This window comes from Bradyrhizobium sp. CCGUVB14 (genome assembly GCF_024199935.1).
GTDB lineage: Bacteria > Pseudomonadota > Alphaproteobacteria > Rhizobiales > Xanthobacteraceae > Bradyrhizobium.
The window spans coordinates 6,789,232-6,904,574 of sequence record NZ_JANADS010000001.1; the positions used below are offsets into that span (position 1 = coordinate 6,789,232).

Here is a 115,343-nt window from a genome sequence, read left to right on the forward strand (position 1 = left end):
CGGGCAGCGTAAGCCGCGGAGCGGTCGACCTTGGTCGGATCCTTGCCGGAGAACGCGCCGCCGCCATGCGGAGCCGCACCGCCGTAGGTGTCGACGATGATCTTGCGGCCGGTCAGGCCCGAGTCACCATCGGGACCGCCGATGAAGAACTTGCCGGTGGGGTTGATGTGCCAGATGGTCTTCGGCGTGATCCAGTCCTTCGGCAGCGCCTCGCGCACATAGGGCTCGACGATGTCGCGGATCTGCTTCGACGAGATGTCCTCGACCAGATGCTGGTGCGACACCACGATCTCGCGCACGCCGACCGGCTTGCCGTTCTCGTACTGCACGGTGACCTGGCTCTTGGAGTCCGGACCCAGCACCTTCTCCTTGCCGGAGTGGCGCGCTTCGGAGATGAGGCGCAGGATCTTGTGGGCGTAGAAGATCGGCGCCGGCATCAGGTCGGGCGTCTCGTTGGTGGCGTAACCGAACATGATGCCCTGGTCGCCCGCGCCCTCTTCCTTGACTTCGCCCGGCTGCAGCGCGTCGACGCCCTGAGCGATGTCGGCCGACTGCGGATGCAGCAGGATTTCGATGTCGGCCTTCTGCCAGTGGAAGCCGTCCTGCTCGTAACCGATGTCCTTGATGGCATCGCGCACGACGCCCTCGATCTGCTCGTTGGTGACGGACGACGGACCGCGCGTCTCACCGGCGATCACCACCTTGTTGGTGGTGGCCAGCGTCTCGCAGGCGGCGCGGATCTGCCAGGGATCGATGCCGGCCTTCGGCCCTTCCCGGTAGAACAGGTCGACGATTTCATCGGAAATCCGGTCACAGACCTTGTCCGGATGGCCTTCGGACACGGACTCGCTGGTGAAAAGATAGGACGCGCGCATCAGTAACCCCTTGTTCCGCCGCTTCAGGCGGAGTTTGCGATGTTTACCCTTGGATTATGTCAATCACGCCGGCGCGAGATGACGTAGGATTCGTCGAGAAACCAGAGCCCGTTGTACTTTCGCAGCACATCCCTGGCGGCATCCAGAGTGCGGCCGTTTTGAGTCATATCTGTCAACCGGTCGTCCTCAATCTGAGCGACATACACCGCCGCATTCCACGCTGCAAAGGCCGTCGAGGTTCCGATGGTACCCGTCACCTCGTTGGGCAGCGCTTCCATATCATACCTGAAGATCGAACGGTTATCCGCGTAAGCATTAAAATTTAAGTCGCGGCCCAACGACCCAAGCTCATACTTCACGGCGCGCAATAGCTCATGGCGGCTCACCGAGAAAGGATTTTCTCCGGGCCAGATCGCCTGGATCATTTCCATGCCGGGATCGTGACCATGGGAGTGAATACCGATCAGCCGGCCGCCCGGCCGCAGCGCCCGCGCCAGCGGTGCAATGATCCGTTTAGCCCGGAAATTGACCGAGGACAGCGCCCGGTATGGCTGGGATGCAATGACGAGGTCGAAATTGGCCTCGGTCTGGCCCGGCCGCGGAATGGTCGAATCCAGCAGGAATCGGTGGTCCTCGCGATAGAGCACCAGCACCACCGGCCGCTCATACAGCGGCATGGCGGTGCGCGGGCTGATCGCGGCACGCCAGTTCTGCTCCAGGAACGGTCGCAGCTCGGCGATCTGCTGCTCGAATTCGCCCGATGAGCCCCCCCGCAGCGGGACCTCGTGCCAGACGGTGGCAGCGGCGGCCGCAGGCGACGCGGGCGTCAGCCAGGGCGCCTCCGAATAGAACATGTTGGTGAAGACGAAAACCGACGCCGGATGCTCGAAAATGCGGTCCGGCACCTTCTCCAGCGTCAGGCGCAGATCCTCGAGACTGAGCTCCTTGCCGGCCACATAGAACGGCATGTGCGGGTAGCGCTGGTGCGTCGCGCGCAGCACCCGTGCCAGCACCGTGCCGTCGCCGACACCGGCATCGAAAATGCGCAACGCCGGGGGGCGCGGATGGATGCTGGCGAGTTCCAGCGCGACGCGCTCCGCAACCACCCGCTTCTCGCTGCAGGTGTGGACAAACAGCAGATATTTCTGCCGGTTCTCGAAGAAGCGGAAATTGCCGCGCGGATCGCGCTTTTCCGGGGGCACCTGAAGACCCCGCGGCGGCGGCAGGCCACCCGTCGTGGACGCGGCGATATAGGCCTGGATCCGCTCCAGCGTGTCGATGGTGATGCGCTTGCCCTCGCGCAGCCGGTGCACGAGCTTCCCATCATTCACCGCCCGCCGGCCAAACGTCGATTCCGCCATGTCCGCCTTGCGGCAGAACTCGGTGATTTGGCTCAGGATTTCGTCGTTTTTCATGAGTGGGACGGCGGTGGGCAGGAATGTTGGGCACGGCTCTCCTAGCAAATTCTGCCCACTGAGGGAATACCCCCTGAAATTGCTCAACGGCCGATCGATCGGCCGTACGACGCTCCGGGACACCCCCATCGTGCGTTTGGCCGCCCCCACACTTCCCGGTATACGTAGCGAACGGGGATGTTCGGGGCAGGATATGTTGAGGTCATTGTGGCTCGCCGCTTGTGTTCTGGCGGCAGTATCGGGCGGCGCACGCGCAGGTTATCTGGACGAAAATCCCGACGAAGTGTTCGCATCCGTCTATGAAAGGATCGGCGTCCTGCCCGTTGCGGCCGCGCGCGACCCATTCATCTGGCTGCGCCTGGAAGAGCTGAAGCGCGAGCCGTGCGACCAGAAGAGCATCGGCGATCTCGCACTGACGCTGGACAAGCTCGGCTACCGTCGGCAGGCCGCTGATGGGCTCTACAAGTTCGTCATGAATTGCGGCGCGCCGATCACGGCACTGCATCGCTCGATCAACATCTATCTCAAGCTCACGGATTATCCCCGAGCGGTCGAGGTCGCCGATGAGTTCATCCGGCGTGCACCGACCAATCACGACGCGCATTACTTGCGGGGCGTCGCGCTTGACGGCGTGCAAGACTACCGCCGCGCGCTGGCCGATTATTCCGATGCCATCGAGCTCTATGGCACGGACAAGAAATCGATCTCGAGCCGCGTCTTCCTGCGCATGGCTGGCGCCTATGCCGCTCTCAAACAGTTCTGCGAGGCAACAGCGCCGATCAGTCTATGGGTCGCGCTCGATCCGGCCGCTCGCGATACCAGCCAGACGCGGAAAATCATCGCGGACTACGAGAGCCAGGGCAACTGCGTCGCCTCGACCGAATCCCGCAAGGAAAGCTTCCCTCTGCGCGGGGGAAGGGACGTCGTCACGGTGAAGGCTGCGATCAACGGCGTCTCCGGATTGTTCGTCCTCGATACCGGCGCGAGCTACGTGTCCGTGAAGGCCGCGTTTGCCGACCGCGCCAAGATCTCCGACACAGGCGCCAGTGAGATCACGCTCATAACGGCCAACGGCCAGATCAAGGCGAAGCTCTCCAGGGCCGACAAGGTTGCGCTCGGCAAGCTGGAAGCAACCAACGTGCCCGTGGCGGTTCAGACGACGGATGACAAAAGCTTCGGCGCCGGAGTGGATGGTCTGCTCGGCATGAGCTTCCTGTCGCGATTCGAAGTGCAAATGGCCGGCGGCTTCATCGAGGTCCGCACCCGCCAACCGAAGAAGTAGGCCAGCCCTCGCAACCCACGGAATCTGAACCGGCGCTCCCTCAGGGACGACAAAAGGGGCATGTTCCCCTTCCGTCGTATCGCCCGCATCCGAAGCCCCATGCGCCGCCTGCTTTTGGCATTCGGCCTGCTCACCGCCGCGTTGTGGTCGGCGCCCTGCTCCGCGCAGTCGCGCAGCCAGCTCGGGCCGCTCTGCACCACCGAGACCACCCCGGCGGACCAGATGGTCGACGCCTGCAGCAAGATCATCGCACTGAAGGTTTTCAAGGGCGAGCAGCTCGCGACCGTCTATTTCTGGCGCGCTGTGGGCTGGAACAAGAAGGGCGACTACGCCCGGGTCATTGCCGATACCACCGAAGCGATCCGGCTGCAGCCGAGCCAGGCGGTCTACAACATGCGGGGCTCGGCCTATTACGACAAGGGCGACTACGACATCGCGATCGCGGATTTCGACGATGCGCTGAAGCTCGGACCGCCGAGCGGCATCATCTTCCACAACCGCGGCAATGCCTGGCGCGGCAAGGGCGACTACGCCAAGGCGATCGCCGATTACGACATGTCGATCAAGGCCGATCCGAAATCGGCATTCTCGTTCCAGAACCGCGGCATCGCGAAGGAGGCGCTCGGCGACCTCGACGGCGCGCTCGCCGACATCAACCAGGCGATCCGGCTCGATCCGACGCTGCCGCAGCCGCTGATCAACCGCACCGCAATCTGGCGCGCGAGGAACGATCTCGATCGCGCGATCGCCGACGGCAGCGAGGCGATCCGGCTCGCCAAGGACAAGCCGCCGGTCAACATCATGACGCCGCCGAACAGCGTGCTGATCTCCGCCTACACCCATCGCGCGCTGGCCTATGAGGCCAAGGGCGACTACGCGCGTGCGAAGGATGACTACAACGCCTCGCTCGCGATCGTGGCCTCGGACGCCGGCAGCAAGGCCAATCAGGCCACCGCAAAAGTGAGGCTGTCGCTGGTGACGGACGCGACTGCCCCGATCCCGCGCGATGCGCCCGCCTCGCCGGGACAACAGCAGACCACGCCCACGCAGCAGCAGGCTAACGCCGCGCCTGCGCCCTCGCCTGCCCCCGCGACACCCGGCAGGCGCATGGCGCTCGTGATCGGCAACGGCGCCTATGCCCATGTGAAGGCACTGCCCAACCCGCCCAACGACGCGCGCGCCGTCGCCAAGAGCCTGCGTGAGATCGGCTTCATCGTATCGGAGGGCGTCGATCTCGACCGCGCCGCGATGCAGAAGATGACGCGCGCGTTCTTGCGTGATGCGGCGCGGGCGCAGGTCGCACTCGTCTACTATGCCGGTCACGGCGTGCAGGTCGACGGCCGCAACTATCTCATTCCCATCGACGTCGAGCTCAAACCCGGCGCGAGCATGACCGAAGCGATGATCGACATGGACACCATCATGGCCGGCCTCGATGACCAGGTTCGTACCAACATCCTGATCTTCGATGCCTGCCGCAACAATCCGATGGCGCAACAGGTTGCAAGCACCGGCGGCAGTCGCGGCATCGAGGGCGCGCCAGGCCTCGCGGCACCGTCGAGCCTCGGGTCCGGCGCAACGCTGGGGGCCGGCACACTGATCGCATTCGCGACAGCGCCGGGCCAGGTGGCGCTCGACGGCGAAGGCGCGAACTCCCCCTTCTCCGCAGCACTCTCCCGCCACATCGGCACGCCCGGCCTGGAAGTGCAGCAGATGCTGACACGGGTGCGGGCCGAGGTGGTCTCGGGCACGAAAAACAAGCAGGTGCCGTGGTCGAATTCCTCGCTGCTGGGCGAGGTGTATCTGGCGGAGAAGTGAGGGTGACCTCGTTGCTGTGAGGCGATGGCCGCGCATCAAATTCAGTGTCGTCCCGGCGAAGGCCGGGACCCATAACCACCGAAAGTAGTTTTGCGAGGGCTCGTAGTTGCCGGCTTCGCGCCGCAACTTCTCCCTGGGGGTATGGGTCCCGGCCCCCCGTGCGCAATTGCGCACTAGGCCGGGACGACACCGAGGGATTGGCGAGGCCTTACAGCCTCACGTGACGGACAGCGCGAAGCTCAGTTGCCCCACACTTCCTTCGCGATCTCGACCGCCAGGCCGAGCTTGGCCCACTGCTCCTCCTCGGAGAGGATGTTGCCCTCCTCCGTCGAGGCAAAGCCGCACTGGGGCGACAGCGCGAGCTGCTCAAGCGGAGCAAACTTGGCGGCTTCTTCGAGACGACGCTTGATGTCGTCCTTCTTCTCGAGCTCGCCAAACTTCGAGGTGATGACGCCGACCACGACGACCTTGTTGCCCTTGGGCAGGAAGCGCAACGGCTCGAAGCCGCCGGCGCGGTCGCTGTCGTATTCGAGGAAGTAGCCATCGTAATTGGTACCGGCGAGCATGGTCTCGGCCACCGGCTCGTAGCCGCCGGACGAAATCCAGGTCGAGCGGAAATTGCCGCGGCAGACATGCGTGGTCACCACCATGTCGGCGGGCTTCTCGGCCAGCGCGTAGTTGATGATGCGCGCGTAGATCTGCTGGAGACCTTCCGGATTGTCGCCGCGCTCGCGCGCCTTCTTCAGCTCATCCTGCGAGCAGAGATAGGCCCAGACGGTGTCGTCGAACTGCAGGTAACGGCAGCCGGCGTCGTAGAACGCCTTGACGGCCTTGCGGTAGGTCTTGCCGAGATCCTCGTAGAAGGCATCCAGATCGGGATAGACGTCCTTGGAGATCGCCTTGCGGCCGCCACGGAAGTGCAGCACGGCTGGCGAGGGGATCGTCATCTTGGCGGTGACGTGGGCCTGGTCGGCGACCTTCTTCAGGAAGCGGAAGTGGTCCAGCATCGGATGGTCATCGGGGAAATCGAGCTTGTCGATGACCCGGACCGCGTCATGCCGCGTCTCGACGCCTGCGAACTGGATGCCCGTGTCCGGGTGAAACATTTCGCAGCCGGTGAGCTTGGCCAGGAAATCGAAGTGCCACCAGGAGCGGCGGAATTCGCCGTCGGTCGCGAGCTTGAGGCCGACCGAGGCCTGCTTGTGCACGACCTTCTCGATCTCCATGTCCTCGATCTTGCGCAGATCGTCGGCCGAGATCTCGCCCTTCTCGAGCTTCGCGCGGGCTTCCTTGATCTTGGCGGGGCGCAGGAGGCTGCCGACCTCGTCGGCGCGGAAGGGGGCTTTGGTTCGCTGCATTCTTAAACTCCCAAGAATTTTTTAGTGGGCCGCCGCCCCTGCGACGCCGAGGTGGCGCTCCAGGACCGAAGGGTCGGCCTTCAGCGCGGCGCTCGGGGCGTCGTGGACGATCGTTCCGCGCTCCAATATCACAACACGGTCGGCGAGCCCCAGAATCTTTTGCGCGTTCTGCTCGACGATGATCGAGCAGATGCCGCCCGCCCGGGTGATGGTCCCGATCGCCTTCAGCAGTTCCTCGACAATGATGGGGGCCAGGCCCTCGGTCGGCTCGTCCAGCAGCAAGACCTTCGGGTTGAGGGTTAACGCGCGGCCGATCGCCAGCATCTGCTGCTCGCCGCCGGAGAGCTGGTTGCCGAAATTGCTCCGCCGCTCTTTCAGCCGCGGAAACATCTCGTAGACCTTCTCGACGGTCCAGGGACCGGGCTGGGCCACCGCGGTCATGTTCTCCTCAACCGTCAGCGAGCGGAAGATGTTGCGCTCCTGCGGCACCCAGCCGATGCCGGCACGCGCGCGCTGGTCCGGCCGCATGGTCGTGACGTCGGTGCCGCCAAGGGTGACGTTGCCGGAGAAACGGCGGGTCACGCCGACGATGGAATTGATCAACGTGGTCTTGCCGGTGCCGTTACGCCCGAGCAGCGCCAACACCTGCCCCTCGGCAAGGCGCAGCGACATGTTGGGCAGCACCACCGCCTCGCCATAGCCGGCGCGAAGTGAATCGATCGCGAGCAGGTCAGACATTGACCGCCTCCTCGCCGAGATAGACCGCCTTCACCTGCGGATCGCGCGCGACCTGGTCGGGCGGGCCTTCAGTCAGCAGCGCACCGGAGACCAGCACAGAGATACGGTCGGCAAAGGAGAACACGAGGTCCATGTCGTGCTCGATCAAGAGCACGGTCACGTCGCGCGGCAGGCTGCCTACGACGGCAAGGATGTCGTGCCGCTCGCTTTCGGGCACGCCCGCGGCGGGCTCGTCGAGCAGCAGCACCCGCGGCTTGGCGGCGATCGCGACTGCGATCTCGAGCAGGCGCTGCTTGCCGTAGGGCAGCGTCACGGTCTCTTCGTTCATGACGTCGAGCAGATGGAAGCGCGTCAGGAGATCGGCAATCTCGTCATTGACGTCGCTCCGCGTGCCCATCCGCCGCCACCAGTCGCCGCCATGGCCGAGGCGTTCGGAGACGGCAAGGCCGATGGTCTCGAGCGGGGTGAGATCAGGATAGAGCTGATTGATCTGGAAGGTGCGCGACAGGCCCCGCAGCACGCGCTTGTGCACGGGCAGATCGGTGATGTCCTGGCCTTCGAGCAGGATGCGCCCGGAGTTCGGCTTGAGCACGCCGGTGAGCTGATTGATCACCGTGGTCTTGCCGGCACCGTTCGGACCGATCAGCGCATGGCGGGCGCCCTGCTCGATCTTCAGCGACAGGTCGCGGGTGACGCGGAGGCCGCCGAAGGTCTTTTCGAGATTCTGGGTTTCGAGCGCGATGGTCATGAATCGCTCTCCGGCACGGCGACGACGGCTTTTCGTCCGGCGACCTGCTTGATGATCAGATTCGGCACATAAAGCACCCAGCGATGCAGACGCTGGCGGCCGACCAGCACGATCACGACCAGCACGAGGCCGATCCAGAACTGCCAGTATTGCGGGGTTATGGTGGAGAACACTTCCTGGAGCATGCGAAAGATCACCGCGCCGATCAGCCCGCCATAGAGATAGCCGGTGCCGCCGATGACGAGCACCAGCATCAGATCGGCCGAGCGGTCGAAGGCAAACACATCGAGCGAAGCGATCGCCGTGGTCTGGGTGAACAGCGCGCCTGCGATACCCGCATAGAACGCCGCGAGTGTGTAGATCGCGATCAGGCGGCGGTTGACGGGAATGCCGATGGCAGCGGCGCGGAGCGGGTTGTTCTTGATCGCACGCAACGACAGGCCGAACGGCGAATGCACGATGCGACGGGCGAGCAGGAACAGCACGAACAGCACGGCCAGCGAATAGAAGAAGCCGGCCTTGCCGAACATGTCGAACGGGATCTCGCCGAGGATCGGCTGCATCTCGATGCCCTGCAGGCCGTCGGTGCCGCCGGTGACGTTGGAGAAACGCTCGGCGAGCGCCTCCAGCAGCAGCGCGATGCCGAGCGTGACCATCAATCGGGTCAGGTCGACGCCGCGGATCACCAGGAAGCTGGTGGCGAAGCCAAGCACCATCGCGGCGAGACCCGCCGCGATCAGTGCCAGCACCGGCTCATTGATGATGCCGTGCAGCGCCAGCAATCCCGCGGCGTAGGCGCCGACGCCGAAAAAGGCGGCGTGGCCGAGCGAGACGATGCCGGCATAGCCAAGGATCAGATCGAGCGACATCGCGAACAGCGCCAGCCGCAGGATGTCGGTCATGATCAGATAGCGCGTGGGAAACAGGAAGCCGCACGCGAGCACGACGAGCCAGAAGGCAGCCTCGCCATAGTGCCAGCGCGCCTGCCGTTGGGCGTGATAACCGACGTCGGAAGAAGCGTTCATCGGCAAACTCAACGCGCGGCCGTGCGGCCGAACAGGCCGTTCGGGCGCCAGATCAGGATCACGATCATCATGGTGTAGATCACGAAGGGCCCCATCTTCGGCACGTAATATTTGCCGGCGACGTCGCCGATGCCGAGCAGCAGCGAGGCCAAAAACGGTCCGGTGATCGAGGACGAGCCGCCGACGGTGACCACGATCAAGAAGTAGATCATGAATTTCAGCGGGAAATACGGATCGAGGCCGAGGATCTCGGCGCTCAGGGCGCCACCGAGGCCTGCAAGGCCGCATCCGAAGGCGAAGGTGAAGGCGAACACCTGCGGCACGTTGATACCGAGGCCGCTCGCGGCGCGGGGATCATCGACGGCGGCGCGCAGGCGGCTGCCGAAACGGGTCTTGGCCAGCACCATCTGGAGACCAATGGTCAGCAGGCCGCAGATCACGATGATCATCAGCCGGTAGCGGCCGATGCCGACGCCGAACAGGTCGAACTGGCCCTGCAGCGCGGCCGGCAGGTTGATGAAGACCCGCGACGAACCCTGGATGTAGTCGACGGCCGCGACCGACATGAACGTCAACCCGATCGTGAACAGCACCTGGTCGAGATGACTGCGCACATAGAGGTGGCGATAGAGCGTACGCTCGAGCGCAATTCCGATCGCGGCCGCGGAGACAAAGGCGAGCGGCAGCGCGGCGAAGAACGGCCACCCCATCCGGTTGACCAGCACCATGCAGACATAGCCGCCGGCCATGGCGAAGGCGCCATGGGCGAGATTGACGAAGTTCATCAGGCCGAGCGTAACCGCGAGCCCGCAGGCCAGCACGAACAGCAGCATGCCGTAGGCAACGCCATCGAACAGGTTGGTGAGGATTGAGGTCATCGTCTCAGCTTGAAGTTAGTCGTCGTGGCCGGAGCGCGCTGAGCGCGCCCCGGGATGACGCGCTTTCGCGCGTCACTTCTTGGTCTTGCCGAGATCCTTCACGGCCTCGAAGGTCGCGAACTCGACGTTGTAGAGCTCGCCATCGACCTTCTCGACCTTGCGGATATAGACGTTCTGGATGATGTCGCGCGTCTCCGGATCGATCGAGATCGGACCGCGCGGGCTCTCCCACTTCTGACCCTTCATGGCTTCGATCAGCTTGGTGCCGTCGGTGTCGCCATTGGTCTTCTTCAGCGCCTCGTAGATCAGGTGGATGCCGTCATAGCCGCTCACCGCCATGAAGCCGGGACGCGTGCCGAACGCCTTCTTGTAGGCGGCGACGAAGTCCTTGTTCATCGGCGAGGGATGCGCCGCCGAGTAGATGTGCGCGGTCACGGTGCCGAGAACGGCGTCGCCCATGTTGTTGAGCAGGTCGTCGTCGGTGACGTCGCCCGGCCCGATCACCTTGATGCCGGCCTTGTCGAGGCCGCGCTCGGCATATTGCTTCATGAAGTTGCCGCCCTGGCCCGCCGGCACGAACACGAAGATCGCGTCGGGCTTGGCATCCTTCATGCGCTGCAGGAACGGGGCGAAGTCGGGATTGGCGAGCGGCGTCTTGACCTCCTCGACCACCTCGCCGCCACCGGCGGTGAAGTGCTCCTTGAAGAAGTTGAGCGCGTCATTGCCCGGCGCGTAGTCCGAGGTCAGCGTCGCCACCTTCTTGATGCCGTTCTTCACGGCCCAGTCGCCGATGATGGTCGAGGACTGCGCGAGCGTGAAGCTGGTGCGCACGATATAGGGCGAGCGCTCGGTGATGATCGAGGTGCCGGCCGCCATCACGACTTCCGGGATCTTGGCCTGCGTCGCCAGCGGCGCAGCCGCGAGCGCCGCCGGGGTCACGCCGAAGCCGCCGATGAAATTGACCTTGTCGTTGACGATCAGCTCCTGCGCGGCGGTCTTGGTCTTATCCGGGATCGCAGCATCGTCCTTGACGATGATCTCGATCTTCTTGCCGGCGACGGTGTCGCCCTTCTGCTGCATGTAGAGCTTGATCGCGTTCTCGATCTGCTTGCCGGTCGAGGCCTGCCCGCCGGTCATCGGCAGGATCAGGCCGACCTTGACGGTGTCTTCCGCCTTGGCCGGCGCGACAGCCGCAAGGCCCGCGATGGCGGCAACCGCGGCCGCCCAAGAGACCGTTTGCGTAAATAGTTTGCGTTCGAACATCAGATGTCCCTCCCCTTCATTCCTGACCTCTTGTGCGCCGGACCGAGTGCCCGGTCCTTGCCTCACCTTAACCCACGCACGAGCGAACTCGCGCGTCACAAGGCGTCTTTCGCGCCCTCAATGTCAATCGGACGTTTGGCGACCATTCGGCGCAAGCCGCGCGTCCCGATGACCAAGCGTGGAGTGCGAAGTCGCGGTTACGCCGGGGTAACCCGAGCACCTCGATCCTGGTCGCGTCCATTTGTACGATTGTACAAATAAAATGGACCTGTCAACGAAAAAGCCCGGCCGCCGACCAAGCCAGATTGTCGCGAGCTGATGGTCGCAGTCTAGAAAGGCGACCTGCCGGGTGGATGGAGGATTTCGCCTTTCATTTGCAGAATTTGAACATTGGCGAGCGAGGCGCCCATCCATTTCGGTATTTTGATACCCACCTCGAATAAGCCAATTTTACCTTGTTGAAGGCTACCGTTCCTGACCCGCTGGTTATCCGGCGTTTGACCATCCCCATCCCGATTCCGGCGCCCGCACGATGTCCATGCGTTTCCAGTCTCTCCTGCTTCTCGTCGCGCTTGCCACGGGCCTGTCCGGCTGCGGCACCGTCAACGAGAAGCTGTCGGCCGGTATGGGCGACTACGTCCCGCAATGGGCCGGCGGCCTGCCTGCGGACGCCCCGCCGCGACCAGGAACGCCGCAATACGATGCATGGATGAAGGAACGGGAGCAGAAGCGCCTCCTGCCCGCAGCACCACGCGACGCTAAACCTGGGCAGAGCAGGCTTGACCCCGAGCAATAGCGTTGCTTGTAAACGCCGGTCGAGGGCGGGGTAGAGCATGCTGGACGGCAGCGCAGGCAAACGCACGGAATGTCTTGTGATCGGCGGCAGCGGACTGGTCGGCGGCTACCTCGTTGACCATCTCGCTCGGCGGCATGGACGCGTGTTTGCTGTCTCCCGTTCGCCCCGCAGCAAGACCGCCAGCGTGGAATGGATTCAGGCCGACCTGACGCGACCTGACACGCTGAAATTCCCGGATGTCACGACGCTCTACTGTACCAGCGACGCAATTCTGCTCGCCGAGGCATTGCCCCTGATCCTCTCGTCCACCGTCAAACGTGTCGTGGCACTGAGCTCGACCAGCGTGCTCACAAAGCAGGACACTGAAGTTGCGGACGAGCGCGAGACCATCCGAAACCTGACCGCTGCCGAACAGACGATCGTTAGGATCTGCGAGCAGCGCCAGGTCGGTTGGACGATCCTGCGACCGACCCTGATTTACGCAGAAGGACGGGACACCAACATCACGCCGCTGTCACGGCTCATTCGTCGCGTCGGCTTCATGCCCGTCGTCGGCGGCGCGCAAGGCCTGCGGCAGCCGGTGCATGCCGAGGATCTCGCGATCGGTGCGATCGCAGCAGCCGAAAGTCCGGCAGCGTCCAACAAATTCTATTCGCTGCCCGGAGCGGAAACGCTGTCCTATCGCGAAATGATCGGCCGGGTGTTTGACGGCATGGGGCGGCCGCGGCGGCTGGTACCCCTCTCCCCGTGGCTGTGGCGCGTCATCTTTGCGATGGCGAAGCCGCTGTTTCCTACGGCGAACGTTGCGATGGGCTTGCGCATGATGAAGGACATGACGTTCGACGCTACGCCGGCGATCGAGGATTTCGGCTGGAATCCACGGCTGTTCCGTCCGGTCTTCGACTAAGCCGCATCATCGCGACGCCGAGCATGAGCCCGGCATTTCGATCAAGTCTTGACGATTTGGTCGACGCCGACGCCCTGTCCGCGCAACGTTGCCCAGATCAGGCCGAGATCGCCAACGAAGCTCTGGGACTTGACATATAGGGCATCGAGTTCGGCGAGCCGGTCGGGGTTCGACATGTCGACGCCCCTCACTTGGGCCAGCCCGGTAATGCCGGGACGTACATCGAACACGCCGAGCTTGCGCCGCGCCTCGACAAGCTCGACTTGCGACGGCAGGCACGGCCGCGGACCGACCAGGCTCATGTCGCCGGCCAATACGTTGAACACCTGCGGCAGTTCATCGATCTTGAATCGCCGCATGTGATAGCCCAGTCGTGTGACCTTCGCCGCCGAGACCTGATGGGTCGGAAGATCACCCGTGTCTGCGGCCATCGTTCGAAATTTGTAACAGGTAAATCGCCGTCCGTTCCTCCCGACGCGCACCTGTCGAAAAATCGCGCCGCCCCGGCTATCGAGCCGGATGGCGCCAGCGACAATCAGGAAGATCGGCCAGAGCACGAGCAGAAGCACCGCGCAGACCGCCACATCGAGCAGCCGCTTCATAGGCGGGACGCCTGCGGAAGCGACTTGGCCACCTGCACCATCGCGCGCAGTCCATCTTTCGTTTGCACGCGAGGACACCACCCGACACTCTGAAGATCGGCCGAACTCGCGACGAGGTCGCGTCCGATGCGATCCCAGAGCCAGCGACGGCCAGCGGCAAAAACCAGCGCCCGCACCGCAGCCGGCGGGATCGGAACGAGATTGCGCGGCCGCCCCGACGCCTCGCGCAACGTCCCGATCATTTCCGCAAGCGTGATCGGCTCGGGGTCACAAACGATGAAAGTCCGGTTGATCGTGTTCGGATTGCCGAGACAGAACGTCACCGCCTGAACGAGATTGTCGATCGAGAGCAGCGATCGCCGATTCGTGAAGGCGCCAAACGGGAGCGGCACAGGGAGCGAGGCAATCCGCATCATCATGGCCATGTTGGCCTTGGCCCCCGGGCCATAGACGATGACCGGCCGCAGAATGGTGAAAGGTACGCCGGAGTGACGAACTTCCTCCTCCGCCGCGAGCTTGGCGCGGTCATAGGCCGTGATGGGCCACGGTTCGTCCTTCTCGGTGACAACATGGTCGGCGGCGGAGCCTGCCTGCGCACCAATCGACGACATGAAGATAAGGCGCTTGATCCCGCGTTGCGCACAGGCCCGCACCAGGTGCCCTGTCGCCACACGATTGGCCCGGGTGTACTGGCCGCTGTCAATGTGAGTGCGATGGGCAATGGCCGCAAGGTGAATGACAACGTCGATGCCATCAAGCAGCGGTGTCCAATCCACCTCGCGCTCAAGATCGGGCAGCGCCGCCCATTCGCTTTTAGCCGCATTGGCTGGCACCGTCGGCTTGCGGGATGCCGCGCGAACGAAGTGGCCGTCGTTTGCCAGCGCGTCGGTTAGGGCCGACCCTATGAAGCCGGAGGCACCGGTCACCAATATTCGCAACGACATCCGCTCACGCGCCCCAGTGGCCGAAAGGACAGAAAACCCTGCTTGATTAGAATGTTCCACTACCTGCACGCGAGCCGCCCCGGAAGCTGATTTCCGGCACTCCATCACCCCACCGTTGCCGGCGCAATCGTGGACGCCACGATTTGCTGCACTGCAACAGACGACGAGAACATAGAGCGTCCCAATTCCCGACCGCGCTCTGACATGGAACGTCGCAATCCATCGTCATCCATAAGTTGTTCTGCGATCTCCTTTAACTCGGTGACGGAGTTCCCGACATAAGCCTTCCCGACCTGCTCGGCTTCGATCAACTTCATCAGGTCGGTGTCCGGATTCACGCGCGCGAGAACTGGCACCCCATATTGCACGTAGGAAACGAACTTACCCGGAATATTGTGCGTTTTGTGGTCGGGATGCAGCGCGACCATGCCGACATGGCACTGCGCAAGAAGACCCGGAATCTCACTGGAATCGATCTCGCCGAAGAACAACGCATTGCTGAGATGGCGTGATGCCTTCTCGGCCTCGAGCCGGGCGAATTCGGTCCCGCGCCCGACAAACAGGAACCCGATATCCGTGCGGTCGCGCAGGCTGTGAATCAGGTCGATGAAGATATCCATGCCCTGGGCGACGCCCATATTGCCGATGTAGACGAAGATCTTGCGGCCGGCGAGCGGCGTATTCCGCACCACGATGCTGCTGCCGACATCGGGCGTGACCGCGAGCCAGTTGCGTAGCACCTCGATGCGGCGTGGGGGGCGCTCCCACTTCCTGAGGTAGTGGAGATTGGACTCGGTCTGGACGCCGATCACCTCGGCGACGCTATACTGGAATGCGGCGATGGCCTTGAAGACGAGGTAAACCGGGCCCCGCCGAACCAGGCCGAGGTCGACCGCCCATTCCGGAAAAATGTCGCGCAGGATGAGATAGGTCCTCCCCTTGTGTTTGCCCTTCGACGTACGCCGCAATTTCGCGATCAGCGGGCCGAAGAAGATTGGTGGCGAATACCACACCAGAAGGTCCCAGTTCGCCGAGGCAAACGGGCTGCGCCGGATGTTGAAATACATGGCGAATGGCAGCCACATCTCGGCGATGGCACGCCGGACGAAGGACGGCGAACGCGTCGGCGGCGCAGCCACGCGCAACACCTCGACCCCGTCGAGCTGCTCCACCACCCACGGCCTATCCGACATAGGCGACGGAACGATGACAACCGGCCGATGCCCCTGCGCGGCAAATTCCCGTGAGAGATCCCGCAGCTGCACTGCGGCGGACGTCCGCAGCGGCGGATAGTCCGTCGAGATCAATGCAATCAGCAGGCTACGGTTCATGTCAATGCTTCAACAAGATCAGCGGCGGCTCACCGCCGCGCGCCGCAAAGCTCAGAAGAAGTTCGTGATCTTGGTGCGGATCGCGTTCACCACCACGGACGAGGGTGAATAGTCCTCCTCGAACTCGTAGCGCGCGCTCCAGGGCAGGCCGACGGCCAGCGTCACCGCCTCGACGATGTTCTCGGCCTCCATGCCTGAAACGATCGTGGCACCGCTTTCGAGCGTCTCCATACGTTCCGTCGCCATGCGCAGGCTGACATTGGGCACCTTGTAGAACAGCCCCTCCTCTGCCGCGGTGCCGGAGTCGGAAAGCACGACGTAAGACTGCTTGAGCAACTTGTTGAAATCGTAGAAGCCGAGCGGCGCCATGATCCGGATGTTCGGCGGCACGTCGATGCTCTTCAGCTTGCTGGTCGTACGCGGATGCATCGGGAAGATGATCTCGCGCTTGAGCCGCTGGTTCAGGATGCCAAGCGCCTTGAAGATATTCGCGAGATTCTGCGGATCGTCGACATTCTCGCTGCGATGCGCCGTCACCAGGATGTAGTTCTTCGGCTCGAGCCCCAGGCGCTTGAGGATGTCGCTGTTCTCGATCTCCGGCATGAAGGCGCGCATCGCCTCGAACGTCGTGTTGCCGGTCACGATGATCTTCGAGGGGTGGATGCCCTCACGCAGCAGGTTCTCGCGATGATAGTGGTTATAGGGCAGCAGGATATTGCTGATATGATCGATGAGGATGCGGTTGCGCTGTTCGGGCATGCGACGGTCCCACGCGCGCAGACCGGCCTCCATGTGGAAGATCTTGATGCCGCGGTGCGACGCAGGCAGCACGCTCAATCCGCTATAGGTGTCACCCAGAATCAGCAGGGCGTCGGGCTTCACCTTCTCCATCAATGCGTCGGACTTCTTGATCACATCCGCGACTTCGGGACCGTAACCCGAGGTGTCGATGTCCAGCTCGTAGTCCGGCTTCCTGAGCTTGAGATCCTTGAAGAAGAACTCGCGTAGCTCCGGCGTGAAATTCTGACCGGTGTGGACCATCACATGATCGAAATTGTAGTCGTCGAGCTTCTTCAGCGTCGACCACATCTTGATCATTTCCGGCCGCGTACCGAAAATCGACATCACCTTCATTTGTGTGTTCCGTATGGCTTTCGTTGAACCGGTGCTTGAGAGCGAGACCTTAGGCGTCGGACGGCGGAAAGATCGAGACCTCTGGCAGCGGCAGGATCATCCGGCCGCCTTTCTCCAGATAGGCCGCGTTTCTTTTCCTGATCTCGTCGAAGAAACTCCAGGCGAAGACTAGGAGATAATCCGGCGGATTGTCGCTGCCGAGAATTGTGCTCGGATGAATCTGGAAGTGCGATTTCGGCGTATAGAACCCGGCCTTCGCTGGCGCATCGTCGATCATGTAGTCGAGATGATCGTGGCTGATGCCGCACCACTGGATCATGGTGTTGGCGCGACCTGACGCGCCGTAGCCGGCGATACGCTTGCCCTCGGCCCGCAGACGGTTCAACAGCCCGATCAGCTCATCGCGGTGAGCGGCGACCGTGGCGGAGAACGCCTGGAAGGTCTCAAAGCGATCGAACCCACGCGCGCGCTCTTCCGCCTCGAGCACCCTGACCGCGGGCGAAACGGACGCGCTGTGCTTGCTGCCCTTCTTGCAGGTGTAGAAGCGGATCGAGCCGGCGTGGATCGGGATCGGCTTGATATCGAACACCATCATGTCGTAGCGCGCGAGATGGTTCATCACCGACAGCAGCGAGTAGTAATAGAGGTGCTCGTGATAGACCATGTCGTATTGCAGTTCGTCGATCACCTTTCCGAGGTAGTGCACCTCGAAGGCGAACACGCCGTCCGGACCGAGCGCCGCAGCAACCGCGCGCGTCGTGCCCTGGATATCGGGAATGTGCGCATAAACGTTGTTGGCCATAATCAGATCGACGCCGCCGTGCTCGGCGACGACGTTGCGCGCCACACTCTCGGTGAAGTAGTCGTTGACCACCTTGATGCGCGGATCGTCGATGGTTGCGACAACGTTGGAAGCCGGATCGACGCCGATCACGGTCCGAATGCCCTGGTCCGCGAGCGGACGCAGCAGCACGCCGTCATTACAGCCGAATTCGAGAACCGTCGCCTTGGCGGGATCGAGAAAGCGCCTGGTGACCTCGTCCGCATAGGCGCCGAAATGGTCGCGAAGGGTTCCGATCGATGACGAAAAATAGAAATAGTCCTTGAACATGACGTCAGCCGGAACCTTGTCCGTAACCTGCACGGCGTAGCAGTCCTTGCAGAAGTGCAGGCGCATGGGAAAGGTTGGCTCGGTCGCGAACTGTTCAGGCTTGAGAAATCCGCCCGCGAGTCCGACCCTGCCGAAATCCATCACCAGTCCGAGCCGCCTGCTGTCGCAAAACGCGCAGCAAGGCTGGGCGGAATCACCCGGTTCCATCGCGAAAAGTCCCCTTTTCCCTGCCGTCGACAGTGACCTTGCCACAACCGTCGGTAACGGAAGTGCGAGGTAGCACAATCATTTCATCAGGTCGATAACCCGGGAAAAACTAGATTTCTGCAATTTCGCCGTCCGCGCCCCGCAGATGCCGCTGGATGAAATCCAGCTTGAGGAGGAGCGCCTTGACGCCGGCAACGGTCAAACGTTCGGTATTATGTGACGTATAGTCGTCGAGGGTTGAAATCTCCCGCTGTCCGTCTGTGAAGTACATCGCGTAATTGAGATCGCGATTATCGGCCGGGATCCGATAGTAGCGGTCCATGTCCTGGACGCGGGCCATTTCCTCGCGTGAAACGAGCGATTCGTACAGTTTTTCGCCGTGACGCGTGCCGACGATCTGGACCGGATTGTCGGCCTTGAAGAGCTCTTTGAGCGCCTGAACGAGGTCGGCGATCGTGGCTGCGGGCGCCTTCTGCACGAAGATGTCGCCCTGCTGGCCGTGCTCATAGGCGTGCAGCACAAGCTCGACTGAATCGTCGAGCGACATCAGGAAGCGCGTCATGTTCGGATCGGTTATGGTCAACGGCTTGCCCGCCTTGATCTGCTGGACGAACAGCGGGATCACCGAACCGCGCGACACCATGACGTTGCCATAACGGGTTGCGCACAACAGGGTCTCGGACGGTGACTGCTGGCGTGCCTTCGCCACCATCACCTTCTCCATCAGTGCCTTGGTCTGCCCCATGGCGTTGATCGGATAGACCGCCTTGTCGGTCGAGAGCACGACCACCTTCTCGACGTTGTTGGCGATCGCCGCACTCATGACGTTCTCGGTGCCGAGAACGTTGGTGCGGACCGCCTCCAGCGGATAGAATTCGCAGGACGGCACTTGCTTCAGCGCGGCGGCGTGAAACACGTAGTGTGCGCCCTTCAGCGCCTGATGAATCGAATCGTAGGCGCGCACGTCGCCGATATAGAATTTCAGGCGGCTGTTATTGAACGCCGTGCGCATCTCCTCCTGCTTCTTCTCGTCGCGGCTGAAGATGCGTATCTCGGCAACGTCTGTCGACAGGAAGCCCCTGAGGATGTGCTGGCCGAACGACCCCGTTCCGCCCGTGATGACGACAACCTTATCCTTGAACATCGGGTCCCACCGAACTGAATTTGTCGCGGTACATTGCATCAACCAGCGCCGGCCAGTCCGGCGGCTTGTACCCGGTCGCCTGCTCGAAACGATCCGCAACCAGCGAACGATCCGGCGCCTGCCGGTCGTCCGCAACCAATTTGATCCTTTTGCCGTAATGCTCGGCAACCAGCAATAGCAGATCGAACTTCGAGATCGGCCGGGTCGCAACATGATAAATGCCGCAAAGATCCGGCCGCGGGATCACGACATCCCGGATCATATCCGCCAGCACGATCGTCGGGAAGCCGGAGAAGATCGCCCGCGTGAAGGCACGGCATTCATCCTGCTGCGACAGGAACCATTCCAGCAATCCGCTGCCGCCTTGCAGCTCGTGGCCGATGATGGAGGTCCGCAGGGTGACGGCGTGCGGCGCGTCGACTTCGCCGAGGAACTTCGACGTGCCGTAAACATCATCGGCATCTGGCAGATCGTCTTCGGTATAAGCGCCCTTGTTGCCTGAAAATACGCCATCTGAACTGATCTGGATGAACCGCGCGCCGGTACGATGGCACAGCTGCGAGAGGCGCTGCGGCAGCACCGCATAAATCGCGACCGAACGCATGGGATCGGCGGGTGCGGGCCGGCCGACAGCGACGCAGTTGACGACAACATCCGGGCGAAGGGTGTCGAACAAATCCGCCTGTCGTTTTGTATCCTCGATATTGTCGACAGCAGTGAGGCGTTCGACCAACGCCGGATCAAACAGCCGTCGGGCCGCCTCCTGCCGAATGGTCCCTGCGACCCGCGCATCCTGCATTTTCGATAGGCTGCGGAACACGGCATTGCCGAGTAGACCAGTGGCTCCGAGCACCAATACGTTCACGTCATCAACTACCTTCGGGGCGACCCAGGGGCGCCGCACTACGAATTGCGCACAGGCTCTCCCAGCCCGCAGAACACCTATTAAGCGTAGATTGACAGGCGACACAAACGAAAAAATACATTCAAAAACAAGGAAATAGATCGATGAGACGTTCGGTTCGAGCTTGCCTGCTCTTGGGTTGAATCGGCGTCGCCCCGCCAAAAACGCGGCCGACGGCCGCGCTCACAAAGGTCGAAATCATTTCCTAGGTATGACTGCCCAATACTTCCGGCCATTCGAATTGGCGCTGGTCCCATCGCTGGCTGAGAACACGATCGCATCGTTCAGGTGAGAAAACCGGCCCTGGCCGAGCTCTGCGATCTCACCATGTGGAGCATGCCCTGGACCCAACGGAAGGTTATTCTCGTAGACCACCACAGGCGAGCGAGCCAAATCCGACGGAGTGTCGGCGACCGCGCTCAATTCAGGCAAGGTGAGTGCAGCACCGAACGTTCCAATCCTCGAAAATGGGTGATGAAGAAGCAACGCTTGGCCCGGCGGCGCCGCAGGCGGTACAAATGAATATTTCAGGATGAGAGCGATTGCAAAATAGAGCCCGCATCCGGTCAGCGGCAGCAGCGGTTTCGTACGTCGCTCCATGGTGGCGCCTCTCCGACATCAACGAAAACGGCCACATCGCGGGCACTGCTCAGCGCGGCTTGGCACCAGCGACGCCCTTTAAGCCATCACGCAGCCCCGCCAGATAAGCCTTGATGTAGGCCAAACGATCGCTGACGAGAAATAGCGCAAGCAAGCGGTTCAACACAACGGATATAGTATGCCTGAAAGCAAAGCCGAACGGCACGTGCCTCTTCCGCATCAGATGGAAACAGTTTCGGACCTGATAGTAGCACCTCGTCGGGCTGTGCATGAAAATGGTGAAGGGCCCGAGCCGGACCAAATCGTGTCCGATCTGATGCCGCATCACCGCCGCCGGAATTACGTAAATCGGAATTTGCTTGCTCCGGCAGCGGAGGCACCACTCACTGTCAACACCGTCGATGAACAGCGCCTCGTCGAACCCTCCGGCAAGGGCGAACACCTCCTGGGTCGCAGCTGTTCCGGAGGCGATTACGATGTCTACTGGATAGGGTTCGGCTGCAGCGCCCCCGTAAACGGCTTGCGGCAGTCCCCATCGCCCCAACCGCTGCGAGGGGAGCGCCATCCCCGTCCGGTCATCGACGAAGAGCGGGGATGTGATCTCAGGAACACCAGACCGCAATGGCGCGACCAATGCTGGCAGGAATCCCCATTCGAATTTCGAATCCTGATCGAAGAAGACGATGATTGATGCACCGGCCTCTCTGGCGCGCGCGACTCCCACGTTCTGGGCATGTGCAATGCCCGTATTCCGACCCAGGGAGATCACCTCGCAATCGGCCGGTACCTGCGCCTGCGAAATACCGGGCGTCTCGGTATTGTCGACCACGATCGCCCTCGCCCCGTCCGCCACGATGGACGCGCCGAGACGAGCAAGCTGCTCGACCTCAGGCCGATAGCTGACAATCACGCAAACGACGTGCCCCATCGGTGGGCTATCGCTTGCTAGCCCAACGGGCGACAGGTCGGGCGATCCCTCAACAGTCATTGCGCTTGCATCCAAAGGCGGTGATAGATATTCCACAAGCCAAGAGCGAGGCTGCGGGCTGGGGAAGCATTGAGCGCCTCGACCAAAGCGACCTTCGGTGACTTGCGCAGTGAACCGTCGACGGCCGGGGCGCATTTCTTGAGCGACGCAGCAAATCGTTCTGTCGTGGCGGGATTGATTGTGCGCCCCAACTGACATGCCTCCAACAGCGCGAGGATGTACAGATTCCGGTGATATTTGAGCATAAAGCTTGGGCCATACTGTGCGACCGCTGCCTTCGCCTGGGCATCCGATGGCACGTAATCCTGCAGGAATTCCGCGAACTGGTTGAGCGCCAGCAGCAGCGAAGGCCATGATGACGGCTTAGTGGTGGATTCCTTCTTCGGGTGCATTCGGATGGAGCAGAGCTCGGCGGGAGCGAAAGCCTTGTAGCCGCCCTTCATCAACGACAGCCACAACGCATCATCGGCGAAAAACAGCCGCTCGAAACGCGGGATGCCCCCGAGCCGGTCATACTCTGCTGATCGAAAGACGACACCGGTCCCGGTGATGTCCCGCCTGTAGGTAAAGCGGCCTTCGATGTACTGCGCCGGAGTTTCACGTTCAGGAACGGCTCGACAACTGCGGATAGTCTCGCCGACCGTGTCGATCAAACGTGAGCCGGTTTGGTACAGCTTTGCGTCCGGATAGCGATCAATCGAATCATTGATCGCGGTCAGAAAGCCGGGATCGAGCAGATCGTCGTGCCCGATCAGCGTCATGTATTCCTGTTTCTCTACCCCCACGGCACGAGCCCAACTATCGACGATCGACAGCGAAGACGAGGAGCCGTACAGGCGAATGCGGCTATCGTTCTGCGACTTGAGCCAGGGAACGGTCTGGTCGGTGCTTTGGTTGTCGAGCACGATCAAGTCGAAATGCGGATAGGTTTGCGCAAGAATGCTTTCGACGCATTCCTGAACATACGGCCAGCCGTTCCGAACAGGTAGAACGACGCTAAATCGGGTCGGGGCGGACGTCATGAATTCGTGTTCGCGGATGAAACAGTTTCAACCAGCATCACCGACAGCAGCAGCATACCGGTTGACGAGAACAACATCGGATTTGTAGCGGTCATGCAAAGATATGCCAACCAGCCTAACGCGAGCGCCCGCTGGCGCGAGCTCACGTCTGTTAGAAATGCTTTTCCAACAGGAAATAGCAAAATCAAGATCACGATGGCCGCGCCGAACAAGCCGAAATAACGGATCAGTTCCGCATAGGTCAGCTCCGTATTGAAGTAGAAATACTCACCGGTGAGCTCGAACTCGGGACGTCCGGAGGTACTCCAGCGGTAGTAGGCGCCGAGGCCTTTGCCGAGCAGCAACGTCTGCAGGTCGCTGAAAATATGAGCATAGTCGCCAAGCAAGGTGAGTTTGATGTTATTCGACAACTCGCTGGGATCAAGAGATGCCCGGAGTCTCGCGACAAATGGCAACGAAAGGACCGCCAAGGTACCCAGGCTGATGAGCACGTTCAGAACGATCCGTCTCGTGTAAAGAGGCCATAAGAGACAAGGCAGCAGCAGCGCAGCCGCGGCCAGGTTGCGTGAGCCGGAGAATAGCATCGCCAATATGCTGACGGCCGCTAGCGCCAAATTGAAAGCCTTTGCCCGAAAGTTTGGTGCGCCCATCGCACGATCGAAGAAATAGGGAATCGAAATCGTCAGCAGCGGCAAGGTGACGACATTGACTTGCGTGAATTTGAACCCTTCCCCATGGCTCCGCTCGGCCAGCAGGACCAATCCGCTGCTGGAGCCCATCTGCTGCAGGGCCGGGAACATCTCGGGTCTGAGCTGCACCAGGACGAACACCGCGACAGTCAACAGCGCGAGCAGGACGAGCAGCGTGCTCAAGAACGGCATCAAATCGATGCGGCAGGCCGCTAGTACAATCGCAATCGAGAGGAGCAGGAAGCCTTTCAAAAGACCGAACCCGGCGTAAGGTTCTGTTCCATCGACGAGATAGTACCAGACGATCGAAAGCAGGGAGATAGTAATCAGAAGTAATACGCAGATGGTCACTCCTGGAGCAGGCTGAATTTTGTCCCCATCAAAATAGAAGAGGACGCACACTCCCGTCCACATCGCCATGAAGAGCCAGACCTTGGCGTGGAATATCTGATCGGCCGGGTCGAAAACGCATACGAACACGAACGCCAGCAGAGGCAGGCGTACCAATGCCTGCCTGGGGTCATCCCCCCACGCGTTGCGGTATACCCGCTCTAGCCTGCTCCGCAGCGAGCGGGTCCGCACATTTTGAATCCAATCGCTTGTCGAGCTTTCGCCGAAGCGCCCCAATGGCACGGGCTCCGTCATCACGGCACTCCCCAGAATGCCATGGGCTCATAGTCGGGGTACGGAAGTTCGCCGTATTTGGGCCGGATACTCCAGCCGTTCCGCTCAATCCAGCTTTCGACCAGGCCGCGAACCGAAACAGGTTGCCCGGAACACAGGTTGATTGGCCCACGATCAGCCGGATCGATTGCGAGATCGGCGAGGCGCCCGGCAACTTCGTCGACCGGCAGATAGTCGCGGAGCTGCTCGCCGCCCGACATCGGAAATTGCTCGTGGCCGGATGCGACCGCGGCTTTCAGCAACGGGTAAAGCGAGGTCGCCGGCTGATCGTCGCCATACATGTAGAAGAGCCGCGCCCAGGTCAACCCGAAGGGCTGCACGGCCTTCAGAAATTGAAGCTGCTTGCGCAGCATGTCCTTCGCAAGCCCATAAGGCGTCGTCGGGCGAGTCTCCAGGTGTGCAGACAGAGCACCTGATTGCAGACCATACTCCAGGCATGTACCGGCGACGACCAGTGCCGGAAGTCCGTTGCGAACCGCGTTGGCGAGAAAGCCGTATTGACGCGGCAGTTCGGTTTCAAGGTGATAGAGCGAACGGTAGTTTGGCAGCCCATCCCAGGCGAGATGCAAGAGTACGTCGGGGTATTCCAACACGGCGAAGCAATCGGCGGGCGGATTAGCGATGTCGAGCGAGACCCAGCGCACATCGGCCACAGCTGCCCGTTCTCGCACAACGCCCGGACGCTCCGTCGCGACAATCTCGACGCCGCGCGTAGCGAGTTGGCCAAGCACGTGACGGCCTACAAATCCGCGCGCGCCGGTAACTGCTACCCTCATTTGACGATTGGCCCGAACCAGATCATTGACGAGCCTCGGTCACACGATTTCAAGCGCGGGAATTGCGGTCACGAACTGCGCACGCGAAACGCCGGCGCGCTTGAGTTGATCCATCACTTCCACCTTGAGATTCCACGGCAGTATGACGACGTAGTCCGGGTTGTCGTTATAAAAGATCGCCTCGCCGACAATGGGGATGCGGCTGCCCGGCAGAAATTTCCCCTGTTTCGCAGGATTGCGATCGACAACATAGGAAATGAGATCCCCGCGGCATCCAGCAAAGTTCAAGAGGGTGTTTCCCTTGGCGGCCGCGCCGTAAGCGACCACCCGCTTGCCGCGGCGCTTGGCTTCGATCAGAAACGATACGAAATCGTCCTTGATCTTCTCCGCTCGGACCTGAAACCGCTCATACCCCCCAGAAGTTGACAATCCGGCCTCGCACTCCCTCGTTAGGACGGCGTCCACCCGATCAGTCAGGGGGCGCTTTCCCCTTGCCCCGCACTGCGCAAACACCCGCAAGCTTCCACCGTGAGTGGGAATTTCCTCGACGTCGAATACGGAAAGACCATTCGCTTGGAAGATCCGCACAACCGTCGTCAACGAGAGATAGGAGAAATGCTCGTGGTAGATTGTGTCGAACTGCGCCTCGGCGAGCAAACGCAACAAATGCGGGAATTCGAATGTCGCAACCCCGTTTGGCTTCAGGAGATTTACAAAGCCCTTCACGAAATCATTGATATCGGGCACATGCGCGAGAACGTTATTTGCTGCCGTGAGATCAGCCTGCCTACCCTCAGCGGCAAGGCTCGCACCGAGGCCTGCGCCAAAAAAAGCTTCTAGCGTCTCGATGCCTTTTTCCCGCGCCGCGCACGCCGTACTCGCAGTCGGCTCGATTCCGAGACAGGGAATTCCCCGTGCCTTCACATATTGCAGCAGGTAGCCGTCGTTGGACGCGACTTCCACGACATGGCTGTTCGTGTCGAGTGCGAAGCGCTTGGCCATCCCATCCACGTAAGCTTCGGCGTGCTGCAACCAGGTGGTCGAAAAACTGCTGAAATAGGCGTACTCGCTCGAAAACAGCTCGTCCGCTTCGGCAAAATCCAGAGTCTGCACCAGCCAGCACTTCTCGCAAACCATGATTCGGAGCGGGAAATACTTTTCGGGCGCAGCTAGCATATCCGGCGACAGATATGCGTTCGACGGCGGCGACGTGCCGAGATTGATCAACTCGAGCTTCAGTTTCGCTGCGCAGTGCCTACAGCAACTCACAATACAATTCCCCGGAATGAATCTGGCAACATCGGACTCGCTCGGTCACGCGCCGATAGTTCGGTTATTGGCTGCGGCCATTGCACCGAGACGCGCGGTTCTTCCGGATGAAGAGTCCTCTCGCTGGATGGATCAAAGGCGCAGCTATGGAAGTAGAGCAGTTCGCTATCGGGCGCCAGCACTTGAAAGCCATGTGCAACCCCCTCGGGGATGATCAAGGCCAGATTATTTTCGGGCGACAGCTCGACACCAAACCACTTCAGAAACGTCGGTGAATCCTTTCGGATATCCACAGCGACGTCCCACACCTTACCGCGAATGCAATTGACCAGCTTCATCTCAGCATGCGGCGGAACCTGAAAATGCATCCCGCGGACGGCGCCACATCGAAAGGTCAGCGTCTGGTTGATCTGCACAATGGGTTTGGTCCAGCCGGCTGCGCGCAGGTCCTCTGAGCAGAACATGCGGGAGAAGTAGCCGCGCTCGTCCGAACGCTTGATGCGCTCGACGATCTTCAAACCTGAAATCGGCGTATCGAGAAGGCGAAATCTGCTCATGCCGAACGCCCTTGTCCGGCAGCCGCCTCAAAATCGGCGATATCCTGCATGCAGAGGTCGCGCACCGGGCTTCCGCCCTGCTGACGGCGATACCATTCCATCGTTCGCCGTACGCCCTCTTCGAGCGACCAGCGCGCACCAATGCCGAGTTCGTGGCGCGCCTTCGTGACTTCGAGGGCTAGCCAGCCTGCCTCGTGAGGACCTTCTATCCCGTCGCCCCACACGATCTCGCCGCTGCCGTAAGATCGCCGCGCCAGCAGCACGATGTCGCGGACGCTTGCAGCCTCGTGGGTAGGCGGACCAAAATTATAGGCGCCGGCAAGACGGGGGTCCGCCCACAATCGCTCGGCGAGGACGAGATAAGCCGCGAGCGGCTCCAGCACGTGCTGCCAAGGCCGCAGGGCCTGGGGGCGCCGGATTGTCAGGGGCCCGTTACTACCCCATGCCCGGACTGCGTCAGGGATGAGACGATCGAGCGACCAATCCCCGCCTCCGATGACGTTGCCGGCGCGCGCCGAAGCCACCGCGATCCCTTCAGCAGCGAGATATGCATCGCGATAACTGGCAATCACGATCTCGGCTGCAGCCTTGCTGGCGCTATAGGGATCGTGGCCACCGAGCGGATCTGTCTCGCGGTAAGGGTACCATTGCTCGATGTTCCGATAAACCTTGTCGGTAGTGACGGCCACCACGACTCGCGCCGTGCCGGCGCCGCGGACGGCCTCGAGAACATTCGCGGTGCCTTGAATGTTGGTACTGAAAGTATCCAACGGTTCCCGGTAGCTCGTCCGCACGAGCGCTTGCGCAGCGAGATGAAGAACGATGTCGACCGAGGCCGATCGCACCAACCGCTTCAGCGCTTCGATATCGCGGATGTCGGCAATGTGATGTTCGATCAGCGAGCCGACGCTCGCGAGGCTAGCCAAATTCGGATTGGTTGCGGGGGGTAGTGAAACACCCGTAACGGAAGCGCCGAGCCGGTTGAGCCAGAGGGCGAGCCATGCGCCCTTAAAGCCGGTGTGCCCGGTCAGAAGGACGCGCTTGCCCGACCAGAAGGACGGGGCGGGGGTTGGCAGATGATCGGTCACCAGATTTTCCACGGCGCCTTGCCGCTGGCCCAGAGCTCTTCGAGGAGTGTCTTCTCCCGCAGGGTGTCCATCGGCTGCCAGAAGCCGCTGTGACGGAACGCCATCAATTCGCCGCGCGCAGCGAGTTCGGTGAGCGGATAGCTTTCCCAACTCACGCGATCGTCCGCGACCAGGTCGATGCACGCCGGCGACAACACGAAAAATCCGCCATTGATGACACCTCCGTCTCCGCGCGGCTTTTCGACGAAAGCGGTCACGCTGTCCCCCGATTGCTCCATGGCGCCATATCGTCCCGGCGGCGTAACGGCGGTGATGGTTGCGAGCTTCCCGTGGCGACGATGAAATTCAATCGACGCCCTGATATCGAGGTCGGAAAGGCCATCCCCATAAGTGAGACAAAAAGCAGGCTCGTCTTTCACAAAGCTGGCGACGCGTTTCAGCCGGCCACCCGTCAGGGTTTCATCGCCGGTATCGATCAGCGTCACGCGCCACGGCTCAGCCTTCTGCTGGTGCACCTCCATCCTGTTCTGCTCCATGTCGAAGGTAACATCGGACATGTGCAGGAAGTAGTTGGCAAAGTATTCCTTGATCACGTAGCCCTTGTAGCCGCAGCAGATCACGAAATCATTCACTCCATGCGCGGAATACAATTTCATGATGTGCCACAAGATCGGCCTGCCGCCGATCTCGACCATAGGCTTTGGTCTGATCGAGGTCTCTTCGGAAATCCTTGTTCCGAGACCGCCCGCGAGAATTACCGCTTTCACAACTCACGTCCTGTTGTTTTGAGACAGACCGGTCGGCAGAGCAACCGTCCGCATCCGCCGCCCGTCGGGCGAGGCAGAGCCCAAGGAGCCTCACGACGGCAGCCCTTCCTCAGCGATTGACAGCAAATACAGCCCATAGTTTGTCCAGCGTTCTCATGAGTCCGACGCATCGTTCACCCCCCCCGACCGGTGCCTGCGCCTCGAAGAATAAAGGCCGGAGCCAGGTCTTTCAGGGCTGGCCGCCTGCGATCCTTATCCGCAAGCCGGACGCTCGCCGGTTCGACATACCAACTGACCGCCAAGGCGGGATCGTCCCATTTTAGCCCCTGATCGCAACCAGGCTCATTACAGTCGGTGACCTTGTAAATCACCTCAGTATTGGGCTCAAGCGTGCAATCGCCGTGGGCAAACCCGGCAAGCTCCCACATGCGGCGGCACCTGGAAATGCAGGCCGCGCAACGTGTCGACTTCGACCGACAGCACATGATTGTCTTCGATCTCAGTAGCGACATGCCCGACGCGCTCACTAAGAAAGTCAACCACAGCCGGCGCTTTTCCCGATTTCCGTGCGCTTTCCATGGAACTTATCATTTCTCGATTTGGGTTTAAAAAAGGCCCAACGCCCGACAAATCGCCCGCACGGCGCCTCCTTCTACATCCCCAGATAGAGGTTTTTCGCATCTGCACTCGTGAACATCAATGCGAAATGCTGTCGGCAGCAAGTATTGGTGACCCGTAGTGCCCTCTCGTGAAAAATCTCGCTACCAGTTGCATGGCACCTTGCCATTCTGGCATTAGACCACGTGCACTTGGCTTAAGCGGCGAGGTTCCGGGTTTGGGCGTAGAACTAGCAATCGAAAAGCACGAGAAGACGTGGTCGACGGCGGCACCCCACGTGTTTCTGTGCTTGGTTGTTTCTGCAGTCGTGGTAGCCGGCTCGTTCATCTGGCAGGGCCGCGTCGGATTCAATATGGGCGACGAGGGCTTCCTCTGGTACGGGGTTCGGCAGGTCCAAGCCGGTGAAGTGCCCATTCGCGATTTCATGGCGTACGACCCGGGCCGATACTATTGGTCGGCCGCGTTGATGAGCTTGTTCGGAAGCGACAGTATCGTGACGTTCCGGCTCGCAGGTGCGGTTTTTCAATTTCTTGGGCTCTTCGTCGGCCTGCTGATGCTTCCAGTCGTGGAAACGATGCTCGGCGTCACGCGTCTTGCATTGGCTGCATTGGTTCTGACGGTTTGGATGTTCAACTGGTATAAGGACTACGACACCTCAGTATCGCTTTTTCTGATCGGCGCCCTCGCGTTGTTGGCAGAACGGCCATCTCGCGGGCGCTTCTTTCTCGCTGGGGTTACCGTGGGCGTGGCCGCGCTGTTTGGACGAAATCACGGCGTCTATGGTCTCGCGGGTATTCTAGGGGTCGCAGCCTACATCGGCTGCATGAAGCGAAGTGTCGAGGGCATTTTATCCGACCTGGTCTACTGCGCGATCGGCGTGGTCCTGGGTTATTCCCCGATCTTGATCATGCTCGCGACTACCCCGGGTTTCGCAGGAGCCTACTTAGAAAGCATTCGATTTGTCGTCGACAAGGGCTCGACGAATCTTGCTCGTCCAGTTCCGTGGCCGTGGACGATCCCCGTTAGGGGCGTGCCACCGCTGACAGTTGCCGCCGACCTGCTCACCGGCGTCTACTATATGGCCATCCTATTATTTGGATTTGCTGCCCCCGCCTGGCTTTTCCGAAGCGCCCTGCTCAAGAAGCCGGTCGCGCCGCCGTTGGTTGCGGTTTCGACGCTTGCCCTGCCTTATGCCCACTATGCGTTCTCGCGAGCAGAGCTGTTTCATCTATCTCTGGGCATTTTTCCGTTCCTCGTCGGCACGCTCTTGATTCTCACTAAGCTACCGCGGCTGGCGCAACGAACGACGATGCTGCTCATTGTGTCTACAAGCGCAATCGTCGTGCTGCCGGAGAATCCGGGATGGGATTGTCTCGTCATCGAGCGGTGCATAGCGATGCGAATCGGCGGCGAAGACCTAAAGATTCAGCCGCTGATCGCAGGCTTCGTGAACAAGCTTGAGAGCACCGCGGCGGATTATGCGCCGGACGGCGAACCTTTCCTAGTTATGCCACTGTGGCCCGCCGCTTATGCGTTGCTCGACCGCAAGTCGCCGATGTGGGACAGCCACGCGCTGTTTCCGCGACCGCCGGCCTTTGAGCAAAAGGAGATCGAGCGGATAAAAGCGGCAGGTCCGAAGTTCGTGCTCCTTCTGGATCAAGCGGTGGACGACCGCGACGATCTTCGCTTTCGCAATAGCCACCCGCTCATTTACCGATATATCCAGGAGAACTTCGATCCCGTCGAGGACGGCAGGTGGCACCCCTCCATTTTTCAACTCCTCAAGGCGCGATAGATGCATTTCTTCACCAATACGACTAACCTCGCCTTCGCCAGCGAGCTGGCCAGGAATCGGGCAGAGCCTTGTTCGGCGCATACTAGATTGCGAGCGTTCACATGATGCTTTCCCAAAATCTCGGCTGACTGTATGTATTGGTCGCGCGGCGACTCCCAAGAAACTTCCAACCTTAAGTCGTCCTGTTGAACTGTCTTGATCCACATCGAGAGTCCGATTTGAGCACAGGAACCGCTATCGTTGACGACACTGAACGAGGCCGCGAACAGGAGGCGACACGCTTTCTTGGCCTGCGTGCGCTCGGCGGGGTCATACGCGAAAATCTTATTCTGCTTTTGCTTGTCCCGCTATTGGTAGGGTTGATTACATTTGCATCAACCGGCTTTCTACCCAAGTGGTACACGAGCGTCGCCTATCTGAACGTCGACGAGGCCGGAGAGCGGAGCGCCGACGCATTGATGCGCACGCCACGGGTGCTAGGCAGGGTTATTGCCGCAGCGGCCGAGCTCCAGGGAACCCAGGAAGCGCGCAGCAGATTGCTGGAGGCGCATCGCCGCATAGTGGCCGCGCCCGGCGACCTTCAGAAGACGTCCAACCTGTTCCGCCTAGAGTACTCGGATCCCGACCCACATCTTGCACAAAAGATCAATTCGGCGTTCATCGAAGCTTGGTTGGAGGCGACCAAGCCGCCGCCCACCAAACGGGCTGCCATGGAGGCCGAGCTCATACGAAGGGAGGCCCGTCACAAGCTGGTTTCCCAATTGATCGACCGCGCCCTGAAGGATGCGGACCGGCTCGTCTCAGACGACCACAAGGAATTGCTGGCGGCATCGATCGCGGATCTGATCGTGAAGAACGACGAGAACGCGGGCGATATCGTCGCTCTCAAGAACGCGCTCGATGGCGTCTCGCATGACTTGATCTTCACCGCTCCTGACCTGCCGGAAGAGCCGAGCTGGCCAAAACGAGGCATCATCACGGTGCTAGCGACCTTCGCTGCAGGCCTGCTCGGGCTCATGTTCGTGATAGCGCGCTGGATGTGGCGGGTTAAACGCTAGTCGAGCCAGGCGCTTATCGATGCCGGCTCGCGCCGCTACGCGCCTAGTCCACGAACACGACCGTCTTGCGACCGTTGAGAATGACGCGGTCGTCGAGGTGATAGCGGATCGCTCGCGCTAGCACGCGGCGCTCGATGTCGCGGCCCTTGCGGACGAGATCTTCCGGCGTGTCGCGGTGGCTGATGCGCTCGACGTCCTGGTCGATGATCGGGCCTTCGTCGAGGTCGCGCGTGACGTAATGGGCGGTGGCGCCGATCAGCTTCACGCCGCGCTCATGAGCCTGGTGATAGGGCTTTGCGCCCTTGAAGCCCGGCAGGAACGAGTGATGGATGTTGATGCAGCGGCCGGAGAGCTTGGCCGACAGGTCATCCGACAGGATTTGCATGTAGCGGGCGAGCACCACCAAATCAGTCCCGGTCTTGGCGACGAGACCGAGGATCTGCGCCTCCTGCTCGCTCTTGGTCTCCTTGGTGACCGGCAAATAGTGGAACGGGATGCTGCCGAAATCGAGCCCGGCATAGACCTCGCGCGGATGGTTGGAGACGATCGCGGCGAGCGTCATCGGCAACTCGCCGGTGCGCCAGCGGTAGAGGATGTCGACCAGGCAATGGTCGGACTTCGACACCAGCAGCATCACCTTGCGATGCGCGGCGCGATCGCGCATCTGCCACTCCATGCCGAAGCGGTCGGCGATCGCGGCAAAGCCGGTCTGGAGCGCAGACAGCTCCACGGCAAGATCGGCCGCGGTGAACACGACGCGCATGAAGAACTTCTTGGTCTCGACGTCGTCGAACTGCTGGGCGTCGAGAATGTTCTGTCCGGAATTCGCCAGGAAGGTCGACACCGCCGAGACGATGCCGGGGCGATCCGGACAGGACAGGGTCAGAACATATTGATGATCGGGCATGACTTTGAAGAATTGGCTCTTGATGACGGTTTGTGCAGAGGCGCGGAACGACCCGCGATTTGCATCCTGCTCTAGCACCGAGGCGACCCTTGCGCCAATCCCGGCGACGGTGTCAAAGTGAACGGACGATTGCGATTTTTGCTCACCGGAGCACGCCCATGGCCGACCGTTTGACCGGCACCCGCATCCTGATCCTGGAAACCCGCGAGGAGGCGCAGTTTTCAAAACTCCTGGCCGAGCAAGGCGCCGAGGTCGTGCAGTGCCCGATGTTCACCATCCAGGACGCCCCGGACCCTGCTCCGGTCGAGGCCTGGATCCGCCGCGCCATCGACAGGCCGTTCGACGACCTCGTGTTGATGACCGGTGAAGGCCTGCGACGGATCATGAAGCTCGCGCGCGCACGCAGCCTCGACCAGGCATTTGTCGCGGCGCTGGCCAAGTCGCGAAAGTTCACGCGCGGGCCGAAGCCCGGCAAGGCGCTGCGCGAGATCTCGCTCGAGGCGCAGCAGACCACTGAGAAACCCACCACCGAGGGCGTGATCGAGATGCTGGGCAAGCTCGACCTCGGGGGGCGCCGCCTCGGGCTTCAGCTTTATCCGGACAAGGATCACAGCGCACTGACCGGCGCGCTGGCCGCGCAAGGCGCCGAGGTCGATACCGTGCTGCCTTATGCCTATGACTCGAAAGCTGCGGACGCCAACATCGTCGCCGCCATCGAGGACATGGCGGAGGGACGGATCGATTCCATCGCGCTCACCAATCTCGGCCAGGTCCGCCGGCTGATCGAGGCCGCCAAGGCCCATGGCAGCGAGGCGAAATTGCGCGCGGGATTCGAGCGGACACTGATCGCCTCGGTCGGACCGGCCGTCTCCGGCGAACTCGCCGCGCACGGTCTGCGCACCGACATCTCGCCTGCGGAAGACGCCTATTTCATGCGTCCGCTGATCTCGGCGATGGCGGCGGCGCTCGCGGAAAAACGGTCGAGGACAGTAAGCTGATCTCCTATGTCTAGCCTGCCACCTGCGAAGCAGCCGACATCAATTCCTGCGGGCTCGGCATTCCGAACATGCGCCGGCCGCCTTCGGGGACCTCGGTAAAGGTCCAGCGCACGATCCCTTCCCGATCGAGCAGGAACTGACCGAACAACTGGCCGTTGCCAGTTGCCGCCATGCTCTGATCGGCTTCCATCATCTCGTAGCCATCCTTGTTGTTGAGCTGCTCGGAAGCCGCCACGCGATTCATCGGCCCGGATAATTCTCCGGGAAGCTCCACCTGCATGCGCATGACCACGTCCATGCCCACCTTGCGCGGCCAATCGGTTTCCTTCTCGGTAAACTCGAGATTGGGCAGGCCGAACGCACGGTGCGACACCCGCTCGGGATCGGACGCGGCGAGCAGATTGGGCAACGGGTGATATCGGAAATACAGCCGCGCCCGATCGATCGGCGTATTGACGACGGTGAGGCTCTCGACACCCTTGTCGCGCAGGGCCGCATCAAGCTGCGCCTGGGCCGCAATATGGCGGCGGCAGAACGGGCAGTGCAGACCGCGAAACAGGCCCACCAATATCGGACTATGGCCGCGAAAATCCTCGAGTGCGACCTTCCCGTCGCGCGTGATGGCGTCCAGCACGATGTTGGGCGCGCGATCGCCCGGTTGAAGCGGTCCATCGACATGATGTTCTGACATGGTTGAACTCCTTCACATGACCTAGTCAAGAAATGGCAGTACAATCAGTCCGGCGGGATCAAGCCCATGCCTGGTGCAGACATCATCGGCGAGCGCGAAATAGCGCTCCGCCTCGGGCATGTCGCCACGATCAAGGTTCAGTGTCGCAAGACCATCATAGCACGGAAAGAGCTGCTGTGGCTCGCCGATCTCGCTCGCCACCTCGATGGCCTCGTTGTAGCAGCGCGCCGCGAGATCAGGACGGAAGTGGCATTGATGGATCTGCCCGAGCACGATCAGGGGCACCGGGAGATGCTCGCGCTGGTCGAGTGCACGATCGATCTCGATCGCCTTTTCGGCCGCCGGCACCCCTTCGTCGGTGCATCTGTCCGTGAAGGTGCAGCAGGCGACGGCAAAGTTGGCCAGGAGACGCGCCTGGAAGCCGAGATCGCCGATGCGATGCGCGACATCGAGCCCACGCCGGCAAACGTCGATGGCTTGCGCCGGGTCGATCATCGTGTAGAGCACCCCGAGGTTGGTGTAGCCGCGGCACGCCACGTTGAGGATGCCGGCGGCTTCGGCAGCCGCGACACTTTGCTCCACCTCGCGCACCGCCTCCTGGTGTCGCCCAAGCCGTGCCAGCGCAACCCCTTTGGTGTTGAGTGCCTCCGCAATGGCGCGCGCCGCCTCGAGCCCGGCCTGCCCGTCGACGTCCAACGACACGGAGCGTGCGTAACCGAGAGCCTCGTCGGCCCACCGTGCGGCAGCGACGTGATCGCCCACGCGACATGCGAGACGGCCGCGCTCCTGCAGGAGGTGCGCCCACTCGATCGGCGCTTCGGTGCCGGCCAGCCGTTCTGCCGCCTCGGCATAGTGCGCCTCCGAGTTGACGCGCTTGCCGGCATCCCACAACAATCGGCCGAGCTTGCGAAGAATTCGCGCTTCGCCGATGCGACCTCCCACCGCGCGGTGCCCCTCCAGCGCGCCTTGGTAGTGCTCCTCGGCCACGCTTCGGCGGCCGGCCACGCGACAGAGATCCGCGATCCGCTCGTACAGGACCAGGCATTCCGGCTCCCGTTCGACGCCGGTCAGTACGGCGAGGGACTGCTGGTAGAATCGAAGCGCATCGTCATTGGCGTAACTTCCGCGGGCGCGATCGCCGGCCGCGCGCAGATAGCGCGCGCCTTTCGGCTTGTTCGCGCTCAGACTGAAGTGGTGTCCGAGCAGCACGAGATCTTCGAGCCGCTCCGGCTCGTTGCCATAGAGCCGCTCCAGCGCGGCTCCGATCCGTCCATGAAGCTCGATCCGGCGCTGCAGGAGCAGGTTCTGATAGACGACGTCCTGAAGCATGGTTTGCGTGAAGCGGTAGGTCCGCAGCGAAATCGAGTTCGAGCCGGCGACTTCCTCGATGATCTCGGCGTCGCACAGGAGTTCGAGCCCTGCTTCGACGCTCGCCCGCTCGGTCGCCGCAGCACCGAGCACAGCCGCATCAAAGCGCGGGCCGATCACTGCGGCCTCCTGGGCCAGGTGGCGCACCCGATGCGGCAAGCGGTCGAGACGCGCCAGCAACAGAGCCTGAATGCTCGCCGGAATCTCCGCGGCGGCTTCCTCCGACTTCATTCGCCATAGCGCGCCATCGCGTTGCAGGGCGCCGGCTTCGATGAGGCCGCGGATGATCTCCTCGAGGAAAAGCGGATTGCCGCCCGCGCGTTCGAGGATCCGATTGAACAGCCGTCCCGGTGGCTCGCACCAGCCGTGACTGAAATAAGCCGCCAGCAGCTTTTGTCCGTCGGTGTCGCCAAGTGGAGGCAGCCGAAGGGTCGTATGACTGATCCGGCCGGAGCCGAACTGGTCCAGCTCCAGCATTGGCCGATGTGTAAACAGCAGCATCAGCCGCGTCCGCTCCAGACGATCCATCAGGAACCGCAGCGCTTCCAGCGATACCGCATCGGCCCAGTGCAGATCCTCGACGATGATCAGAAGCGGCGACAAGGCGAGGCGGCGTTCGAAGACGGTGCGGATCGCGAAAAAGATCTGCCGGCGGAGCTGTTCCGGCTCGACATGCCTGAGCACGGCGTTGGGGTCGCCAAGGCCGAGGACGTGCAAGTAGAGAGGCATCAGGCGCTCGGCCTCCTCGGCCGGGATGCCAAGCTCTGACAGCGCTTCGGCAACCTTTGCCTCCGCCTCCGCGGCGTCGGCCTTCTGCGCGATGCCGTAGGCACTGCGCAGCACGGCGGCGAGTGTGCCGTAGGATTGTTCGCCCAGCGGCGAACAGACTGCATGCCGGATCGCCACGCCTGCGAAGGGATCCTCATCGCGAATGCGCGCGACGAATTCGTTGACCAGGCGCGTTTTTCCGATCCCCGCTTCGCCGACCAGCCGCACCAGTTGAGTCGCCCCGCCGCACGCGCGATCAAGGCTGCCGATCACGCGCGCAAGCTCGGCGTCGCGCCCGATCAGCGGCGCATCAAGGCCCAGCGCGTCGAGGCCTCGTGCCGCACGGGGCGTCTCGAGCGGTCCCCTCAAGCGATGGACCAGAACGCTGCCCATCTTGCCCTTGAGCGAGACCTCGCCAAGCGAGTCATAGGAGAACGCGTGCCGCGTCAGACGATGGGTCAAGGGCCCGACCAGCACCTCGCCCGGAGCCGCCATGGACTGCAGTCGCTGGGCGGTATTCACGGTATCGCCGGTCACCGAGTAGGATTTGGCAACGCCCACACCCAGCCCACCCGCGACGACGTGCCCGGTGTTGATTCCGACATGGAGCAGGAGTGGTGAACCGGCATACGCCTTCGCACGTTCGCTGAGCCGCGCCGTCCGGCTGATCATGTCGAGGGCTGCGCAGACCGCCCGCTCCGGGTCGTCCTCGTGCGCGGCCGGTGCGCCAAACAAGGCAAGCAGCGCATCGCCGATGAATTTGTCCACGAAACCGCCAAAGCTTTGCACCGCGGCGGTCAGCTCCTCGAACAATTCGTTCTGCAGCGTCTGCATAACCTCGGGATCGAGCCGCTCGCTCATCGCGGTGAAGCCGCTGAGGTCGGCAAACAGCACGGTGACGGTGCGGCGGTTTGCTTCGTTATCGATTTTATCCGCCTGCGGCCGAAATGCGTGTTGTGTCTCGGACGCCGGCACGAGCGGTGGAGAGAACGACGACCTGATCGGAGCCGTCATCGCGATCGTGCGCTGCAATGCCCGCTCGCCGCTCTGGATGGCCTCACCGACAAGCGTGCCGCATTTCGGGCAATAGACGAAATCAGGAGCGCATGGAAAACCGCAGCCAGCACACGCGCTCGGCTGCTTCGTGCCGCACTTCGGGCAGAAGGCAAAACCGCTCTGAACCTCAGAACCGCAACCCGAGCACGTCATGGCTCAAGACCTGGCGGAATCCGCGATCTGCTGGACCGATCCAATCGGCCCAGAATGGGCTCGGTGCGCAGGAAGTGCAAGCGGCGGACCGGGCTACCCCTCCCGTAGGGGACCCGCACGGCGAGGCGACGTCGTGGATGGGCACGCGAACGGCAGCTGCTGCGCGCCAACCCGCAGCCACATGCTGGCATGCGACAGCGTCAATTGACACAACCACCATCGCCGCTACCCTGACGGACAGAAGAACAAATAATTAAGGGCCGGGAATCGCCGTGAAACCCGTCAACGCATCTTGAGCACACCCACAAGACCATCCGCGCTCGCGCCATTCCGCATCCGCAACTATCGCTTCCAGTGGCCGTCCGACCTGCTCACCTCATGGGCGTTCGAGATCGAGACGCTGGTGCTCGGCTGGTACATCCTGGTCGAGACGGGCTCGGTGCTGCTGCTCACCATTCTCGCATCGCTGCAATATGTCGGGACGTTGGTTGCGCCCGTGCTCGGGATGGTCGGTGATCGCATCGGTCATCGCGATCTTCTCGTGGTGCTGCGTCTCACCTATACGGTCCTCGCCTCGACCATCATGCTGCTGGCGCTGACCGGTCACCTCGCACCGCTCAAGGTGATGATCATCGTGACGATCATGGGTCTGATCCGCTCCTCGGATCTCGGCCTTCGCAGCGCACTGCTAGCCGACATCATGCCGAGCGAGCTGCTGGTGGGGGCGATCAGCCTGTCACGCACCACCCAGGACAGCGCGCGCATCGCCGGGGCGCTGACCGGAGCCGGACTGTTCGCGACCTTCGGCATCGGCAAGGTCTACATGGTGATCGCCTGCCTGTATTTTGCGGCCGCTGTTCTCATGTTCTGCCTGACACGACCGGCGAAGTCTGCGGAGCATCGCCTGGTGGAAAGCCATTCGGGCTCGCGGCTGCTGCGCGATCTCAAGGAAGGCATCGTTTATTCCTGGAACGGTCCCGCCATGCTGGCAGCGCTTTGCGTCGCGTTCCTCGCCAATCTCACCGCATTTCCGCTGACGAATGGATTGCTGCCCTTCATCGCGCGCGACATCTTTCATACCGACCAGACCGGCCTCGGTTATCTCTCGGCGAGTTTCGCCCTCGGCTCGCTGATCGGCTCCATCACACTCAGCCTGGTGGGTGGCCTGCGCATTGCCCGGCTTCTGATCGGCGCCACGCTAGCCTGGTACACGTTGCTGCTGGTGTTCGTCGAAATCAGGACCATGCCTGTGGCCATGGCCTGCCTCGTGCTGGCCGGCATCGCCCAGAGCATGTCGATGATCTCGGCAGCCGTGATCCTGATGCGGACGGCGAGCGCACACCTGCGTGGCCGCGTCATGGGAGTGCGCATGATGGTGATCTACGGCCTGCCGATCGGATTGCTCGCGGCCGGCAGCCTGATCGACGTCATCGGCTATTCCGCAACGGGGTCGCTCTATGCAGCGGCGGGCTTCATCGCGATGCTGGCCATCGCCATCCGCTGGCGCGCCGACCTCTGGCCGGTGCACGCGCCCGCCAATGCGCGCTAGAGTCGCGTTCCGATGAATCGGAACGCGACTCTAGATTCTCATTTTGACGCGTTTTCTCAACGCGAACCGGCATCCACTTCGCTCGAAAACGCTCTAGTCCCCGTATCCGCGCAGCCGTTCGACATTGAGGATCGTGACACCGCCATATTCGAGCCGCAGCAGCCCTTCCTTCTCCAGCCGGTTCAGCGCGCGGTTGGCGTTCTGCCGCGACATGCCGGAGAGCGCGCCGATCTCCTCCTGGGTAATCTCCAGATGCGCGGTCGATTCCGGATAGAGGATCGGATTGAACAGCGAGGCGATGCTGCGCGCGAGGCGCGAAGTCGCATCGAGCGTGCGGTTGACCTCGAGCATGCCGATGAACTGGCCGAGCCGCTCGTTGAGCTGGCGCACCAGGAAGCGGTTGAAGCCGACACTGTTCTCGAACAGCCACATGAAGGCGCTGCGCTCCATCAGCGCGACCCGGCTGTCGCGCAGCGCGACCACGTCGTAGCGGCGCGGCTCGTTCTTGAGCACGCTGCCTTCGCCGAACCAGGCGCCCGCCGTAAGCCCCGCAAGGCTCGTCTCCTTGCCGTCACGCGAGACGCCGCCCATGCGGGCAAGGCCGCTCACCATGCCGGCCCAATAATCGAATTTGTCGCCGCGCATGAACACGGTCTCGCCGGTGCCGTAGGACCGCTCCGTGATCCCGGCGCGGGCCACCTCGATCTCCGCTGGCGTGAGCTCGCGCGACCAGGCGGCCACGCGCTTCAGTTGATCCTCTGAAATCATGATCGAGAGGCCAGCCGCACCGTTTCGTCACTCCATCCTTCTGCTGCACTGCAGCACGATCGTTCCGGCCCCCATCCGACGAAAGGAGTAAGCCGCTGCAGCCCTGAAAACTTTGTCGCAGAATTGTCAGGCCGGAGACATTTCAAAATAGCGCTTTCCCCTATTGAGAGCCACCTCGGGTGATGCGGCTTTTGATCCCAAACGGGGACGAAAGTGGCGCGGCTCCGGTCGGGACCATGTGTTGCATGGCCTCACCGGCACGACCGTACTAGGATTGCCCGAGAGGAACGGACGAAGAGCGCCACTGAATGCGCCATCACCGGGAGGGATTTGTTTGGTGGCTACCAGTCTCGAAGTGCGCGGCGTGTCCTTGCGGTTCGGCGGCGTTCGCGCGCTGACCGACGTCAGCTTCGCCATCAACGAGGGCGAGCTGTTCTCGATCATCGGCCCCAACGGGGCCGGCAAGACCTCGATCGTGAATTGCATTTCCGGGCGCTACAAGCCGACGGAAGGCCAGCTGTTCTACCAGGGCCGCGACATTACCGGCCTGACGCCGAATGCGCGTCCCAAACTCGGCATCGGCCGCACCTTCCAGAATCTGGCGCTGTTCCACCACATGAGCGTGCTCGACAACATCATGGTCGGCCGCCACCACCTGTTGAAGAACAATTTCCTCACGGGTTCGCTCTACTGGCTCACCGGCGCGCGCAAGGAAGAGCTCGAGCACCGCCGCAAGGTGGAAGAGATCATCGACTTTCTCGACCTCCAATCGGTGCGCAAAGCTACCGCCGGCACCCTCTCCTACGGCCTGCGCAAGCGCGTCGAGCTTGCGCGTGCCATGGCGCTGGAGCCACGCCTCATCCTCCTCGACGAGCCGATGGCCGGCATGAACTTCGAGGAGAAGGAGGACATGGCCCGCTACATCGTCGACCTCAACGAGGAATTCGGCATGACGGTGGTGATGATCGAGCACGACATGGGCGTGGTGATGGACATCTCCCACCGCGTCATGGTGCTGGATTTCGGCCGCAAGATCGCCGAGGGCGACCCCGCCGCCGTGCTCGCCGACCCCCACGTCAGGCGCGCCTATCTCGGCGAGGAAGACGAGACGCTGGTCGATCCGGACGATGCTCCTCCGGCGCAGGAGAGCGCGGCATGATGGATTACGCAGCCCGCGTCGCCCAGGCCGACACCTATCCGAAAATGCTCCGGCTCAATGCAAAGGAGCACGGCAACGAGATCGCGCTGCGCGAAAAAGATCTCGGCCTCTGGCGCCCCTTCACCTGGAACGATTACCAGACCCGCGTGCGCGACTTCGCGCTAGGCCTGGTCGAACTGGGCCTTGGCCGCGGCGATGTCATCGGCATCATCGGGGATAACCGTCCGGACTGGGTTGCGGCGGAAGTGGCGGCGCATGCGATCGGCGGATTGAGCCTCGGGCTCTATCGCGATGTGCTCGATGAAGAGGCCTTGTATCTCCTCAACTATGGTGAAGCGCAGCTCGTTTTCGCCGAGGACGAGGAGCAGGTGGACAAGCTGCTGGCGCTGGCCGAGCGCGTGCCGCGGCTCAAGCACATCATCTACTCCGACCCGCGCGGGATGCGGAAATATGACGACCCGCGCCTGATGTCGGCAGAAAAATTCGCCGAGCTCGGCCGTACCAGGGCCGCGCGCGAGCCGGAGCTTTACGACAGGCTGGTCGATGCCACCAAGGGGGAGGATGTTGCGATCCTCTGCACCACGTCGGGCACGACGTCGCATCCGAAGCTCGCCATGCTCGCCGCCGGCCGCGTGCTCGGCCATTGCGCGACCTATCTCGCCTTCGACCCGAAAGGCCCCGACGACGAATATGTCTCGGTGCTGCCGCTGCCCTGGATCATGGAACAGGTCTATGTGCTCGGCAAAGGCCTGCTCTGCCGGATGAAGATCAACTTCGTCGAAGAGCCGGATACGATGATGAACGATCTGCGCGAGATCGCGCCGACATTCGTGCTGTTCGCGCCGCGGGTCTGGGAATCCATCGCGGCAGACGTCCGCGCCAAGGTGATGGATGCGACGCCGTTCAAGCAACGGCTGTTCGACATCGGCATGAAGTCGGGTTTGGCCGCGCTCGAACAGGGCAAGCGCTCGGGCTTTGCCGATGCGATCCTGTTCCGCGCGCTGCGCGACCGGCTCGGTTTCACGCGGCTGCGCTCGGCCGCGACCGGCGGCGCGGCGCTCGGGCCCGACACCTTCAAGTTCTTCCAAGCCATGGGCGTGCCGCTGCGCACGCTCTACGGTCAGACCGAGCTGCTGGGAGCTTACACGCTGCATCCCGCGGGCAAGGTCGACCCTGACACGACGGGCGTGCCGATGGCGGACAGCGTCGAAATCCGCATCGACAATGCCGACGTCCACGGTGTCGGCGAGATCGTGGTGCGGCATCCCAACATGTTCCTCGGCTATTACAAGAATCCCGAGGCCAGCGTCGCCGACATCCGCGACGGCTGGATGCTGTCGGGCGATGCCGGCTATTTCAACGCGGACCGCCAGCTCGTCGTCATCGACCGCATCAAGGATCTCGCGGAGACCTCGCGCGGCGAGCGCTTCTCGCCGCAATTCATCGAGAACAAGCTGAAGTTCTCGCCCTACATCGCGGAAGCCGTGGTGCTGGGCGCCGGCCGCGACGCGCTCGCCGCGATGATCTGCATCCGCTACTCCATCATCTCGAAATGGGCGGAGAAAAACCGGCTCTCGTTCACGACGTACAGCGACCTCGCCTCGCGGCCCGAAGTCTACAGGCTGCTCCAGAAGGAAGTCGAGACCGTCAACGCCACGCTGCCGCCGGCACAGCGCATCTCGCGCTTCCTGCTGCTCTACAAGGAGCTCGACGCCGATGACGGCGAGCTCACGCGCACGCGAAAGGTGCGCCGCAGCGTCATCAACGAGAAATACGAAGGCATCATCGACGCCATCTATCGCGGCGCAGCCGACATCCCCGTCGACACCGTGATCCGCTTCCAGGACGGCACCACGCAGCGCGTGCGCACGACGCTCCGCGTGGTAGATCTGGGCGGACACGGGCCCATGGCGGAGGCCGCGGAGTGAGACAGGTATCCGTCGCGAACGGTGCTGCCCTTCGCCTCTCCCCGCTTGCGGGGAGAGGCCGGAGCGCGTCAGCGATCCGGGTGAGGGGGAGTCTCCGCGAGGGCGGTGACAATCGTTTCGAGAACCCCGACCAGATTGGTCGACACATCGTTGTTCCAGAACCGCAGCATCCGATAGTTTCGATCGGCCAGCCATTTGTCGCGCACGGTGTCGCGCCGGCTGTCGGCGTGCTGGCCGCCATCCACCTCGACGATCAGGCGCGCCTCGCGGCAAATGAAGTCAACCGTGCACGGACCGATCGGCTCCTGCCGGACGAACTTGTAGCCGTTCAACCTGCGGGCACGCAGGCGGTACCAGAGTTTTCCTTCCGCATCCGTCAGCGCAGCTCGCAGGCCTCTTGCGCGCTCCGTCTTGCCTTCATCAGCACCTCGCATGCGGAGACTCCCCCTCACCCGCCGCGCGTTCCGCGCGTCGGCCTCGCCCCGCAAGCGGGGAGAGGCGAAGATAACACGGAACCGACATGAACAGCGCTTTCCTCATCCAGCTCCTGGTCAACGGCCTCGTGGTCGGCACGCTCTATGGCGTGGTCGCGATGTCGTTCGTGCTGATCTACAAGGCGACGCAGGTCGTCAATTTTGCGCAAGGTGAATTGCTGCTGGTCGGCGCTTGGGTGTGCTGGGCGCTGCTCGCCAAATACCAGGTGCCGTTCTGGATCGGCATGCCGATGACGCTGGTGTTCATGTTCGTGTTCGGCATCGCGATCCAGGTGTTGATCCTGCGGCCGATGATCGGCGAACCCATTATTTCTGTCATCATGGTGACGATCGGCCTCTCCACCGTGCTGCAGGCGACGCTGAAATGGATGTTTGGCGTCAATCCGCAGCCGTTCCCGCGCGTGTTCGAGAGCCAGTCGGTCGGCCTGTTCGGCCTCCAGATCCAGACCGTCTATGTCATGAGCCTGGTCGTGTCGGTCGCGATGATGATCGGCATGGCCTGGTTCTTCCGCGCCTCGAAATACGGCCTCGCGATGCGCGCTACCGCGTTCAACCAGCAGGTGGCGCAGTCGCTCGGCATTTCCGTGAAAAGCGTGTTCGCAATGGCCTGGGCGATTTCGGCGACAGTGTCGGCGGTCGCCGGTGTGGTGGTTGCGGTCGTAAACGGCGTGTCGTCAGGCCTTGCCGCCTACGGCATAAAAGTGTTTCCGGCGGCGATCCTCGGCGGGCTCGATTCCGTCGGCGGCGCGGTGCTCGGCGGCATCATCATCGGGGTGCTCGAGAACGTCGCGCAATATGTCGACAGCCAATACCTGCACTGGGGCAATCTCTACGAGATCGCGCCGTTCTACGTCCTCATCATCGTGCTGATGATCAAGCCTTACGGCCTGTTCGGCACCCACGACATCGAGCGGATCTGATCCATGGCCGGCCCTGCCCTCATCCCTGCTGGTGATTTCCGCACCTCCTACGCGGCCGACACCACGATCTTCCCGACCACGACCAGCCGCAACTTTGCGATTGTTGGCGTCTTGCTACTTTGCCTCGTGCCGCAGGTCCTCGGCGGCTACTGGCTCAGCATCCTGATCCAGATCGGTATCTTCTCGATCGCGGCGCTCGGGCTGAACATCCTGGTCGGCTTCACCGGCCAGATCTCGATCGGGCATGCCGCCTTCTTCCTGCTCGGCGCCTTCACCTCGGCCTACATCTCCAACAACGCGCCGATCCCGGTGTTCTTCGCGATCCCGCTCGCCGGTGTCGTCACCGCGCTGGTCGGGTTGATCTTCGGCATTCCGGCGGCGCGCCTGAAAGGGCTTTACCTCGTCATCGCAACGCTGGCCGCGCAATATATCCTGCTCGACTTCTTCTCCCGCGCCGAATGGTTTTCGGGCGGGTCCGTCCCGGCGAGCGCCGAGCCGTTCTCGATCTTCGGCTACACCTTGCGCGGCGATAAGCAATATTTCTACGTCGTGCTGGCCTATGTGCTCTTCAGCTACATCCTCGTCACGAATTTGATGCGCACCCGCGATGGCCGCGCGCTGGTGGCGATCCGCGACCATTATCTCTCCGCCGAGATCATGGGCATCAACCTCACCAAATACCGCACGCTGTCGTTCGGGCTCGCCGCCTTCTTCGCCGGCATCGCCGGCGCGCTCTACGCGCATTACCAGCTGGTGGTCTCGCAGGAAGGTTTCGGCATCGAGCGCTCGATCCTGTTCCTCGCCATGATCATCATCGGCGGCACCGGTTCGATCATGGGCACGCTGATGGGCACGGCCTTCGTGGTGCTGTTGCCGGAATCCATGGAGTTCATCAGCCTCTCACTGAAGGGCGGCGCGATCGACAAGGCGTTGTCGCTCAACAACAACATCACCTTCCTGCGCGAGATCGCGATCGGGGTGATCATCATCGCGTTCTTGATGTTCGAGCCGGACGGGCTCGCGCATCGCTGGCGGCAGATCAAGGCATACTGGAAACTCTACCCGTTCTCGCACTGAGCGCGGGCTGCTTCACTTAAACAATAAAACCGGAGGAACCGACCCATGACAATGAAGTCCCTTTTGAGCACCGCATCGCTCGCGCTTGTGATCGCGGCCTTCTCCTCGAGCGCGCAGGCGCAGATCGCGATCGGGCATCTCGCCGACTATTCCGGCGGCACCTCCGACGTCGGCACGCCCTATGGCCAGGCCGTCGCCGACACCTTTGCCTGGGTCAACAAGAACGGCGGCGTCGGCGGCAAGCAGCTCAGCGTCGACACCAACGATTACGGCTACCAGGTGCCGCGCGCGATCGCGCTCTACAAGAAATGGTCGGCGCCGGACAGCAAGGTCGCCGCGATCATGGGCTGGGGCACGGCTGACACCGAAGCGCTGACCGGCTTCCTCGCCCAGGACAAGATCCCCGACCTCTCCGGCTCCTATGCCGCCGCCCTGACCGATCCCGAAGGCACCAGCGGCAAGGCCAAGCCCGCGCCCTACAATTTCTTCTACGGCCCGAGCTATTCGGACTCGCTGCGCGCGATGCTGATCTGGGCCGCCGAGGACTGGAAGGCCAAGGGCAAGCCCGGTAAGCCGAAATTCGTCCACATGGGCGCCAACCATCCCTACCCGAACGCGCCGAAGGCCGCCGGCGAAGCGATGGCGCAGGAGCTCGGTTTCGAGGTGCTGCCGCCGCTGGTGTTCGCGCTCGCGCCGGGTGACTACAGCGCGCAGTGCCTGAGCCTGAAATCCTCAGGCGCCAACTACGCCTATCTCGGCAACACCGCGGCCTCCAACATCTCGGTGATGAAGGCCTGCAAGACCGCCGGCGTCGAGATCCAGTTCCTCGGCAATGTCTGGGGCATGGACGAGAACGCCGCCAAGACCGCGGGTGATGCTGCCAACGGCGTGATCTTCCCGCTGCGCACGGCGGTGAGCTGGGGCGGTGACGCGCCCGGCATGAAGACGGTGATGGAGATCTCCAAGATGTCCGACCCCACCGGCAAGGTCTATCGCCCGGTGCACTACGTCGCGGCCGTTTGCTCGGCGCTCTACATGAAGGAGGCGCTCGACTGGGCCACCAAGAACGGCGGCGCCACCGGCGACAACGTCGCCAAGGGTTTTTACCAGAAGAAGGATTGGGTGCCGGCCGGCATGGAAGGCGTCTGCGCGCCTTCGACCTGGACCGACAAGGACCATCGCGGCACGCTCAAGGTCGAGCTCTATCGCACCAAGATCTCGGGCGCGACCGACGGCGACCTCAACGACCTCATGGCCAAGGGCACGATCAAGCTCGAGAAGGTCAAGACCGTCGAGCTGCCGCGCAAGCCGGAACTGCTGGGCTGGTGATGCAATCTCGGACGTCATGGCCGGGCAAAAGCGCCAAGCGCGTCTTCGCGCAGATGTCCCGGCCATCCACGTCTGACCTCACCCACAAAGTACGTGGATGCCCGGGACAAGCCCGGGCATGACGAGCGCAGCAAATTGGCGGCACCGAACATGACCGACATCATCGAAGCATCCCGCGCCAAACCGACGGCCGTGGCCCCCGCTCCCCTCCTCGCCGTGCGCAACATCGAGGTCGTCTATGACGACGTCATCCTGGTGCTGCGCGGCCTCAGCCTCGACGTGCCCAAGGGCGCGATCGTGGCGCTGCTGGGCGCCAACGGTGCCGGCAAGTCGACGACGCTGAAGGCGATCTCGGGGCTGCTCAAGACCGAGGACGGCGAGGTCACGCGCGGCGAGATCCTGTTCGAGGGCGAGCCCATCGCCGGCATCGATCCCGACAAGATCGTCCGCCGCGGCATCTTCCAGGTGATGGAGGGCCGGCGCATCGTCGCCGACATGACGTCGCTGGAAAACCTCAGGCTCGGCGCCTTCACGCGCAGGGATCGCGAGGTCGATGCCGACCTCGATATGGTCTTCAACTATTTCCCGCGCCTGAAGGAGCGCACGGGACTGGCCGGCTATCTCTCCGGCGGCGAGCAGCAGATGCTGGCGATCGGCCGCGCGCTGATGGCACGCCCGAAGATGATCTTGATGGACGAGCCGTCGATGGGCCTGTCGCCGCTGCTGGTGAAAGAGGTGTTCTCGATCATCCAGAAGATCAACCGCGACCTCGGCGTCACCATCCTGCTGGTGGAGCAGAACGCGCGCGCCGCGCTGTCGGTGGCAAGCCACGGCTACATCATGGAGCAGGGCAAGGTCGTGCTCGACGGCACCGCCGACGAGCTGCGCGACAACGAGGACGTCAAGGAATTCTACCTCGGCGGCGCCGGCGACCAGCGCAAGAGCTTCAAGAACCTGAAGAGCTTCAAGCGGCGCAAACGGTGGCTATAGCGTTTTCGAGCGAAGTGGGACCCGGTTCGCGTGAAGAAAACGCGTCAAAACAAAATGACTCTAGCTCAGCACCTGCTCCGCTTCCGTGACCGCGCAGAGAACATGATAGAACGACGACGCAGGAATGGTGTCGACCAGCGATTTGCCGTCGCTGTCGAACTGGTCGTACCAGCCGCCCCGCACGGGATGGCTGAGATAATGCCGTTCGAGCCGCACCAGCGACGCACGCGCTTCCTCCGCCGCACCCGCCTCGCCCGACTCGGCCTGCGCGATCCACGCCTTCGCGATCTCGGTCTGCGGCCACAGCCGGCGCGTCGCGCGGCGGATGTTGCCGGTATCGTCGCCCTCGTCGACGAGACAGCCGGTGGCCGTGTCGCGATAGCGCAGCGCCGTCGCCAGCAGCTCTGCGCGCCGCTGTCCGGTCGGACAGCCCGTGATGCGTTCAAATCCCTTCAGCAGCCAGACCCATTCCGCCTGGTGGCCGGCCTCGACGCTGACCGGCTCGATCTTCGACCAGTCCTCCTCGAAATATTCGCCGAGCGCGCATTTCCGCTTGTCGTAGAGATTGGCGAGGAACAGCGCGAAGAATTCGCCGGCGCGGTTCTGGAACGACAGATCGTGGGTCGCGTCGAAGCACGCGATCATCGCCTCGAACAGATGCATCTGCGGGTTCTGCCGCCGCGGCAGCGACACCGGCAGGCTCTCATGCACGCCGCCATGCGGCGAGCGCAGATGGCCGTCGAGGAAGCCGAGCAGCGCATCGATCTCGGCGCGGATCTGCGCGTCCTGGTCGAGCGCATAGACGGTTGCCAGCGCAAACAGGATGAAGGCGTGGTCATAGGCGTCGCGCCGCGCATCGAGCACCGCGCCATCGGGCGTCAGCCGGTGGACATAGCCGGGCTTGCCGTCCGGCGCCTTGGCCTTTGCCAGCAGATGCTCGAGCCCCTTCAGCGCGATGGCGCGACCTTGCGGATACCAGCCCATCTGCGCCGCCTTGGCGTAGCACCAGATCTGGCGCGCTTGCACGAACACGCGCCGCGGCGCGGCTCTGTCGGCCGTGCCGTCGCGGTGCAGCCGATCGATGAAACCGCCCATTTCATGGTCCCAGCCGACGGTCGACCACAGCGGGATCGCGTCCTCGATCATGCGGCGCTTCAGGCGCGCGACGACCCCCGCCGCTTCTTCCGCCGGAATGATGCTCTCGTCCGCCATTGCGTCCTCTCCACGCCCCGCCAATGGCCGTCTGATACCCATGCGAGCGGCGGCGTGCAACGGATGCCAACCCGGAAAGACCTGTCATGACCGCCCATTACGACGCCCTCGAGACGCGCGAGCCAGCGGCGCGCGAGGCCGAGCTGTTCGCCCGCCTGCCAGGCCTCCTGCGCAGCGCGATGAGCGCGCCCGCCTATGCCGAGCGGCTGAAGGGCATCGATCCCGCCGCGGTGACCTCCAGGACGGCGCTGGCCGGCCTTCCCGTGCTGCGCAAGTCGGAACTGCCTGCCCTGCACAAGGCCTCCCAGCCCTTCGGCGGGTTCGTGGCGGCGGCCCCGGGGTCGTTTGCCCGCCTGTTCACCTCGCCCGGCCCGATCTTCGAGCCGGAGGGGCGGCAGGCCGATCCCTGGCGCGGCGCGCGGGCGCTGTTCGCGGCCGGATTCCGCCCCGAAGACATCGTGCTCAACACCTTCAGCTACCACCTCACCCCCGGCGGCTTCATCTTCGACGCCTCGGCGCGCGCATTGGGTTGCGCGGTGATCCCGGCCGGCCCCGGCAACACCGAGCAGCAGTTCGAGCTGATCGAGGCCTACCGTCCCGTCGGCTATAGTGGGACCCCCGATTTCCTGAAGATCCTGCTCGATGCCGCAGTGACCGCGGGCCGCGACATCTCCTCGATCAAGCGCGCGCTGGTTTCGGGCGCGGCGTTTCCGCCCTCGCTGCAGGCCGAGATCAAGGCGCGCGGCATCGACGCCTACCAGGCCTTCGGCACCGCCGATCTCGGCCTCATCGCGTTCGAGACCGAGGCGCGCGACGGCATGGTCGTGAACGAGGATCTGATCATGGAGATCGTCAAGCCCGGCACCGGCGATCCCGTGTCCCCCGGCGATGTCGGCGAGATCGTGGTGACCTCGCTCGATCCGCACCATCCCTGGATCCGGCTGGCGCTCGGCGACCTCACCGCGGCGTTGCCGGGCTCGAGCAAATGTGGTCGCACCAACATGCGCATCAAGGGCTGGATGGGCCGCGCCGACCAGACCACCAAGGTCAAGGGCATGTTCGTCCGCCCCGAGCAGGTCGCCGAGATCGCCAAGCGCCATCCCGCGCTCGGACGGCTGCGCCTCGTCGTCACCCGCCAGGGCGAGGCCGATGCGATGACGCTGAAAGCCGAGGCGGACACATCAGGCGATGCACTGCGCGAGGAGATCGCAGGCACCCTGCGGGCCGTGACCAAGCTCGGCGGCGCAGTCGAGCTGGTCAGCCCCGGCGCATTGCCGAACGACGGCAAGGTGATCGCGGACGAGCGGTAGGTCCCGCGCCGCCGGATTTCAGGCCGCCCGGACATTGTGCACGGTCCGTGAATGGGCTATTCGACCCGCAAATGAGCCTCCGCCGGGACATCACTCGCAAACTCGCGAACGGGACGCGCTAGGCCGTGCGCGTTCTCGTCCTCAACGCAGATTATCAGCGCTTCCTCGCCTGGCTGTACCGGCGCCATCCGGGCCTCGAGAATTCGAGCTACGACGCGCAGATGGCAGCGCGCAACGCCAGCCTGTTCGGCGTGGCCGACTTCTACTCGCGCAATTTCGAAGCCCTCGGGCACACGGCCGCCAACATCCACGTCAACAACGGCTGGATGCAGACGGCATGGGCGCGCGAACATGGCATCAGCGTGACGCCATCGCCGCCGCCGGGCGCCGCCGTGAGCGATGCCATCCCGGGATGGCTGCAACGCGCCGTCGCGCCCTTCAAGCCGGTGTTGAGGCCGCTCGCCCGCAAGATCGGCCTGAGCCCGCGCCTCGACGCGCAGTCCGAACAGATCCTGCTGGCGCAGATCGAGGACTTCAAACCGGACCTGATCCTCAACCAGGATCTCTTCCACGTCGACACGCGACTGGTGCGTCGGATCAAACAGATCTGCCGCCCCACCATGGTCGGCCAGGTTGGAATCGTGCCCTCGCGCGGCGAAGACTGGTCGGTCTACGATCTCCTGATCTCGCAAATCGCCGCGGTGGTGGATTTCTTTCGTCAACAAGGCGCTCGCTCGGAGGTCATCCATCTGGGATTCGAGCCTGCGATCATCGACGTTCTTCCGCCTGCACCAGAGCGCAGCATCGACGTCTCGTTCGTGGGCGCCGTATCGGCCGATCACCAGCAGCGCGTGGCGCAGCTGGAAGCTGTCGCGCGCCGCTACGATCTGAAACTGTTCGGCAGCGGCCTGCATACGCTGCCCGCCTCGTCACCGCTTCATCGCTGTTACCAGGGCGAGGTGTGGGGCGTGGACATGTATCAGGCGCTGCGAGCCTCGCGCGTGACGCTCAACTCGCATATCGACATGGCCGGACCGGAAGCCGGCAATGCGCGGCTGTTCGAAGCAACCGGTATCGGCGCCTTCCTGCTCACCGACTTCAAGGACAATCTGCACACGCTGTTCGAGCCCGGCCGCGAGGTCGCTGTCTGGCGTTCCGCCGACGATTGTATCGCGCAGATCGATCGCTATCTCAACGATGAGCCCGCGCACCAGGCGATCGCTGCGGCCGGACAGGCCCGCACGCTTTCGAGCCACACCTTCCGCCAACGCGTCGAGACCATCCTGCGGCTCGCCGAGCGGACCTAGCAGCGCTCCCGCAATCCCCGATCGCCTGATCTTGACGGTCCCGGCCAAAATGGCCAAAGTGCTCCCGCGTGACGCTATGTCACTAAAATTACAGCGTTTTTTGTCGAGGCTCAGATGGAACACGTCGAACATGTTCGATTCGGCGACCAGCTCTATGCGATCATCGTGCGCGCCTCGTTCCGCGAGCCGGGTATCCACTTCTTTTCGTCGCCCGAGCTGTCGCAGCAGCTCGCCTATATGAGCCATCCGAAGGGCAAGAGCATCGAGCCGCATCGTCACAACAAGGTGACGCGGGAGGTGCACTACACCCAGGAAGTGCTCCTGATCCAGAAGGGCAAGCTCCAGGTCGACTTCTACACGGTCGAAGAGAACTATCTGGAAAGCCGCGTGCTCGGCGCCGGCGACATCATCCTGTTGTGCAGCGGCGCGCACGGCTTCCACGTGCTCGAGCCGGTCGAGATGTTCGAGATCAAGCAGGGCCCCTACTCCGGCGAGAACGACAAGACCCGCTTTGCCGAAGTCGCCCAGTCGGAAATCCGGATCAAGGGTCCAAATCCGTGACCTCGCCGTTCATTCCCGTCAACACGCCGCTGCTCGACGGCAACGAGGCCGAGTATCTTGCCGAATGCATCCGCACCGGCTGGATCTCTTCGGAAGGACCGTTCATCAAGCGCTTCGAGCAGGCGATGGCGGAAGCCGCCGGACGGCGCCACGGCGTCGCCGTGACCAACGGCTCGGTCGCGCTCGACATCGCCGTCCATGCGCTCGGCCTCGAGGAAGGCTCCGAAGTCATCCTCCCGACCTTCACGATCATCAGCTGTGCCGCGGCCGTCGTGCGCGCCGGCCTCGTCCCGGTCGGGGTCGACTGCGATGCCGCGACCTGGAACATGACGGTCGAGGGCGTGGAGGCCGCGATCACGCCGCGCACGCGCGCGATCATGCTGGTGCACATCTACGGCCTGCCGGTCGATCTCGAACCGATCATGGCGCTTGCGCGCAAGCATGATCTGAGGGTGATCGAGGACGCCGCCGAGATGCACGGGCAGACCTATCGTGGCGCGCCCTGCGGCAGCTTCGGCGACGTCTCGACCTTCAGCTTCTATCCCAACAAGCATGTCACCACCGGCGAAGGCGGCATGATCCTCACCGACGACGACACGCTCGCCGATCGCCTGCAGGGCTATCGCAATCTCTGCTTCCAGCCGCAGCAGCGTTTCGTCCACGAGGACCTCGGCTGGAACGCGCGCCTGACCAACCTCCAGGCCGCGCTCGGCGTCGCCCAGGTCGAGCGCCTGCCGCGCACGGTCGAGCTCAAGCGCCGGATCGGCCGGCTCTATGACGACCATCTCGGCAACGTCGCTCATATCCGCCGCCCGGTCGCCCGCACCAACTATGCCGACAACATCTACTGGGTCTACGGCGTCGTGCTGGACGACAGCGTGCCCTTCGACGCCAGGGAGGCGATGCGCCGCCTCGGCGAAAAGGGCATCGGCACGCGGCCGTTCTTCTGGTGCATGCACGAGCAGCCGGTGTTGCGCCGGATGGGCCTGATGCTCGATGAATCCCATCCGAACGCGGAATACATCGCCCGTCGCGGTTTTTACCTGCCGAGCGGGCTTGCCTTGACCGACGACGAGATCGCGCGCTCCGCACAGGCGCTCAAGGAGATTCTGGCGTGACGGTGTTCGCCGACTACGCGCCCTGGTATGACCTGCTTTATCAGGACAAGGATTACGCGGCCGAGACATCGTTCGTCGAAGCACGCCTGCGCGACCACGGCGTTTCCTCCGGACGGCTGCTCGATCTCGGCTGCGGCACCGGCCTGCACGCGCTGGCCTTTGCGCGCCAGGGCTGGAGCGTCGCCGGCATCGATCTCAGCCATGAGATGATCGCGAGCGCCAAGGCGCGCGCCGCGCAGGCCGGGCTCTCGATTCCGTTCCGGCAGGGCGATGTCTGCGAGACCGGCCCGGAACGCGACTACGATGCGGTGGTGTCGCTGTTCCACGTCGCCAGCTATCAGACCAGCCGCGATGCACTGGCGGCAATGTTCCGCACGGCACATGCCGCGCTGAAGCCAGGCGGCGTATTCTTCTTCGACTATTGGTATGGCGGCGCCGTGCTGGCACAAGGCGTCGAGACGCGGGTCAAGGTAATCGAGCAGAAGCCGCTGCGCCTGACCCGGATTGCGCAATCCGACCACGACGAACAGGCGGCGACGGTTACGGTGAACTACACGCTGTTCTGCGAGGACACGGACCGCGCCACGATCCGGCGCGTCGATGAAGCGCACCACATGCGTTACTGGTTTCCATTCGAGATCGAAACCGCACTCAGGCATTGCGGGTTCGAGCCGGCCGGCAGCCATGCCTGGCTGTCCGACGCTGCGCCGAACACGAACGACTGGGCCGCCTATTCCATCGCGAGAAAGGCCGCGCAGCCGTGAAGCGCTACCACATCGGGATTTTTATCGAGCTACCGCTCGACGTCGGCGGGGGCTTCCAGCAGTCGCTCACCGACGTCATGTGGATGCGCGACTGGGCCAAGACCGCCGATATCGACGTCACCGTGTTCACGACGCTGCACCAAAATGTCGCGGTCCTCGCCGATCTCGGCGTCAACAGCGTTCATCTGAAGCTTGGCTGGCTCGACCGCCTGTTCCTGTTCCTCAAATATTCGGGTGCGTTCGACCTGCTGCAATATACCGTGCGGGTCTGCGCGCCATTCGAGAAGAAGCTGATCAGGGCCGGCGTCGACACCGTCTATTTCACCACCACGTCGAATTGGAACCTGGTGCTCTACAGGCTTCCGTTCATCATCACGATCTTCGACGGCTGTTTCCGCGACAGCCCCGAATTCGACGAGGTGCGGGAATTCGCTCAGTTCGAGCGCCGCGACATCGTGTGGCGCAGCGCCGCCACCAAGGCCGCGGTGGTCGTCACCAATGCCGACGAGCTGATCGACATGCTGTGCCGGCGCTACGCCATGGAGCGCGACCACGCCGTTTGCATCCCGTTCTCGCCGTCGTTCTACGTGGCGCGAACAGTCGTGCCCGATCAGGCCGCGGACGCCTCGATCCTCAGGAAGCACGGCATAGAGCCCGGCTATCTGTTCTATCCGGCACAATTCTGGTCGCACAAGAACCACGCAACCGTCCTGCTTGCGATGCGCCTGCTCAGGGATCAGGGCGAGAGGCACCGGCTCGTGCTGTGCGGCTCCGATCGCGGCGCGCGCGCCGCGTTCGAGACGCTGGTGGCGCAGCACGGTCTAGGCGATTCCGTGCACATACTCGGCTTCGTTCCCTCCGCGGAGCTTGGCGCGCTCTATCGCGGCGCCAATGCGCTGGTGATGGCCACCTATTTCGGCCCCACCAATCTGCCTCCACTCGAGGCGTGGGCGGTTGACACGCCGGTGATCTATCCGGAAGCCTTCCAGGCGCAAGCCGGCGACGCAGCCATCCTGTTCGACTACGACGATCCGGCCTCGCTCGCGAAAGCCATCGTGAAGGTCGGCTCGGCCGAAGAGCGCAGCCGGCTCGCCATGGCAGGCAAGCAACGGCTCGCCTACGACGCAGAACGGATCGACGAAGGGCATCGGCAACTCGCCCGGCACGTGATGCGGCTGAGATATCGCCGTTACCCTCAGATCTACTGACGTTGGGGCAAGGCCGGAGAGCTCACAAAGAGCCGTTTATCTCGCGAGGCGATGATGAGTCCGACACGCCAGCCCGATTTCGAACACTCCGCGGGACACAGCGGACAGGTGATCGCGGCGATCACCGACGAGGGTGCTTACCAGCAGGACCAGCACGTTCAGAAGTAGCGGTTCGGTTCTACCTTGTTTCTGGGTCGCGGACATGCCATCAGTCGCGAAAGCGATGCATTACTATACAAACCAGCATTGCCAATTCATTGAAGGCCCTATCCCTCACCAACTCCGGCAAATCCAATGCCTCCATGCAACTTGCGAAGCGGGACTATCCTGCGAGGTCAGCCGTGTCGGGAACGCCGGTGCCCGGAAGGAGTTCTGCGGAATGTCTGAGCCGCAAAACCGGTCGCAGACCAGGATCGCAACGCTCGTCGGTTTACACATCATTCTCGTCTGCGTGTCCCTAGTCCAGGCCGCTACCTATACCTACCCGATCGGTTTCCTCCCAGAAACATTCCACCTTTTCTTCGATCCGTCACGTTGGTGGCCGGCGGCAATCTCCGTCGCGGCTTTTGGCACGGTTTCCATTCTGTTCGTGCTGAAAGACTTCACATTCGGATACTTTGTCGGCTTCTACATCTACACGATGGTCGTCGGATATCTCTGGCTAAACAACTTCACGGACCTAACCTACAATTACGGGCTCGCTGGATGGTCCGCGGCGACGTCCGCAATCGCCTTTCTACTGCCTGCTCTGCTGGTGTCGTCGCCGATCCGGCAGATTTATACCATGCCAGTGCAGTCCTTCGAACGCTTCCTGGACGTGATCTTGCTCCTGGGCGTTGCCGCGATTGCCATAGGCGCGTTCTACAGTTTTCATCTCGTCCCCCTTAGCGAGATTTATCAGTATCGCGCGAAGTTCAACAATCCGCGAGTGGTCAACTATCTGATTACGATCATCTCAAATGCGATGCTGCCGTTCGCCTTCGCCTGCTTCGTCACGAAGAAGGCGTATTGGCGCGCAATCGCCACACTGTTCCTGTTGATCCTCTTCTATCCAATCACACTCACCAAGAGCTCGTTGTTTGCGCCGTTCTGGCTTGTTGCGCTGCTGGCGCTGTCAAGGCTCTTCGAAGTCAGGGTGGTCGCGATCCTGTCGCTGCTGGCGCCGGCCCTCGCGGGCATTGTCCTCTTGTTCGTCTTCCGGGAAAAAGGGGCATTCTATTTTACGACCGTCAATTTCCGGATGCTGGCAATCCCCTCCTTGGCGATGTCCGTCTACAACGACTTCTTCTTCGATCACTCGTTGACGTACTTCTGTCAAATCTCAATTCTAAAGCCGATCTTTCAGTGCCCCTATCAAGATCAGTTGTCGGTCGTTATGGAGCACAGTTATGGCCTTGGCGCCTACAACGCCTCGCTGCTCGCGACCGAGGGCATTGCGTCTGTCGGCGTCTTGCTCGCCCCCGTTTCGGTGTTTGTCTGCGGCCTCGTCGTCGCCCTCGCCAATCGGTTGTCGGCAGGGCTCCCAGCCGAATTCATTCTGCTTTCCGGCGGGGTCCTACCCTTTGTGTTTCTCAACGTACCGCTGACAACCATTTTGCTCACGCATGGGGCTGCGGTGTTGTTCCTGTTGTGGTATGTCAGCCCTCGAAACTTCTTCGAGAAGACCGCTGCGTGATCCGCCGCAAGCGGATGTCGACCGTCAATGTCTGGCGAGACATCCAACTGCGTACGTTGGATTCCTTGATCAAACCGACGTCAATACTTCTGCACTATTCCCAAATGCGGGGTCCACTTTCGACTGAAATCAGCACTATCGTGGGACTGCCGCAATCAAGCCGTTGCGAACACGCTTGATCGCCAGTGGACTTGCGAGCAGGCCGATGACGATCAGCCAAAGCGCACATTCTGCGACGAGGTGTATCGCACCGGTCCCGGGTACCAGCCGTCGAATGACCGCGCCCACCACCCAACCGCCCCCTACGACCGTAAGCCAGATCGCAGCGAGAAATGCAACGTGGCTGGACGGATGCCGCAGAGTCCGGCGGATGATCACAGATGCCATGAATCCAGACTGAATGAGAAGATCACTCGCAACAATGGCAATGGCTGCACCCAGCGGACCCATCGGGGGAATCAAGAGGACCGAGAGCACGACAAACAGAGCCAACTGAATTCCCTTGGTCCGCACCAGCAAATCTCCTTGATTGCTGCAGTTCGCATAGCCGAGTGCCAAGATTGAAGGCGCCGCGGCACTGGAGCCGAGGAGCAGAGTGATCGTCAAGAATGGATCGTACGGAATAGTTCCATGCGTCCAAAGCGCCAAAAAGTCCGGCCAGAATGGCAACAGCGCCGATACGGTCAGGCTTGCCAGCAGCGTGACGAACGCCGACCCTCGCGCATAAAGATCGCGAAGTCGCTCCCTGGCTCCAATGGCGTGATCATGGCCGAGTTCGGCAGAGAGCGGCAGCGTCGCTTGCAGACAGAGCACACGCACCAGCCCCGCAATGACGCGGGTAAGCGCCCACTGTACGATGGCCACCCGTCCGGAAACGAACACGCTGACCAACAGCACGGGCGCATTCAGTAGCGCCATGTCGGCAGCGCCCGCAAAGCCGAACGGAAATCCAAGCCTGATCTGGCCAAAACACCAGCGCAGCGAGGGTGACACGCGGCGGCCTCGCAGGTGGGGAAATAGACGCGGCCCGTCGAAAGCAACGAGATAGATCGCGACGAACACTTGAACTGAAGCGTAGGCGACGGCGACTGCGAGCAGGCTGCCCGTGGCGATCACCGCCAACAATTGCATAAGCTGCGCGAAGAACATGGCGGCGCTCTGAAGCCAGATGGCACGAGCATAAGTGCCTCGCGTCCGGTAGAGCGCCGACGTCAGATTGGACGGCAGCACGATGAGGGTGCCCACCGCAATCACGACGAAGGCGGCATTGAAATGCACCGTCGCAGTGAATCCCAGCACGCGTGACGGCGGCAAGAGCCAAGCGGCGATGAGCAGCAGAGCCGCGAGCATGGTTACGAGCGAGAAATAGACCCGCATCATGGAAGCATAGAATTGGCCCGTGCGGCCGTCGCAATCCACACTCGCTTTGAACGCGAGGAAACGGTTAATCGCACGAATCTGCAGACCACCGTCGGCGATGAGGACAAGGCTGCCCGCGGCGTAGATTGCAAGCCAAGCGGCGAGGACATCGCTGGTCCAGAAATGCAGGAAGACCGGAATGAGCAGCACCTGCTGCGAAACTCCCAGAGCCATTTGGACCAGGCTCGCGGACCACCCCTCAAACAGGCGGCGGGCTCGGGCTCCTGTGGGAGAACTCGCTCCCGTCCCCTCCCTGCCGTGCGCAATAGTCGGTGGTTCGATCAACGTCGGGACCTTCTTCGCAAGTCAGCCGCCTACCAGCCCGGCTCAATGATGTCGATGGGAAACGCTGCGAATCAGCACATTTAGGAATTACCTCAGTGCCGACGTCGAAAGGACTGGCCAGTTGATTCCGGTCGAAAGAACGGCCATGTTGGCCGAAATCGAACCAATGGCCGAAGATCCGCTGCGCCGCCGGAAATACCTTAATGATGACATCCGATTTTATTCCCTTCAACCGACCTTACCCGACCGGAAAGGAGCACGGCTATATCCAAGAGGCCTTGGAGTCACTTCATATCTCCGGCGATGGACGCTTCAGCAAACGCTGTCACGAATGGATCGAGCAGCGCACCGGCTGCGCGAAGGCATTGCTGACGCACTCCTGCACCTCGGCCCTCGACCTTGCCGCAATGCTGCTCGACCTCAAGAGCGGCGACGAGGTGATCATGCCCTCGTTCACCTTTGTCTCGACCGCGAACGCGTTCGTGCTGCGCGGCGCGGTCCCAGTGTTCGTTGACATCCGCGAAGACACACTTAACCTCGACGAACGGCAGATCGAGGCAGCGATCACCCCGCGCACGCGCGCGATTGCCCCGGTGCATTATGCCGGCGTCGGCTGCGAGATGGACGCGATCGTCGCGATCGCCCAGCGTCACAATCTGCGGATCGTCGAGGACGCCGCGCAGGGGGTCGAGGCGAGCTACAAGGGCTCGGCGCTTGGCGCCATCGGCGATTTCGGCAGCTTCAGCTTCCACGAGACCAAGAACATCATCTCGGGCGAAGGCGGCTGCCTGCTCGTGAACGCCCCTGAGCACGCACTGCGCGCCGAAATCATGCGCGAGAAGGGCACCGATCGCAGCCGGTTCTTCCGCCGCGAGGTTGACAAATACACCTGGCAGGACATCGGCTCCTCCTTTCTGCCGAGCGATATCACCGCGGCCTTCCTCTGGGCCCAACTTGAGGAGGCCGAGCGCATCACCCGCGAGCGGCTGACGATCTGGAACAGGTATCACGACATGCTGTCGCCGATGGAGCAGCGCGGCCTTCTGCGCCGCCCTATCGTGCCCCACCATTGCCGCCACAATGGACATCTCTACTACGTGCTGCTGCCACCGGAGATCGATCGCTCCATGGTGCTGGGAAAGCTCAGAGACGCGAACATCTCTGCGGTCTTCCATTACGTCCCGCTGCATTCCTCACCCGCGGGGCAGCGGTTCGGACGGAAGCACGGCGATCTGGCAATGACAACCGAACTCTCGGAACGTCTGATCCGGCTGCCGATGTGGATGGGTTTGCAGGAGGTCCAGCAGGACCGGATCTGCGACACGCTCGGGACGATCCTCGGACGGTAGAGCGCTTTCCGGCCAAGCGGACACCGACTGGCGTCGAGAAGCGCGTCAAAACGAAAATCTGCTAGAGCCCGTCCGGTTCGCCATTCTTGGGTTTCGAGTGCGGCACGAACGGCGCAAACGACGTGCCGCCCGGGGTCGGCATCGTCAGTTGGCCATTGCTATCCGCGGAAGCGGCCGCCATCCCAGGCGCGCTTACAGGAACGGATGTGCCTTCCGGCCGCTGAAGCGCCAGCACCTCGCTGCGATCGCCCTGCTTGAATGTCACCTCGCGCGGCTGGACCGAGGCCAGCGACCAGCCGTCCAGCGTTTCGCCCTGCCGCAGCCGAACGATCTTCTGATCCGTGCGGTTGACGAGGATCGCGATCGCATCACCCTCGCCCACCACGGCCCCGACCAGCATCAGCGGTGGCGGCGCCTCGACCGGCTTCGGAGGCGGCGGCACGTGCACCTCGTCCGCCGGTGCCGCGGCGACCGCGCGCGGCGGCGGCCGGCGCGAGGCCGAAAAGATCGGGCGCTCCTGCGTCCCGGTCAGCGCCTTCAGCGGCACCGACCAGAGCGGATTGCCGCGAGGCGCAGGCTTGCTCGCGGCCGGCGCGGGCCGGGCAATCGGTCTGACCGCACCGACATCGACGCTCTCGGCGGGACTGCTGACGGCATCGTCAGGCAGGATGTCCATGCGCGACGAAGTGGCCGCCAGGCTACCGGTGATGCCGAGGGCCGCACAAAATACAGCCAATCCGACCGATCTCAGCCACCCGGACATCGAACTCCCCAGCGATCGGCCAGCGCGCGGCAAGCCAGATGCACCAAACTAGTTCTGATAGGCCCCACGATCAACCCGTCGCCGTCCCCTTAGACCCAGCTGAAGCCGCTGCAACTTCCGGCATGTTGCGACGCATGAAATTGTTGCCCAATGGCCACGATCGCTGGAAATACAAGCGAAACGACCGGGAACCCTATGCAAATCAATGGTCATTCATTGCGGCCGGTTGCAACGCCATGAGATCATGGCGCCGGGGGCATGCTGTTACATCTTGCTCGATTGCATTGATTTATCTTGACGATTTGCGAAGGGCCGATGGCAGGATCAATCATAGCGCGCGCGAGGACCGATAAGCGGCTGCGCGCCGTCGTCCGGCACTCGCTGGCGGCTCTGCTCGCGACCACGGCGCCTGGCCTCGTCGCCGCCCATGCCGGGGACGGCACTTGGGTTGGTGGTACGTCCACTGACTGGACCGACGGCACGAACTGGACCTCGACGCCAACCGTGCCGGACGGCACTGCCACCTTCACCGACACGGGCTTGAGCGCGGTCGACAGCAACGGCCTCGTCAACATCGGCGCCGTAGTGTTTACGGCTGCGCCGAATGCGCAGGCCTATACCATCAACACCAACGACATCTTCGTGGTCAATGGCGTCGGCATCTCTAACAATTCGACCAACCCGCAGACGTTTAACGTCGGCGCCAGCATGGTGTTCACGAACTCAAGCAGCGCTAGCGGCGGCAGCAATTTCGTGACGTACAACGTCAGCGGCGGCGCGATGAGCTTCAACGACACCTCGACCGCAGGCACGGCACACATCACCAATGCCGGCGACATCGAATTCAACAACAGCAGCGCTGCCGGCACCGCGACGATCGTCAACAGCGCGGTGATCAATTTCAACGACACGACCTCGGCAGGCGGATCGAGCATCACGAACAACGCGACCGGCTTTGTTACCTTCAACACCTCGTCCACCGCCGGCACCGCGACGATCTCCAACAGCGGCTTTCTCATTTTCAGCAACTCCGCCACCGCGGCCGGCTCCACGATCACGACCAACAATAACGGCACCACGAACTTCACGGGCACGTCGACCGGCGGCAACGCCCGCTTCATCACCAATGCCGGCGGCACCGTCGACATCTCCGGCCTGACCAACGGCGGCATGACGTCCGGATCGATCGAAGGTGCAGGCAATTACGTGCTCGGCGCCAACACGCTCACCACCGGCAGCCTCAACACCTCGACCCAGGTCGACGGCGTGATCTCCGGCACCGGCGGCGGCCTGATCAAGGTCGGCACCGGCACGCTGACGCTGACCAACTTCAACTCCTACACCGGCGCAACGACGATCTCGGCCGGAACGCTGGCGCTGTCGGGCTCCGGCAGCATCTCGTTCTCCAGCGTCGTTACGGTGAATGCGACCTTCGATATCTCGGCAATTACCCCGTCAGCCACCGCTATCACGACGCTCGCCGGCAGCTCGAGCGGTGTCGTCAACATGGGCACCAAGGGGCTGTTCATCACCAACGGCTCAACCGAGTTCGCGGGCGTGATTCAGGGCAGCGGCGGCTTTGAGGTCGGCGGCGGAACCCAGACACTTTCGAGCGTGAACACCTACACCAATGTCACGCAGATCGATGCCGGCGCGACGTTGGCGCTGAAGGGCAGCGGCTCGATCGCGAATTCGCTCTACGTCGCGTTCGCGGGCGCGGGCGCAACGCTCGATATCTCACAGACCACGTCCGGCGCATCGGTTACGCAGCTGTTCTCGTTCGGCGCCACCGGCGTCGTCGCGCTCGGATCGAAGACGCTGACGATTACGTCCAACAGCGGCACGGCCTTCGGCGGCGTGGTCCAGGACGGTGGTATCGGTGGCGGCACCGGCGGCAATCTGTTGATCGCGACCGGGGGACTGCAGCAGCTCTACGGCACCAACACCTATACCGGCACCACCACGATCGCGAGCGGCGGCGAGCTCGACCTGGTCAATCTCGCCGGCAGCGACGGCAGCATCGCGACCTCGAGCAATGTCATTGCCAACGGCATCTTCGACATCACGGGCCTGAGCACCGGCACCGCGATCAAATCGCTGTCGGGTTCGGGCAATGTCAATCTCGGCGCCAACACACTGACCATCACCAGCGGCAACGGCAGCTTCGCCGGCGTCATCGGCGATGGCGGCGCAGGCGGCGGTCTGACCATGGCTGGCGGCACGGAAACCCTGACCGGCGCCAACACCTATACCGGCGCCACCACCGTGAACGGCGGCACGCTGGTCGTGAATGGCTCGATCACGAGCGCGTCGACCGTCAATGCCGGGGGCACGCTCGCCGGCACCGGCACCGTCGGCAATGTCGCGGTGACCGGCGGCACGCTGGCACCGGGCAACACCGGCGCGGTCGGAACGCTTTCGATCAACGGATCGCTGAGCTTCACCGCGGCCTCGACCTATATGGTGCAGGTCTCCTCCAGCACCGCCAGCCTCGCCAACGTCACGGGCGCAGCCACGCTCGGCGGCGCGACGGTGAGCGCGATCTTCGGCTCCGGCACCGTCAAGAAGCAGTACACGATCCTGACCGCGGCCGGTGGTCTCGGCGGCTCGACCTTCAATTCGGCCGTCGTCTCCAACATGCCGTCGATCAACGCGACGCTGAGCTACGACGCCAACAACGTGTTCCTCAATATCGGCGTCAACTTCACGCCGATCGGCGGCGGCCTCACCGTCAACCAGCAGAATGTCGCCAACACGCTGACCAATTTCTTCAATTCGACCGGCGGCATTCCCGCCGCCTTCGCCGCGCTAACGCCTGCGGGGCTGACCACCGCCTCGGGCGAGCTCGGCACCGGCATCATCCAGTCCGCGATCAACGCCGACGGCCAGTTCCTCAACCTGATGCTCGATCCGACCGTCGTCGGACGCTCGAGCGGCTTCACCAAGGCCGGCAGCGTCGCGCAATTCGCCGACAGCGATGACGCGGCCGCCTATGCGTCGATGCGTCCGGCCACCGCGCGCGAGCGCGAGGCCTATGCCATGGCGACCAAGGCGCCGCTGCTGTCGTCGCAGCCGATCAATCGCTGGAGCGTCTGGGCGGCCGGTTATGGCGGCTCGGCGCAGGTCGGCGGCAATGCCGCGGTCGGCTCGCAGGACCTCACTGCGCGGGTCTGGGGCGGCGCGGCCGGTGCCGACTACCGGATTTCGCTGGACACGCTCGTCGGCTTCTCGCTCGGCGGCGGCGGGCTGAACTACTCGCTTGCCAACGCGATGGGCGCGGGCTCCGCCGACCTGTTCCAGGCCGGCGTCTACGGCCGGCACAATTTCGGTCCGGCCTATATCGCCGCCGCGCTGGCCTATGGCTGGCACGACGTCACCACCAACCGCACCGTGGCGCTCGCGGGTGCCGACCAGCTCCAGGGCCGGTTCAGGGCCGACACCTTCTCGGCCCGCTTCGAGGGCGGCTACCGCTTCACGACGCCGCTGATCGGCATCACGCCCTATGCGGCGGCGCAGGTGACGAATTTCAACCTGCCCAGCTATTCCGAAGTCAGCCTCAATGGCGGCGGCCTGTTCGCGCTGAACTATGCCGCGCAGTCGCTGAACGATACCCGCTCCGAGCTCGGCCTGCGCACCGACAAATCCTACGCGATGCAGAACGGCGTGCTGACCCTGCGCGGCCGCGCCGCCTGGGCACACGACTACAATCCGAGCCGCGCCGTTACCGCGCTGTTCCAGACCCTGCCCGGCGCGAGCTTCGTCGTGAACGGCGCCAGGGTCGACGCCGATTCCGCCCTCGTCAGCGCCAGCGCGGAAATGAAATGGCTGAACGGCTTCTCGCTGGCCGGCACCTTCGACGGCGAATTCTCCGGCAACGTCACCAGCTATTCCGGCAAGGGCGTGTTCAAATACAGCTGGTGAGCTACTTCCCCGCCTGCCACTGGCCGGAAACACCCAGGATCACCCTGACGCGGCCGGTGCTGGCCTCGTTCAGGGCCGTCGATTGCGGCACCTGGACGTCGAGCTGGTCGACGAACAGGAACGGCATGCCGGCTTCGAGATCGTAAAGCACCTTCTGCAGCGCGGGCTGCTCCAGCTCACAGCTGACGACGAGGCCGACGAAGCCGTCCTTTGCTTGCGCGCCTGAGACGTCGACCTGTGAGGACTGCACCGAGCCACCGACATTGCCGACCGCGGCCGCAACCCGCTGCAGCAGATTGGCGCCTGCGACCGTCACCGTCGGTCCCTCCAGGAACGGCGTGCCGGGATGCTCGGCCGAGATCGCCGCGGCGTTCTTGGCGGCGCCCTTGCGGCCGCGCAGCTGGTCTAGCAGGTCGGAGGTCTGGGCCAGGGCCTGGCGGTGGGCGATGACGTCGGCGATAGACAGGCCCGCCGTCAGCAACAGCCCGGCCGTCACCGCGAGATAGAGCGTGACCGCGATCAGCGGCGAGCCGTGCAGCCAACGCGCGATTGCGTTTCCGCTTGCCATCCCGGCGCTGCTCATGCCGCTTTTCATGGCGCATTCCTCGGTTCGATCTGCGCTTCGATGTGAAAGCGCTCCCCGGGATCGGTCGAGCTGCGCGTGGTCGGAGCGTAGAAGGTCGCGCGGGTGAAATGCTGGGACTGCTCGATCAGCGGGATCAGCGAAGGTGCATCGCGGGTAATGCCGGCAATCTGGAGCTTGTTGCCGGCCAGATGCATCTCGGTGACATAGGTGTGGTCGGGCAAGAGACGGCTGAGCGATTCCAGCACGATCACGCTCGCCGGCGTATCGTATTTGCGCCGCTCCAGCAGCGCCAGCGGCGAACGCTCGCCGCCGTCGGCACCGCGGATCGCGGCGCGGCGCTGGGTGATCTGCTGCTCGAGCTCGCTCTCCTGCGCGCTCAAGCTGTCGGCCAGATAGCCCGCGACGATCGAGCCGAATATGGCGGCGATCGCGGCGATAACCAGCACCGCCTGCAGCATCCGGCTCAACCGCACCGGGTCGATCGCGCCGCGCGACTTCTGCTCGAATACCTTGATGCGCCCGCCCTCGGCCGGCTCCGTCAGAACCGCGATCGCAGAGGGATGAAATCCGGACACGGCCTCGACATAGCCCATCGCCAGCCGGCGCGGCGCGGCCGCGATCATCGTGGTGATGCCCTCTGCGCCTTGCGCCACCGGCGCGCTGCAACCGAACACGGCGTCGCCCGCGCTCCACGGCGTCAGCCGATCGATCTGTGCCCGCACGATGCCCTCGAGGAAATCCGCCGCGCGCGCCGGCAGCTCCAGCGGACGGAACAGGAAGCGCGTCGGCCGCAGCACGATCTCGACGCGGCAGCCGCGGACGATGGGCGCGAGATTGGCGCCGGTGAACTTGCCGTCCGCGAACGCGATCTCCTTCGGCGCGTTCTCCGGCTTCGCAGCCTCCAGCACGAACGCGCCGGTCTCGCCTTCGACCAGCCGGACCAGGCGCGGCGAGACCATCCGCTCCAGTCCGGCCACGGCAGCACCGGCCACCGTGCCGGTCCAGGCATCGAAGATCGCGCGAATGGAATTGAGCGAACTCATCTCACAGGGGCTTTCCGGCAGAGCCGTCGAAGGCGTTGTGCCACGACAATACACGATAGGGCTCATCGCCGCTTTCGAGAAGCAGGATGACGATCTCGGCCGAGCTTTGCCGGTGCGACGGCGCCTCGGTGGTAACAGTCACGCGGTAAGCCTTCGAACCCTCGATCGTTGCGCTGGCGCTGCCGGCGAGCCCTATCAGGGACCGCGGGTCCACGTTGGGGTCGGCACGGTCGCGCAGCAGGCGCTGCAGGGTTTCCGGCGTCATATTCGGCAGCGCCGCCACCACCTGCGGCGCGGCATCCAGCACGTTTACGGTGCGCATGTTGCTGAACACGGTAACGAAGGGGAGCACGCGCTCGATCACCGCCGGCGGGATGCCGCGCACCAGCCACAGCTCGTCGCTGTGCGGAAACGGCGCGTGGCGCGGCAGATAGGGCGCGCCGATCGTACGGTAGTAGGAATCCTCCGGATTGTCCTGGCCGGTCTCCGTCGACGACCGCCACGCCAGAATCCGATCCGCATAGTCCGGCGCATCCGACGCGGAGACGCCGAGTCCTGTCATCAGGCCCGCGAGGACGGCTTTCGGCGCCATGTTGAGATCGATGCGCGCGGCCTCCGAGCGGAACGTCACGGCCACCCTTCCGGCCCCGACGCGGGCATTGAAGGTGCCGCTGGTCGGGCGCGTCGCCTCGCTTTCCGCGGTCAGCCGATAGGCCGCGAGCTCGACGCCCGCATTCACCAGTGCATCGGCCTGCAAACGGTCGGTGTTGACGGCAACGGTGACCGCGGTGTTGGTCACGTAGGTCAGATAGACCAGCGCGAGCGTGGCGAGCGCAGCCAGCATCCAGAGCACCACGATGACGATGAAGCCGCGGTCGTCGCCGAGTGGCCTTTCGCCGACTGTTTGTTGGCCAAGTATGCTTTGACCAAGTATTCGCGGGGCAAGTGTTCGCCGGCGCAGCGCGTCCCGATCATCCGCGGCGCCGCTCACAGCTGCTGCTCCTCTTTCTTCTCCGCCTGTTGCGGCGTCGGGCCCGCCGTGACACAGGTCGTCGGATTCTTGGCTCGCGCGCATTCGGCCGGCGCATTGATGTGCGGCAACACGGCGGCCGAAACCGCCAGCACCTGACCGTTGGCGCCGTCGCGCACTGTGATGCGGATGCGATCCGGCAGTTGCGACTGACCGTGCCAGGTCGGCTGCCACTGCCGATCGTGCCCGGCATAGGCGAAGCTGACGCGGAACGGCGCGCGGATCAGCACCACTTGATCGACGAAACGGATCTGCCCGTCGGTCGGCATCGGCTGGAACGGCGCGCGCTCGCGCACCAGCGCCAGCCCCTGCGCGTCGGCCTTCTCGATCAGGCGGATGAATTCCAGGCCCGGGCGCGCGCTCGGGCCGAGCGCGGTGCGCAGGAAGGTCACCGACAATTCAGCGCCGTCGAACAGCGGCACCTTGGCGTCGCCGTTCACGGTCATCTGCTCGGCGACGGAGAGATCGGCAACGATGCGGTCGAGCCCGGTGGCGAGGCGCTCCGCGCGCTGCACCCGCGCGATGCCGCGATTCCAGTTCGGCAGCCACTGTGCCGTCACAGTCGCCAGCGCGGCCAGGATCACGGTCATCAGCAGCGTCGCCAGCAGCACTTCGAGCAGCGTGAAACCCCCCTCGGAAGCGAGCGCGCGGCAGAGGCGTTTCGTTGCGCGGGTCATTGCGTGGACCTCGGCACCAGCTTCACCGTCGTGACCTGGATCGCGCTGCCGTCGGGGCGCTGGAGGCGCAAATTGACCGCCAGCGGCACGAAGCGATCGGTGGCGGGATTGCCGCCGGCCACATTCATCGGCGCGATATCGACGCGCCAGCGGCTGCCGGCGAGCTGGCCGCTCTGCCGGCCGGGTTTCAGCAGTCCGCGCGCCGGCAAATCCGCAAGCAAGGTCTCGGCCGTGCCGGCCAGCGCCAGATGCTGGTCGATCGAGCGCGTGCCCTTGGTCGTGACCGATATGACCGAGCCGATGGTCCCCAGCACGATGACGATGATCGCAAGCGCGACCAATGCCTCGATCAGCGTGAAGCCGGCGGCGCCGTCAGAGCAGCTTCTGCGGGACAATCTCGACGCCTCCGGTCAGCCAGTTGACGCGCACCTCGTAGCCCATGCCGGGCCGCGCCAGCGCGATCGTCCCGCCGCACGACATGCCCGACGGGAAGAAATCGATCGACCGCCCGGTGGCACGATCGGCACAGCGCGCGGCCAGCGTCGCCTGCACGACCACGTCGCGCGGCAGGCGGATGATCTGTCCGGTGACGCCGGAACGGATGGCGCGCGCCTCGGCGTCGACCAGGGTCGCGACCCTGACCTGACGGCGCAGCGCGCTGTTGCGATCAGATTTCAGCAGCGCCGCGGTCTCGACCGCGTAACTCTCGAGCTTCGCCCGCGTCGTCGAACGCGGGATCGCGGGCAGGATGATCGCCGCGAGCAGGCCGATGATCGCGAGCACGCACAGGATCTCGATTAGCGCGAAGCCTTCGGCATCGACGGCCCGCGCGTCGAAGGCTTGCGCATCGAAGGCTTGCGCGCCGAACACCGGCGCCTCACCAACCGGCTTAGCGCGCGCCGCTGACAATGTCGGACGCCGTTCCACTGCCGCCTTCCTGACCGTCTGATCCGAGCGAGATGATCTCGTAGGGAGCGCTCGCGCCCGGTGAACGATAAACATAGACGTGGCCCCAGGGATCGTTGGGCACCACACCGCCACGCAAATAAGGCCCGTTCCAACCGGCCTGGTTGTTGCTGCGCGTCAGCCCGGTGAGACCCTCGTTCGAGGTCGGATAGCGGCCGAGATCGAGATAATAGAGATCGAGCGCGCTGGAGAAACTCTCGATCTGGATTTTCGCCGCCTTGGCCTTGGACTCGCTGAGATAGTTCAGCACCCGCGGACCGACCAGCGCCATGATCATGCCGATGATGGTGATGACGACGAGCATTTCGACCAGGGTGAAGCCGGCCTCTCCGCAAGCGACGCGCCGCCGGCGTCGCCTTGACGATGGATATCTGGTCACTTCATGCCCCTCCCATTACATCCGCCTAACCGACAATCTGGCTCACCGACATCAGCGCCGTCATCACCGATGTGATCAGGCCGCCGACGACGAGCGAGATCGCGATGATCGCCGCAGGTCCGGCAATGCCGACGGCGCGGTCGAGCGTGCGTTGCAGCTTCGCCTCGTAGAATTCGGCGACCCGGCCCGACAGCATCGGCAATTGCCCGGTCTCGTCGCCCAATCTCAACATGCGCACCGCCATGGGCGGCAACGCCTCGGTCTCGGCGAGCGCATCGGAGAGTTTTGAGCCATGGCGGACACGGTCGGCAGCATCGCTCCAGACCCCGGACGATCCGGTCGTCGCCATCATGTCGACGAGGATTCGCAGCGTTGTGGTGAGGTTGACGCCGCTGCCGAGCAGCAGGCCGAGATTGCGGCAGAACAGCGCCGTGCGGTAGGCGCCCATCACGTTGCGGATCGCCGGCAGCCGCACGATCGCATTGGTCAGTCCGCGGCGGACACGCTCCTGCCGCAACACGAGCCACGTCGCCGTGACAATGGTCGCAAGCCCGGCCAACACCGCATCGGAATTGCCGCGCAAGAACGTCGAGATGTTCAGGAACACGCCGACGATCGGATCGACCTTGGCACCGAAATCCTGCAAGACGCTGGCAAATTGCGGCAGCACGAATGTCAGGAAGAACAGCAGCACGCAACCGGCCGCGCCGAGCACGAAGATCGGATAGCGGATCGCATCCGTCAGACGCCGCTTCAGCGCCTCGCCGCGCGCGCGTTCGCCGGCCAGCACCTCCAGCACCTGATCCAGCGATCCCGACGCCTCGCCGACCCGCACCAGCGCGATGTACATCGGCGGAAACAGTCCCTCATGCCGCGCCAGTGCCTCACCGAAGCTCTCGCCGGAGACGACGCGCGCCCGGATGTCGGCGACGACTGACCTCAGCCGTCCGAAATCCGGATCGGCGGCGAGCAGCTCGAGCCCGTCATTGATGCGGGCGCCGGCGCGCAGCAGCAGCGCGAGGTCGCGGGTGAAGATGGTGACGTCCTCGGCCGTCGGCCTGTTGAAGAAGCTGAGCGCACCACGCGCCGCGCCGCCCTCCTCCGGCGTGACGTTGTCGACCAGCACCAGGCCGAGCCGTTCGATCCGCTGCGCCACGTCGCCCGGCGCCGGCGCGGCGATCGCGCCGGAAACCAGTTCGCCGTTGGCATTGAGCGCGCGGTAGCGAAAGTTCGGCATAGTTTCTAGGACACCTGCATTCTCTGAGACACTTGGACGTCAAGACATTTGGATGTTAGCGCACCGTAGTGACGCGGAAGACCTCGGGCACCGTCGTCAGCCCCGAGCGGCATTTTGCGACGGCATCCTCGAGCATCGTCGTCATGCCGCCCCGCATCGCGGCGGCATCGATGGAGTGGGAGTCGGTCTGCGGCCCGATCAGCGCACGGACCTCGTCGGACATCTCGAGGATCTCGAACACGCCGTTGCGGCCGCGATAGCCGGTGCCGCCGCAGCGCTCGCAGCCGCCGGCCTCGTGCACGACCTCGCCGCACTTGAAGCCGATCACGGCGAAGCGCGGGTCCTTGGCGAGATCGGCCTCGGTCAGCGCGTGCGGCACCTTGCAACGGTCGCACAGCATGCGCACCAGCCGCTGCGCCACCACCGCGCGCAGCGTCGACTTGAGCAGGAAACCCTCGATGCCGAGATCGATCAGGCGCGGTACGGCCGCAGCCGCGGTCTCGGTGTGCAGCGTCGTCAGCACGAGATGGCCGGTGAGCGCGGCATGGATCGCGATATGCGCGGTCTCGGCGTCGCGGACCTCGCCGACCATGATCACGTCGGGGTCCTGGCGCACGAAAGAGCGCATGGCGGCGGCGAAGGTCAGGCCGATCGACGGCTTCACCTGGGACTGGTTGATGCCGGGGATCTCGTACTCGACGGGATCCTCGATGGTGAGGATCTTGCGCGTCGGCTCGTTGAGGATCGACAGCATGGTCGCAAGCGTGGTGGTCTTGCCGCTGCCGGTCGGACCCGTGACCACGATCATGCCGTGCGGCATCGCGAGCAGGCGCGTCATCACGCTCTCGTCGCGGGTCCGCAGGCCGAGCTTGCTCATCTCGAGCAGGCCGCGATCCCGCGGCAACAGGCGGATGACGGCACTCTCGCCATGTTGCGTCGGCATGGTGGCGACACGTACGTCGAGTTCGCTGCGTCCCACGCGGACGCGCGCCGCGCCGTCCTGCGGCAAACGCCGCTCAGCGATATTGAGGCTTGCGAGAATCTTGATGCGCGAGATCAGCGCCTGCGGCGGGATGCCATGCGGTGACGGCAGCGGGCGCAGCAGGCCGTCGACGCGCATGCGCACTACGAGACCAGCCCGGAACGGCTCGACATGGATATCGCTGGCACGCAGATCGACCGCGCGCTCCAACAGATCGTTGAGCGCGCGCACCACAGGCGCACCGCTGGCGAGATCGCGCAGGCTCTCGATGTCGTCGTCGGACTGCCCCGCGCGGCCGGTGCTTTGGTCTGCATTCGCATCGTCAGCATCGGTTCGCTGGTCCAAGACCGTCGTAATGTCCTCATATGACGCTACGACGACATCGACCGGCGTTCCGAACACGATTTCGGCGGCACGAATGGCCGCCGTGTCGGAGGGATCGGCAACAGCCAAGCGAAATCCACCATCCGGCGCGCCAAAGGGAAAGATGGTGGATTCGCGTAAAAATCGCCGCGAAAAACCTTCGAGGCTGGGCGTGGTCGTAAGCAGTTGCGGAAGGCTCATCCGCGGCAGGGCAAAATAATCAGACAGTTCGTCGGCGAACTCCGCCGCCGACAGATCTGTGGTCTCCCAAAATTCTCGCAGTGGATGCGTCTGCGCCGGATTAGCTGACCGCTCGACACGAACATGCGCTCGCGGCGGCAGTGAATATTTTTCCAGGAGATGCTGCCTGAAGCTATCGGCGGAGCGGTCGCGCATCGCATTCACGGCGTTGACCTTGTTACTTGAATACAACAGCTTCTATGGAGCACGGAAGGTCCTTTGCCCTTGACTTATTTCTTAGCAAAAACATAATCGTGCGGCAAATTATTGCGCGTCCGAGCCAAGGGGGATCGGGCGCTTTTTCTCGCAGCGTTGGTAGGCGTATCTTGTTCGAAGTGGTCCGACCGCTTTTGCGCCACCGCTCAGCGTTGACTGGAACGCTCGTCCTCCTGTCGTCTGCCTTCCTGCTGACAGCGTGCATCGTCACCGCCGACCAGTCGGTCGAGGCGGACCCGAAGGACCCGCGCGCCCAGGACCTTGTCGACAAGATCCGCGGCATCGATCTCCAGCCCCGGCAACCTGCGGATGCAGGGGCAACCGGTGTCGGCCAGCCGAGATCGTCGAAACCTGCGATCTATCTGAGCGATGGTGCGCCGCAAGGCGGCGCGCTGGCCGAGCGCGATGATGGCGGCGGCAGCGGATACGACCTCAATTTCGAGAATGCGCCGGTCGCGACCGTGGCCAAGGTCATCCTCGGCGACGTCCTCAATGTCGGCTACACGATCGATCCCCGCGTACAGGGCACCGTGACGCTCGCCTCGGTGCGCCCGGTTCCGAAGGCGGACGCGATCTACGTTTTGGAGAATGCGCTGCGCATGTCCGGCGTGGCGCTGGTGCGCGACCGCACCGGCTATCGTCTGCTGCCGGCGCCGGAAGCCGGCCCCGGCGGCATCGACCGCTCGGCCAGTACCGAAGCCGGCCAGGGCATCACGGTCGTGCCGCTGCGCTACACGTCGGCGCAAAACATCTTCAAGCTGCTCGATGCTTTCGGCGTGAAGGCCTCGACCATGCGCCCCGACAATTCCCGCAACACGCTGATCGTGAGCGGCAGCGGCACGGATCGGGCGACCGCGGTTGACACAATTCTGTCATTCGACGCCGACTGGATGCGTGGACAATCGGTCGGCATCTTCCCGGTGCGCAATTCTGCCCCCGAACCTGTGATCTCCGAGATCGAGAAGATCATGGATTCCGGCGAAGGCGGCATGGGCCAGAACGTCATCAAGCTCCAGCCGATCGCGCGGCTCAACTCGATCCTCGTGGTGAGCCAGAAGCCGGAATATCTGAAGCGCGCGCAGACCTGGATTGCGCGGCTCGACCGTTCCGATACCGATGGCGTGAACCTGAAATCCTATCCATTGCGCTACGGCAATTCCAAGGTGGTCGTCGCGCTGTTGAACGACATGTTGTTCAACCAGAGCTCGGCGAGCAACTCGTCGCTCGACAGCGCGTCGAGCCAGGTCGCTCCCGGCGCGGGTCTCACGACGTCGACCTCAACCAATCCTATCGCCTCGCTGAGCGCACTGCCGACCGCCGCTTCAGGCGCCGCAACGCCGGTGACCGGACCGGCGGGCTCAGCGCTGGGTGCCCGCGCCGCTCCGGCGGCAGCTGCGACGCCGGCGCAGGACAACAACAACTTCGGTAGCCCCAACGGCAATGGCGCGAAATCCGGCGTCAACGGCATCCTGCAGAATGTGCGGATCACCGCCGACGTCACCAACAATGCCGTTCTCGTCTATGCCAACCAGGACGCGCAGCGTATCGTCGAGCAGACCATCCGCCAGATCGACCGGCCGCAGCGCCAGATCGCGATCGAGGCGACGATCGCCGAGGTGACGCTGAACGACCAGCTGAACTATGGCGTGCAGTTCTTCCTGGCGAGCCAGAAGGGTTCGGTCTCCAACGTCATCTCCGGTGTCAGCAATGCCGCAACGGTCGGCAGCGGTGCCGTCGAAGCGGCGTCCAACGCCGTCAACGCCGCCTCCGGCGCGCTGCTGGGACGCGTCTTGCCGGGCTTCAACTTCCTGATCGGCTCGGAAAACTCACCGCGCGTCATTCTCGACGCGCTGCACGGCGTCACCGACGTCAAGGTGTTGTCGAACCCGTCGCTGGTGGTGCTGGACAACCAGGCCGCGACCTTGCAGGTCGGCGATCAGGTGCCGTTCTCGACCGGCACCGCGACGGTGCTGACCGCCAACAACACCGTCGTCAACACCATCGATTACAAGAACACCGGCATCATCCTGCGCGTGCTGCCGCGCGCCAATGCCAACGGCAATGTCGTGCTCGATATCGAGCAGGAGATCTCGAGCGTGGCCGCCGGCAGCGCGAACTCGCTGACGCCGACGATCTCGCAGCGCCGGGTCAAGAGCTCGATCGCGGTGACGAGCGGTCAGACCGTGCTCCTCGCCGGCCTGATCAGCGAGACCGAGAACAAGCAGCGCCAGGGTATTCCCGTCCTCGATTCCATTCCCGGCGTGGGCGACGCCTTCTCGCACCAGACCACCGCACGCGCCCGCACCGAGCTGATCCTGTTCATCCGCCCGACCGTCATCAAGGACGGCGTCGATGCCCATGTCATCGCCGAGGAGATGCGCTCCAAGATGAACAGCCGCCTGGTCGGGACCAGCAATCCCGTGGTCACCGTCAGCCCGCCCAGGGCCGCGCGCTGACGGCGTGCCCGGGGAAGATGCGCATGACGGGATAAGCGCCCCGCTGGCCCTCAGCCTCGCGCTGCTCGTCGCCGTGTTCGCAAGCCTCGTCACGGCCCCCGCCGCGGAAGGCCTCTATGGCGCGTTCCTGGCCGCTCTGATGCTCGCCATCGCCACGAACGATGCCCGCCATTACCTGATCCCGAACGAGCTGACCGGGGCCGCGTTCGCGCTTGCCCTGCTCCGCGCTGCCGCTGCCGTGCCCGATGCGGGCGCCCAGGCGCTGCTCTGGCCGGTCGCGCGCGCCGGGGCCGTGGCGCTTCCGCTGCTGCTGCTGATGCTGGCCTACCGGTACTGGCGCGGCCGCGACGGGCTCGGGCTCGGCGACGTCAAGCTCGCCGCCGTCAGCGGGGCCTGGCTCGATCTTGCGACGGTGGCCGCCGTGATCGAGCTCGCGGCGCTGCTGGCGATCGGCGCCTATCTCGCCAACGCCGCATTGCAGCGAAAACCGCTGCGCGGGACCGCTTTCCTGCCGTTCGGACTGTTTTTGGCGCCATCGATCTGGATCGGGTGGCTGGGCGAGACCTGGTATCTGAACTGGCTCGGCGGCTGGGCTGGCTAAAGCCCGGTGCGCTCAGGGTGAATCCCCACCGCGGCACAGGCGGAGGCATCCGGCCTCCCGCCGTCGTCTACTGTGCATGGGGTTGTTTTCGACTTTTTTGCCGGAGGCGTCCTGGAACCCCAGGCGGCCGGCGTCAGCGCTCGCGGCTCGGCGCCCATTCCAGCGCCCGCAGGCGCGCCTGGGCGATCTCCCCGCGCGTCATCTTGGTGGTGACGGCATCGCGGATCCGGGCCCGGGATTCCCGCACCCGCGGCGGCGACGCAGCGGTCGACAGGTTCAGCCATTTGGAGGCTTCGACGATGTCCTGCGGCACGCCCTGGCCGCGGTCGTAGAGCAGCCCCAGCGAATATTGCGCGCGGGCATCGCCCTGCTCCGCCGCCCGCCGGTACCACATCGCGGCTTCCGTGTAGTTCTGCGGCACGCCGCGGCCGGTCTCGAACAGGAAGCCGAGATAGGACTGCGCCGCCACGTTGCCGCGCTCGGCGAGCGGAATGAAGACACGGGACGCCGTCACATAGTCTTGCCGCTTGAAGGCGGCGAGGCCCTGGCCGAGGGATTGGGCCTTTGCGCTAGCGAGGCCTGCGACCATCAGCGCGGCGACGCCAAACGCCAAAAGCGCACCTCGCAGCCTCAAAACGCGGCCGCGCGCGCTCCGATCGGGACCAATCATGCTCATCATCCAGGCTTCTCATCGGTAACGCCCGCGGCAGATTATTCTGGTCCCGTTATGGAATCCATGCCTTCGCCTCGCGCCAGTCAGAATTGCCAACGATTGTTCAATCTATTATGACCCGGATATCCATCGGCACGAAGCGGCGTCTGCCAATCGGTCGTGATGGGCGGCCGAGACAGCGTAATGCTCCGATCCGATCAATGAATACGAACGTTTCGACCAGCCAACTGATCCCGACAAAAGCGCGCCCACATGGCGACGCTCGGTTGGTCCGCCATCTGCTCATGGCTGCCGCGATCTCGATCGCCTGGGTGGTCCTGCTCTGCGCAACCTTCGATCCGAAATGGGATACCAACGACGACGTCGGGATGTCGATGATTGCGCACGGCTACGGGGTCGTCGACTACGGCTCCGATCTCCTGCTTTTTTCCAATGTAGTGTGGGGCCTCATCATCCGTAGTCTCCCTTCGGTCGATGGTATACTCGGCTATTCGATCGCAACGTTGCTGGTGCTGACGTTGGCAGGATCTGCAGTCGTCTATTTCCTGCTCCGCGTCGGCGTCAGGCCGATCGCTGCCGGTTTGATCCTGACGGTCGCTTTCATGCGTCCGATCCTGTTCCCGCAATTCACGGAGACGGCTGGACTACTGGCCATCGCGGCGGTGCTGGGGCTGCTCGCGTTTGATCGCCACAGATCGGCTTTCGATCTCGTGCTCGCATGCTGCCTGGCGTTCCTCGCCTATCTCATCCGCGACCAGGAACTCGCTCTGGTGGTCGCGGTGGCCCTGCCTCTCGTGCCGTGGCGGAAACTAGCCGCGTCGCGCGCCGCACGCTTTGCGGCAGCGGGGCTTGCGATTTGCATCCTCGCCGCGACCGTCGCCAACGTCCGTGCATACTCGTCGCCTGAATGGCAGACATTCCGCCAGCAGAACCTCGCGCGGGCCCCGCTCACTGATTTCGGTGCTGCCAAGTTCATCTTGGAGCGACCCGACCTTATGCAACGTCATGGCCTGTCCCCAAATGACATTGTACTGGTGAGCCGGTGGTTCTTCGTCGACCCGCACCTCTCCAATCCGGAGCTGCTGTGGGCACTCATGAGCGAGATCCCGCCGCAGACGGTCCTTGAGAAGAACCTCACATCCAGCGTTTCTGACCTTTCCTTGCTGCTCGGGCCCCAGCTGCTAACATTGACGCTGCTCGGAGCCGCTCTGCTGATGATCCTGCTGCAACCGCGCCTGTTTGTCGCCTGGTTCATCTGCCTCGCAGCCTTTCTTGCCTTTACGGCGATCGGACGCAGCCCCCCGATTCGCGTCTGCCTCCCGCTCTCGGCTCTTCTAATCATCGCAGCGGTTACGATGGATATTCGAGTGTCGCGATGGAGACGCCGCATCCTGTTCGTCACGCTGCTCGCCGGCGCTCTCGTTAATTCCTGGAATTTGGTTGGCGAGGCCATCGCAAGCGATAGGGCCATCGCGCAAGCCCGGCAAAACAGATTTGTTTCGCCGGAATCAATTTTCGTTTGGGGCGACACGCTGCCCTATGAGTTGGTGTTCCCTTTGTTTACACGTGAGCGGGACGTTCGTTCTACCCGGATCTACGGACTGGGCGTAGTGACCCTCGCGCCCTATTCCGTACCCACCGCAGACGAGGTAAGAGGCCAGGGGTTTCTGACACGATTGCGCTCTCAGGCCGGCATTCCCTTGATCGCCACCGCTTCAGAGGAGTCTCTTCTGAACACCTATTGTCTGGAGCACTACGGGGCGCCGCTCAGGACGTCGGTTGCAACGCGAACTCCACTGTGGACGATAACGAATGTAAGTTGTGCAAGTTCGGCCCAATAGATGTACCGAGCCCGGCGGCAGCCGAGGTAGATGGGGGGCTCGGAAGGCCTCGCCGTTCGAACGGGTGCGACCAGCGAACTCAACCGACGCATTCTCGAAAGTTTTGGCAACATGAAGTCTGATCGGACATTGTAAGTGCGCATCTCGATCATCCAGTCCTGCTACATTCCCTGGAAAGGTTATTTCGACCTGATCGGGCAGTGCGACGAGTACGTCATCTACGATCGTATGCAGTTCGTGAAGCGTCACTGGCACAATCGGAACAGGATCAAGACCGCCAATGGCACCGAGTGGCTCACGATCCCCGTCATTACCAAGGGCCGCTTCACTCAGCCGATCGACGAGGTCTTGATCGAGAAGCCCTGGGCGGAAAAGCACTGGCGGTCACTGGAACTGGCGTACCGTCACGCGCCGTTCTTTAACGCCCTGGGACCCCGCGTCCAGGCTTGGTACGAGCACGCCGACAAGGAGAGACGCTTAACCGACATCAACGAGCTGTTCACCCGCGAGCTCGCAGGGCTGCTCGGCCTGAAGACTCGGATAGTCCGGGACACGATCTATCCCGTCGAAGGCGTGAAGACCGAGAGGCTTCTCGCGATCTCACGAGCCGCCGGCGCCGATCGTTACCTGAGCGGCCCTTCGGCGCGAGCCTATTTCGACGAAGCGCTGTTCGACTCGGCCGACATTACAACGGAGTGGATGAGCTACGAAGGCTATCCCGAGTACAATCAACTTTACGGCGCGTTTGAGCACGGCGTGACGGTGCTAGACCTGCTGTTCCACACCGGCGCCGACGCCGCCCGCTATCTCAAGCGCTCGGAGTCTGTGTCGCCGCCCTGACGGGCCTCAGACACGAAAGAGCTCCGGATGACGCCTCACCCGGAGCTCCCGCATGTGTGGGCGTATCGCCTATTTCAGTGGGATTGCGGTCATCGTGCCGTCGCTTCCATTACCATTGAGCTGGTTGGTGGAGTAGGACGAAACGGTGCCGGCGACGCCCGTCGTATTACCGCTGATCGCCGATTGACCGACCCGGACCGTGCTCGCGCCGGCGGCGTTGCTAATACCCGTGGCGTTCTTGTTGGCCTGCGTCCGCATGATCATAACGTCGGTCGTTCCGGCACTAGCTGTCGCAACGATACCGGAAAGCGTGTTGTTGCTGGCTACGCTGTCCTCGATCGCAACGTTGACATTGCCGTTGGTTCCGTCTGCAGCAATACCGAACACGTTGCGATCGGCCACGGACTTGTTGATCGTGCCCGAGGCAGACCCGCCCGAACCCGGGACCACGCGAATTCCAGCACCGGTGGAGCCCGTGCCATTGCTGAACACGGTCGTGCGGTTCACAGAAAAGCCCACGCTCGTGGTCGCCTGAATCAGGATTCCAGAGCCGGTGAAGCGTCGGATCACGCAATCCTCGACATGGAGGAAGCCACCGGAATTGAACACGATGCCGTTGATGCCGGTTCCCAGACCTTCGATATCGAGCCCCTTGAGGTAGAGGTAGTCAGTTGAAGCGCCCGCGAAGACGATGCCGTTGGTGCCGGAGACCAGAACGCCGGCGGTCCCCGCCTCGCACGAAATCGTCAGCGATTTGGTGACGGTCACCGCACCGAACCCACCGGGATCCAGGCAGTTGATTTCCCCCGCCGGGGCGGTTTTCGAGATCGCGCCCGCGAAGGTCTTGCAGGGCGCCGTGCGGCTACAGGGATTGGCATCGTCACCGACACCGGAGACCCAAGTTCGGGTCGCCTGGGCGCTGGCCGGTGCCGACGCTAGGAAAGGCAGGAACAGTCCGAAGGCCAAGGCCATGGCAATGCAACGCATGGAATATCTCCTTTAAAAACTGAGCTTTTCTCGACCAAGATGAGGGTTCCGAGCGATGTTCAAGGCTTGTTAATGTAGGATCAATGGATAGACGCTCAAACTTCAGTCATACTTGTCGCATGCGCAGGGCGCGCCGCCTCCAAACATCTTCCCGCAGCTTCCGGCTGTTCACAGATTTTTGCCCGCCCCTACGTTTGCGACCCGTGCCAGATCGTCGAACGCCGCCCGGTTGCAGTGCCATAGTGACACACCTACGAAACCGCCTTGATAGGTCGGCTCGCCCCCCGGTAGAGGTTCAATGATCGAGCACGTTTTCTTTGTGAAAGCTCCCCCTTTGCGCCGCGACAGCCGAGAATGCGTCATATGGCAAATAGAAGACGCGATATGACAAGCCCAGCAGTAAAAAAGCTCTAGCCAGGGTCGGAAAAGCGTGTCTTGAGGACAGCGATGATAGGACAATAGGACATCACCCGAACCGGTTCATCAACCGCGGCCGGTGCGCGAGCCCCTCGCCTTTGCTACTCTAAAGACCTGCAGCGGTCGCACCAATCGTTGACGCGCCCCTCCCAACATCGCATTACTTGTCCAAGGCACTTCCGTAAGGTCCCGTAGTGATGCAGAAGATCGTAATTTTCGGCATAGGCGAAATCGCCGAACTCGCCGATTTCTATTTCACGCATGACTCCGATTTCGAGGTTGCGGGCTTCACCGTAGATCAGGCCTACGTTAAGGAGCCCATGTTTCGCGGACGTCCGCTGGTGCCGTTCGAAAACGTGGCAGAGTCGTTTCCACCGTCGGATTTCGGTTTCTTCGTTGCGGTAAGCTACTCGAAGCTCAACGAGTTGCGGGCGTCCCGGGTCGCGGCTGCTCGCGCCGCCGGCTATCGGCTGGTCTCCTATGTGAGCAGCAAAGCAACGACCTTTCCTGGCCTAGAGATCAGGGAGAACTGCTTCATTCTCGAGGACAATACCATCCAACCCTTTGCGCAGATCGGGGCCAACGTCACGTTGTGGAGCGGCAATCACATCGGTCATCATTCCGTGATTGAAGACGACGTGTTCATTGCCTCGCATGTGGTCATTTCAGGCGGGGTCAGGGTCGGTCAAGGAAGCTTTCTTGGCGTCAACGCCACCCTGCGCGACCACGTTGCGATCGGCAAGAAATGCGTGATCGGCGCGGGAGCGCTCGTGCTCGAGGATCAACCCGACCTTTCGGTCCTGGCGCCACGCGGAACCGAACGATCACCCGTCCCCAGCAACCGGCTTCGCCGCATTTGAGAGACAGCCGTAAGATGCGCTGGAAGAAACTCGGACGTGTTTTCGTCGCTAACGGCACCTCGGAGTGGATCCACAGCCACGGCATCGTTCCGATTGCGCGGGCACTGGATGCGCATCGCTATCGAATCTATTTCAGTCCTCGCGACCGGCAGAACCGATCCAATGTGAGCTGGCTCGACCTTGATATCCGCGATCCCACCAAGGTCCTGCGGCTATCGGAGCGCCCGCTCCTGTTGCCCGGGCCGCTTGGATGCTTTGACGACAGCGGGGCCATGGGGTGCTGGATCATCGAGCATGACGGTGTCGAACGGCTCTACTATCAGGGGTGGATGCGCGGGGTGACCGTGAGCTTCTATGTCGCGGTAGGCGTGGCCGAACGTCCGGCAGGCAATCCCGATCGTCCCTTTGAACGGATCAGCGAAGGGCCAATTCTCGACCGTTGCCAGCAAGAGCCGGTTTTCATCGCCGATCCTGCCGTCGTGATTGAGGATGGACATTGGCGAATGTGGTATCAGTCCGGGCGCCCATGGACACGCCCGGCCGACGTCGCCCTACCATCGTACGACATCCGCTATGCGCAGTCGGCCGACGGGTTGAATTGGAATCTGACGGGCATCCAGTCGCTGGCTTTCCGACATCCGGGCGAGGTGGCTATCGCTCGCTTCTGTCCCTTGAGGGAGGCCGATGGAAGCTACAAGGCATGGTACTCATACCGGGCCAACGATTGGGGCTATCGCATCGGGTTCGCGACTTCGAGCGACGGCATTTCATGGACGCGCCGCGACGAAGAGGCCGGCATCGAACGCGATGCCGGCTGGGAAGGCCCGATGATATGCTATCCGTTCGTGTTCGATACCGTCCTCGGCCGGATGATGCTGTACAATGGCGGACGCTATGGCGACGCCGGGTTCGGGATCGCGGTGCTAGAGCAGGATTGACGCGGAAGTATCAGATGCGCCGGACGATCATGGTGAATTCGTAAAGTCCGTAGTCCTGCAGCAGCGCCACTGCTCGCCCGTAATGGCGCAGGCAGTGCGAAAGCATCGCGCCGGGATCCGCGTAGTACAAATTCGGCGACCGGCGCTCAGGGTCGCTTGACAGGCTGAGAACATTGAACGCGAAGCCGCCGCGCCCCGCCCTGGCCAGCGTCTCGATGGTCTCGTAGACGTAACGTTCCCAATTCTCCTGGAGCACGTCACCCTTGACGTTGAAGATGCCGCTGGCCACGGCGAAATCCGCAACATCGTGCGGTTCTGCGCCGACGCGCCACTGGCGGTCCGCCCCGTCGCCGTGTATCCGTCGCGCCTCTTCAATCATGGCTGGCGCGATATCGTAGCCGATAAACGGGCCGCGATGTCCGGCGTGGCGGAGGAACCGCAGGAAGTCGCCATATCCGCAGCCCAAATCGAGAACCGAGCTCTCCGCGGAGCCATCCAGCAGCCGGAGAAATTGTTGATGCCGAAGGTCGTGAGAGGGCGCGCCGTTCCAATCCACGCCGCGCGGCGTCGCACCATGAAGCTGGACCTTGGAGGTGTAATACGCTGCAACACTGCTCAAAATCGGAGATTCAGTGCTAACCGTCGTCATAGGATTCTCCGACACTAGGTTCGCGGCCCGCTGTCATGCCGGGCTTCCCGAGATGGAACATGAACGACATTGGAGAGGCTAACCGCTGCGTCACGGGCACGGTGGACCGATCGAACCACCGTGTAGGGCCGACGTTTGACTTCGGCGACCACGTTGGCGATGTAAATTCCCAGAATTCCAAGAATGAGTGTCGTCAACCCGCCGAAGAACCAGATCGAGACGATGATCGACGTGTAACCATCGACGCCAATGCCCGAAAGAAGATAGCGGCAGACATAATATCCGATCGCAAGCGTCGACAGCACGAAAATGCATAAGCCCAGATATAAAACCCCGTAGAGCAACTTCGTCGACGTGGTCGTCAGAAACTTGACCGCCATCGCGACGCGCATTCTGACCGAATAAGTCGTTGGCGACTCCGACAGCTTCTTGACCGGGAGCTGAACCTGCCGAAATCCCGTCATTTGCCACAAATGCGCGATCAAAAACTCCCGATCACGATGACGGATGAGCGCGCGGACGTAGTCGCGCGTCATTAGGCGGGCCACTACGACATTGCGCGGGATGCTATGATCACTGAGAATGTTTACGAGCGAGAAGAATAGCGTCCCCGTGGTACGCTCGAACCAGCCTCCACGCCGCGCTGTCTGCACCCCGAACACGACATCGCAATCTCCCTCCATGTGCCGCGCGTAGAAAGGCGCGAGGAGTTCGGGCTCCTCCTCGAGATCGCTGTCGATGAGAAAGATGAGATCGCCCGTTGCATGCGTGAGCCCCGTCATCAAGGCCTTGTGGTGGCCGAAATTACGGGACAGATCGACGACAACGACACGAGGGTCCGCTTTGTGGAGCGCTACGGCACGCGACAGGCTGTTGTCAGGCGAGCCGTCGTTGACCATCACGATTTCGATGTTCTGGGTGATGGGCTCTGCGGCGGCAACCGCGCGGCGATAGAACTCGTCAATCGTCGCCTCTGAACGGTAGAGGGTGGTCACGATGGACAGCTTCACGGGGAAAATCCCTCCAGATCATCAAACGTTCCGGGACTTGCCGCATTCTCCGGGCGCGCGCAAGGGCAATCTATGCAGGCGGCGGGGGGCCGGACAAGCGTCGATTCGCGCAGGTCTCGGCGGCCGTACGGGCGTGCAATCCGCCACGCCCGGCTAGGCCACGAGATGCCACCCGGCACTGTCGTTGACTGTCCCGATCTGCTGATTGACGGCGACCTGCGTCCCGTTCATCTCCCACACGACGAGGGCATGCGTGGTGGAGTTCTCAAACAAGAGATCGGTCTTGTGATCGCCGTTGAAATCGTTCGTGCTGACGAACGAGAAGCCCGATGCCATCGTTCCGATCTGCGGATTGGCGATGACCTGCGTGCCGTCCAGCTCCCAGATTGCGACGCCCCTGGTGGTGCTGTTGAGCAGCAAGAGGTCGGTCTTGCCGTCGCCGTTGAAGTCGCCGGTGCCGGCGAAGGCCCAGCCGGCCCCCGCATTGATCGTGCCGATCTGAGGATTCGCCATGACCTGGGTGCCGCTCATTTTCCAGATCGCAACGCCGTTTGTGGTGTTGTTGAGCAGCAAGAGGTCGGTCTTGCCGTCGCCGTTGAAATCGCCGGTTCCGGCGAAGCTCCAGCCCGCCGCCGCGTTGATCGTGCCAATCTGCGGGCTCGCAGTGACCTGGGTGCCGTTCATCTCCCATATCGCAACGCCATGCGTCGCGCTGTTCAACATCAGCAGATCGGTATTGCCATCACCGTTGAAATCGCCCGTACCGCCAAAACTCCAGCCCGCCGCTGCATTGATTGTGCCGACTTGTGGATTGGCGGTGACCTGGGTGCCGTTCATGGTCCAGATCGCGACACCGTTCGTCGTGCTATTGGTCAATAGCAAGTCGGTCTGGCCGTCGCCGTCGAAGTCGCCCGTCCCGGAATATTGCCAGCCGGCGGCGGCATTGATCGTTCCGATGGTCTGACTGGCCAGGATCTGGGTGCCATCCATCTCCCAGACGACGGCATCATGGGTGGTATCATTGACCATCAACAGATCGGATTTTCCGTCGTTGTTGAAATCGCCATGCGCGGCATAGTGAAAGCCGGAGGCCATCGTCCCGACCGGCGAATTCGCCGCGATGGTGACACCGTTCATCAGCCATTCCGTGACACCTTGCGTGCCGCCGTTGACAAAGAGCAGGTCCGTGTTGTGGTCGCCATTGAAGTCGAATCTAGTCGTGCTGGCCTGCTTTGCATCATTGGCGATGCTGCTGCTGGCGACGGTGTCGTCGCTGAACTGGAAATACTCCACCCCACTCACCGTGTCGGTCCCGTCCGGCGAGCCTGAGCGCTCATCGACGATCGTGTAGGTCTGCGTGGTCTCGTCGTAGGAAATGAGATAATTCACCTCGCTTCCGGAGTAGACGGCGGTGTCGATCCCCGTCCCGCCGATGATGATGTCGTTGCCGCCGCCGCCCGTGATGGTGTCGTTACCGCCGCCGCCTTTCAGCACGTTGGCGATGGTGTTGCCGATGATGATGTCGTCGCTGGAGCCTCCGGTGGCGTTATCGATGTAGGAGCGCGCGTCGCCATTGTAGAGATAGGCGTTGTAGACGTTGCCCGACGCGTAATGGCCTCTGCCGAGATAGGCCAGCTGCGTGCTGGAGAACACTGACGAGGCGCCGGGATTGAGATCGATGGTCAGGTTGGTCGTATAGTTCGACAGATCGTAAGTATCGACGCCATTGCCGTCCCAGACCGTGTCGTAGATGCGGTTCGCCGAGCCGCCGACGCCGCCACCCGGCGCGAGCTGTCCGACGCCGTTGATGAACTCCTGTCCCGTCGTCGGGCTCCAGGTGTAGACGGTGTTGCCGCTCTGGGTGTTGTAGTTCGCGCCATACAGCGTCTGCAGCGCGAGGATATCGTTGGCCATATAGGTCTGCGGATATCCGTAGTCCTCGTTGGTGTAGCCGGTCAGCGGCCCGCCGACATAGCTGCGATAGCTCATGACGGTGTATTCGCTGTCGTCATGCGCAGTAGGGACCGCGACATTGGCGACGCCGCCGGTCTCCTGGCTATGCTTGAGGCCGAAGGCATGCCCGAGCTCGTGCAGCGCCGTCGTGAAATAGTAGTTGCCGAGCTGTGCCTGCGTGTAGTCGTACTGCGTCCCGAACCAGACGTCGCCGCCGGCCGCATAGTTCCCGGGATAATAGGCGTAAGAGGTCGGAGGAAGCGACGACTGCGCGATCATGATGTCGGCGCCGTTGGTGCCTGCGTACTGGATGCTGGCGTTGGTGTAGCTCTGGATCAACGCGATCGCGTAGTTGATCGCCGCCTGCATCTGGCTCGGTGCGGAGGCGAAGCCGATCGCGGTCGGTTCGCCGCTGCCGCCAGCGTAAGGATTGACGTAGTCGCCAGGTGAGTCAGGAAAGCTATAGCTGATCGTGCCGGACCATTTGCTACCCGCCAGCAGGCCGTCGATTTCTGCGTTGTTGGTCGCACTAACGTTGACGGAGGTGGCCAAGGGTATCTCCGGAGCAGCAAGCCCCCGGTCGATTCGGGGCGCGGACGGTTGATTCTATCTTCAGAAACATACGTTTGGTTTAAATTTGGCGATGCGGCCAGACCTCTTCCATAATGCCGTGTGAGGCGCCAGATTCAGTACTTATACGGGCAACGACCACAATGCCGGTTCCAGCTGCCCCACCGCCATTATAAAGGGCAATCATGAAACTACGCCTGCTCTCGGCCGGCTTTTTCGGTGCCCTGGTGACATTCGCCGGGATGGATCACCTACCCCTCGGAGGAGTGCCTATCATGGTCGGAAAAGCCAATGCGGACGACGGCGGCAACGCGCTGCGCGCGCCCTCGGTTCCACCGGCCCGCGCCCCTTCGGCAGCCGTCGCCGAGGAATACGAGCTTGCCCGCCAGAAGGGGACCCCGGAGGCGTTCGAGCTGTTCATCGCGCGCCACGGTGACGCCCCCCTGGCCGAGAAGGCACGCGCCGAGCTGAAGCGCTTGGCGCGCTGATCTCACCAAGGGACCCAGGCAGCACGAGGCCAGCATTTTGGCAGACGGCATCGGCGCCGGGCCGGACTTGCCGCATGATGTTTCGGCACTATGGTAGGCCCGCAATCTGTTCCCGGAGCCGCCCAAAATGCCCTTTCCGCATGCCTCGGAAGCCCTGTCGCGCTTCACCGTGCTCGATCTGACCCGCGTCCGCTCCGGGCCCACCTGCGTGCGCCAGCTCGCGGACTGGGGGGCCACGGTGATCAAGATCGACGCGCTCACCGAGGATTCCGGCGGCGAGCAGCCGGGCGGACCGCGGCGGGGCTCCGACTTCCAGAATCTGCACCGCAACAAGCGGGCCATGACGCTGAACCTGAAGGACGAGCGCGGGCTCGCCGTCTTCAAGCGCCTTGCGGCCAAGGCCGACGTCGTCGTCGAGAATTTCCGGCCCGACGTGAAGAAGAAGCTCGGCATCGACTATGAGAGCCTGCGCGAGATCAACCCGCGCATCGTCTATGGCAGCATCTCCGGCTTCGGCCAGGACGGCCCCTATCACAAGCGGCCGGGCTTCGATCAGATCGCACAGGGCATGGGCGGGCTGATGTCGATCACCGGTGCGCCGGGCGAGGGCCCGATGCGGGTCGGCATTCCCGTTGCCGACCTCACCGCCGGTCTGTTCTGCGCCATGGGCATCCTCACCGCGCTGCTCGAGCGCGAGGTTTCGGGCAAAGGCCAGTGGGTCCAGACCTCGCTGCTCCAGGCCCAGATCTTCATGCTCGACTTCCAGGCCGCGCGCTGGCTGATGGAGAAGGAAGTCGCCAAGCAGGCCGGCAACAACCATCCGACCAGCATCCCGACCGGCGTGTTCAAGACCTCGGACGGCTACATCAACATCGCCACGACGGGCGGCCGTATCTGGGAGCGCTGCGCGCAGGCGATCGGCGCGCCGGAGCTCTACAGCCATCCCGATTATGCGACGGCCCCTGCCCGTTCCAAGAACCGCGATGCGCTCAACGCCGAGATCGAGAAGCGTACGGTGACGAAGTCGACCGAGACCTGGGTCTCCGAATTCAACGAAGCCGGCGTGCCCTGCGGGCCGATCTACGCCATCGACCAGATGTTCGAGGATGCGCAGGTCAGACATCTCGGCATCGCCCAGGACGTGCCGAACGACGAGGACCGCCACATCCGCCTGGTCGGTCAGCCCGTGACGCTGTCGCGCACACCGAGCAAGATGGTGGCGCGGCCGCCGGAATTCGGCGAACAGACCGACGAGGTGCTCGCCGAATTCGGTTTCGATGCCGACGAAATCGCGAAACTCAGGCAGGCCAAGGTGGTATAGGCATTCGCGCGGCTCAGCATTGCATCAAAACTGGCCGGCTCGAGCCGTCGGCAGGCGTTCAGCTTCATCTTGCCGTGCCTCCGGACTGTTGTGCGGCCCGCCGGATTGGCTCCAAGTCTCAAGAATGCGTCGACTTCGTCGTCCAGCGCGCGCTCTTCCAAGCGGGAGGCTCGTACGCTTCCTTCAGCGGCGTCCGATCGAGACGGGAATCAGCGCGTCGTGTCTTCTTGGTCGGTTAATCCCCGGTGGCGATTGCGACGACCTCGGATGCTTTTAGCGGGACGCCCCGGGGCGCAGCCTTACCGAACCGCCGGACGGACGGGAAATGACACATCAAGCTACCTCGGTCTGGGCCGGTCCACGCGAAATCCGGAATTTCTTGATAGACTGGTGAGTTAGATGCCATCCGCTGAGATGCTCAGCCACGTCAATCGTGAGTGGAAATGAAGAATGTAGTCGGAATTGCCGCCTGATCCACACACGGCTCGCCGCGTCCCGCACGTGCTGGTGCTCGGAGCAGCCGGCATGTTTGGGCACAAGCTTGTCCGGAGGCTGGCGGCGCAGGGCCTTCAGGTTTCCGGAACGATCCGTTCGTCTTCGATTCCCGACACGCCCGCAGCCTGACTGGCCCTGGCTGGCGCCTACCGAATTCAGCCGAATGTAGACGTTCTGCAGGACGCAGACCTCGAGGCCGCGATCGAGACGACGAGTCCCGATGTCGTCATCAATGCGGTCGGCGTCATCAAGCAGATCGATCTGGCGAAGGACGCCATTACTTCGATTGCCGCCAACGCGATGCCTCCGCACAGAGCCGCAGCACTCTGCCGCAAGCGCGGCGCTCGCCTGATACAATTCAGCACCGATCGTGTGTTCGCCGGTCGGAAAGGTCCGTTTTCGGAGAGCTCGCCTACCAATGCAGAGGATCTGTACGGACGCAGCAAGCTGCTGGGCGAAGTCTCTGGGCCCGGCTGCCTGACCATTCGATCGTCTACGTCGGCAGGGAACTGCGCAGACGCTCCAGCCTGGTCGAGCGCGACGAGAAGTTCTTCTGCGATCGCAGGCTCGATGGCAGCAATTTCGCCAAGCGAACCGGATTCCGTGCATCCGACTGGCAAACCATGATCCGGGACATGCATGACGATCCGACGCCCTACGATGGGCATTGATCGCATTGTGACGGCACCCTGATCCACGACAGGGCCAGCCCTACGTCGTCACTAGAGGTATAAATATACCTATTCCTATTCCCGCTTCTCCCCCGCCGGCAGTCTTTACGGACGAAATTGCGAGCATTGCGGCTTTGCCGCGGCGGATCGCGGTCGGTGACTTTTCGACTACCGCTGACCAGCCAAACGACTTTGGCGTCGAGCACCGCTGGCGGAACGACTTCGTTGAGCAGGCCCGCTGCTTGTGTGCGGCCTTCGCGTCAAGCGGCTCGCCGGTGAGCGCCCATTTCGTTGACATGCCGCGGCGGCGCGATGTTGTGCAGCAGGCTCAGCACGCGTCGGGAACACGCGACCTTGACCTTGGGCAGGCCACGGAGCCCGCTCGCGCGCTTGTCTTTCGGGCGGATTCCGAAAATACTCCTACACACCCGTAAGTGGTTCTGTCTGCGGCATACCCGCCGCCAACGGCCGGTCTGCTATATTTCCGAACAACGGATCTTGTGAGGGGGTTATGAAGGGGATCATCTTGGCTGGCAGCGCCCGCTCGCGCCTTTGTCCGGTCGCAACCGCCATGTCTGCGCAACGCACCGGTGAAACGCTCCAATGAGCGGCGCTGGAGTGTTGGGCGAGACGGATCGCATTGCGCGCCTGTTTGGCTTGATCGCCGTTCGAGCCGGCGAAGCCATCATGAGGGTCCGCGCGACGGCGAGCGATCCGCAATACAAGAGCGATGGCTCGCCGGTCACCGCCGCCGATCTTCAGGCCGACGAGGTCATTCGATCGTGCCTCGCACGCAACCTTGCGGACCTACCCGTCATTACGGAAGAAACCTGCGACGGCGCCGTGACGATACGGCAACCGCGCTTCATCCTCGTCGACCCCCTCGACGGCACCAAGGAATACATCCAGGGAGCCGCCGAATTCACGGTCAATATCGCCCTGATCGAAGACGGGTCGCCGGTCGCGGGCGCGGTCTATGCGCCGGCCCTGTCCCAGCTCTATCTCGGCGGATCAAACGCCTACAAGCTGCATGTCGAACCCAGCTCGTGTGGTCCCTCGTTCAGCGACATGCAGACCATTGAGGTGCAGGTCCCCTCTCCCGAAGGCTTGCGGGCCGTCACGAGCCGGTCGCACCTCGACGAGGCCACCCAGGCATGGATCAGCCGGCGCCGGATCCGGGAACTGAAGCCCTCCGGATCGTCGCTCAAATTCTGCGCAATCGCAGAAGGTGCGGCGGACGTCTATCCGCGTCTGGCTCCGACGATGGAGTGGGATACGGCCGCGGGGCATGCGGTGCTGCTGGCGGCCGGCGGACGCGTTGTCGGCCTGGATGGAGATGACGTTCGCTACGGCAAGCCGGCCTACCGCAACGGTCACTTCGTTGCCTGGGGCGGACACATCGGCGAATAGCGCAACTGGATCAAAAGAGAAATATGTTGCCCCGACATCTCCGCCGCCTCGAGGCTGAATCGATCGAGATCATGCGCGACGTGGTCGCCGAATTCAAAAAGCCGGTCATGCTCTATTCGATCGGCAAGGATTCGAGCGTGATGCTCCATGTGGCGATGAAGGCGTTTCATCCCGCCAGGCTCCCCTTCCCGCTGCTCCATGTCGACACAACGCGGAAGTTCCGGGAGATGATCGCTTTCCGCGACGAGACGGCCAGGCGCATCGGCGCCGATCTGATCGTCCATGTGAACAAGGAAGGCGTCGAGCGCGGCATCAGCCCGATCGCCTCCGGCTCCTCTTTGCACACCCAGGTCATGAAGACCGACGCACTGAAGCAGGTGCTGGATCTCTACCAGTTCGATGCGGCCTTCGGCGGCGCAAGGCGCGACGAGGAGAAGAGCCGGGCCAAGGAGCGCATCTTCTCGTTCCGCTCCGCCGGCCATGTCTGGGATCCGCGCAACCAGCGACCGGAGCTATGGAACCTGTTCAATACCCGCATCCGGCAAGGTGAGACGATGCGCGTATTCGCGATGTCGAACTGGACCGAGCTCGACGTCTGGGAATACATCATGCTCGAGAACATCCCTGTCGTGCCGCTGTATTTCGCCAAGACGCGCCCCGTCGTGCGGCGCGGCGGCACGCTCATCATGGTGGACGACGACCGCCTCCCGCTGGAGCCGAACGAGACGGCTGAAATGCGGATGATCCGCTTCCGTACATTGGGATGCTATCCCCTCAGCGGCGCGATCGATTCCACCGCGGCGACGATCAGGGACATCGTCGCGGAGATGCAGACGGCAACGGCCTCCGAACGGCAGGGCCGACTTATCGACTCTGATGAGGCCGCCTCGATGGAAAAGAAGAAGCGCGAGGGCTATTTCTGATGGACGCCTCCGTTCTTCGCGAGCCGCATTCGACCGGGACCAAGGACCAGCTCCGCTTCATCACCTGCGGCTCGGTCGACGACGGCAAGTCGACCCTGATCGGGCGGCTGCTGCACGACAGCAAGCTGATCTTCGAGGATCAACTGGCCGCACTCGCGCGCGACAGCGCCAAGCATGGCACCACCGGCGACGACATCGATTTCGCACTCCTGGTCGACGGCCTCGAGGCCGAGCGGCAGCAGGGCATCACCATCGATGTCGCCTACCGCTTCTTCACGACCCAGCGGCGCTCCTTCATGGTTGCGGACACGCCGGGCCACGAGCAGTACACGCGCAACATGGCCACCGGTGCCTCGACCGCGCAGCTTGCCATCATCCTGATCGATGCCCGCAAGGGTGTCCTGGTGCAGACCAGGCGCCATTCCTTCATCTGCTCGCTGCTCGGCATCAAGCACGTCGTCGTCGCCGTCAACAAGATTGATCTGGTCGACTACAAGAAGGACGTGTTCGACCGCATCGCCGGCGACTACGTCGCCTTCGCCGCCGGCCTTGGCTTCTCCTCGATCGTTTCTGTCCCGATGTCGGCGCGCTACGGCGACAACGTCATCGAGCGCTCGGGCAATACCGAGTGGTATCACGGCCCTTGCCTGCTCGATCATCTCGAAGACATCGACGTCGCAAGCGAGACGACCGGACTGCCATTCCGTTTTCCCGTGCAGTGGGTCAACCGCCCCAATCTCGATTTCCGCGGCTTCACCGGAACGGTGGCATCAGGCAGCATCTCGCCCGGCGACGAGATCGTGGTGTCGGCGTCCGGCCATGCGAGCCGCATCAAGGAGATCATGACCTACGACGGCGAACTATCGAAAGCCGAGGCCGGCGATGCCGTGACGATAACGCTCGAGGACGAGATCGACATCGTCCGCGGCGGCGTTCTGGCAAAGCCGACCGAACGTCCCGAGGTTGCAGACCAGTTCGCCGCCCATCTGATCTGGATGGATCAGGACCCGCTCGTACCCGCGCGCAACTATGTCGTCAGGATCGGCACCCAGACGATCACGTCGACGAGCATCACCGCGATCAAATATCGCATCGACGTCAACACTCGCGAGCACCTTGCGGCGACCACGCTCGGCCTGAACGAGATCGCGTTCTGCAATTTCGCCACGGCGCTGCCGGTTGCCTTCGACCCCTATGAGGCCAACCGCCGGACCGGCGCCTTTATCGTCATCGACCGCTACACCAACCGGACCGTGGGCGCCGGCATGATCGCATTTCCGTTGCGGCGTGCCAGCAACATCGCCTGGCAGCCGCTCTCGATCGGCAAGGCCGAACGTTCCGCGCTCAAGAACCAGAAGCCGCGGATCATCTGGTTCACCGGCTTGTCCGGTGCAGGTAAATCGACGATCGCCAATATTCTCGATCAGAAACTGTTTGCGACCGGCAACCACACCATGCTGCTCGACGGCGACAATCTCCGCCACGGGCTCAACAGGGACCTCGGTTTCACCGAAGCCGATCGGGTCGAGAATATCCGGCGCGTGGGCGAGGTCGCCAAGCTCATGGTCGACAGCGGCCTGATCGTGATCTGCTCGTTCATCTCCCCCTACAAGGCCGAGCGTGACATGGTCCGCGGCCTCGTGGCCGAGGGAGATTTCATCGAGGTGTTCGTCAACACGCCCATCGAAGAGTGCATGCGGCGCGACCCCAAGGGGCTCTATTCCAAGGCGAGGGAAGGCAAGATCAAGAACTTCACCGGCATCGACGCGCCTTATGAAGCGCCCGAACGCCCGGAAATCCGGCTGGAGACGGTCGGTCACCGCCCGGACGAGCTCGCCGATCAGATCGTCGAGTTCCTCAGGCGCCTTTGAGCCGCGTTGGGTTGACCTTGGGCTGAGGTCTCAGCCCTGCGGCCCCGGAAGCAATTCGTCGATGCGGCCGGTGTCCCGATAGGTGATCAGGCCGAGCCACGCGCGGACCACGATGTTGGTGCGCGACAGACCGTCCTGTGCAACGTCCGTGAACGAGAGTGCGTCCCATCCCCTGCCGACACGCCAATCGACCGGACAAGGCTCGACCGAAAATCCCACTTTCCGAAACAGACCGATCGACCTCGGCATGTGAAAGGCCGACGTCACGAGCAGCCAGCGCTCACCGGGTTTCGGATCAACCAGGGCTTTGGTGAACAGCGCGTTCTCGTAGGTGTTGCGGGCGCGGCTTTCGAGGATCAGCCGGCTCTTGTCGATCCCCAGGCTTTCGAACAGCCCGGCTGCGAAGTCGGCCTCCTTCGCCTCGCCGGAGATCAGGTTGGCGTTGCCGCCCGTATAGACCACGCGTGCGTTGGGATATTTCCGAGCCAGCGCAGCGGTGACGATGATCCGGTCGGACGCCGCCGTTACAACCGGCGTTCCGTGGGCCGCGGACAGATCGACGTCGATCGACGCACCGAGGACGATGATGCCATCCGGTGCGGCCTGGGACGGGCTCCAGGCCGGGAAGCGGGACTCCAGCGGATAGAGCAGCAGGTTTCCGACCGGTGCGAACCCGCATACCGCGAGCATCAATGCAGCCAGGACCAGAAGCGTGCGACCGAGCCTGAGAAATCGCGTCATGAGCAGGAGCGAGCCGAGTACGCCGAGGGCGATCAGGAAATTCAGCGGCAGCGCCATGATGCCCAGCGTCTTGGACAGAACGAAGAACACGATTTTCCTCCGGCCATAAAGATGGCCGTCATATCATCGATTGACGGAGGAAGCAGGCCTCGCCCCCAACCCACCAAACGAGGTTCAGGCGCGAGCCAGGCGCGCGGCCAGTTCGGCGCATTGATTGCGGATGTCGGGAATCGCGATGATTTCCCAGAAGGCGGCACGCGTCAGGGGCCCAACGGCGAAAAGCCGTTGGGACGGAGATCCGCTCCCGTCAATGATCGCGCAATTCGCGCTGACATCGATCCCGATACCCAGTGGATCGATCCGTGCCCGTCCCTCCTGCAAGAGGCTGCGCACCACGGGATTTGCGGTCGCGCGTGGATCCTTCACCACGCCCGTGCAGTCCACGACGGCTCCGACCTGCATCGTGTGGATGTCGCTGCCGCCGCGGGGGCGATATCGAACCGATACTCCGCCTTCGCCCGGCGTCACGGCGACAACTTTCGCTGCCATGACCCTCAGCTTCTGCTCAGCCAGAGCGCGTGCAATCCGCGCCTCCACCTCGGGCGCCATGCGATGACGGTGAACGTCCCACCACGCGCGCGCATGCTCGAGAAAGCGTCGCCGCGACGGCATCGAAAGCTCACGCCAGATTCGCTGGGTATAGGGGCGAATTGCGTCGACGACGCTGCGCCAGTCGCCGCCATCGGCCATGTGCGCTTCGACCATGCGCCGGAACCATCGGAACAGCTCTCCGCTCCCGTGTCCGAAGGGAACATCGGCCTCTTCGATGCGCATCGGCGGGACGCGCCGATGGGCCGTCGCTAGCAGACCGCGTCGCGACATCGCGACGATCTCTCCTCGATGGCCATCCCGCAGCAGCGACAAGACGTAGTCGACCATGGTCAATCCGGTTCCGAGAATGAGAACCGCACCGTCCTTGTCCATTCCGACCGGCGGCGCCCAGGGATTGGCGTAAGCGCCCGGCTTTGGCTCCGCCGTATCGTGGCCGGTCGCGAGGACTGCGATTTCGCCGGCCAGGCGCTGACCGCCGGCCAGAGTCACCTCCACGCTCGCGGCATTTTCCCGAACCTCGACACAGGTGTCCTGGACGATCGTCAGTCTGTGCGAATTGCTCGCGATGATCGGCTCGATCAGGCTTGCGATATAGGTTCCATAGACCCGCCTGGGAACGAAGCAGTAGGGATCGGGACAGATGGCGATATCTTGCGACGCAACCCATCGCCAGAAATGGTCAGGCTGATCCGGCAGCGCACTCATATTGGCTGCCCGAACATTGAGCAGGTGGTCGGGATTCCCGGTGTGGTAGGCCAGACCTCGCCCGATTTCGGCGCGTGTTTCGATCAGCGTCACTCGGAAATTCGAAGCCGGTTGATGCAGAAGCTGGTGCGCGAGGAGGACACCGCTTGCCCCGCCGCCTATGACAATTGCGTGTCGACCAGCGGACTGAGACATAGACTTGCAAACCATCGTTGGTGCGCGTTACGAGCCTCGTCATATACCATGGGATGTTTTGCAACCGATCGCAACCCGGCACCGATAGCCGATGCGGTCGTCCGATCAACGACAAAGCCCGGCGCGAGCTGGGCTTTGTAGACGCGAACTCGTTTCTCTCAGTACTTTCTCTTAGTACTTGGCAACCACCGGGCCGCCGAGCTTGTAGTTCACGCCGACCCGCAGGATGTTGTCGGTGATGCGCGAACTGTAGTGGAATTCGTCGTGCAGTCCTAGCGCGATGTCGTCCTGGTCCGTTGCGTCCATCCGACGCGGCCAAGCAACGCGTCGATCGCCGGCCAGAACAGCAGCACGATGGCCAGCGTCGTGATCGAGCCGACCAGTCCGTTCGACCAGAACACCTTCAGGTCGCCGCCTGAGCCGATCATCGAGAGGCGGAAGGCGTCCTCGGCGCGGTTGCCGAGCACGAGTGCCAGCGTGAACGGCGCCAGCGGAATGCCGATCTTCTTGAAGACGTAGCCGACGACACCGAAGCCGAGCATCAGCCAGATGTCGAACATCGCATTCTGGATCGCATAGGCACCGATCGCGCAGGACACCACGATCATCGGCGCGACGGCCGCGAACGGCACGCGCAGGATCGAGGCGAAGATCGGCACCGTGGTCAGAACCAGCACGAGGCCGACGACGTTGCCGAGATACATCGAGGCGATCAGGCCCCAGACGAAATCCTTGTGCTCGACGAACAGCAGCGGTCCGGGATTGAGCCCCCACACCATCAACCCGCCGAGCAGGATCGCAGCCGTGCCGGAGCCGGGAATGCCGAGCGCCAGCATCGGCAGCAGCGCCGAGGTGCCGGAGGCATGCGCGGCCGTCTCCGGCGCGAACACGCCCTCGATGCGGCCCTTGCCGAAACTTTCGGGATCCTTGGCGAAACGCTTGGCGAGATTGTAGCCCATGAAGGACGCCGCGATCGCGCCACCCGGGGTGATGCCGAGCCAGCAGCCGATGAAGGAGGAGCGCAGCAGCGTCACCCAGTATTTCGGCAGGTCCTTCCACACGCTGAGCACCACGCGCAGCGAGATGCTCGCCGCATGCCCACGCAGCGCCAGCCGCTCCTCCATCGTCAGCAGGATCTCGCTGATGCCGAACAGGCCGATGACGGCGACGAGGAAGTTGATGCCGCGCAGGAGCTCGGACGAGCCGAAGGTCATGCGCAGCTGGCCCGACACTGTGTCCATGCCGACGCCGGCGAGCAGAAGCCCGAGCGACATCGAGATGACCGTCTTGTGCTTGGCCTCGCGGCCGAGGCCGACGAAGGAGCAGAAGGTCAAGAGATACACCGCGAAGAACTCGGGCGGACCGAACTTCAGGGCGAAGGACGAGATCATCGGCGCGAGGAACGTGATGAGCAGCACCGCGACCAGCGAACCGATGAAGGACGACGTGAACGCCGCGGTCAGCGCCTCGGCCGCCCTGCCCTGCTGCGCCATCGGATAGCCGTCGAAGGTGGTCGCGACCGACCAGGCTTCGCCGGGGATGTTGAACAGGATCGAGGTGATCGCGCCGCCGAACAGCGCGCCCCAATAGATGCAGGACAGCATCACGATCGCCGAAGTCGGATCCATCGTGAAGGTGAGCGGCAGCAGGATCGCGACCCCGTTGGGGCCGCCGAGGCCGGGCAGCACGCCGACGAAGATGCCGAGCACGAGCCCGACCATCATCAGCACGAGCGTCTTCCACGTCAGCAGGACGGCGAAGCCGTGAAGCAGGAGACCGAAAGCTTCCATCGCGGGTCCGCCTAGTAGCCAAAGGCCGCTTCGAGCGGCCCCTTCGGCATGATGACGTCGAAGGCGATGTCGAAGGTGACGAACATGATCGCCGTGAACAGAAAGGCCGTGAGCAGCGACTTCCACAGCGCGATCTTGCCGATCGCCCGCATGAAGCCCGCGATCAGCAGGAAGCTCGCGACGTAGAGGCCGAGGAACTGCGTCACCACGCAGAACAGCAGCGTCGGCACGAACACCGCCATCACCCGGCGCGCCTGCGCACGCGTGACGAAGGTCTCGGCGGCCCCGCGGCGCGCGACCAGCGCGGAGATCAGGCCGTAGAGGCTGCCGCCGCCGAGGATGAGCGAGAGATAGAACGGGAAATAGCCGGGCTCGGGCCCGGTCGAGTCCCAGGAAGCACCGGTGCGCCAATTGTCGTAGCCGAGGGTCGCGGCCAGCGCGAGCAGCAGCAGGCAGACGATGATTTCGACCGTGCCTGAGCTCGTGACGGAGGGGGAATTCTCTTCAGGCGCGGTCGGATCGTCGACGACGATTTCAAGATCGGTTTGGGACATGCTCTGCCAGATTAAATTACGCTGTCATCATCCGCGAAAGCGGATGATCCAGTACGTCGTGCAGAAGCCGTCTTTCGTCGAACTCTGTGCAAGACTGGATGCCCCGCCTTCGCGGGGCATGACGTGGAGGATGTGTTCACTTCGCGACGAAACCTGCTTCCGTCATCAGCGCCTTGTTCTGCGCATCGTCCTCCTCGAGAAATTGCACCATGTCCTTGCCGGTGAGGAAGATCGGCTTCAAGGCCTGCTTTTCCATGTAGTCCTTGTACTCCGCGGTCTGCGTCACCTTGTGGAACAGCTCGACATAGAACGCCTGCTGCTCCGGCGTGACCTTGCCGGGCAGGAACATCGCGCGCAGCATCAGATACTGGACGTCGACGCCCTCCTCCTTGCAGGTCGGGATGTCGGCCCAGGACTGCGTGTCGGTCACCTTGCTGGTGTAGGAGATGCGCTCCTTGTCGAACACGCAGAGCGGCCGCACCTGGCCGGCCCGCCAGACCTCGAGATTTTCGCTCGGGTTGTTGACGTTAGATTCGGTGTGGTTGCCGACCAGCTGGGTCGCGGCCTCGCCGCCGGACTTGTAGGGCAGATAGGAGAATTTCGCGCCGGTCTTCTGCTCCAGGAACACGGTCAACACGTGATCCTCGCGCTTGGAGCCGGTGCCGCCCATCTTGAACGGGGCGCTCGCCGCCTTCGCGGCCGCGACGAACTCCTTCACCGTCTTCGGTCCCGCGCTGTTGTCCCACAGCACGAACTGGTCGAGCGCGATCACCGAGACCGGGGTGAGCTCGCGCCAGTTGAACGGGATCTTGGCCGACAGCGGCAGCATGTAGATCAGCGAATAGGCGATCAGCACCTTATTCGGATCGCCCTCGCTGGACTTCATGTACATCAGCGCTTCCGCGCCGGACGCGCCGCCCTTGAGCGAGACCACAATGGGCTGCTTCATCAGATTGTTCTTCTGGATCGCGGCCTGCATCATCCGCGCCATCTGATCGGAGGCGCCGCCCGCGCCCGCCGCCACCACGATCTCGACGGGCTTGGTCGGTTCCCAGCCGGCGGTCGCCGGTGCGACCCAAAGCGCAGCCGCCAGGGTCATTGCGGCCTTCAGTCCATGTCCCACGCGCGTCTTCCTCAATTCTTGTCTATGTTCTTGTTCGGATTGGCAATTCGTGAAAGCCAAAGACCAGCTGCATTGTGCGGGCGAACGCCGGCCAGTTCAAGCCGCCCGGCGTCGCACCGCTTATGACTTTGGAATGAGACCGATTGCAAGCGCCGCCGGCCCGCAAAAAAGCGCGGACCCCTTGCGGAGCCCGCGCCCGGTTCGCAAGGCCGGTGCGGCGACGGCTACACGATCAGGATATCATGCGGATTGATCACCGCCGCGGCCTGGACCGCGACGATCGCATGCGCCGAGCCTTGCGTCCCGTCCGCGCTGAAATAGAGCGTCTGGTTAGCCGTATCGAAGTGGAATTCGGCCGCACCGGTGAACGTATCGTCGGCCGAGCTTTCGAATATCGACGTCACGTCCATGCCAGCCGTCAGGCCGCCGCCGAAGCCGCTCGCCGAGATCGCGATGCGATCGTGCTCGGTGGTGGTGTTGAAGTCGGTGATCTGGCCGGGCGCGGTCGGCGGCTGGAGGAAGGCGAAAGTATCGTTGCCGCTGCCGCCGGTCATGACATGACCGGCCGGCGTTCCGATCAGGACGTCGTTGCCTGCGCCACCATTCAGAGCCTCGGTCCCGTTGGTGGCGATGAGGATGTCATCGCCGCCGGTCCCGTTCAGCACTGACGCGCCGGCAGCGTTGTTGATGATGGTCGCGGTTGCAGTGTTGGCCGATGTCGTCATCCCGTCCGAAGCCGTGTAGTCGAACGAACCGCCGGGCGTAGCATCGTCGGTGAAAGACGCCTGACCCAAGGTTGCGCTTGCGCTGCCGCCCGAGCTCGCGGTGATCGCGCCGAGCGCGAGGTGGTCCGTCGTATCGGGGTCGGTGTCGTTCAGAGCCAGCGCCCAACCGGGGATCGCGACGGAGCCGCCGGCACCGACATCCGTGACCACGGTTTCGCCGACCGCGGTCGGCGCGTCATTGGTGCCGTCGAGGGTCACCGTGACATCCTGCGTGGTCGTACCGCCATGACCATCGTCGATCGTGACGAAATAGTCCTGGGTCAGCGTCTGGCCCTGTGCCAGGAACTGGATGTCGGCGTTGTTCACCGTGAAGTGCCAGCCGACCGATCCCGTTCCTCCGGACTCGCTGAGCGGATCGAGCGAGAACGTGCCGAGATAGCCACCGCCCGCGGGCGCAAAACTCGCGGTGTGGGTGTCGCCGATCTCGGCATCGGAGAACGAGATCGAGCCTGCGGTAGCTTCGGTTGCCGGACCCGTCGCAGGGCTGACATTGACGGAATCCAGGATCATTCCGTCGCCATCGTCGGCATAGGTGAATTGCAGCGTCGATGTCGACAGCGTGGGGTCACCGGTGACCTCGAAGGCATAGTGATGGATTCCTGGCGCGACGTCGCTCACTGACATGAGACTGACGCCGTCCCAGGTCAACGAGAACGGGGTACTGAAGCCTTCGGGATCGCCGATGAGATCGAAACTGAGGAAATAGTGCTGTCCCGGCGTGGTCGCGACGTTTTGGGACAATGTCTCCTCGCTGCCGGTCGGTGCGAGTTGTACCGAGTAATGGCCGAAGCTGCCGCCGACCTCGAGCTGTGCGACATGGATGTGCGAACCGCTGGTGGACCAGCCCGACAGGTCGCCGGTCTCGAAATCGCCGTTGACGATTGCCGCGGGGCCAGCGTCTTCAGTGACCGACCCGCTCACATTGGCGGCCATGACGATCGGGAAATCGTCGGCGCCTTCAATGTTGAAGGTCAGCGTCGTCGTCGCCTGATGGCCCTGGCCATCATCGACCGTGAAGTTGAACTGGTCGCTGACATGGTCGCCGGCCTGGAGCGGATCGACCGAGGCATTCGCGTAGTAGGCGTAGCTGCCGTCCGCGTTGAGTTGCAGAGAGCCATAGGTGCCGGCGACCAGCGCGCCGACATTGGCCGCGCTGCCGTTCACCTCCGAGATGTTGCGCGGCGTCGACAGGTCGACCGGATGGCTCGCATCGGCGATGGCACCGCTGGCAAGCAGGGCGCCGGTATCGGCAACTGACGTGTCGGACGTATCCACGCTCACCGGACTCACCAGCAGCGGATCAGACGCGCCGTCAATCGTCACCGTCACCGTCTGTGTCGAGCTTGTCGTCGCGTCGGCGACGATGACGTCATACTGCACGGTGAGGGTTTCGCCGAGACTCAGGAAGTCGAGCTCGGAATCCTTGATAGCGAAGCTCCAGTCGACGCTGCCCGTGCCCGCTCCGGTCGAATCATGCAGTGCCGTGGCGAGCGCATTCTGGAGGTCCGCGAGCGTATCCGGCGGCACGAAGCTGGGATTGGCCGACCACACCGCCGAATCCAGCGCGACGCTGACGGAATGGGCGTCCGACAGATCGACATCATTGAAGCTCAGCGTTCCCGTCGGCACCGGGCTCGTGGTGTCGATGGCACTCGATCCGGTCACGCCGGGCTGCTCGGACAGCGACGCCGATTGCGGCGCGCTGGTGATGACGGGCGCATCATTGGCGCCGGTGATGACGACGGAGACGGTCTGGGTCGAGCTGGTCGAGCCGTCCGCGACCTTGATGTCGTAATTCACCGTCAGCGTCTCGTTGGCCGCGAGATAATCGAGATCCTTGTCGGGAAGCGCAAAATTCCAGTCGATGCTGCCCGTGCCCGTGCCTGTGGAATCGTGCAGCACCGTCGTCAGCGCCGACGCAAGATCGGCCTGCGTCGCGGCCGGCGGCGTCGCGCCGGAGGTCGAATCCAGCGTCACGGCCACCGTGTGCGTGTCGCTGGTGTCCTGGTCGGTGAAGGCGAGCGTGCCGGCCGGCGTGGTCGGCGTCGTGTCGGGCACGGACGAACCCGTGGTGGCGTCCTGCTCGGCCACGGTGGAGGATTCTGGAGCGCTGGTGATGACGACGGGATGATTGACCCCGAGGATGGTGATGGCGACATCCTGCGTGGCGGTGCCGCCGTGACCGTCGTCGACCGTGACGTGATAAACGAGCTTGAGCGTCTCGCCATTGCCAAGGAAGTTGGCCTCGGAATTGGGAAACGCGAAATTCCAGTCGATATCGCCGATCACATGCCCGGTCGAATCGTGCAGCGAGGTGCCGAACGCGGCCAGCAATTGCGCATTGGTCAGCGGGATCGCGCCGCCGCCCGAACGGGTCGCCGTCACCGTCGTCGACACAGTATGCGCGTCGGCGAGATCGATGTCGGTGAAGAGCAGGCTGTCATGCGCGGTCAGATTGCCGGTCGGATCGACATGATGATCCTCGACGAGGGCGGCCGATTCCGGGCACGACAGGAACGCCGGCTTGTCGTTGGTGCCGATCACGGTGACCGTGACCGTCTGCGTCGAGAGTCCACCGGCGTGATCGTCGAGCTGCACGGTGTAGGTGATGTCGAGATGCTGGCCGGCCGCAAGATAGTCGAAGGCGAGATCGGGCGCCGAAAAAGTGGTGTTGATGGTGCCGGCGCTCGAGCCGGAATTCTTGATGACGTTGTCGACATGATAGAATGCCATCAATTCGGCGTCGCCGAGCGCGCCCGGCAACAGGCCCGCGGTGGCGCCGGATGCGGACACACCGATCACGGTCGCGGTGTGGCCGGTGTTGGTGAGATCGTCGTCGGTGAAGTTGAGCGCGACGTGGACCGTGTCGGGCGACAACGACAGCGTCTGGTTGGCCTGCTCGCTGACCGTCGCCGTCGTCGTCATGTTGATGACGGGCTTGTCGTCGGTGCCGGTGACGGTGACCTTGACGGTCTGGATCGCGGTACCGCCGTGATTGTCGGAAACCGTGATGTCGTAGGTCAGAACCAGCGTCTGGTTCTTCGCAAGGAAATCGAAATCCTCATCCGCGTCGCTGAAATTCCATTTGAGTTGGCCCGAGCCGTTGGAATCGCTGAGAATCTGCGAATGCATCGCAGTCTGGAAATGCGCCAGGGAGGCCGCCGGAATGATCGTTCCGCTGGACAGCACCGCCGACTGCAGCGTCGCCGACGTGGTGTGGATGTCGGTCTTGTCGCTGTCCTTGAAACTCATCGTGCCTGACAGCGTGTGCAACGTCGTGGAATCGGTGGTGTCGGCGAATTCGGTGAAGCTGCCCGTTGCGGATGAGGACGTGAAAACCGGCGTATGATTGGTCATGGAAAAATCCCTGCCTGCGTTTGTCATCAAGGCGCCGCCGCACGAGGGCACGGCGACGCAACTAATCGCGTCCGGGAGATCGGACGTGACTCAACGTTCGGGAATCAAAGGCCTTGGCTTAAGGGTCTTGGCTTAGGAATTTGGCTTAGGAGCTTGGCGTGTTCGCGATGCCGTGCCTGGCTTCGGGATGTCAGCAACAATGAATTTTGGCGCGGCTTGCGTCGTCGAAAGCTAGTTCACTACGTCTACAGTTCAATTTCAGTTCAATGACGTCGGGTTGCAGCAAGGTCGGCCGGAACGCTTCACGCAATTCACGTCACTCAATTTGACTGGACTTGAAATCACTTGCTGGCTGGCCTGTCAAAAATGCGAGACGGCCCCGATGCAACCTCTGCGATATTATGCTCGGCCGCATCGCGGCGTCAACGTGAACGCGCAAGAGCGCACGCTTGCAATTGCGATTCCGGGCAACGGAACCGCTTGACTCATTTGTGACATCGGGAGTTGTGCTGAACGACTGACGATTGACGCCAGAGATCGCCTTGGTTTTTCGTGCCAGTGCAATGGCGCGAAAAGCAAAGTGCCGGCGCTACTTGCCCTTCCAGTTGGGCGTGCGCTTGTTGAGGAAAGCGTCCATGCCCTCGCGGAAATCCTCGCTCATATAGGCCTTGAGGATCAGGTCCTCGCCCTGCTCGCGCGACAGCGTGGGGCGAATGCGGCGGACCGCTTCCTTGGTCGTTTCGAGCGTCAGCGGAGCGTGGCTTGCGACGAGCTTTGCCGTCTCGTCAGCGCGGCGCTGCAGGGTCTCGACATCAGGCACGATTTCGGTGAGCAGGCCGAGCGACAGCGCTTCCTGCGCCTCGACCAGCCGCGCCCTGAAGATCAGATCCTTGGTGCGGGCGGGACCCACCAGCGAAACGACGCGGCTGATGTTGGACATCGACAGGCAATTGCCGAGCGTGCGCGCGATCGGGAATCCCATGCGCGTCGTCTCGGTGCCGATGCGCAGATCGCAGCAGGCGGCGATGCCGGCGCCGCCGCCGGTGCAGGCGCCGGCGATGGCCGCGATCACGGGGACCCGGCACTGTTCGAGCGTGCCGAGCACGCGATCGATCCGCGCTTCGTAGTCGAGCGCATCCTGTGCCGTCTTGAACGCGCGGAATTGCGAGATGTCGGTGCCGGAGGCAAACGCCTTGTCGCCGGCGCCGGTGAGGATCAGCGCCTTGATCGAACGGTCGGCGTTGATCTCCAGGCAGATCTCCGCCATGCGGTCATACATGGCGAAGGTCATGGCGTTACGCGCCTGCGGGCGGTTGAAGGTGATCCGCGCGATGCCGTCCGTGACGGAGTAGAGCAGGTCTTCGTTGGTCGTCGTCGGTGCGTTCATCGCGCTATCACCTTCCAAGTTCGTTCAGGCCACCTGAGCCTTGGCCATCGGCACCGCGTCGCGTCCCTTCAGGACGTCCATGGCCGCCAGCACGCCACCGCTCCGGTGCGGAATCTTTGCAAGATCCAGGCCCATCTCGACGCCGGCGAGCGTGCCCATCAGCATCAGATCGTTGAAATGACCGATATGGCCGATACGGAACACCTTGCCCTTGACCTTGTTCAGGCCGGTCCCGAGCGACATGTCGAAGTTTTCCAGCACCACCTTGCGGAAGGCGTCGGCATCGTGCCCGTCGGGCACGCGCACGCCGGTCAGCGCCGGCGAATGCGCGGCCGGATCGACGCACTGCGTCTCCAGGCCCCAGACCTTGGCCGCAGCGCGGGTCGCCGCGCTATGGCGCTTGTGGCGGGACCAGACGTTCTCGAGGCCTTCTTCCTCAATCATCTTCACCGCTTCACGCAGGCCGTAGAGCAGATTGGTTGCGGGCGTGTAGGGGAAGGTGCCGAGCTTGTTGAAGCTGATCACTTCCTGCCAGTCCCAATAGGAGCGCATGCCGGGATTGGCTTTGGCGACGTTGAGCGCCTTCTCCGAGACGGCGTTGAAGCTGAGACCCGGCGGCAGCATCAGGCCCTTCTGCGAGCCGGCGACCGAGACGTCGACGCCCCAGGCGTCGTGCTCATATTCCATCGAGCCGAGGCCCGAGATGGTGTCGACCATCAACAGCGCCGGATGCTTGACGCGGTCGAGCAGCTTGCGCACGTCGAGCGGCGGCGTCACGCAGCCGGTCGAGGTCTCGTTGTGGACGACGCAGACCGCCTTGATCGCATGCTGCTTGTCGGCGACGAGGCGCTTCTCGATCTCGACGAGGTCGGCACCATGGCGCCAGTCGCTCGGGATGAAGTCGACGTCGATCTTGAATTTCTCCGCAATGCCGCGCCACAGCACGGCGAACTGGCCGGTCTCGCACATCAGCACCTTGTCGCCGGGGGCGAACACGTTGACCATGGCCGCTTCCCAGGCGCCGGTGCCGGACGAGGGGAAGATGATCACGGGCTGCTTGGTGCGGAATACCCGCTGCATCGAGGCCAGCACCGCGAAACCGAGCTCGGCGAACTCCGGACCGCGATGGTCCAGCGTCGGCATGTCCATCGCCCGCAGCACGCGGTCGGGCACGTTGGTCGGTCCTGGAATCTGGAGAAAATGCCTTCCAGTATGCACGGTCATAGGCGTCCTTCCCGGTCTAGCCTTGTTTTGATGGCCGCCGAATAGCACCATTTGACCGGCTTGTCCCCTCTCCAAAGGGCTGCTCCCATGCATAAGCGGGGCCCCTCCGCCGCCCCTACTCCGCGGCCACCACGTTGCCGGACGGCAGGCGCCCTTCGGCCTCGGTAAACGGCCGTTCCGGGTGCATCAGGAAGGCCGAGACACCGCCGAGCAGCAGCAGCCCCATCGACATCAGGAACGGCAGGTACCAGTTTCCGGTCGCGTCGATCACGAAGCCCGCGACCAGCGGCGAGACGATGGCCGCAAAGGCCGAGCCGGTGTTCATCAGCCCCGACGCGGTCCCCGAATATTTCGGGGCGATGTCCATCGGGATCGACCACATCGGGCCGATCACCAGTTCGGCACAGAAAAACCCGGCCGACAGGCACAGCGCCACGATCGTGATGTCGTGGACAAACAGGATCGGGAACAGCGAGAGCAGCGCTCCCGCAAACCCCGCAACGGTGACGCTGAGCCGCGCCAGGCGGACATTGCCGGTGCGATCGAGGATCTTGTCCGAGATCACGCCGCCGACGCTGTCGCCGATCACGCCGGCGAAGAAGACGCCGGAGGCGAACAGCGCCGAGTTCTTGATGTCGAGATTGTAGTTGTTCTTGAAGAACAGCGGCAGCCAGTTGAGATAGAGCCACAGGCACCAGCCGTAGCAGAAATAGGTCAGCGTCACCGGCCACATCCGCCCCAGCAGCGGGCCCCACGGCACGCGCGGCCGCTCGCCGGTCGGGCGCGGCGGCAGCGCGGCGAGCTCGGCTTCCGTGATGGAGGCATGCTCTTTCGGCTCGTTGCGGAAGTACCAGACCCAGATCACGCCCCAGACCAGGCTGACGAGGCCGAGCACGACGAAGGCGCCGCGCCAGGTCAGCCAGAGGATCAGGAGCGCCACCACCGGCGGCGTCACGGCATTACCGAGCCGGGCAAAGGAATGGGTGAGGCCTTGCGCAAAGCCGCGGCGATTGGCCGGCGTCCAGTATTGCATCGCGCGCGTCGCGGTCGGGAACGTCGCGCCCTCGCCGAAGCCGAGCGCGAAGCGGGCGACGAACAGCGCCGTCAGCCCGTTGACGAAGCCGGTCGAGATGGTCGCGACCGCCCAGATCATGCCGCACCAGAACAGCGTCTGGCGCGGCCCGAACCGATCCCCGACCCAGCCGCCGATCACCTGGAACAGCAGATAGGGATAGGCGAAGGCCGAGAAGACGAGGCCGAGCTGGGTATTCGAGAGCGCAAGCTCCTTCTGGATCTCGCTCGCCGCAGTGCCGATGTTCACCCGGTCGACATAGGTGATGAAATACATCGCGCAGAGCATCGCCAGCACGACATGCGTGGCCTTGAACCGAATTCCCATCTCCACCCCTCCTGATCGCTTTTTATGATTAGCCTTGCCTGTCCCTGCGCAATTCTAGGTGCCGACCACTTTCAGATGCGGCGATGCATTGCCCTGCGGGCGTTGCTCCAGGAGCTTCATCGCGACGTCGACGCCGCCGGAGCGGTGCGGCACGCCGGCAACCGACAGGCCCATCTCCACGCCTGTGAGCGCGCCGAGCAGCGTCAGCGCATTGCATTCGCCGAGATGGCCGATGCGGAAGACCTTTCCGGCGACCTTGGAGAGGCCCGAGCCGAGCGACATGTTGTAATTCTCGAGCACGATCTTGCGGAACTGGTCGGCATCATGTCCCGGCGGCATCAGCACCGCGGTCAGCACCGGTGAGAATTCCGACGGCTCCTGGCAGAGCACTTCGAGGCCCCAATGATTGACGGCGGCGCGCGTTGCGGCCGCGAGCCTCTCGTGTCGTGCGAACACGTTGTCGAGCCCCTCTTCGAGCAGCATCGCGATCGCTTCGCGCAGGCCGTAGAGCAGATTGGTCGCCGGCGTGTAGGGGAAGAAGCCGTTGGCGTTGGGCTTGAGCATCTCCTCCCAGTCGAAATAGGAGCGCGGCATCTTGTTGGTCTTCGCCGCCGCGCGCGCCTTCTCCGAGATCGCATTGAAGCCGAGACCGGGCGGCAGCATAAAACCCTTCTGCGAGCAGCTGACGCTGACGTCGACCTTCCACTCGTCGTGGCGATAGTCGACCGAGCCGAGCGAGGAGATGGTGTCGACCATCAACAGCGCCGGATGCGCCGCGCGGTCGATCGCGGCGCGGATCTCGGCGATGCGACTGGTGGCACCGGTCGAGGTCTCGTTGTGCACGACCATCACGGCCTTGATCGCGCGCGCCTTGTCCTCGGTGAGTTTTGCTTCGACCACAGCCGGGTCGGCGCCGCGACGCCAGTCGCCGGGCACGAAATCGACCTCGATGCCGAAGCGCCCGGCCATCTGCCGCCACAGCGTGGCGAAATGGCCGGTCTCGACCATCAGCACCTTGTCGCCGGGCGAGAGCGTGTTGACGATCGCGGCCTCCCAGGCGCCGGTGCCTGATGAGGGGAAGATGATGACCGGCCCCTTGGTCTGGAAGATCTTCTGGCTGCCTTCGAGCACGGCGCGGCCGAGTGCGCCGAATTCGGCGCTGCGGTGGTCGATGACCGGCATGTCCATGGCGCGCAGGACGCGCTCGGGGACCGGGCTCGGACCCGGAATCTGAAGGAAATGGCGTCCCTGATGCATGAAAACCTCCCTGGCAACGGATTTTGGTCTGCTCGATCGCTATTTTGCATTCATTTTTTGTCATTTCAATCGAAATTTGGTATTCGATTGTGGACGTCGACGCGGTTAATCGAGCAAACTATTGTGCTGCAAATGAAACCCACGATTCCCGACACCGGGGTCCCGATCGCCCCACCCGCCACGAATGGCGGCGACCGCGAGGCGGCCTCGCTCCATGGCGAGATCCTGCTGCGGCTGCGCGACTACGTCGTGGAAGGCAACATTCCCGACGGCGCCCGCGTTCCCGAGCGACAGCTCTGCGAGATGCTCGGCATCTCCCGGACACCCCTGCGCGAAGCGCTGAAGGTGCTCGCGGCCGAGGGCCTGATCGAGCTGCTGCCCAACCGCGGCGCCCGTATCCGCCAGCTCAGCCAGCGCGACCTGGAGGAGCTGTTCGACGTGATGGCCGGACTTGAGAGTCTCGCCGGACGCCTTGCCTGCGAGGCGATTACGGATGAGGAAATCACCGCGATCGAGCAGCTGCATTACGAAATGTACGGCCACTATCTGCATCGCGACATGCACGGCTATTTCCAGGCCAACCAGCGCATCCACGAGAGCATCGTCGCAGCCGCGCGCAACGAGACGCTGAAGACCGCTTACGCCAATTTCGCGGGACGCATCCGCCGCGTCCGCTACTCCGCAAACTTCGCCCGCAAGCGGCAGCGCTGGGCGGAGGCGATGCGCGAGCACGAGGCGATCCTGGACGCCCTGCGCCGGCGCGCCGGCAGCGAGCTCAGCGACATCCTGTTCCAGCACCTGCGCAACAAGCGCGTGGCGGCGATCGAACACCTGGCCGAGCCCGAAGCCGACGCACCGGCAGCGCCTTAACAGGCAGCAGGCTTGCTCATTTTGAATTCATAATATATTCGGTCAGAAACAAGAATGAATTCCCGGCTTAGCCAGCAGCCGCGCGGATCGCTCCAGGACCAGGGATGACAAACGCCTCTTCGCTCGAACGGCGCCTGCGCGCGGACATGACCGGCGACGTCCTGTTCGACGGCTTCAGCCGCGGCCGCTACGCCACCGATGCCTCGTTCTACCAGATCGTGCCATCCGGCGTCGTGGTCCCCAGGACCATGGACGAGGCGCTGCGGGCCCTGGCGATCGCCCGGGACGAGGGCGTGAAGGTCACCCCGCGCGGCGGCGGCACCTCCCAATGCGGCCAGACCGTCAATGACGGCCTCGTGGTCGACCTCTCGAAGCACCTCAACAAGATCCTGTCGCTCGACGTCGCGGGCCGGACCTGCGTGGTCGAGCCCGGCATCGTGCTCGATGACCTCAACCGCCAGCTTAGGAAGCACGGCCTGTGGTTTCCGGTCGACGTCTCCACGGCCTCGCGCGCCACCATCGGGGGCATGGCCGGCAACAATTCCTGCGGCGGCCGCTCGCTGCGCTACGGCACCATGCGCGACAACACCCTGTCGCTGGAGGCTTCGCTCGCCGACGGCACGCTGAGCCGTTTTGGCGAGGTCTCGCGCGATCTCTCCGACCTCGATGCCGGCGACGGCATGCGCGCGCTGTTCCGCGACATGCTCGATCTCGGCGCCCGCGAGGCCGACGAGATCGCGGCGCGCTTTCCCAAGGTGCAGCGCCGCGTCGGTGGCTACAATCTCGATGCGCTGACGCCGCGCAATGCGCGCAACAACATGGCGCATCTCCTGGTCGGCTCGGAAGGCACGCTGGCCTTCACCACCAAGGTCGAGCTGAAGCTGTGGCCCGTCATCCGCAACAAGGCGCTCGGCGTCTGCCATTTCGGCAGCTTCTACGAGGCGATGGATGCGGCCCAGCATCTGGTCAAGCTAAAGCCGATCGCGGTCGAGCTGGTCGACCGCACCATGATCGCGCTCGGCCGCGATATCGCGATGTTCAAGCCGATCATCAATGCCGCGATCAAGGGCGACCCGGACGCCGTGCTGGTCGTCGAGTTCGCCGAGGAAGACCAGGCCGACAATCTGCAACGCCTCAAGCAGCTCGGCGAGCTGATGGGCGATCTCGGCTTCGATTGGAACAACGACACCCGCAAATGGGGTGGCGTCGTCGAGATATCAGAGCCCGCGCTCCAAAGCGGCATCGCCGATTTCCGCGCCGCCGGCCTCAACGTCATGATGTCGATGAAGCAGGAGGGCAAGCCGGTCTCCTTCGTCGAGGATTGCGCCGTGCCGCTGCCGCATCTCGCCGACTACACCCAGCGCCTGAACGAGGTGTTTGCCAGGCACGGCACCAGCGGCACGATGTATGCGCACGCCTCCGAAGGCTGCCTGCATGTGCGCCCCGTGCTGAATCTGAAGCTGGAAAAGGACGTCAAGGCGATGCGCGCCATCGCCGAGGAGGCCTTTGCGCTGGTGCGCGAGTACAAGGGCTCGCATTCCGGCGAGCACGGCGACGGCCTGGTGCGCTCCGAATTCCACGAGACCATGTTCGGCGAACGTCTCGTCGCCGACTTCCACGAGGTGAAGCACCGCTTCGATCCCGACGACGTCCTCAATCCCGGCAAGATCGTCGATGCGCCGAAGATGGACGACCGCTCGCTGTTCCGCTTCAAGCCGGACTATCGCGTCGCAGACCTCAAGACGAAGCTCGATTGGTCGGCTTATCCCGGCGCCGGCGGCGGTTTCCAGGGCGCGGTCGAGATGTGCAACAACAACGGCGCCTGCCGCAAGCTCGAAGGCGGCGTGATGTGCCCGTCCTATCGCGCCACGCGCAACGAGAAGGACGTCACGCGCGGGCGTGCCAACACGCTGCGGCTCGCGATCTCCGGCCAGCTCGGCCCGGATGCGCTGTCCTCCGACGAGATGATGGAGACGCTGAAGCTCTGCGTCTCCTGCAAGGCCTGCCGCCACGAATGCCCGACCGGCGTCGACATGGCCAAGATGAAGATCGAGGTGCTGGCCGCGCGCGCAACCTCCCACGGCCTGACGCTGCGCGACCGCCTGGTCGGCTACCTCCCGCGCTATGCCGGCCTCGCCGCGCGCCTTGCCCCGCTCGCCAATTTGCGTAACCACAGCCCGCTGCTGCGAAAGCTGTTCGAGCGCTTTGCCGGCATCAGCGCGCGCCGCGCCCTCCCCGCCTTCCGCAGCGACGTCTTCGTGCCGCCGGCAGAAGCGGTCGGCCCGGCGGACGGCCGCGAGGTCGTGCTGTTCGCCGACACCTTCAATCGTATCTACGAACGCGAGAACCTCGACGCCGCGCTGCGCGTGCTGACGGCCGGTGGCTATCGCGTGCATCTGCCGAAACCTGCGAGCGGCAGTCGTCCGCTGTGCTGCGGTCGCACCTTCCTGTCCGCCGGTCTCGTCGACGAAGCCAGGTCCGAGCTCGATCGTCTCGTCGCCGCCTTCGCGCCCTTTGCCGCGCGCGGCGTGCCGATCATCGGCCTCGAGCCGAGCTGCCTCCTGACGCTCCGCGACGAGCTCTCTTCGCTGCGCAAGGACGATGACGCCAAGGCCGTCGGCGCGCATGCCCTGACCTTCGAGGAATTCCTGGTGCGCGAGGCCGAGGCCGGCCGGCTGCAACTGCCGCTCGGCACCGTCGCCGACAAGGCAGTCGTCCACGGCCATTGCCACCAAAAATCCTTCGGCGCGTTCAAGCCGGTCGAGCAGGTGCTGCGGCTCGTCCCAGGCCTTGAGGTCAAGACCATCGAGTCGAGCTGCTGCGGCATGGCGGGCGCGTTTGGTTACGGCGCCGACACCTATGATGCCTCGATCGAGATGGCCGAGCTGTCGCTGCTGCCCGCCGTGCGGACGGCCGATCAGGCCACGCTGGTCGTCGCCGACGGCACCTCCTGCCGTCACCAGATCCACGACGGCGCGCAGCGCGAGGCGCTGCACGTCGCCCGCGTGCTGGCGATGAGCCTCGACCGCGCCACAACCAATTCCACTTCAACCGCTGTAAAGGAACCCAGCCATGGCTGATCTTACGCTCGACACCGCCCGCAAAATCCTCGACGCCGCATTCGCGAAGGCGACCGAGCTGAAGCTCAAGCCGCTCGTCGTCACCGTCCTCGACGCCCGCGGCGTGCTCAAGATCGCCGCCGCGCAGGACGGCACCAGCCTGATGCGCGCCGAGATCGCCCACGGCAAGGCCTATGGCGCACTCGCCATGGGCCTGGGCTCGCGCGCGCTGTTTCAGCGGGCGCAGGAGCAGCCCTATTTCATCGACGCCGTGAACACCATCGCCAAGGGCGCGCTGGTGCCGGTCCCCGGCGGCGTGCTGATCATGGACGGCGCGACACTGCTCGGCGCCGTCGGCATCTCCGGCGACACGTCGGACAATGATGAGGCCTGTGCGGTGGCGGGCATTCAGGCCGCGGGGTTTAAGGCAAACGCGGGGTAGCCTTGTCGATGCGATCTGAACGCTGCGATTTTTTAGATCGAGAGATTGCTTCACCGCGGGATGTCGGGGGTACGAGTCCCTGGACGTTCGGATTGTTCGCAGCGCGCAGTACCTCCATTGAAAAGCAGGCTGACGGTCCACCGCAATCGGCGAAACGTTCTGCCGTATGAAATTTCCTGAGTATCGGCCTGCTAGTCGAGACAAGGATGCGTTTGAATCTTGGGTCTTAATAGACTGCTGCCATTGTGAGGAGAGCCAGCGTCGCGGCCGGTGGCCGCAGCGGGCCGAGTCTGACTGTCGACGGCGACGTCGTGTGCGGCGTACTAGGATCGCAATCGGGTTGCTGCAGAGCCAGCCACCACCCGGGTATCTATCCAGTGGCGAAGCAGTCCTCTACCCGCCCGCGAGCGGCCAGATCATTTCGCTAGGATCCCTTGGATACCGTGACGGCGCAGCACTCTAATCGTCCCGTTCTCATCTGGATTCACCCTTTCGGGGAATTGCGATTTGGAATCGCCCGGCGAAGAACCAGGTCCGTCTCGGGAAAGGAATGCGATCGGGATTTGCATCAGCGCCTGGTGAAAGACCTGCAATGGCACTTAGGTCCCTTAAGAATCTGGAATATAGGAGTTAGACCAGGTATAGGAAGACACATGAGCAAGAAGCTATCACCCACCACCTCGGAGGGCGTCTCAAGCTCCGACGACTTCGACAAGAGCATTGGCTATTTGATTGTTGATACCGCCCGTTTCGTAAAACGGTCATTGCATATCCGGATCGGCCAACACGGCGTGCGGGGCGCACACTGGCAGTTCCTGCACTCGCTCTGGCAAGGAGACGGCATTACACAGCGCGAGCTCAGCAGTCGTCTTGGATTGATGGAGCCTTCCGTTCTGGAGATGCTTCGGTCCATGGAGCACGAGGGTCTGGTCCGGCGTGAACGGGACGAGGTCGATAAACGCAAGATCCGGGTTTATCTTACCGATACCGCCAAACGGCTCAAAATAAAGCTTATGAGGGTCGCGGAGACCAATGGAGAGCTGATGACCCGGCAGATTCCTCCAGCCGACGAGGCCAAGTTGAGGCAACTGCTGCAGACCATCCGCCAGACGCTGGCGGATGACGTAGATGCACTTGTGGCCGGCCAACAATCAGCCAAAGCGCTGGCGCTGACCAGCGTCCGGAAGCCGGAGACCGCACTCCCGAGAACTAGAAAGCGGGCCGCGCGCAACCACGACACACCGCGCAAGAAGGACGCCTCAAAGGCGTCCAACTGATGGCTGGTCTTGTTCCTACCCCCAGCACAATAAGCTGCATTGTTATCCCATGACGCGCGTTCCTCTCCAGCCGGAACTATTCCGCTGGCGCAACCAAGAGCGCACGTGCTCCGGTGGTGACGTGCCAAGCGATGGCGACGCACAAGCCGTAGACCGCCGCAGACAACAACCCAACCGCCCGGAAATTGCCATGACCGACGACAACCGCTCCGGCGAAAGGACCAACGCCGGCGCCGACAAAAATTGCGGTATTGGCCAGTCCGGCCAGCCGACCCGACGGATCAAGATCCGTGCTCAGTGCGAACATATAGTTCAGGCCAAAGAACCGAACCGCCATCAACAACGCAACGCCGCAGGCAAACACCAGCCCGCTCTCGCCATAGACGATCAGGAGAGCGGCAATGATCGCCCCCGTGAAGGCAATCAGTTGCGCCG

At 63.1% G+C, this 115,343-nt stretch carries 98 protein-coding genes and 2 pseudogenes (2 of these 100 only partly in view); 40 read left to right on the top strand and 60 right to left on the bottom strand.

The features are described from left to right. Positions 1–875: the 5' portion of a methionine adenosyltransferase gene (gene metK / locus NLM32_RS31920; RefSeq protein ID WP_254132699.1), read on the bottom strand. The gene continues 322 nt to the left of window position 1, outside the view; the window shows 875 of its 1,197 coding nt (coding positions 1–875); the start codon lies at positions 873–875; its stop codon lies off the left edge, out of view. Between the two features lie 59 nt (positions 876–934). Next, the gene (locus NLM32_RS31925; RefSeq protein WP_254135466.1) at positions 935–2,290 is read right to left on the bottom strand and encodes a hypothetical protein; all 1,356 of its coding nucleotides are present in this window, start codon (positions 2,288–2,290) and stop codon (positions 935–937) included. Here NLM32_RS31925 and NLM32_RS31930 point away from each other — a divergent pair. Continuing rightward, positions 2,235–3,572 (top strand): retroviral-like aspartic protease family protein, encoded by a 1,338-nt coding sequence (locus NLM32_RS31930; protein WP_254132700.1) that lies wholly within the window; start codon positions 2,235–2,237, stop codon positions 3,570–3,572. The two genes, NLM32_RS31925 and NLM32_RS31930, sit on opposite strands and share 56 nt — an antisense overlap. A 99-nt stretch (positions 3,573–3,671) precedes the next feature. Next, positions 3,672–5,390 carry a caspase family protein gene (locus tag NLM32_RS31935; protein WP_254132701.1) on the top strand — a complete coding sequence of 573 codons (1,719 nt, stop codon included), beginning with the start codon at positions 3,672–3,674 and terminating at the stop codon, positions 5,388–5,390. A 239-nt stretch (positions 5,391–5,629) separates the two neighbouring features. On the opposite strand, the gene NLM32_RS31940 is transcribed toward NLM32_RS31935, so the two are convergent. The 6 genes from NLM32_RS31940 to NLM32_RS31965 form a co-directional block, all read right to left on the bottom strand. Next, the gene (locus NLM32_RS31940; RefSeq protein WP_254132702.1) at positions 5,630–6,748 is read right to left on the bottom strand and encodes a cobalamin-independent methionine synthase II family protein; all 1,119 of its coding nucleotides are present in this window, start codon (positions 6,746–6,748) and stop codon (positions 5,630–5,632) included. Between the two features lie 21 nt (positions 6,749–6,769). Continuing rightward, the gene (locus tag NLM32_RS31945) at positions 6,770–7,486 is read right to left on the bottom strand and encodes an ABC transporter ATP-binding protein (RefSeq protein WP_148775284.1); all 717 of its coding nucleotides are present in this window, start codon (positions 7,484–7,486) and stop codon (positions 6,770–6,772) included. After that, a complete protein-coding gene (locus tag NLM32_RS31950) occupies positions 7,479–8,234 on the bottom strand; it encodes an ABC transporter ATP-binding protein (protein ID WP_254132703.1) in 756 nt (251 codons plus the stop codon). The genes NLM32_RS31945 and NLM32_RS31950 overlap by 8 nt, the downstream gene beginning before the upstream one ends. Continuing rightward, entirely contained in the window at positions 8,231–9,259 is a 1,029-nt protein-coding gene (locus tag NLM32_RS31955; RefSeq protein WP_254132704.1) for a branched-chain amino acid ABC transporter permease, read from the bottom strand. Before NLM32_RS31955 ends, NLM32_RS31950 begins: the two co-directional genes overlap by 4 nt. An 8-nt stretch (positions 9,260–9,267) precedes the next feature. Then, complete coding sequence (locus tag NLM32_RS31960) at positions 9,268–10,137, bottom strand: branched-chain amino acid ABC transporter permease (RefSeq protein ID WP_254132705.1); 870 nt, start codon at positions 10,135–10,137, stop codon at positions 9,268–9,270. A gap of 72 nt (positions 10,138–10,209) precedes the next feature. After that, positions 10,210–11,400, bottom strand: a complete 1,191-nt coding sequence (locus NLM32_RS31965; RefSeq protein ID WP_254132706.1) for an ABC transporter substrate-binding protein — start codon at positions 11,398–11,400, stop codon at positions 10,210–10,212. 532 nt (positions 11,401–11,932) lie between these two features. Here NLM32_RS31965 and NLM32_RS31970 point away from each other — a divergent pair. Then, positions 11,933–12,196, top strand: a complete 264-nt coding sequence (locus NLM32_RS31970) for a hypothetical protein (RefSeq protein WP_254132707.1) — start codon at positions 11,933–11,935, stop codon at positions 12,194–12,196. A gap of 37 nt (positions 12,197–12,233) precedes the next feature. Beyond that, a complete protein-coding gene (locus NLM32_RS31975) occupies positions 12,234–13,103 on the top strand; it encodes an NAD(P)-dependent oxidoreductase (RefSeq protein ID WP_254132708.1) in 870 nt (289 codons plus the stop codon). 41 nt (positions 13,104–13,144) lie between these two features. Here the strand turns inward: NLM32_RS31975 and NLM32_RS31980 are convergent, their stop codons facing one another. The 17 genes from NLM32_RS31980 to NLM32_RS46410 form a co-directional block, all read right to left on the bottom strand. After that, complete coding sequence (locus NLM32_RS31980) at positions 13,145–13,705, bottom strand: sugar transferase (RefSeq protein WP_254132709.1); 561 nt, start codon at positions 13,703–13,705, stop codon at positions 13,145–13,147. Then, positions 13,702–14,631: an NAD-dependent epimerase/dehydratase family protein gene (locus NLM32_RS31985; RefSeq protein WP_254132710.1), complete on the bottom strand. Its 930-nt coding sequence runs from the start codon at positions 14,629–14,631 to the stop codon at positions 13,702–13,704. The genes NLM32_RS31980 and NLM32_RS31985 overlap by 4 nt, the downstream gene beginning before the upstream one ends. Positions 14,632–14,753: 122 nt before the next feature. Beyond that, a complete protein-coding gene (locus NLM32_RS31990; protein ID WP_254132711.1) occupies positions 14,754–15,980 on the bottom strand; it encodes a glycosyltransferase family 4 protein in 1,227 nt (408 codons plus the stop codon). Between the two features lie 51 nt (positions 15,981–16,031). Continuing rightward, positions 16,032–17,114, bottom strand: coding sequence for a non-hydrolyzing UDP-N-acetylglucosamine 2-epimerase (gene wecB / locus NLM32_RS31995; RefSeq protein ID WP_254132712.1), 1,083 nt, complete (start codon positions 17,112–17,114; stop codon positions 16,032–16,034). Between the two features lie 49 nt (positions 17,115–17,163). After that, positions 17,164–18,432: a class I SAM-dependent methyltransferase gene (locus tag NLM32_RS32000; protein WP_256568308.1), complete on the bottom strand. Its 1,269-nt coding sequence runs from the start codon at positions 18,430–18,432 to the stop codon at positions 17,164–17,166. A 109-nt stretch (positions 18,433–18,541) separates the two neighbouring features. Further along, positions 18,542–19,576 (bottom strand): polysaccharide biosynthesis protein, encoded by a 1,035-nt coding sequence (locus NLM32_RS32005; protein WP_254132714.1) that lies wholly within the window; start codon positions 19,574–19,576, stop codon positions 18,542–18,544. Then, positions 19,563–20,441: an SDR family oxidoreductase gene (locus NLM32_RS32010; protein WP_254132715.1), complete on the bottom strand. Its 879-nt coding sequence runs from the start codon at positions 20,439–20,441 to the stop codon at positions 19,563–19,565. Before NLM32_RS32010 ends, NLM32_RS32005 begins: the two co-directional genes overlap by 14 nt. 237 nt (positions 20,442–20,678) lie before the next feature. Beyond that, entirely contained in the window at positions 20,679–21,080 is a 402-nt protein-coding gene (locus tag NLM32_RS32015; RefSeq protein WP_254132716.1) for a hypothetical protein, read from the bottom strand. 49 nt (positions 21,081–21,129) lie between these two features. Next, the gene (locus NLM32_RS32020; RefSeq protein ID WP_254132717.1) at positions 21,130–22,068 is read right to left on the bottom strand and encodes a glycosyltransferase family 2 protein; all 939 of its coding nucleotides are present in this window, start codon (positions 22,066–22,068) and stop codon (positions 21,130–21,132) included. After that, complete coding sequence (locus tag NLM32_RS32025; protein ID WP_254132718.1) at positions 22,065–23,090, bottom strand: glycosyltransferase family A protein; 1,026 nt, start codon at positions 23,088–23,090, stop codon at positions 22,065–22,067. The genes NLM32_RS32020 and NLM32_RS32025 overlap by 4 nt, the downstream gene beginning before the upstream one ends. Further along, complete coding sequence (locus tag NLM32_RS32030) at positions 23,087–24,424, bottom strand: hypothetical protein (RefSeq protein ID WP_254132719.1); 1,338 nt, start codon at positions 24,422–24,424, stop codon at positions 23,087–23,089. The genes NLM32_RS32025 and NLM32_RS32030 overlap by 4 nt, the downstream gene beginning before the upstream one ends. After that, positions 24,424–25,239 carry an NAD(P)-dependent oxidoreductase gene (locus NLM32_RS32035; RefSeq protein WP_254132720.1) on the bottom strand — a complete coding sequence of 272 codons (816 nt, stop codon included), beginning with the start codon at positions 25,237–25,239 and terminating at the stop codon, positions 24,424–24,426. Before NLM32_RS32035 ends, NLM32_RS32030 begins: the two co-directional genes overlap by 1 nt. Positions 25,240–25,278: 39 nt before the next feature. Then, on the bottom strand, positions 25,279–26,508 hold the full coding sequence (locus tag NLM32_RS32040) for a class I SAM-dependent methyltransferase (protein ID WP_309144866.1): 1,230 nt from the start codon (positions 26,506–26,508) through the stop codon (positions 25,279–25,281). After that, positions 26,505–27,065, bottom strand: coding sequence for a dTDP-4-dehydrorhamnose 3,5-epimerase family protein (locus tag NLM32_RS32045; protein ID WP_254132722.1), 561 nt, complete (start codon positions 27,063–27,065; stop codon positions 26,505–26,507). Before NLM32_RS32045 ends, NLM32_RS32040 begins: the two co-directional genes overlap by 4 nt. Next, positions 27,062–28,153 carry a CDP-glucose 4,6-dehydratase gene (gene rfbG, locus NLM32_RS32050; RefSeq protein ID WP_254132723.1) on the bottom strand — a complete coding sequence of 364 codons (1,092 nt, stop codon included), beginning with the start codon at positions 28,151–28,153 and terminating at the stop codon, positions 27,062–27,064. The genes NLM32_RS32045 and rfbG overlap by 4 nt, the downstream gene beginning before the upstream one ends. Beyond that, on the bottom strand, positions 28,150–28,920 hold the full coding sequence (rfbF, locus tag NLM32_RS32055; RefSeq protein WP_254132724.1) for a glucose-1-phosphate cytidylyltransferase: 771 nt from the start codon (positions 28,918–28,920) through the stop codon (positions 28,150–28,152). The genes rfbG and rfbF overlap by 4 nt, the downstream gene beginning before the upstream one ends. 173 nt (positions 28,921–29,093) lie before the next feature. Then, on the bottom strand, positions 29,094–29,432 hold the full coding sequence (locus NLM32_RS46410) for a dTDP-4-dehydrorhamnose 3,5-epimerase family protein (RefSeq protein ID WP_375143587.1): 339 nt from the start codon (positions 29,430–29,432) through the stop codon (positions 29,094–29,096). Between the two features lie 395 nt (positions 29,433–29,827). On the opposite strand from NLM32_RS46410, the gene NLM32_RS32060 reads away from it, so the two are divergent. Together NLM32_RS32060 and NLM32_RS32065 are read left to right on the top strand one after the other, a co-directional pair. Continuing rightward, on the top strand, positions 29,828–31,333 hold the full coding sequence (locus tag NLM32_RS32060; RefSeq protein WP_254132725.1) for a hypothetical protein: 1,506 nt from the start codon (positions 29,828–29,830) through the stop codon (positions 31,331–31,333). 218 nt (positions 31,334–31,551) lie between these two features. After that, a complete protein-coding gene (locus NLM32_RS32065) occupies positions 31,552–32,391 on the top strand; it encodes a hypothetical protein (protein WP_254132726.1) in 840 nt (279 codons plus the stop codon). Positions 32,392–32,434: 43 nt separating this feature from the next. On the opposite strand, the gene purU is transcribed toward NLM32_RS32065, so the two are convergent. Continuing rightward, positions 32,435–33,298: a formyltetrahydrofolate deformylase gene (purU, locus tag NLM32_RS32070; RefSeq protein WP_254132727.1), complete on the bottom strand. Its 864-nt coding sequence runs from the start codon at positions 33,296–33,298 to the stop codon at positions 32,435–32,437. A gap of 158 nt (positions 33,299–33,456) precedes the next feature. Between purU and NLM32_RS32075 the strand changes: the two genes are divergently transcribed. Beyond that, positions 33,457–34,296, top strand: coding sequence for a uroporphyrinogen-III synthase (locus NLM32_RS32075; protein ID WP_254132728.1), 840 nt, complete (start codon positions 33,457–33,459; stop codon positions 34,294–34,296). 10 nt (positions 34,297–34,306) lie between these two features. Here the strand turns inward: NLM32_RS32075 and NLM32_RS32080 are convergent, their stop codons facing one another. After that, on the bottom strand, positions 34,307–34,987 hold the full coding sequence (locus tag NLM32_RS32080) for a redoxin family protein (RefSeq protein ID WP_254132729.1): 681 nt from the start codon (positions 34,985–34,987) through the stop codon (positions 34,307–34,309). 21 nt (positions 34,988–35,008) lie between these two features. Further along, positions 35,009–38,332 carry an adenylate/guanylate cyclase domain-containing protein gene (locus NLM32_RS32085; protein ID WP_254132730.1) on the bottom strand — a complete coding sequence of 1,108 codons (3,324 nt, stop codon included), beginning with the start codon at positions 38,330–38,332 and terminating at the stop codon, positions 35,009–35,011. A gap of 292 nt (positions 38,333–38,624) precedes the next feature. Between NLM32_RS32085 and NLM32_RS32090 the strand changes: the two genes are divergently transcribed. Continuing rightward, positions 38,625–39,881 (top strand): MFS transporter, encoded by a 1,257-nt coding sequence (locus NLM32_RS32090; protein WP_254132731.1) that lies wholly within the window; start codon positions 38,625–38,627, stop codon positions 39,879–39,881. Between the two features lie 93 nt (positions 39,882–39,974). Here the strand turns inward: NLM32_RS32090 and NLM32_RS32095 are convergent, their stop codons facing one another. Further along, the gene (locus NLM32_RS32095) at positions 39,975–40,649 is read right to left on the bottom strand and encodes a Crp/Fnr family transcriptional regulator (RefSeq protein WP_254132732.1); all 675 of its coding nucleotides are present in this window, start codon (positions 40,647–40,649) and stop codon (positions 39,975–39,977) included. Positions 40,650–40,986: 337 nt separating this feature from the next. On the opposite strand from NLM32_RS32095, the gene NLM32_RS32100 reads away from it, so the two are divergent. Together NLM32_RS32100 and NLM32_RS32105 are read left to right on the top strand one after the other, a co-directional pair. After that, on the top strand, positions 40,987–41,808 hold the full coding sequence (locus tag NLM32_RS32100) for an ABC transporter ATP-binding protein (RefSeq protein ID WP_254132733.1): 822 nt from the start codon (positions 40,987–40,989) through the stop codon (positions 41,806–41,808). Then, positions 41,805–43,736, top strand: a complete 1,932-nt coding sequence (locus NLM32_RS32105) for a long-chain fatty acid--CoA ligase (RefSeq protein WP_254132734.1) — start codon at positions 41,805–41,807, stop codon at positions 43,734–43,736. The genes NLM32_RS32100 and NLM32_RS32105 overlap by 4 nt, the downstream gene beginning before the upstream one ends. 68 nt (positions 43,737–43,804) lie before the next feature. Here NLM32_RS32105 and NLM32_RS32110 read toward each other — a convergent pair whose 3' ends face one another. Further along, positions 43,805–44,170 (bottom strand): endonuclease domain-containing protein, encoded by a 366-nt coding sequence (locus tag NLM32_RS32110; protein ID WP_254132735.1) that lies wholly within the window; start codon positions 44,168–44,170, stop codon positions 43,805–43,807. An 86-nt stretch (positions 44,171–44,256) separates the two neighbouring features. On the opposite strand from NLM32_RS32110, the gene NLM32_RS32115 reads away from it, so the two are divergent. The 4 genes from NLM32_RS32115 to NLM32_RS32130 all read left to right on the top strand — a co-directional run bounded on the left by NLM32_RS32115 (position 44,257) and on the right by NLM32_RS32130 (position 48,546). Further along, the gene (locus NLM32_RS32115; protein WP_254132736.1) at positions 44,257–45,150 is read left to right on the top strand and encodes a branched-chain amino acid ABC transporter permease; all 894 of its coding nucleotides are present in this window, start codon (positions 44,257–44,259) and stop codon (positions 45,148–45,150) included. Between the two features lie 3 nt (positions 45,151–45,153). Continuing rightward, positions 45,154–46,227 carry a branched-chain amino acid ABC transporter permease gene (locus NLM32_RS32120; RefSeq protein WP_254132737.1) on the top strand — a complete coding sequence of 358 codons (1,074 nt, stop codon included), beginning with the start codon at positions 45,154–45,156 and terminating at the stop codon, positions 46,225–46,227. Between the two features lie 45 nt (positions 46,228–46,272). Then, the gene (locus tag NLM32_RS32125; RefSeq protein WP_254132738.1) at positions 46,273–47,556 is read left to right on the top strand and encodes an ABC transporter substrate-binding protein; all 1,284 of its coding nucleotides are present in this window, start codon (positions 46,273–46,275) and stop codon (positions 47,554–47,556) included. Between the two features lie 150 nt (positions 47,557–47,706). Then, positions 47,707–48,546, top strand: a complete 840-nt coding sequence (locus NLM32_RS32130) for an ABC transporter ATP-binding protein (protein WP_254132739.1) — start codon at positions 47,707–47,709, stop codon at positions 48,544–48,546. Positions 48,547–48,606: 60 nt separating this feature from the next. On the opposite strand, the gene NLM32_RS32135 is transcribed toward NLM32_RS32130, so the two are convergent. Next, a complete protein-coding gene (locus NLM32_RS32135; RefSeq protein WP_254132740.1) occupies positions 48,607–49,758 on the bottom strand; it encodes an AGE family epimerase/isomerase in 1,152 nt (383 codons plus the stop codon). 86 nt (positions 49,759–49,844) lie between these two features. Here NLM32_RS32135 and NLM32_RS32140 point away from each other — a divergent pair, with 86 nt between their 5' ends. The 7 genes from NLM32_RS32140 to NLM32_RS32170 all read left to right on the top strand — a co-directional run bounded on the left by NLM32_RS32140 (position 49,845) and on the right by NLM32_RS32170 (position 57,701). Next, the gene (locus NLM32_RS32140; protein WP_254132741.1) at positions 49,845–51,068 is read left to right on the top strand and encodes a phenylacetate--CoA ligase family protein; all 1,224 of its coding nucleotides are present in this window, start codon (positions 49,845–49,847) and stop codon (positions 51,066–51,068) included. 125 nt (positions 51,069–51,193) lie between these two features. Further along, positions 51,194–52,375, top strand: a complete 1,182-nt coding sequence (locus NLM32_RS32145; RefSeq protein ID WP_254132742.1) for a glycosyltransferase — start codon at positions 51,194–51,196, stop codon at positions 52,373–52,375. A gap of 114 nt (positions 52,376–52,489) precedes the next feature. Beyond that, a complete protein-coding gene (locus NLM32_RS32150) occupies positions 52,490–52,936 on the top strand; it encodes a hypothetical protein (RefSeq protein WP_148775315.1) in 447 nt (148 codons plus the stop codon). After that, positions 52,933–54,054: a DegT/DnrJ/EryC1/StrS aminotransferase family protein gene (locus NLM32_RS32155; RefSeq protein WP_254132743.1), complete on the top strand. Its 1,122-nt coding sequence runs from the start codon at positions 52,933–52,935 to the stop codon at positions 54,052–54,054. Before NLM32_RS32150 ends, NLM32_RS32155 begins: the two co-directional genes overlap by 4 nt. Then, entirely contained in the window at positions 54,051–54,818 is a 768-nt protein-coding gene (locus NLM32_RS32160) for a class I SAM-dependent methyltransferase (protein ID WP_254132744.1), read from the top strand. The genes NLM32_RS32155 and NLM32_RS32160 overlap by 4 nt, the downstream gene beginning before the upstream one ends. Further along, on the top strand, positions 54,815–56,026 hold the full coding sequence (locus NLM32_RS46155) for a glycosyltransferase (RefSeq protein WP_254132745.1): 1,212 nt from the start codon (positions 54,815–54,817) through the stop codon (positions 56,024–56,026). Before NLM32_RS32160 ends, NLM32_RS46155 begins: the two co-directional genes overlap by 4 nt. A 379-nt stretch (positions 56,027–56,405) precedes the next feature. Continuing rightward, positions 56,406–57,701 (top strand): hypothetical protein, encoded by a 1,296-nt coding sequence (locus NLM32_RS32170; protein ID WP_254132746.1) that lies wholly within the window; start codon positions 56,406–56,408, stop codon positions 57,699–57,701. Positions 57,702–57,836: 135 nt separating this feature from the next. Here NLM32_RS32170 and NLM32_RS32175 read toward each other — a convergent pair whose 3' ends face one another. Then, positions 57,837–59,294 carry a hypothetical protein gene (locus NLM32_RS32175; protein WP_254132747.1) on the bottom strand — a complete coding sequence of 486 codons (1,458 nt, stop codon included), beginning with the start codon at positions 59,292–59,294 and terminating at the stop codon, positions 57,837–57,839. A 317-nt stretch (positions 59,295–59,611) separates the two neighbouring features. On the opposite strand from NLM32_RS32175, the gene rffA reads away from it, so the two are divergent. Next, the gene (gene rffA, locus NLM32_RS32180; RefSeq protein WP_254135467.1) at positions 59,612–60,754 is read left to right on the top strand and encodes a dTDP-4-amino-4,6-dideoxygalactose transaminase; all 1,143 of its coding nucleotides are present in this window, start codon (positions 59,612–59,614) and stop codon (positions 60,752–60,754) included. A 61-nt stretch (positions 60,755–60,815) separates the two neighbouring features. Here rffA and NLM32_RS32185 read toward each other — a convergent pair whose 3' ends face one another. Beyond that, positions 60,816–61,517, bottom strand: coding sequence for a hypothetical protein (locus NLM32_RS32185; RefSeq protein ID WP_254132748.1), 702 nt, complete (start codon positions 61,515–61,517; stop codon positions 60,816–60,818). 315 nt (positions 61,518–61,832) lie between these two features. Here NLM32_RS32185 and NLM32_RS32190 point away from each other — a divergent pair, with 315 nt between their 5' ends. Next, positions 61,833–65,438, top strand: a complete 3,606-nt coding sequence (locus tag NLM32_RS32190) for an autotransporter domain-containing protein (RefSeq protein WP_254132749.1) — start codon at positions 61,833–61,835, stop codon at positions 65,436–65,438. 1 nt (position 65,439) lies between these two features. Here the strand turns inward: NLM32_RS32190 and gspM are convergent, their stop codons facing one another. From gspM to NLM32_RS32235, 9 genes are read right to left on the bottom strand one after another with little or no spacing between them, the layout of a single operon-like run. After that, entirely contained in the window at positions 65,440–66,033 is a 594-nt protein-coding gene (gspM, locus tag NLM32_RS32195) for a type II secretion system protein GspM (protein ID WP_375143589.1), read from the bottom strand. Next, positions 66,030–67,067, bottom strand: a complete 1,038-nt coding sequence (locus NLM32_RS32200; RefSeq protein ID WP_254132750.1) for a PilN domain-containing protein — start codon at positions 67,065–67,067, stop codon at positions 66,030–66,032. The genes gspM and NLM32_RS32200 overlap by 4 nt, the downstream gene beginning before the upstream one ends. Before the next feature lies 1 nt (position 67,068). Beyond that, positions 67,069–68,058, bottom strand: coding sequence for a general secretion pathway protein GspK (locus NLM32_RS32205; RefSeq protein WP_254132751.1), 990 nt, complete (start codon positions 68,056–68,058; stop codon positions 67,069–67,071). Next, on the bottom strand, positions 68,055–68,774 hold the full coding sequence (locus tag NLM32_RS32210) for a general secretion pathway protein GspJ (RefSeq protein ID WP_254132752.1): 720 nt from the start codon (positions 68,772–68,774) through the stop codon (positions 68,055–68,057). The genes NLM32_RS32205 and NLM32_RS32210 overlap by 4 nt, the downstream gene beginning before the upstream one ends. After that, entirely contained in the window at positions 68,771–69,169 is a 399-nt protein-coding gene (locus NLM32_RS32215; protein ID WP_254132753.1) for a prepilin-type N-terminal cleavage/methylation domain-containing protein, read from the bottom strand. Before NLM32_RS32215 ends, NLM32_RS32210 begins: the two co-directional genes overlap by 4 nt. Next, entirely contained in the window at positions 69,147–69,644 is a 498-nt protein-coding gene (locus NLM32_RS32220; protein ID WP_254135469.1) for a prepilin-type N-terminal cleavage/methylation domain-containing protein, read from the bottom strand. Before NLM32_RS32220 ends, NLM32_RS32215 begins: the two co-directional genes overlap by 23 nt. A gap of 19 nt (positions 69,645–69,663) precedes the next feature. After that, entirely contained in the window at positions 69,664–70,119 is a 456-nt protein-coding gene (gene gspG, locus NLM32_RS32225) for a type II secretion system major pseudopilin GspG (protein ID WP_254132754.1), read from the bottom strand. 25 nt (positions 70,120–70,144) lie between these two features. Next, positions 70,145–71,356 (bottom strand): type II secretion system F family protein, encoded by a 1,212-nt coding sequence (locus NLM32_RS32230; RefSeq protein WP_254132755.1) that lies wholly within the window; start codon positions 71,354–71,356, stop codon positions 70,145–70,147. Positions 71,357–71,411: 55 nt separating this feature from the next. Then, positions 71,412–73,106, bottom strand: coding sequence for a GspE/PulE family protein (locus NLM32_RS32235; protein WP_254135470.1), 1,695 nt, complete (start codon positions 73,104–73,106; stop codon positions 71,412–71,414). A 203-nt stretch (positions 73,107–73,309) separates the two neighbouring features. Between NLM32_RS32235 and gspD the strand changes: the two genes are divergently transcribed. Further along, a complete protein-coding gene (gspD, locus tag NLM32_RS32240; RefSeq protein ID WP_254132756.1) occupies positions 73,310–75,613 on the top strand; it encodes a type II secretion system secretin GspD in 2,304 nt (767 codons plus the stop codon). A 4-nt stretch (positions 75,614–75,617) separates the two neighbouring features. Continuing rightward, positions 75,618–76,214 carry a prepilin peptidase gene (locus NLM32_RS32245; RefSeq protein ID WP_254132757.1) on the top strand — a complete coding sequence of 199 codons (597 nt, stop codon included), beginning with the start codon at positions 75,618–75,620 and terminating at the stop codon, positions 76,212–76,214. A 133-nt stretch (positions 76,215–76,347) separates the two neighbouring features. On the opposite strand, the gene NLM32_RS32250 is transcribed toward NLM32_RS32245, so the two are convergent. Continuing rightward, the gene (locus tag NLM32_RS32250) at positions 76,348–76,893 is read right to left on the bottom strand and encodes a tetratricopeptide repeat protein (RefSeq protein ID WP_375143590.1); all 546 of its coding nucleotides are present in this window, start codon (positions 76,891–76,893) and stop codon (positions 76,348–76,350) included. 194 nt (positions 76,894–77,087) lie between these two features. Here NLM32_RS32250 and NLM32_RS32255 point away from each other — a divergent pair, with 194 nt between their 5' ends. Next, positions 77,088–78,728 carry a hypothetical protein gene (locus NLM32_RS32255; protein ID WP_254132758.1) on the top strand — a complete coding sequence of 547 codons (1,641 nt, stop codon included), beginning with the start codon at positions 77,088–77,090 and terminating at the stop codon, positions 78,726–78,728. Positions 78,729–78,863: 135 nt separating this feature from the next. Then, positions 78,864–79,568 carry a WbqC family protein gene (locus NLM32_RS32260; RefSeq protein ID WP_254132759.1) on the top strand — a complete coding sequence of 235 codons (705 nt, stop codon included), beginning with the start codon at positions 78,864–78,866 and terminating at the stop codon, positions 79,566–79,568. A gap of 69 nt (positions 79,569–79,637) precedes the next feature. Here NLM32_RS32260 and NLM32_RS32265 read toward each other — a convergent pair whose 3' ends face one another. Continuing rightward, complete coding sequence (locus NLM32_RS32265) at positions 79,638–80,555, bottom strand: right-handed parallel beta-helix repeat-containing protein (protein ID WP_254132760.1); 918 nt, start codon at positions 80,553–80,555, stop codon at positions 79,638–79,640. 614 nt (positions 80,556–81,169) lie between these two features. On the opposite strand from NLM32_RS32265, the gene NLM32_RS32270 reads away from it, so the two are divergent. Both NLM32_RS32270 and NLM32_RS32275 read left to right on the top strand, forming a co-directional pair. After that, positions 81,170–81,832: an acetyltransferase gene (locus tag NLM32_RS32270; RefSeq protein ID WP_254132761.1), complete on the top strand. Its 663-nt coding sequence runs from the start codon at positions 81,170–81,172 to the stop codon at positions 81,830–81,832. Positions 81,833–81,846: 14 nt separating this feature from the next. Next, positions 81,847–82,770 (top strand): hypothetical protein, encoded by a 924-nt coding sequence (locus NLM32_RS32275; RefSeq protein ID WP_254132762.1) that lies wholly within the window; start codon positions 81,847–81,849, stop codon positions 82,768–82,770. Between the two features lie 10 nt (positions 82,771–82,780). Here NLM32_RS32275 and NLM32_RS32280 read toward each other — a convergent pair whose 3' ends face one another. From NLM32_RS32280 to NLM32_RS32290, 3 genes are all read right to left on the bottom strand, one after another. Further along, positions 82,781–83,419, bottom strand: a complete 639-nt coding sequence (locus tag NLM32_RS32280; RefSeq protein ID WP_254132763.1) for a class I SAM-dependent methyltransferase — start codon at positions 83,417–83,419, stop codon at positions 82,781–82,783. Between the two features lie 14 nt (positions 83,420–83,433). Beyond that, complete coding sequence (locus tag NLM32_RS32285; protein ID WP_254132764.1) at positions 83,434–84,429, bottom strand: glycosyltransferase family 2 protein; 996 nt, start codon at positions 84,427–84,429, stop codon at positions 83,434–83,436. A 153-nt stretch (positions 84,430–84,582) separates the two neighbouring features. Beyond that, positions 84,583–86,934, bottom strand: coding sequence for an FG-GAP-like repeat-containing protein (locus tag NLM32_RS32290; protein ID WP_254132765.1), 2,352 nt, complete (start codon positions 86,932–86,934; stop codon positions 84,583–84,585). 293 nt (positions 86,935–87,227) lie between these two features. Between NLM32_RS32290 and NLM32_RS32295 the strand changes: the two genes are divergently transcribed. From NLM32_RS32295 to NLM32_RS46415, 3 genes and pseudogenes are all read left to right on the top strand, one after another. Then, positions 87,228–87,440: a hypothetical protein gene (locus NLM32_RS32295; RefSeq protein WP_309144867.1), complete on the top strand. Its 213-nt coding sequence runs from the start codon at positions 87,228–87,230 to the stop codon at positions 87,438–87,440. A 127-nt stretch (positions 87,441–87,567) separates the two neighbouring features. Next, positions 87,568–88,761 (top strand): CaiB/BaiF CoA-transferase family protein, encoded by a 1,194-nt coding sequence (locus tag NLM32_RS32300; protein WP_254132767.1) that lies wholly within the window; start codon positions 87,568–87,570, stop codon positions 88,759–88,761. A 507-nt stretch (positions 88,762–89,268) separates the two neighbouring features. Beyond that, a pseudogene (locus NLM32_RS46415) lies at positions 89,269–89,883 on the top strand (sugar nucleotide-binding protein). 150 nt (positions 89,884–90,033) lie between these two features. On the opposite strand, the pseudogene NLM32_RS32305 reads toward NLM32_RS46415, so the two are convergent. Continuing rightward, positions 90,034–90,298 (bottom strand): annotated as a pseudogene (locus NLM32_RS32305) (enoyl-CoA hydratase-related protein); the annotation flags it as partial. 232 nt (positions 90,299–90,530) lie between these two features. Here NLM32_RS32305 and cysQ point away from each other — a divergent pair. The 3 genes from cysQ to cysN are packed head-to-tail and all read left to right on the top strand — an operon-like array spanning position 90,531 to position 94,131. Next, positions 90,531–91,337 carry a 3'(2'),5'-bisphosphate nucleotidase CysQ gene (cysQ, locus tag NLM32_RS32310; protein ID WP_254132768.1) on the top strand — a complete coding sequence of 269 codons (807 nt, stop codon included), beginning with the start codon at positions 90,531–90,533 and terminating at the stop codon, positions 91,335–91,337. Between the two features lie 5 nt (positions 91,338–91,342). Further along, the gene (gene cysD, locus NLM32_RS32315) at positions 91,343–92,260 is read left to right on the top strand and encodes a sulfate adenylyltransferase subunit CysD (protein WP_256568586.1); all 918 of its coding nucleotides are present in this window, start codon (positions 91,343–91,345) and stop codon (positions 92,258–92,260) included. Beyond that, positions 92,260–94,131: a sulfate adenylyltransferase subunit CysN gene (gene cysN / locus NLM32_RS32320; protein ID WP_254132770.1), complete on the top strand. Its 1,872-nt coding sequence runs from the start codon at positions 92,260–92,262 to the stop codon at positions 94,129–94,131. Before cysD ends, cysN begins: the two co-directional genes overlap by 1 nt. A gap of 30 nt (positions 94,132–94,161) precedes the next feature. On the opposite strand, the gene NLM32_RS32325 is transcribed toward cysN, so the two are convergent. From NLM32_RS32325 to NLM32_RS32370, 11 genes are all read right to left on the bottom strand, one after another. Next, positions 94,162–94,962 (bottom strand): YdcF family protein, encoded by an 801-nt coding sequence (locus NLM32_RS32325; RefSeq protein ID WP_254132771.1) that lies wholly within the window; start codon positions 94,960–94,962, stop codon positions 94,162–94,164. An 84-nt stretch (positions 94,963–95,046) separates the two neighbouring features. After that, entirely contained in the window at positions 95,047–96,384 is a 1,338-nt protein-coding gene (locus tag NLM32_RS32330) for an FAD/NAD(P)-binding protein (protein WP_254132772.1), read from the bottom strand. A 171-nt stretch (positions 96,385–96,555) separates the two neighbouring features. Next, the gene (locus tag NLM32_RS45935) at positions 96,556–96,690 is read right to left on the bottom strand and encodes a hypothetical protein (protein WP_256568310.1); all 135 of its coding nucleotides are present in this window, start codon (positions 96,688–96,690) and stop codon (positions 96,556–96,558) included. Next, entirely contained in the window at positions 96,657–98,174 is a 1,518-nt protein-coding gene (locus NLM32_RS32335; RefSeq protein WP_254132773.1) for a tripartite tricarboxylate transporter permease, read from the bottom strand. Before NLM32_RS32335 ends, NLM32_RS45935 begins: the two co-directional genes overlap by 34 nt. A gap of 11 nt (positions 98,175–98,185) precedes the next feature. Further along, complete coding sequence (locus NLM32_RS32340; RefSeq protein WP_254132774.1) at positions 98,186–98,728, bottom strand: tripartite tricarboxylate transporter TctB family protein; 543 nt, start codon at positions 98,726–98,728, stop codon at positions 98,186–98,188. A 136-nt stretch (positions 98,729–98,864) separates the two neighbouring features. After that, on the bottom strand, positions 98,865–99,827 hold the full coding sequence (locus tag NLM32_RS32345) for a tripartite tricarboxylate transporter substrate binding protein (protein WP_254135472.1): 963 nt from the start codon (positions 99,825–99,827) through the stop codon (positions 98,865–98,867). Positions 99,828–100,075: 248 nt separating this feature from the next. After that, positions 100,076–103,993 (bottom strand): VCBS domain-containing protein, encoded by a 3,918-nt coding sequence (locus tag NLM32_RS32350; protein WP_254132775.1) that lies wholly within the window; start codon positions 103,991–103,993, stop codon positions 100,076–100,078. Between the two features lie 589 nt (positions 103,994–104,582). Beyond that, positions 104,583–105,380 (bottom strand): enoyl-CoA hydratase/isomerase family protein, encoded by a 798-nt coding sequence (locus NLM32_RS32355; protein ID WP_254132776.1) that lies wholly within the window; start codon positions 105,378–105,380, stop codon positions 104,583–104,585. A gap of 24 nt (positions 105,381–105,404) precedes the next feature. Next, the gene (locus NLM32_RS32360; RefSeq protein ID WP_254132777.1) at positions 105,405–106,604 is read right to left on the bottom strand and encodes an alanine--glyoxylate aminotransferase family protein; all 1,200 of its coding nucleotides are present in this window, start codon (positions 106,602–106,604) and stop codon (positions 105,405–105,407) included. A gap of 115 nt (positions 106,605–106,719) precedes the next feature. Next, a complete protein-coding gene (locus NLM32_RS32365) occupies positions 106,720–108,003 on the bottom strand; it encodes an MFS transporter (protein ID WP_254132778.1) in 1,284 nt (427 codons plus the stop codon). 54 nt (positions 108,004–108,057) lie between these two features. Further along, positions 108,058–109,260: an alanine--glyoxylate aminotransferase family protein gene (locus tag NLM32_RS32370; protein WP_254132779.1), complete on the bottom strand. Its 1,203-nt coding sequence runs from the start codon at positions 109,258–109,260 to the stop codon at positions 108,058–108,060. A gap of 132 nt (positions 109,261–109,392) precedes the next feature. On the opposite strand from NLM32_RS32370, the gene NLM32_RS32375 reads away from it, so the two are divergent. From NLM32_RS32375 to NLM32_RS32395, 5 genes are all read left to right on the top strand, one after another. Beyond that, the gene (locus NLM32_RS32375; protein ID WP_254132780.1) at positions 109,393–110,130 is read left to right on the top strand and encodes a GntR family transcriptional regulator; all 738 of its coding nucleotides are present in this window, start codon (positions 109,393–109,395) and stop codon (positions 110,128–110,130) included. A 104-nt stretch (positions 110,131–110,234) separates the two neighbouring features. Then, on the top strand, positions 110,235–113,210 hold the full coding sequence (locus NLM32_RS32380) for an FAD-binding and (Fe-S)-binding domain-containing protein (RefSeq protein ID WP_254132781.1): 2,976 nt from the start codon (positions 110,235–110,237) through the stop codon (positions 113,208–113,210). Beyond that, positions 113,203–113,631 carry a heme-binding protein gene (locus tag NLM32_RS32385; RefSeq protein WP_254132782.1) on the top strand — a complete coding sequence of 143 codons (429 nt, stop codon included), beginning with the start codon at positions 113,203–113,205 and terminating at the stop codon, positions 113,629–113,631. The genes NLM32_RS32380 and NLM32_RS32385 overlap by 8 nt, the downstream gene beginning before the upstream one ends. 60 nt (positions 113,632–113,691) lie before the next feature. Then, a complete protein-coding gene (locus NLM32_RS32390; RefSeq protein WP_254135473.1) occupies positions 113,692–113,811 on the top strand; it encodes a short-chain fatty acyl-CoA regulator family protein in 120 nt (39 codons plus the stop codon). A gap of 473 nt (positions 113,812–114,284) precedes the next feature. After that, the gene (locus NLM32_RS32395) at positions 114,285–114,908 is read left to right on the top strand and encodes a MarR family winged helix-turn-helix transcriptional regulator (RefSeq protein WP_254132783.1); all 624 of its coding nucleotides are present in this window, start codon (positions 114,285–114,287) and stop codon (positions 114,906–114,908) included. Positions 114,909–114,984: 76 nt separating this feature from the next. Here NLM32_RS32395 and NLM32_RS32400 read toward each other — a convergent pair whose 3' ends face one another. Continuing rightward, positions 114,985–115,343: the end of an MFS transporter gene (locus NLM32_RS32400; protein ID WP_254132784.1), read on the bottom strand. 814 nt of this gene lie beyond the right edge of the window; 359 of the gene's 1,173 nt are visible here — the last part of the coding sequence; its start codon lies beyond the right edge, outside the window — the gene reads right to left on this strand; its stop codon occupies positions 114,985–114,987.

Coding starts and splice junctions, on each gene's coding strand:
- NLM32_RS32015 (WP_254132716.1), bottom strand. CDS start 21,080: ATGGAGCGACGTACGAAACCGCTGCTGCCGCTGACCGGATGCGGGCTC.
- NLM32_RS32000 (WP_256568308.1), bottom strand. CDS start 18,432: ATGGAACCGGGTGATTCCGCCCAGCCTTGCTGCGCGTTTTGCGACAGC.
- NLM32_RS32385 (WP_254132782.1), top strand. CDS start 113,203: ATGGCTGATCTTACGCTCGACACCGCCCGCAAAATCCTCGACGCCGCA.
- NLM32_RS32335 (WP_254132773.1), bottom strand. CDS start 98,174: ATGGAAGCTTTCGGTCTCCTGCTTCACGGCTTCGCCGTCCTGCTGACG.
- NLM32_RS32135 (WP_254132740.1), bottom strand. CDS start 49,758: ATGGCGGACGAGAGCATCATTCCGGCGGAAGAAGCGGCGGGGGTCGTC.
- NLM32_RS31975 (WP_254132708.1), top strand. CDS start 12,234: ATGCTGGACGGCAGCGCAGGCAAACGCACGGAATGTCTTGTGATCGGC.
- NLM32_RS32345 (WP_254135472.1), bottom strand. CDS start 99,827: ATGACCCTGGCGGCTGCGCTTTGGGTCGCACCGGCGACCGCCGGCTGG.
- gspM (WP_375143589.1), bottom strand. CDS start 66,033: ATGAAAAGCGGCATGAGCAGCGCCGGGATGGCAAGCGGAAACGCAATC.
- NLM32_RS32075 (WP_254132728.1), top strand. CDS start 33,457: ATGGCCGACCGTTTGACCGGCACCCGCATCCTGATCCTGGAAACCCGC.
- NLM32_RS32140 (WP_254132741.1), top strand. CDS start 49,845: ATGACCGCCCATTACGACGCCCTCGAGACGCGCGAGCCAGCGGCGCGC.
- NLM32_RS31970 (WP_254132707.1), top strand. CDS start 11,933: ATGTCCATGCGTTTCCAGTCTCTCCTGCTTCTCGTCGCGCTTGCCACG.
- cysN (WP_254132770.1), top strand. CDS start 92,260: ATGGACGCCTCCGTTCTTCGCGAGCCGCATTCGACCGGGACCAAGGAC.
- wecB (WP_254132712.1), bottom strand. CDS start 17,114: ATGAAGGTGATGTCGATTTTCGGTACGCGGCCGGAAATGATCAAGATG.
- NLM32_RS32300 (WP_254132767.1), top strand. CDS start 87,568: ATGCCCTTTCCGCATGCCTCGGAAGCCCTGTCGCGCTTCACCGTGCTC.
- NLM32_RS32210 (WP_254132752.1), bottom strand. CDS start 68,774: ATGACCCGCGCAACGAAACGCCTCTGCCGCGCGCTCGCTTCCGAGGGG.
- NLM32_RS32250 (WP_375143590.1), bottom strand. CDS start 76,893: ATGATGAGCATGATTGGTCCCGATCGGAGCGCGCGCGGCCGCGTTTTG.
- NLM32_RS32115 (WP_254132736.1), top strand. CDS start 44,257: ATGAACAGCGCTTTCCTCATCCAGCTCCTGGTCAACGGCCTCGTGGTC.
- NLM32_RS32330 (WP_254132772.1), bottom strand. CDS start 96,384: ATGTCTCAGTCCGCTGGTCGACACGCAATTGTCATAGGCGGCGGGGCA.
- NLM32_RS46410 (WP_375143587.1), bottom strand. CDS start 29,432: ATGTCGCTACTGAGATCGAAGACAATCATGTGCTGTCGGTCGAAGTCG.
- NLM32_RS32200 (WP_254132750.1), bottom strand. CDS start 67,067: ATGAGTTCGCTCAATTCCATTCGCGCGATCTTCGATGCCTGGACCGGC.
- NLM32_RS32095 (WP_254132732.1), bottom strand. CDS start 40,649: ATGATTTCAGAGGATCAACTGAAGCGCGTGGCCGCCTGGTCGCGCGAG.
- NLM32_RS32265 (WP_254132760.1), bottom strand. CDS start 80,555: ATGCGTTGCATTGCCATGGCCTTGGCCTTCGGACTGTTCCTGCCTTTC.
- NLM32_RS31965 (WP_254132706.1), bottom strand. CDS start 11,400: ATGTTCGAACGCAAACTATTTACGCAAACGGTCTCTTGGGCGGCCGCG.
- NLM32_RS32130 (WP_254132739.1), top strand. CDS start 47,707: ATGACCGACATCATCGAAGCATCCCGCGCCAAACCGACGGCCGTGGCC.
- NLM32_RS32175 (WP_254132747.1), bottom strand. CDS start 59,294: ATGGCTCTGGGAGTTTCGCAGCAGGTGCTGCTCATTCCGGTCTTCCTG.
- NLM32_RS32355 (WP_254132776.1), bottom strand. CDS start 105,380: ATGAACGCACCGACGACGACCAACGAAGACCTGCTCTACTCCGTCACG.
- NLM32_RS32375 (WP_254132780.1), top strand. CDS start 109,393: ATGAAACCCACGATTCCCGACACCGGGGTCCCGATCGCCCCACCCGCC.
- NLM32_RS32025 (WP_254132718.1), bottom strand. CDS start 23,090: ATGACGTCCGCCCCGACCCGATTTAGCGTCGTTCTACCTGTTCGGAAC.
- NLM32_RS32045 (WP_254132722.1), bottom strand. CDS start 27,065: ATGAGCAGATTTCGCCTTCTCGATACGCCGATTTCAGGTTTGAAGATC.
- NLM32_RS32340 (WP_254132774.1), bottom strand. CDS start 98,728: ATGTCCCAAACCGATCTTGAAATCGTCGTCGACGATCCGACCGCGCCT.
- NLM32_RS32030 (WP_254132719.1), bottom strand. CDS start 24,424: ATGACGGAGCCCGTGCCATTGGGGCGCTTCGGCGAAAGCTCGACAAGC.
- NLM32_RS32295 (WP_309144867.1), top strand. CDS start 87,228: ATGGTCGGAAAAGCCAATGCGGACGACGGCGGCAACGCGCTGCGCGCG.
- NLM32_RS32150 (WP_148775315.1), top strand. CDS start 52,490: ATGGAACACGTCGAACATGTTCGATTCGGCGACCAGCTCTATGCGATC.
- NLM32_RS31950 (WP_254132703.1), bottom strand. CDS start 8,234: ATGACCATCGCGCTCGAAACCCAGAATCTCGAAAAGACCTTCGGCGGC.
- NLM32_RS32020 (WP_254132717.1), bottom strand. CDS start 22,068: ATGACTGTTGAGGGATCGCCCGACCTGTCGCCCGTTGGGCTAGCAAGC.
- NLM32_RS32280 (WP_254132763.1), bottom strand. CDS start 83,419: ATGACGACGGTTAGCACTGAATCTCCGATTTTGAGCAGTGTTGCAGCG.
- NLM32_RS32185 (WP_254132748.1), bottom strand. CDS start 61,517: ATGTCCGGGTGGCTGAGATCGGTCGGATTGGCTGTATTTTGTGCGGCC.
- NLM32_RS32080 (WP_254132729.1), bottom strand. CDS start 34,987: ATGTCAGAACATCATGTCGATGGACCGCTTCAACCGGGCGATCGCGCG.
- NLM32_RS32255 (WP_254132758.1), top strand. CDS start 77,088: ATGAATACGAACGTTTCGACCAGCCAACTGATCCCGACAAAAGCGCGC.
- NLM32_RS31960 (WP_254132705.1), bottom strand. CDS start 10,137: ATGACCTCAATCCTCACCAACCTGTTCGATGGCGTTGCCTACGGCATG.
- NLM32_RS32230 (WP_254132755.1), bottom strand. CDS start 71,356: ATGCCGAACTTTCGCTACCGCGCGCTCAATGCCAACGGCGAACTGGTT.
- NLM32_RS31925 (WP_254135466.1), bottom strand. CDS start 2,290: ATGAAAAACGACGAAATCCTGAGCCAAATCACCGAGTTCTGCCGCAAG.
- NLM32_RS32380 (WP_254132781.1), top strand. CDS start 110,235: ATGACAAACGCCTCTTCGCTCGAACGGCGCCTGCGCGCGGACATGACC.
- rffA (WP_254135467.1), top strand. CDS start 59,612: ATGACATCCGATTTTATTCCCTTCAACCGACCTTACCCGACCGGAAAG.
- purU (WP_254132727.1), bottom strand. CDS start 33,298: ATGCCCGATCATCAATATGTTCTGACCCTGTCCTGTCCGGATCGCCCC.
- NLM32_RS31935 (WP_254132701.1), top strand. CDS start 3,672: ATGCGCCGCCTGCTTTTGGCATTCGGCCTGCTCACCGCCGCGTTGTGG.
- NLM32_RS31980 (WP_254132709.1), bottom strand. CDS start 13,705: ATGAAGCGGCTGCTCGATGTGGCGGTCTGCGCGGTGCTTCTGCTCGTG.
- NLM32_RS31955 (WP_254132704.1), bottom strand. CDS start 9,259: ATGAACGCTTCTTCCGACGTCGGTTATCACGCCCAACGGCAGGCGCGC.
- NLM32_RS32120 (WP_254132737.1), top strand. CDS start 45,154: ATGGCCGGCCCTGCCCTCATCCCTGCTGGTGATTTCCGCACCTCCTAC.
- NLM32_RS32105 (WP_254132734.1), top strand. CDS start 41,805: ATGATGGATTACGCAGCCCGCGTCGCCCAGGCCGACACCTATCCGAAA.
- NLM32_RS31990 (WP_254132711.1), bottom strand. CDS start 15,980: ATGAACCGTAGCCTGCTGATTGCATTGATCTCGACGGACTATCCGCCG.
- NLM32_RS32125 (WP_254132738.1), top strand. CDS start 46,273: ATGACAATGAAGTCCCTTTTGAGCACCGCATCGCTCGCGCTTGTGATC.
- NLM32_RS32365 (WP_254132778.1), bottom strand. CDS start 108,003: ATGGGAATTCGGTTCAAGGCCACGCATGTCGTGCTGGCGATGCTCTGC.
- NLM32_RS31940 (WP_254132702.1), bottom strand. CDS start 6,748: ATGCAGCGAACCAAAGCCCCCTTCCGCGCCGACGAGGTCGGCAGCCTC.
- NLM32_RS32005 (WP_254132714.1), bottom strand. CDS start 19,576: ATGTTCAAGGATAAGGTTGTCGTCATCACGGGCGGAACGGGGTCGTTC.
- NLM32_RS32270 (WP_254132761.1), top strand. CDS start 81,170: ATGCAGAAGATCGTAATTTTCGGCATAGGCGAAATCGCCGAACTCGCC.
- NLM32_RS32350 (WP_254132775.1), bottom strand. CDS start 103,993: ATGACCAATCATACGCCGGTTTTCACGTCCTCATCCGCAACGGGCAGC.
- NLM32_RS31945 (WP_148775284.1), bottom strand. CDS start 7,486: ATGTCTGACCTGCTCGCGATCGATTCACTTCGCGCCGGCTATGGCGAG.
- cysQ (WP_254132768.1), top strand. CDS start 90,531: ATGAGCGGCGCTGGAGTGTTGGGCGAGACGGATCGCATTGCGCGCCTG.
- NLM32_RS31930 (WP_254132700.1), top strand. CDS start 2,235: ATGTCCGCCTTGCGGCAGAACTCGGTGATTTGGCTCAGGATTTCGTCG.
- NLM32_RS32170 (WP_254132746.1), top strand. CDS start 56,406: ATGTCTGAGCCGCAAAACCGGTCGCAGACCAGGATCGCAACGCTCGTC.
- NLM32_RS32275 (WP_254132762.1), top strand. CDS start 81,847: ATGCGCTGGAAGAAACTCGGACGTGTTTTCGTCGCTAACGGCACCTCG.
- NLM32_RS32110 (WP_254132735.1), bottom strand. CDS start 44,170: ATGCGAGGTGCTGATGAAGGCAAGACGGAGCGCGCAAGAGGCCTGCGA.
- NLM32_RS32035 (WP_254132720.1), bottom strand. CDS start 25,239: ATGAGGGTAGCAGTTACCGGCGCGCGCGGATTTGTAGGCCGTCACGTG.
- NLM32_RS32085 (WP_254132730.1), bottom strand. CDS start 38,332: ATGACGTGCTCGGGTTGCGGTTCTGAGGTTCAGAGCGGTTTTGCCTTC.
- NLM32_RS32390 (WP_254135473.1), top strand. CDS start 113,692: ATGTCGGGGGTACGAGTCCCTGGACGTTCGGATTGTTCGCAGCGCGCA.
- NLM32_RS32395 (WP_254132783.1), top strand. CDS start 114,285: ATGAGCAAGAAGCTATCACCCACCACCTCGGAGGGCGTCTCAAGCTCC.
- NLM32_RS32190 (WP_254132749.1), top strand. CDS start 61,833: ATGGCAGGATCAATCATAGCGCGCGCGAGGACCGATAAGCGGCTGCGC.
- NLM32_RS32370 (WP_254132779.1), bottom strand. CDS start 109,260: ATGCATCAGGGACGCCATTTCCTTCAGATTCCGGGTCCGAGCCCGGTC.
- NLM32_RS45935 (WP_256568310.1), bottom strand. CDS start 96,690: ATGGACGCAACGGACCAGGACGACATCGCGCTAGGACTGCACGACGAA.
- NLM32_RS32360 (WP_254132777.1), bottom strand. CDS start 106,604: ATGACCGTGCATACTGGAAGGCATTTTCTCCAGATTCCAGGACCGACC.